Annotated in this window: 110 protein-coding genes and 3 tRNA genes (2 of these 113 only partly in view); 55 read left to right on the top strand and 58 right to left on the bottom strand. The window is 70.2% G+C overall.

All coding sequences use genetic code 11. The annotated features are described in order from the left end of the window. The 5 genes in view from QRX60_RS11130 to QRX60_RS11150 are tightly spaced (each overlapping or abutting the next) and all read right to left on the bottom strand, a layout consistent with a single transcriptional unit that may run on beyond the window. Window positions 1-435, bottom strand: the 5' portion of a protein-coding gene (locus tag QRX60_RS11130) for an ABC transporter ATP-binding protein (protein ID WP_286000693.1). It extends 336 nt beyond the left edge of the window; 435 of the gene's 771 nt are visible here — the first part of the coding sequence; it begins with the start codon at window positions 433-435; its stop codon lies off the left edge, out of view. Beyond that, window positions 432-1,163: an ABC transporter ATP-binding protein gene (locus QRX60_RS11135; RefSeq protein WP_286000694.1), complete on the bottom strand. Its 732-nt coding sequence runs from the start codon at window positions 1,161-1,163 to the stop codon at window positions 432-434. The genes QRX60_RS11130 and QRX60_RS11135 overlap by 4 nt, the downstream gene beginning before the upstream one ends. Next, window positions 1,160-1,966: an ABC transporter permease gene (locus tag QRX60_RS11140; protein WP_286000695.1), complete on the bottom strand. Its 807-nt coding sequence runs from the start codon at window positions 1,964-1,966 to the stop codon at window positions 1,160-1,162. The genes QRX60_RS11135 and QRX60_RS11140 overlap by 4 nt, the downstream gene beginning before the upstream one ends. Then, window positions 1,966-2,910: an ABC transporter permease gene (locus QRX60_RS11145; protein ID WP_286000696.1), complete on the bottom strand. Its 945-nt coding sequence runs from the start codon at window positions 2,908-2,910 to the stop codon at window positions 1,966-1,968. The genes QRX60_RS11140 and QRX60_RS11145 overlap by 1 nt, the downstream gene beginning before the upstream one ends. Continuing rightward, complete coding sequence (locus QRX60_RS11150) at window positions 2,907-4,397, bottom strand: ABC transporter substrate-binding protein (protein ID WP_286000697.1); 1,491 nt, start codon at window positions 4,395-4,397, stop codon at window positions 2,907-2,909. Before QRX60_RS11150 ends, QRX60_RS11145 begins: the two co-directional genes overlap by 4 nt. 66 nt (window positions 4,398-4,463) lie before the next feature. Between QRX60_RS11150 and QRX60_RS11155 the strand changes: the two genes are divergently transcribed. Both QRX60_RS11155 and QRX60_RS11160 read left to right on the top strand, forming a co-directional pair. Beyond that, window positions 4,464-5,210, top strand: coding sequence for a FadR/GntR family transcriptional regulator (locus tag QRX60_RS11155; RefSeq protein WP_286000698.1), 747 nt, complete (start codon window positions 4,464-4,466; stop codon window positions 5,208-5,210). 10 nt (window positions 5,211-5,220) lie between these two features. Next, on the top strand, window positions 5,221-6,255 hold the full coding sequence (locus QRX60_RS11160; RefSeq protein WP_286000699.1) for a patatin-like phospholipase family protein: 1,035 nt from the start codon (window positions 5,221-5,223) through the stop codon (window positions 6,253-6,255). On the opposite strand, the gene QRX60_RS11165 is transcribed toward QRX60_RS11160, so the two are convergent. Both QRX60_RS11165 and QRX60_RS11170 read right to left on the bottom strand, forming a co-directional pair. Further along, on the bottom strand, window positions 6,252-6,839 hold the full coding sequence (locus tag QRX60_RS11165) for a class F sortase (RefSeq protein WP_286000700.1): 588 nt from the start codon (window positions 6,837-6,839) through the stop codon (window positions 6,252-6,254). The two genes, QRX60_RS11160 and QRX60_RS11165, sit on opposite strands and share 4 nt — an antisense overlap. Next, window positions 6,836-7,378 (bottom strand): hypothetical protein, encoded by a 543-nt coding sequence (locus tag QRX60_RS11170; RefSeq protein ID WP_286000701.1) that lies wholly within the window; start codon window positions 7,376-7,378, stop codon window positions 6,836-6,838. Before QRX60_RS11170 ends, QRX60_RS11165 begins: the two co-directional genes overlap by 4 nt. 28 nt (window positions 7,379-7,406) lie before the next feature. On the opposite strand from QRX60_RS11170, the gene QRX60_RS11175 reads away from it, so the two are divergent. Beyond that, complete coding sequence (locus QRX60_RS11175) at window positions 7,407-7,634, top strand: hypothetical protein (protein WP_286000702.1); 228 nt, start codon at window positions 7,407-7,409, stop codon at window positions 7,632-7,634. Window positions 7,635-7,673: 39 nt separating this feature from the next. Here the strand turns inward: QRX60_RS11175 and QRX60_RS11180 are convergent, their stop codons facing one another. Together QRX60_RS11180 and QRX60_RS11185 are read right to left on the bottom strand one after the other, a co-directional pair. After that, entirely contained in the window at window positions 7,674-8,714 is a 1,041-nt protein-coding gene (locus QRX60_RS11180; RefSeq protein WP_286000703.1) for a trans-sulfuration enzyme family protein, read from the bottom strand. Between the two features lie 93 nt (window positions 8,715-8,807). Beyond that, window positions 8,808-12,026, bottom strand: coding sequence for a penicillin acylase family protein (locus tag QRX60_RS11185; protein WP_286000704.1), 3,219 nt, complete (start codon window positions 12,024-12,026; stop codon window positions 8,808-8,810). Between the two features lie 139 nt (window positions 12,027-12,165). Between QRX60_RS11185 and QRX60_RS11190 the strand changes: the two genes are divergently transcribed. The 4 genes from QRX60_RS11190 (at window position 12,166) to QRX60_RS11205 (ending at window position 15,094) form a co-directional block, all read left to right on the top strand. Next, entirely contained in the window at window positions 12,166-12,540 is a 375-nt protein-coding gene (locus QRX60_RS11190; RefSeq protein ID WP_155548343.1) for an FKBP-type peptidyl-prolyl cis-trans isomerase, read from the top strand. Window positions 12,541-12,643: 103 nt separating this feature from the next. Next, window positions 12,644-13,396 (top strand): S1 family peptidase, encoded by a 753-nt coding sequence (locus QRX60_RS11195; protein WP_286000705.1) that lies wholly within the window; start codon window positions 12,644-12,646, stop codon window positions 13,394-13,396. Between the two features lie 89 nt (window positions 13,397-13,485). Continuing rightward, window positions 13,486-14,238: a S1 family peptidase gene (locus QRX60_RS11200; RefSeq protein ID WP_286000706.1), complete on the top strand. Its 753-nt coding sequence runs from the start codon at window positions 13,486-13,488 to the stop codon at window positions 14,236-14,238. 115 nt (window positions 14,239-14,353) lie between these two features. Next, on the top strand, window positions 14,354-15,094 hold the full coding sequence (locus QRX60_RS11205; RefSeq protein ID WP_286000707.1) for a S1 family peptidase: 741 nt from the start codon (window positions 14,354-14,356) through the stop codon (window positions 15,092-15,094). Window positions 15,095-15,277: 183 nt separating this feature from the next. On the opposite strand, the gene QRX60_RS11210 is transcribed toward QRX60_RS11205, so the two are convergent. After that, a tRNA-Leu gene (locus QRX60_RS11210) sits at window positions 15,278-15,360 on the bottom strand. A 131-nt stretch (window positions 15,361-15,491) separates the two neighbouring features. Here QRX60_RS11210 and QRX60_RS11215 point away from each other — a divergent pair. From QRX60_RS11215 to pknB, 7 genes are all read left to right on the top strand, one after another. Further along, a complete protein-coding gene (locus tag QRX60_RS11215; protein WP_286000708.1) occupies window positions 15,492-16,724 on the top strand; it encodes a DUF3662 and FHA domain-containing protein in 1,233 nt (410 codons plus the stop codon). Between the two features lie 100 nt (window positions 16,725-16,824). Continuing rightward, complete coding sequence (locus QRX60_RS11220) at window positions 16,825-17,286, top strand: FHA domain-containing protein FhaB/FipA (RefSeq protein WP_003079002.1); 462 nt, start codon at window positions 16,825-16,827, stop codon at window positions 17,284-17,286. Then, entirely contained in the window at window positions 17,283-18,680 is a 1,398-nt protein-coding gene (locus tag QRX60_RS11225; RefSeq protein ID WP_286000709.1) for a PP2C family protein-serine/threonine phosphatase, read from the top strand. Before QRX60_RS11220 ends, QRX60_RS11225 begins: the two co-directional genes overlap by 4 nt. Beyond that, window positions 18,680-20,167 (top strand): FtsW/RodA/SpoVE family cell cycle protein, encoded by a 1,488-nt coding sequence (locus QRX60_RS11230; protein WP_286000710.1) that lies wholly within the window; start codon window positions 18,680-18,682, stop codon window positions 20,165-20,167. Before QRX60_RS11225 ends, QRX60_RS11230 begins: the two co-directional genes overlap by 1 nt. Next, the gene (locus tag QRX60_RS11235; RefSeq protein ID WP_286000711.1) at window positions 20,164-21,633 is read left to right on the top strand and encodes a peptidoglycan D,D-transpeptidase FtsI family protein; all 1,470 of its coding nucleotides are present in this window, start codon (window positions 20,164-20,166) and stop codon (window positions 21,631-21,633) included. Before QRX60_RS11230 ends, QRX60_RS11235 begins: the two co-directional genes overlap by 4 nt. A gap of 3 nt (window positions 21,634-21,636) precedes the next feature. After that, complete coding sequence (locus QRX60_RS11240) at window positions 21,637-22,965, top strand: serine/threonine-protein kinase (protein ID WP_286000712.1); 1,329 nt, start codon at window positions 21,637-21,639, stop codon at window positions 22,963-22,965. Next, window positions 22,962-24,923 carry a Stk1 family PASTA domain-containing Ser/Thr kinase gene (gene pknB, locus QRX60_RS11245; protein ID WP_286000713.1) on the top strand — a complete coding sequence of 654 codons (1,962 nt, stop codon included), beginning with the start codon at window positions 22,962-22,964 and terminating at the stop codon, window positions 24,921-24,923. The genes QRX60_RS11240 and pknB overlap by 4 nt, the downstream gene beginning before the upstream one ends. A gap of 53 nt (window positions 24,924-24,976) precedes the next feature. On the opposite strand, the gene QRX60_RS11250 is transcribed toward pknB, so the two are convergent. The 4 genes from QRX60_RS11250 to QRX60_RS11265 all read right to left on the bottom strand — a co-directional run bounded on the left by QRX60_RS11250 (window position 24,977) and on the right by QRX60_RS11265 (window position 27,456). Then, a complete protein-coding gene (locus QRX60_RS11250) occupies window positions 24,977-25,294 on the bottom strand; it encodes an effector-associated constant component EACC1 (protein WP_286000714.1) in 318 nt (105 codons plus the stop codon). A gap of 100 nt (window positions 25,295-25,394) precedes the next feature. Then, window positions 25,395-26,036, bottom strand: a complete 642-nt coding sequence (locus QRX60_RS11255) for a hypothetical protein (RefSeq protein ID WP_286000715.1) — start codon at window positions 26,034-26,036, stop codon at window positions 25,395-25,397. Next, the gene (locus QRX60_RS11260) at window positions 26,024-26,815 is read right to left on the bottom strand and encodes an ATP-binding cassette domain-containing protein (RefSeq protein ID WP_286000716.1); all 792 of its coding nucleotides are present in this window, start codon (window positions 26,813-26,815) and stop codon (window positions 26,024-26,026) included. Before QRX60_RS11260 ends, QRX60_RS11255 begins: the two co-directional genes overlap by 13 nt. Beyond that, window positions 26,812-27,456 (bottom strand): aminodeoxychorismate/anthranilate synthase component II, encoded by a 645-nt coding sequence (locus QRX60_RS11265; RefSeq protein ID WP_286000717.1) that lies wholly within the window; start codon window positions 27,454-27,456, stop codon window positions 26,812-26,814. Before QRX60_RS11265 ends, QRX60_RS11260 begins: the two co-directional genes overlap by 4 nt. Window positions 27,457-27,568: 112 nt before the next feature. Between QRX60_RS11265 and QRX60_RS11270 the strand changes: the two genes are divergently transcribed. Then, entirely contained in the window at window positions 27,569-28,888 is a 1,320-nt protein-coding gene (locus QRX60_RS11270) for an FAD-dependent oxidoreductase (RefSeq protein ID WP_286000718.1), read from the top strand. Here QRX60_RS11270 and QRX60_RS11275 read toward each other — a convergent pair. Both QRX60_RS11275 and QRX60_RS11280 read right to left on the bottom strand, forming a co-directional pair. Next, entirely contained in the window at window positions 28,885-29,541 is a 657-nt protein-coding gene (locus QRX60_RS11275) for a response regulator (RefSeq protein ID WP_286000719.1), read from the bottom strand. The genes QRX60_RS11270 and QRX60_RS11275 overlap by 4 nt on opposite strands. After that, window positions 29,481-31,304, bottom strand: a complete 1,824-nt coding sequence (locus QRX60_RS11280) for a sensor histidine kinase (protein WP_286000720.1) — start codon at window positions 31,302-31,304, stop codon at window positions 29,481-29,483. Before QRX60_RS11280 ends, QRX60_RS11275 begins: the two co-directional genes overlap by 61 nt. Window positions 31,305-31,473: 169 nt before the next feature. On the opposite strand from QRX60_RS11280, the gene QRX60_RS11285 reads away from it, so the two are divergent. From QRX60_RS11285 to QRX60_RS11295, 3 genes are all read left to right on the top strand, one after another. Beyond that, window positions 31,474-32,187: an ABC transporter ATP-binding protein gene (locus QRX60_RS11285; protein ID WP_286000721.1), complete on the top strand. Its 714-nt coding sequence runs from the start codon at window positions 31,474-31,476 to the stop codon at window positions 32,185-32,187. Beyond that, a complete protein-coding gene (locus QRX60_RS11290; RefSeq protein ID WP_286000722.1) occupies window positions 32,184-32,918 on the top strand; it encodes an ABC transporter permease in 735 nt (244 codons plus the stop codon). Before QRX60_RS11285 ends, QRX60_RS11290 begins: the two co-directional genes overlap by 4 nt. A gap of 101 nt (window positions 32,919-33,019) precedes the next feature. Then, complete coding sequence (locus QRX60_RS11295) at window positions 33,020-33,412, top strand: SCO5389 family protein (protein WP_286000723.1); 393 nt, start codon at window positions 33,020-33,022, stop codon at window positions 33,410-33,412. 37 nt (window positions 33,413-33,449) lie between these two features. On the opposite strand, the gene QRX60_RS11300 is transcribed toward QRX60_RS11295, so the two are convergent. Genes QRX60_RS11300 through QRX60_RS11310 form a run of 3 tightly spaced genes read right to left on the bottom strand, consistent with a single transcriptional unit; the run spans window position 33,450 to window position 35,229 of the window. After that, complete coding sequence (locus QRX60_RS11300) at window positions 33,450-33,953, bottom strand: protein-tyrosine phosphatase family protein (RefSeq protein ID WP_286000724.1); 504 nt, start codon at window positions 33,951-33,953, stop codon at window positions 33,450-33,452. A 53-nt stretch (window positions 33,954-34,006) separates the two neighbouring features. After that, window positions 34,007-34,162, bottom strand: coding sequence for a hypothetical protein (locus tag QRX60_RS11305; RefSeq protein WP_286000725.1), 156 nt, complete (start codon window positions 34,160-34,162; stop codon window positions 34,007-34,009). After that, window positions 34,162-35,229 (bottom strand): class E sortase, encoded by a 1,068-nt coding sequence (locus QRX60_RS11310; protein ID WP_408630224.1) that lies wholly within the window; start codon window positions 35,227-35,229, stop codon window positions 34,162-34,164. Before QRX60_RS11310 ends, QRX60_RS11305 begins: the two co-directional genes overlap by 1 nt. Before the next feature lie 183 nt (window positions 35,230-35,412). Between QRX60_RS11310 and crgA the strand changes: the two genes are divergently transcribed. Together crgA and QRX60_RS11320 are read left to right on the top strand one after the other, a co-directional pair. After that, a complete protein-coding gene (gene crgA, locus QRX60_RS11315) occupies window positions 35,413-35,679 on the top strand; it encodes a cell division protein CrgA (RefSeq protein WP_284743405.1) in 267 nt (88 codons plus the stop codon). Window positions 35,680-35,749: 70 nt separating this feature from the next. After that, window positions 35,750-36,169: a PH domain-containing protein gene (locus QRX60_RS11320; protein ID WP_286000726.1), complete on the top strand. Its 420-nt coding sequence runs from the start codon at window positions 35,750-35,752 to the stop codon at window positions 36,167-36,169. Here the strand turns inward: QRX60_RS11320 and QRX60_RS11325 are convergent. Further along, the gene (locus QRX60_RS11325; RefSeq protein WP_286000727.1) at window positions 36,166-36,966 is read right to left on the bottom strand and encodes a rhomboid family intramembrane serine protease; all 801 of its coding nucleotides are present in this window, start codon (window positions 36,964-36,966) and stop codon (window positions 36,166-36,168) included. The genes QRX60_RS11320 and QRX60_RS11325 overlap by 4 nt on opposite strands. A gap of 193 nt (window positions 36,967-37,159) precedes the next feature. Continuing rightward, on the bottom strand, window positions 37,160-37,684 hold the full coding sequence (locus QRX60_RS11330; RefSeq protein ID WP_286000728.1) for a peptidylprolyl isomerase: 525 nt from the start codon (window positions 37,682-37,684) through the stop codon (window positions 37,160-37,162). An 89-nt stretch (window positions 37,685-37,773) separates the two neighbouring features. Between QRX60_RS11330 and QRX60_RS11335 the strand changes: the two genes are divergently transcribed. Beyond that, a complete protein-coding gene (locus QRX60_RS11335; RefSeq protein ID WP_286000729.1) occupies window positions 37,774-38,310 on the top strand; it encodes a hypothetical protein in 537 nt (178 codons plus the stop codon). Window positions 38,311-38,376: 66 nt separating this feature from the next. Here QRX60_RS11335 and QRX60_RS11340 read toward each other — a convergent pair whose 3' ends face one another. Both QRX60_RS11340 and QRX60_RS11345 read right to left on the bottom strand, forming a co-directional pair. Next, a complete protein-coding gene (locus QRX60_RS11340) occupies window positions 38,377-38,829 on the bottom strand; it encodes a DUF6918 family protein (protein ID WP_286000730.1) in 453 nt (150 codons plus the stop codon). Window positions 38,830-38,977: 148 nt separating this feature from the next. Beyond that, complete coding sequence (locus tag QRX60_RS11345) at window positions 38,978-39,511, bottom strand: DUF2020 domain-containing protein (protein WP_286000731.1); 534 nt, start codon at window positions 39,509-39,511, stop codon at window positions 38,978-38,980. Between the two features lie 82 nt (window positions 39,512-39,593). Here QRX60_RS11345 and QRX60_RS11350 point away from each other — a divergent pair, with 82 nt between their 5' ends. The 4 genes from QRX60_RS11350 to QRX60_RS11365 are packed head-to-tail and all read left to right on the top strand — an operon-like array spanning window position 39,594 to window position 43,465. Beyond that, window positions 39,594-40,202, top strand: coding sequence for a hypothetical protein (locus QRX60_RS11350; RefSeq protein ID WP_286000732.1), 609 nt, complete (start codon window positions 39,594-39,596; stop codon window positions 40,200-40,202). A gap of 1 nt (window position 40,203) precedes the next feature. Then, a complete protein-coding gene (locus QRX60_RS11355; RefSeq protein ID WP_286000733.1) occupies window positions 40,204-40,842 on the top strand; it encodes a pyridoxine/pyridoxamine 5'-phosphate oxidase in 639 nt (212 codons plus the stop codon). Between the two features lie 51 nt (window positions 40,843-40,893). Next, a complete protein-coding gene (locus QRX60_RS11360; RefSeq protein WP_286000734.1) occupies window positions 40,894-42,033 on the top strand; it encodes an SMP-30/gluconolactonase/LRE family protein in 1,140 nt (379 codons plus the stop codon). 43 nt (window positions 42,034-42,076) lie between these two features. Beyond that, on the top strand, window positions 42,077-43,465 hold the full coding sequence (locus tag QRX60_RS11365) for an alpha/beta fold hydrolase (protein WP_286000735.1): 1,389 nt from the start codon (window positions 42,077-42,079) through the stop codon (window positions 43,463-43,465). On the opposite strand, the gene lipB is transcribed toward QRX60_RS11365, so the two are convergent. The 4 genes from lipB to QRX60_RS11385 form a co-directional block, all read right to left on the bottom strand. Then, complete coding sequence (gene lipB / locus QRX60_RS11370; protein WP_286000736.1) at window positions 43,449-44,084, bottom strand: lipoyl(octanoyl) transferase LipB; 636 nt, start codon at window positions 44,082-44,084, stop codon at window positions 43,449-43,451. The two genes, QRX60_RS11365 and lipB, sit on opposite strands and share 17 nt — an antisense overlap. Before the next feature lie 48 nt (window positions 44,085-44,132). Then, window positions 44,133-44,205 (bottom strand) — tRNA-Ala (locus QRX60_RS11375). Window positions 44,206-44,231: 26 nt separating this feature from the next. Next, window positions 44,232-44,399, bottom strand: a complete 168-nt coding sequence (locus tag QRX60_RS11380; RefSeq protein ID WP_086679331.1) for a DLW-39 family protein — start codon at window positions 44,397-44,399, stop codon at window positions 44,232-44,234. A gap of 374 nt (window positions 44,400-44,773) precedes the next feature. Next, a complete protein-coding gene (locus tag QRX60_RS11385; RefSeq protein WP_286003560.1) occupies window positions 44,774-45,190 on the bottom strand; it encodes a YciI family protein in 417 nt (138 codons plus the stop codon). Between the two features lie 152 nt (window positions 45,191-45,342). Between QRX60_RS11385 and QRX60_RS11390 the strand changes: the two genes are divergently transcribed. The 4 genes from QRX60_RS11390 (at window position 45,343) to QRX60_RS11405 (ending at window position 48,086) form a co-directional block, all read left to right on the top strand. After that, complete coding sequence (locus tag QRX60_RS11390) at window positions 45,343-45,780, top strand: VOC family protein (RefSeq protein WP_286000737.1); 438 nt, start codon at window positions 45,343-45,345, stop codon at window positions 45,778-45,780. Between the two features lie 24 nt (window positions 45,781-45,804). Next, window positions 45,805-46,245, top strand: coding sequence for a nitroreductase/quinone reductase family protein (locus tag QRX60_RS11395; protein WP_286000738.1), 441 nt, complete (start codon window positions 45,805-45,807; stop codon window positions 46,243-46,245). Window positions 46,246-46,351: 106 nt separating this feature from the next. Further along, complete coding sequence (locus tag QRX60_RS11400) at window positions 46,352-47,155, top strand: SDR family oxidoreductase (protein WP_286000739.1); 804 nt, start codon at window positions 46,352-46,354, stop codon at window positions 47,153-47,155. A 58-nt stretch (window positions 47,156-47,213) separates the two neighbouring features. Then, window positions 47,214-48,086, top strand: a complete 873-nt coding sequence (locus QRX60_RS11405; protein ID WP_286000740.1) for a helix-turn-helix transcriptional regulator — start codon at window positions 47,214-47,216, stop codon at window positions 48,084-48,086. Between the two features lie 1,056 nt (window positions 48,087-49,142). Here the strand turns inward: QRX60_RS11405 and QRX60_RS11410 are convergent. From QRX60_RS11410 to QRX60_RS11420, 3 genes are all read right to left on the bottom strand, one after another. Beyond that, window positions 49,143-50,264 (bottom strand): hypothetical protein, encoded by a 1,122-nt coding sequence (locus QRX60_RS11410; RefSeq protein ID WP_286000741.1) that lies wholly within the window; start codon window positions 50,262-50,264, stop codon window positions 49,143-49,145. 82 nt (window positions 50,265-50,346) lie between these two features. After that, complete coding sequence (locus tag QRX60_RS11415) at window positions 50,347-51,561, bottom strand: helix-turn-helix domain-containing protein (RefSeq protein WP_286000742.1); 1,215 nt, start codon at window positions 51,559-51,561, stop codon at window positions 50,347-50,349. 33 nt (window positions 51,562-51,594) lie between these two features. After that, a complete protein-coding gene (locus tag QRX60_RS11420; protein ID WP_286000743.1) occupies window positions 51,595-52,083 on the bottom strand; it encodes an NUDIX domain-containing protein in 489 nt (162 codons plus the stop codon). Window positions 52,084-52,216: 133 nt separating this feature from the next. Here QRX60_RS11420 and QRX60_RS11425 point away from each other — a divergent pair, with 133 nt between their 5' ends. The 5 genes from QRX60_RS11425 to QRX60_RS11445 all read left to right on the top strand — a co-directional run bounded on the left by QRX60_RS11425 (window position 52,217) and on the right by QRX60_RS11445 (window position 55,032). Continuing rightward, a complete protein-coding gene (locus QRX60_RS11425) occupies window positions 52,217-52,429 on the top strand; it encodes a hypothetical protein (RefSeq protein ID WP_286000744.1) in 213 nt (70 codons plus the stop codon). Continuing rightward, complete coding sequence (locus QRX60_RS11430; RefSeq protein ID WP_286000745.1) at window positions 52,426-52,725, top strand: hypothetical protein; 300 nt, start codon at window positions 52,426-52,428, stop codon at window positions 52,723-52,725. The genes QRX60_RS11425 and QRX60_RS11430 overlap by 4 nt, the downstream gene beginning before the upstream one ends. Next, complete coding sequence (locus QRX60_RS11435) at window positions 52,712-52,972, top strand: hypothetical protein (RefSeq protein ID WP_286000746.1); 261 nt, start codon at window positions 52,712-52,714, stop codon at window positions 52,970-52,972. The genes QRX60_RS11430 and QRX60_RS11435 overlap by 14 nt, the downstream gene beginning before the upstream one ends. 3 nt (window positions 52,973-52,975) lie before the next feature. Further along, window positions 52,976-53,773, top strand: a complete 798-nt coding sequence (locus QRX60_RS11440; protein WP_286000747.1) for a helix-turn-helix domain-containing protein — start codon at window positions 52,976-52,978, stop codon at window positions 53,771-53,773. Between the two features lie 1,034 nt (window positions 53,774-54,807). Further along, window positions 54,808-55,032, top strand: coding sequence for a hypothetical protein (locus QRX60_RS11445; protein WP_286000748.1), 225 nt, complete (start codon window positions 54,808-54,810; stop codon window positions 55,030-55,032). A gap of 170 nt (window positions 55,033-55,202) precedes the next feature. Here QRX60_RS11445 and QRX60_RS11450 read toward each other — a convergent pair whose 3' ends face one another. Both QRX60_RS11450 and QRX60_RS11455 read right to left on the bottom strand, forming a co-directional pair. Further along, window positions 55,203-56,405, bottom strand: coding sequence for a helix-turn-helix domain-containing protein (locus QRX60_RS11450; RefSeq protein ID WP_286000749.1), 1,203 nt, complete (start codon window positions 56,403-56,405; stop codon window positions 55,203-55,205). Then, entirely contained in the window at window positions 56,398-56,712 is a 315-nt protein-coding gene (locus QRX60_RS11455) for a putative quinol monooxygenase (protein WP_286000750.1), read from the bottom strand. Before QRX60_RS11455 ends, QRX60_RS11450 begins: the two co-directional genes overlap by 8 nt. Before the next feature lie 200 nt (window positions 56,713-56,912). Here QRX60_RS11455 and QRX60_RS11460 point away from each other — a divergent pair, with 200 nt between their 5' ends. From QRX60_RS11460 to QRX60_RS11485, 6 genes are read left to right on the top strand one after another with little or no spacing between them, the layout of a single operon-like run. After that, window positions 56,913-57,461: a hypothetical protein gene (locus tag QRX60_RS11460; RefSeq protein WP_286000751.1), complete on the top strand. Its 549-nt coding sequence runs from the start codon at window positions 56,913-56,915 to the stop codon at window positions 57,459-57,461. Further along, window positions 57,458-57,724 (top strand): hypothetical protein, encoded by a 267-nt coding sequence (locus QRX60_RS11465; protein WP_286000752.1) that lies wholly within the window; start codon window positions 57,458-57,460, stop codon window positions 57,722-57,724. The genes QRX60_RS11460 and QRX60_RS11465 overlap by 4 nt, the downstream gene beginning before the upstream one ends. Next, a complete protein-coding gene (locus QRX60_RS11470; RefSeq protein WP_286000753.1) occupies window positions 57,724-58,047 on the top strand; it encodes a hypothetical protein in 324 nt (107 codons plus the stop codon). The genes QRX60_RS11465 and QRX60_RS11470 overlap by 1 nt, the downstream gene beginning before the upstream one ends. Next, entirely contained in the window at window positions 58,047-59,435 is a 1,389-nt protein-coding gene (locus QRX60_RS11475) for a replication initiator (protein WP_286000754.1), read from the top strand. The genes QRX60_RS11470 and QRX60_RS11475 overlap by 1 nt, the downstream gene beginning before the upstream one ends. Before the next feature lie 44 nt (window positions 59,436-59,479). Then, the gene (locus QRX60_RS11480; RefSeq protein WP_286000755.1) at window positions 59,480-59,776 is read left to right on the top strand and encodes a helix-turn-helix domain-containing protein; all 297 of its coding nucleotides are present in this window, start codon (window positions 59,480-59,482) and stop codon (window positions 59,774-59,776) included. After that, window positions 59,776-61,008: a tyrosine-type recombinase/integrase gene (locus tag QRX60_RS11485; RefSeq protein WP_286000756.1), complete on the top strand. Its 1,233-nt coding sequence runs from the start codon at window positions 59,776-59,778 to the stop codon at window positions 61,006-61,008. Before QRX60_RS11480 ends, QRX60_RS11485 begins: the two co-directional genes overlap by 1 nt. A gap of 115 nt (window positions 61,009-61,123) precedes the next feature. On the opposite strand, the gene QRX60_RS11490 is transcribed toward QRX60_RS11485, so the two are convergent. The 9 genes from QRX60_RS11490 to dnaA all read right to left on the bottom strand — a co-directional run bounded on the left by QRX60_RS11490 (window position 61,124) and on the right by dnaA (window position 73,188). Then, a tRNA-Ile gene (locus tag QRX60_RS11490) sits at window positions 61,124-61,197 on the bottom strand. 49 nt (window positions 61,198-61,246) lie between these two features. Continuing rightward, the gene (locus QRX60_RS11495; protein WP_286000757.1) at window positions 61,247-61,933 is read right to left on the bottom strand and encodes a DUF3566 domain-containing protein; all 687 of its coding nucleotides are present in this window, start codon (window positions 61,931-61,933) and stop codon (window positions 61,247-61,249) included. A gap of 49 nt (window positions 61,934-61,982) precedes the next feature. Continuing rightward, window positions 61,983-64,538 (bottom strand): DNA gyrase subunit A, encoded by a 2,556-nt coding sequence (gene gyrA, locus QRX60_RS11500; RefSeq protein WP_286000758.1) that lies wholly within the window; start codon window positions 64,536-64,538, stop codon window positions 61,983-61,985. A 50-nt stretch (window positions 64,539-64,588) separates the two neighbouring features. Next, complete coding sequence (gene gyrB / locus QRX60_RS11505) at window positions 64,589-66,556, bottom strand: DNA topoisomerase (ATP-hydrolyzing) subunit B (protein WP_286000759.1); 1,968 nt, start codon at window positions 66,554-66,556, stop codon at window positions 64,589-64,591. 197 nt (window positions 66,557-66,753) lie between these two features. Beyond that, window positions 66,754-67,368: a DciA family protein gene (locus QRX60_RS11510; protein ID WP_286000760.1), complete on the bottom strand. Its 615-nt coding sequence runs from the start codon at window positions 67,366-67,368 to the stop codon at window positions 66,754-66,756. Between the two features lie 130 nt (window positions 67,369-67,498). Further along, complete coding sequence (gene recF, locus QRX60_RS11515) at window positions 67,499-68,653, bottom strand: DNA replication/repair protein RecF (RefSeq protein WP_286000761.1); 1,155 nt, start codon at window positions 68,651-68,653, stop codon at window positions 67,499-67,501. Between the two features lie 24 nt (window positions 68,654-68,677). After that, complete coding sequence (gene gnd / locus QRX60_RS11520; RefSeq protein WP_286000762.1) at window positions 68,678-69,568, bottom strand: phosphogluconate dehydrogenase (NAD(+)-dependent, decarboxylating); 891 nt, start codon at window positions 69,566-69,568, stop codon at window positions 68,678-68,680. Between the two features lie 34 nt (window positions 69,569-69,602). Then, entirely contained in the window at window positions 69,603-70,736 is a 1,134-nt protein-coding gene (dnaN, locus tag QRX60_RS11525; protein ID WP_286000763.1) for a DNA polymerase III subunit beta, read from the bottom strand. Window positions 70,737-71,577: 841 nt separating this feature from the next. Next, window positions 71,578-73,188 (bottom strand): chromosomal replication initiator protein DnaA, encoded by a 1,611-nt coding sequence (gene dnaA / locus QRX60_RS11530; RefSeq protein WP_286000764.1) that lies wholly within the window; start codon window positions 73,186-73,188, stop codon window positions 71,578-71,580. 574 nt (window positions 73,189-73,762) lie between these two features. On the opposite strand from dnaA, the gene rpmH reads away from it, so the two are divergent. The 10 genes from rpmH (at window position 73,763) to QRX60_RS11580 (ending at window position 80,629) form a co-directional block, all read left to right on the top strand. After that, on the top strand, window positions 73,763-73,906 hold the full coding sequence (gene rpmH, locus QRX60_RS11535) for a 50S ribosomal protein L34 (RefSeq protein WP_003082934.1): 144 nt from the start codon (window positions 73,763-73,765) through the stop codon (window positions 73,904-73,906). Window positions 73,907-73,927: 21 nt separating this feature from the next. Continuing rightward, window positions 73,928-74,362 (top strand): ribonuclease P protein component, encoded by a 435-nt coding sequence (gene rnpA, locus QRX60_RS11540; RefSeq protein ID WP_286000765.1) that lies wholly within the window; start codon window positions 73,928-73,930, stop codon window positions 74,360-74,362. A gap of 5 nt (window positions 74,363-74,367) precedes the next feature. Next, window positions 74,368-74,709, top strand: a complete 342-nt coding sequence (gene yidD / locus QRX60_RS11545) for a membrane protein insertion efficiency factor YidD (RefSeq protein WP_286000766.1) — start codon at window positions 74,368-74,370, stop codon at window positions 74,707-74,709. A gap of 5 nt (window positions 74,710-74,714) precedes the next feature. Further along, window positions 74,715-75,845 carry a membrane protein insertase YidC gene (gene yidC / locus QRX60_RS11550; RefSeq protein WP_286000767.1) on the top strand — a complete coding sequence of 377 codons (1,131 nt, stop codon included), beginning with the start codon at window positions 74,715-74,717 and terminating at the stop codon, window positions 75,843-75,845. Between the two features lie 30 nt (window positions 75,846-75,875). Then, entirely contained in the window at window positions 75,876-76,436 is a 561-nt protein-coding gene (locus QRX60_RS11555) for a Jag family protein (protein WP_286003561.1), read from the top strand. Between the two features lie 59 nt (window positions 76,437-76,495). Further along, window positions 76,496-77,032, top strand: coding sequence for a DUF6886 family protein (locus QRX60_RS11560; protein WP_286000768.1), 537 nt, complete (start codon window positions 76,496-76,498; stop codon window positions 77,030-77,032). Between the two features lie 202 nt (window positions 77,033-77,234). Then, window positions 77,235-77,918 (top strand): 16S rRNA (guanine(527)-N(7))-methyltransferase RsmG, encoded by a 684-nt coding sequence (gene rsmG, locus QRX60_RS11565; protein ID WP_286000769.1) that lies wholly within the window; start codon window positions 77,235-77,237, stop codon window positions 77,916-77,918. 77 nt (window positions 77,919-77,995) lie between these two features. After that, a complete protein-coding gene (locus QRX60_RS11570; protein ID WP_408630225.1) occupies window positions 77,996-78,922 on the top strand; it encodes a ParA family protein in 927 nt (308 codons plus the stop codon). Beyond that, the gene (locus QRX60_RS11575) at window positions 78,919-79,923 is read left to right on the top strand and encodes a ParB/RepB/Spo0J family partition protein (RefSeq protein WP_286000771.1); all 1,005 of its coding nucleotides are present in this window, start codon (window positions 78,919-78,921) and stop codon (window positions 79,921-79,923) included. The genes QRX60_RS11570 and QRX60_RS11575 overlap by 4 nt, the downstream gene beginning before the upstream one ends. Before the next feature lie 79 nt (window positions 79,924-80,002). Then, window positions 80,003-80,629 (top strand): hypothetical protein, encoded by a 627-nt coding sequence (locus QRX60_RS11580; RefSeq protein ID WP_286000772.1) that lies wholly within the window; start codon window positions 80,003-80,005, stop codon window positions 80,627-80,629. Window position 80,630: 1 nt separating this feature from the next. Here QRX60_RS11580 and QRX60_RS11585 read toward each other — a convergent pair whose 3' ends face one another. Together QRX60_RS11585 and QRX60_RS11590 are read right to left on the bottom strand one after the other, a co-directional pair. After that, entirely contained in the window at window positions 80,631-81,575 is a 945-nt protein-coding gene (locus tag QRX60_RS11585; protein ID WP_286000773.1) for a D-alanine--D-alanine ligase family protein, read from the bottom strand. 31 nt (window positions 81,576-81,606) lie between these two features. Then, window positions 81,607-82,926, bottom strand: a complete 1,320-nt coding sequence (locus QRX60_RS11590) for an aminotransferase-like domain-containing protein (RefSeq protein WP_286000774.1) — start codon at window positions 82,924-82,926, stop codon at window positions 81,607-81,609. Window positions 82,927-83,115: 189 nt separating this feature from the next. Here QRX60_RS11590 and QRX60_RS11595 point away from each other — a divergent pair, with 189 nt between their 5' ends. Further along, complete coding sequence (locus QRX60_RS11595) at window positions 83,116-83,760, top strand: GNAT family N-acetyltransferase (protein WP_284743442.1); 645 nt, start codon at window positions 83,116-83,118, stop codon at window positions 83,758-83,760. Window positions 83,761-83,979: 219 nt separating this feature from the next. Here QRX60_RS11595 and QRX60_RS11600 read toward each other — a convergent pair whose 3' ends face one another. The 7 genes from QRX60_RS11600 to murJ form a co-directional block, all read right to left on the bottom strand. After that, window positions 83,980-85,128, bottom strand: coding sequence for an N-acetylmuramoyl-L-alanine amidase (locus QRX60_RS11600; protein WP_286000775.1), 1,149 nt, complete (start codon window positions 85,126-85,128; stop codon window positions 83,980-83,982). 272 nt (window positions 85,129-85,400) lie between these two features. Then, window positions 85,401-85,724 (bottom strand): thioredoxin, encoded by a 324-nt coding sequence (gene trxA / locus QRX60_RS11605; protein ID WP_257922725.1) that lies wholly within the window; start codon window positions 85,722-85,724, stop codon window positions 85,401-85,403. Between the two features lie 34 nt (window positions 85,725-85,758). Further along, window positions 85,759-86,751 (bottom strand): thioredoxin-disulfide reductase, encoded by a 993-nt coding sequence (trxB, locus tag QRX60_RS11610; RefSeq protein ID WP_286000776.1) that lies wholly within the window; start codon window positions 86,749-86,751, stop codon window positions 85,759-85,761. A gap of 140 nt (window positions 86,752-86,891) precedes the next feature. Then, the gene (locus QRX60_RS11615) at window positions 86,892-87,683 is read right to left on the bottom strand and encodes a hypothetical protein (protein ID WP_286000777.1); all 792 of its coding nucleotides are present in this window, start codon (window positions 87,681-87,683) and stop codon (window positions 86,892-86,894) included. Then, complete coding sequence (gene sigM, locus QRX60_RS11620) at window positions 87,680-88,303, bottom strand: RNA polymerase sigma factor SigM (protein WP_086679039.1); 624 nt, start codon at window positions 88,301-88,303, stop codon at window positions 87,680-87,682. Before sigM ends, QRX60_RS11615 begins: the two co-directional genes overlap by 4 nt. A 31-nt stretch (window positions 88,304-88,334) precedes the next feature. After that, the gene (locus QRX60_RS11625) at window positions 88,335-89,924 is read right to left on the bottom strand and encodes a hypothetical protein (RefSeq protein WP_408630226.1); all 1,590 of its coding nucleotides are present in this window, start codon (window positions 89,922-89,924) and stop codon (window positions 88,335-88,337) included. Between the two features lie 79 nt (window positions 89,925-90,003). After that, window positions 90,004-91,965: a murein biosynthesis integral membrane protein MurJ gene (gene murJ / locus QRX60_RS11630; protein ID WP_332845832.1), complete on the bottom strand. Its 1,962-nt coding sequence runs from the start codon at window positions 91,963-91,965 to the stop codon at window positions 90,004-90,006. 150 nt (window positions 91,966-92,115) lie between these two features. Here murJ and QRX60_RS11635 point away from each other — a divergent pair, with 150 nt between their 5' ends. Then, the gene (locus tag QRX60_RS11635; RefSeq protein WP_286000779.1) at window positions 92,116-92,625 is read left to right on the top strand and encodes a hypothetical protein; all 510 of its coding nucleotides are present in this window, start codon (window positions 92,116-92,118) and stop codon (window positions 92,623-92,625) included. 123 nt (window positions 92,626-92,748) lie between these two features. Here QRX60_RS11635 and QRX60_RS11640 read toward each other — a convergent pair whose 3' ends face one another. Both QRX60_RS11640 and QRX60_RS11645 read right to left on the bottom strand, forming a co-directional pair. Further along, entirely contained in the window at window positions 92,749-94,905 is a 2,157-nt protein-coding gene (locus QRX60_RS11640; protein WP_286000780.1) for a DUF6049 family protein, read from the bottom strand. Further along, window positions 94,902-95,456, bottom strand: a complete 555-nt coding sequence (locus QRX60_RS11645; RefSeq protein ID WP_286000781.1) for an NUDIX hydrolase — start codon at window positions 95,454-95,456, stop codon at window positions 94,902-94,904. Before QRX60_RS11645 ends, QRX60_RS11640 begins: the two co-directional genes overlap by 4 nt. Before the next feature lie 99 nt (window positions 95,457-95,555). Here QRX60_RS11645 and QRX60_RS11650 point away from each other — a divergent pair, with 99 nt between their 5' ends. The 3 genes from QRX60_RS11650 (at window position 95,556) to QRX60_RS11660 (ending at window position 99,301) form a co-directional block, all read left to right on the top strand. Beyond that, the gene (locus QRX60_RS11650; RefSeq protein ID WP_286000782.1) at window positions 95,556-96,998 is read left to right on the top strand and encodes a CCA tRNA nucleotidyltransferase; all 1,443 of its coding nucleotides are present in this window, start codon (window positions 95,556-95,558) and stop codon (window positions 96,996-96,998) included. Window positions 96,999-97,099: 101 nt separating this feature from the next. After that, window positions 97,100-98,437 (top strand): sensor histidine kinase, encoded by a 1,338-nt coding sequence (locus QRX60_RS11655; RefSeq protein WP_286000783.1) that lies wholly within the window; start codon window positions 97,100-97,102, stop codon window positions 98,435-98,437. Between the two features lie 12 nt (window positions 98,438-98,449). Further along, a complete protein-coding gene (locus tag QRX60_RS11660) occupies window positions 98,450-99,301 on the top strand; it encodes a class I SAM-dependent methyltransferase (protein WP_286000784.1) in 852 nt (283 codons plus the stop codon). Here QRX60_RS11660 and QRX60_RS11665 read toward each other — a convergent pair whose 3' ends face one another. The 6 genes in view from QRX60_RS11665 to QRX60_RS11690 are tightly spaced (at most 36 nt apart) and all read right to left on the bottom strand, a layout consistent with a single transcriptional unit that may run on beyond the window. Then, the gene (locus tag QRX60_RS11665; protein ID WP_286000785.1) at window positions 99,302-101,209 is read right to left on the bottom strand and encodes a TNT domain-containing protein; all 1,908 of its coding nucleotides are present in this window, start codon (window positions 101,207-101,209) and stop codon (window positions 99,302-99,304) included. Between the two features lie 36 nt (window positions 101,210-101,245). After that, window positions 101,246-104,119, bottom strand: a complete 2,874-nt coding sequence (locus QRX60_RS11670) for an ADP-ribosylglycohydrolase family protein (RefSeq protein ID WP_286000786.1) — start codon at window positions 104,117-104,119, stop codon at window positions 101,246-101,248. A gap of 16 nt (window positions 104,120-104,135) precedes the next feature. Beyond that, window positions 104,136-106,379, bottom strand: a complete 2,244-nt coding sequence (locus QRX60_RS11675; protein WP_286000787.1) for an ADP-ribosylglycohydrolase family protein — start codon at window positions 106,377-106,379, stop codon at window positions 104,136-104,138. Continuing rightward, window positions 106,380-107,795 carry a TNT domain-containing protein gene (locus QRX60_RS11680; RefSeq protein WP_286000788.1) on the bottom strand — a complete coding sequence of 472 codons (1,416 nt, stop codon included), beginning with the start codon at window positions 107,793-107,795 and terminating at the stop codon, window positions 106,380-106,382. Continuing rightward, window positions 107,792-108,226: a hypothetical protein gene (locus QRX60_RS11685; protein WP_286000789.1), complete on the bottom strand. Its 435-nt coding sequence runs from the start codon at window positions 108,224-108,226 to the stop codon at window positions 107,792-107,794. Before QRX60_RS11685 ends, QRX60_RS11680 begins: the two co-directional genes overlap by 4 nt. Continuing rightward, on the bottom strand, window positions 108,227-113,567 hold the 3' portion of the coding sequence (locus QRX60_RS11690; protein ID WP_286000790.1) for a WXG100-like domain-containing protein. 1,970 nt of this gene lie beyond the right edge of the window; only the last 5,341 of its 7,311 coding nucleotides appear in the window; its start codon lies beyond the right edge, outside the window — the gene reads right to left on this strand; its stop codon occupies window positions 108,227-108,229. It lies immediately after the preceding gene.

Here is a 113,567-nt window from a genome sequence, read left to right on the forward strand (position 1 = left end):
GATCCGCTGCCGCTGGCCGCCGGAGAACTGGTGCGGGTACCGGCCCGCCGCGTCCGCGGGGAGCCCGACCGCCGCCAGCAGCTCGTCGACGAGCTTCGGGTTCCGGCGCCCCAGCGGTTCGGAGATGATGTCGGCGACGCGCATCCGCGGGTCGAGCGAACCCATCGGGTCCTGGAAGACGATCTGCAGTTCGGAGCGAAGGAAACCCAGCTTCCGCTCCGGGACGTCGTCGATGCGCCGGCCTTGGAACGAGACCGTGCCGGCGGTCGGCTTGTCCAGCGCGGCCAGCAGCCGCACCAGCGTGGACTTGCCCGAGCCGGACTCGCCGACGATGCCGAACCGCTGTCCCGCTTCGACGTCGAAGCTGACTCCGCGCAACGCGTGGACGTCCCGGCGGGCGTACCGCCGTTCGAGGTCGCGGACTTCGATGATCATCGGCGGGCCTCCAGATCCGAGGCGTCGAGGAGCTTCCGCGTGTACTCGTGCTTCGGCGACGTCAGCACTTCGCGCGTCGAGCCCGCTTCGACGATCTCGCCGTCCAGCATCACCAGCACGCGCTCGCACACCGACGCGACCACCGCGAGGTCGTGCGTGATGAACAGCAACGCACTCTCGGCGGGCAACGACGTCTTGACGAGCGAAAGGATCTGCGCCTGCACCGTGACGTCGAGGGCGGTGGTCGGCTCGTCGCAGATCAGCAGCGACGGCTCGTTGGCCAGCGCCATCGCCAGCACCACCCGCTGCCGCTGCCCGCCGGACAGCTGGTGCGGGTACGCGCGGGCGGTGCCCGGCAGCCCGACGGCTGCCAGCAGGTCTTCGGCTCGATGGCGGCGACCGTGGATCCGGCCGGGCTCGGTGACCTGGCGGCCGACGCGCATGGCCGGGTTCAGCGCCGTCATCGGCTCCTGGAAGACCATGGCCAGCTCGTCACCGCGCAGCCGGGACAGGTCCTTTTCGGACATTCCCAGCAGCTCGCGACCGCCGAGCCGGATCGAGCCGGACGCCCGCAGTTCCTCGGGCAGCAGGCCCATGATCGCCAGCGCCGTCAGCGACTTCCCGGACCCGGACTCCCCGATCAGGCCGACGCGCTCCCCCGCCCCGATCTCGAACGAGACGTCGCGGACGAGCGAAGAGACACTGAGTCCCGTGACCGAGAGCGTCATACCTTCGCCGCCAATCGGGGATCCAGGCGGTCGCGCAGGCCGTCGCCGAGGAGGTTGAAGCCCAGCACGGCGACGGCGATCGCGATGCCCGGCACCAGCGCCAGCCGCGGGTGCACGGTCAGCAGTTCCTGGGACTCCTGCAGCATCCGGCCCCACGACGGCGTCGGCGGCCGGGTGCCGAAGCCGAGGAACGACAACGCCGCTTCGGCGAGCACGGCGATCGCGAACGACACCGACGCCTGCACGATCAGCAGTCCCGAGATGTTCGGCAGCACGTGCCGCACCGCGATGGTCAGCCGCGACCGGCCGCCGGCGCGGGCGGCGAGCACGAACTCGGTGCTCATCACCTGCAGCGTCCCGGACCGGGCGATCCGCGCGAACGACGGGATCGTCGCGATGCCGATCGCGACCATCGCGGTCAGCGTGTCCGCCCCGAACACCGCGCCGAACATGATCGCCAGCAGCAGCGCGGGGAACGCCAGCCCGAGGTCGTTGACCCGCATGACGAACTCGCCGAGCCACCGCGGCGACATCCCGGCGAGGATCCCCAGCGGCGTGCCGACGACGGCGGCGATGCCGACCGCGACCACGCCGACGTACAGCGTGGTCCGCGCGCCGACCATGATCTGGCTGAGCACGTCCCGGCCGAACTTGTCCGTGCCGAAGAGGTTCGCGCCCCCGAACCCCAGGAGCCGGTGCGCCGCGTCGACCTTCACCGGGTCGAACGGCGTCCACACGAACGACAGCAACGCGGCCAGCACGACCAGGCCGACGAGCACCCCGCCGATGACGAGACTGCGCATCACGAACCTCGCAATCGCGGGTCGAGCACGGTGTAGAGGACATCGACGACGAAATTGATCAGCAGCACGCCGACCACCAGCACGAGCACGATGCCCTGCACGGTCAGCAGGTCGCGGGCGGCGACGGCGTCCAGCAGCATCGAGCCCAGGCCCGGCAGCACGAACACGCGCTCGACGACGACCGCGCCGATCAGCAGCGTCGCCAGCTGCAACCCCAGCACGGTGACCACCGGGACCGACGCGTTGCGCAAGCCGTGGCGCACCAAAGCCTGTCCCGGCCGCAAGCCCTTCGACCGCGCGGTCCGGAGGTAGTCCTGGCCCAGCGTGTCGAGCACGGCCGAGCGCACGTAGCGCGTGAGCACCGCGCCCTGCACCAGGCCCAGCGACAACGCCGGGAGGATCAGCCCGCGGACGAACTCGCCGGCGTCCTGGTCCGGCGGTGTCCACCCGCCCGACGGCAGCCAGCGCAGCTGCACGGCGAAGATCTGCACGAGGATGATCCCGGCGAGGAACGCGGGGATCGCGACACCGACCTGCGACAACCCGGAAACGCTCGCACCGGAGGCCTTCCGGTGCTTCACCGCGGCGAACGACCCGGCCGGCACGGCGATCACCAGCGCCACCACCATGCCGGCGCCGACCAGCCAGAGCGTGACGCCGAGCCGGTCGAGCAGCTGCGGGCCGATCGCGTCGCGGGTGACGTACGAGCGGCCGAAGTCGCCGTGCAGCACGCCACCGATCCAGTCGAAGTACTGCGTGACCAGCGGCCGGTCGATGCCGAACTCCGCGCGCGTCTTGGCCAGCAGCTCCGGCGTCGCGTTGACGCCGAGCGCGACCTGCGCCGGATCGCCCGGCAGCACGGCCATGAACAGGAACACCACGATCGACGCGACCAGCACGCTGACCACGAAGATCGCCACCCGGCGCAGCACCCTGGCCGTCATCGCGGTGCCAGCCCGGTGAGGTCGAACGACTCGCTGACCTGGTTCTGCACGAACCCGCCGACCTTCGCCTTCGCCACGATGACGTTGGGGAACAGGAACAGCCAGTCCGCGGCCGCGTCGGTGTTCAGCTGCCGCGCCACCTGCTTCATGTCCGCGACCTGCTGCTCCGGCGTGCCGCTGTCGGCTTCGGCGAGCAGCTGCTGGACACGCTTGCTGTCGTAGCCCCAGTAGTACTTCGGCTTCCCGAACGTCGTGATGTCGCGGGCCTCGACGTGCTGGATGATCGACAGGTCGTAGTCGTGGTCGGTGAACACCTGCTTGAGCCACACCGCCGGGAAGTCGAGGGGTTCGATCGTGGTCCGGACACCGACGTCGGCGAGCTGCGACTGCACGACCTGCGCGGCCGACACCGCGTAGGGCAGGTTCGGGATCCGCAGCCGCAGGTTCAGGTTCGTCGCGTGTGCCTCGGTCAGCAGCGCTTCCGCCTTGGCCGGGTCGAACGGGTGGACGTTCGCCAGGTCCTCGTACCAGGGATCGGTCGGCGGGACCATGCTGCCGATCAGCGTGCCGCGGCCCGCCCACGCCGTGTCCAGCAACGCCTTCCGGTCGATCGCGTACGTCAGCGCCTGGCGCACGCGGACGTCGTTCAGCGGCGCCCGTGCGTTGTTCATCGCGAGCGTGACCTCGCTGTTCGACGTGCCCTGGACGACCTGGAACCGGTCGTCGGCCTGGAACTGCGGGATCGAGTCGGGCGCGGTGATCGCGGAGATGACGTCGATCCCGTTGCTGTAGAGCGCGTTGTTCAGCGCGGTCGGGTCCTTGATGTACTTGAGGACCACCGTGGCGTACGCCGGTTTCCGGCCCCAGTAGGCGGGATTCGCCGTCAGCACCACGGAGTCGCCGCGCTTGCGAGCGGCCACGACGTACGGACCGGTGCCGACGGGTTTGTTCGCGAGATCCGCGACCCCGGTCGGGCTGAACATCGCGCCGAGCCGGCTGGTGAGGCTGAACAGCCAGCCGTTGGACGGCTTCGACAGCACGACCCGCGCGTGGTCCGGCGCGACGACGTCGACGTGGTCGACGACGTCCATCGTGGACTTGATCGAGATCGTCCAGTCGGTCTTCACGCGCAGCAGGGAGAACTTGACGTCCTCGGCGGTGAACGGCGCACCGTTGCTGAACTTGACGCCCGGCCGCAGCTGGAAGTCGTAGGTCTTGCGGTCCGGGCTGATCGTCCACGACTTCGCGAGCAGCGGCACGACCTTGCCCTGCGAGTCGAGCTTCACCAGGCCTTCGTAGACGTTGTAGAGCAACGCCTGCGGGATCGCCGCACCGTCGGTACGGGTGAAGTCGAAGTTCGCCGGCTCCGCCGAGAACCCGACGGAAAGCGTGTCCGGGCCGGCGGAAACGCTCGCCGACGAGCCGGCCGAGCAGCCGGACGCCACGAGCAGCAGCGCCGCTGCCAGCACGGGAATCCGGGCTTTCATCTGGCCTCCAGGTCGGTACACTGGTCTGACCAGTAGCCTGCACGCGACGGACGTCGAGGTCAAGGGATGCGGTTCGAACCGGTGGCTCCGGTCCGCGCGTACGAGCGGGTCGTCGAGCAGATCGAGCAGGCCGTCGTCAGCGGTGCGCTCAAGCCGGGGGAACGCCTGCCCAGCGAACGCGAGCTGATGACGCAGTTCGGCGTCGGCCGCTCGACCGTCCGGGAAGCCCTGCGGGTGCTCCAAGCCGCCGAAATGATCCGCTCACGGCCCGGTGACCCGCGGGGGCCGGAGGTGCTGGCCGCGTCGCCGGCGGCGTTGCACCGCTCGATGCACCGGCTCGCGCGCGCCGACCACGTCGGACTTGCCGAACTGCTGCAGTTCCGGATGATCCTCGACGGCTCGGCCCACCTGCTCGCCGCCGAACTGCGCACCGACGACGACCTGACCGGCCTCGACACGGCGCTGGAGGCGATGCGCGAAGGAGTCTCGCACGGCTATGCGGAGTTCAGCCGCGCCGACGTCGCCTTCCACGAAGTCATCGCGCGCATCTCGCGCAATCCCCTGCTGGTGGTCAGCGAAGAAGTCGTGCGCGGAGTCGTGCTGGAGCTGATCGAGGACAAGCTGGAACACGCCAGCAACCGGACTTCGCTGATGCGCGCGTGGCTCTCCCACCACGCCGAAGTGCTCGACGCGATCCGCTCGGCCGACGGCGCCGGCGCGGCCCACCTGGCCAAGCAGGCGTTGTACGACAACTACGCCGAATACGTGCCCGCCGCGCAGCGACCGCTGCTGACGCCGTTGCTGCGGTCCTAGACTCGGCGGGATGGACACGGCGAAACGGGACGGCGCCGGGCTCGCGCTCTCCGGGGGCGGCTATCGCGCGATGCTCTTCCACGCCGGCGCACTCTGGCGCCTCAACGAACTCGGCTGGCTGCCCAAGCTGACCACCGTCTCGAGCGTCTCCGGTGGTTCGATCGCCGCCGGCGTCCTGGCGCACGCGTGGCACAAGCTGTGGTTCGGCGACGACGGCGTTGCGGAGAACTTCGGCAAGGAAGTCGTGCAGCCGCTGCGGAAACTGGCCCGCACCAACCTCGACATCCCGGTGACGCTGAAGGCCATGGTGATGCCGTGGCGCAGTGCCGGCGAGGAGCTGGCGCGCCGCTACGCGAAGCACCTCTTCGGCGACTGCCGCCTGGCGGACCTCGACCCGGCCGGGCCGAACTTCGTGTTCACCGCGACCAGCCTGCAGGACGGCTCGCTGTGGTGGTTCTTCCGGCAGCCCGGCCCGCACGGGCAGGTGCCGCTGGCGACGGCGGTGGCCGCGTCCTCGGCCTTCCCGCCGATGCTCTCGCCGGTCGTGATCCCGGATCCGCACAAGCCGGACCGCAGGATCGTGCTCAGCGACGCCGGCGTGTACGACAACCTCGGCCTCGACCCGATCGAGAACCAGCGGGCGACCGTCCTGGTAAGCGACGCCGGCAAGAAGATGAAGCACGAGGAGAAGCCGCAGCAGAACTGGCCGATGCAGTTGTTCCGCGTGCTGACGGTGATGGACAACCAGGTCCGCGAGCTGCGCACCGGCTCCCTGCTGAAGTCCTACCAGGACAAGCAGTTCGCCGGCACCTACTGGGCGACCTACAGCGACATCACGCACTTCGAACTGCCGGACGCCCTGCCCGCGCCGATCGAGCGGACCCGCGCACTGGCCGAGACGAAGACGCGGCTGGCCAGGATGTCCGAGCAGGTGCAGGACCGGCTGGTCAACTGGGGCTACGCCGCCTGCGACGCCGGGATGCGCAGGTGGGTCGACCCGGCCGCGGTCGCGCCGGAGCGGTTCCCCTACCCGGGCGGCGTTTAGGCCGCGAGGTTCGCGTAGACGACGATGTTGTCCTTGTAGCTGTGCTCGGCGTGGTCGAACGCGCCACCGCAGGTGATCAGGCGCAGCTCGGGCTTGTCGCTGTTGCCGTAGACGGCGTCGCGCGGGAACGTGTCCTTCGGGACCTGTGTGACGCGGTCGACGACGAACTTCAGCTTCTTGCCGTCGCTGCGGTCGATGTCCACCTCGTCGCCGGGCACGAGGTCCTTGAGCTTGAAGAAGATGCCGGGCTTCTTGTCGCCGTCGACGTGCCCGAGCACGATCGCCGGGCCGACGTCACCGGGCACCGGGGAGAGCTTGTACCAGGCGGCCTGCATCGGCTGGTGCACCGACGGGACGGAGATCGAGCCGTCGATCTTGACCGCGACGGCGAGCAGGGTGGACTCCGCGCCGATCTTGGGGATCTTCACCGACGTCGGCTGGAGCCCCTTGAACGGCTTGGTGACCGGGATCGACGACGTGACAGGTGCGCCCGCCGCGGCGGGCTTCGGCGCCTCCGCGGCACTGCAGCCGGCCAGGACCAGGGCGAGCGCGGCAACGGCCGCGCCCGCCCAGCGAACCGTCACCGGGCCGTGCCGCCGAAGCCCGTCTCGACCCCGCCCTTGGGCGCGACCTTGACCTGGGCCTTCGGAGCAGCGTTGCCGGATGCGGTGGTGGTCGTCGTGACGGTCGTGGCCGAGGTCGCCGTGGTGATCGGCGCGGTGCTCGACGGCGAGGCACTGGTGCTGGTGCTCGGGCTCGTCGAGGTCGGCGGCTGCTCCTGCTCGAACTCCACGATGCCCTCGCCGTCCTGCTTCCCGCAGGTCCAGCTGAACTTTCCGGTCGTGGTGCCCGCGGGCAGGCTGGTGACGCGCACGGTGTAGTTCCAGAGCAGGCCGTTCGCGCCGTCCTGGTCCGGTCCGCTGGTGACGTCGAGGTACTGCGTCGCCACGTTCCCGGGCGCCCCGGCCGCGCAGGCGATGACCAGGACCCCTTCGCCGCCGACGCCGACGAAGCCGTGGCCGACGTTGTCCTGCTGAGGGTCGTCGTCCTTCGGAGGCTCCTGGGTGTCGCCTTCGACCTCGGGCTCGGCCTTGGGCGCGATCCGCTTGTCGGTGGTCTTCACCTCGGACCGGGTCGGGTCGGAAGTCGCGATGCCCGAAGTCGACGAGGGGACCGTGGCCGGCGCGTCCGAAGTGGTCGTGCTCGTCGGGCTGCTCGAAGTCTCCGATGTCGACGTGCTGGTTTCCGTGGTCGACGTGGGGGTTTCGTCCTGTGCCAGCGCGACCGGCGCGGCGGCGAAAGTGGCCAGCGCAGCTGCCGAAACGACACCTGCGACCCGGTTCAGCGTTCTACCCACGACGACTCCCAACGGCGGTTGATCAGCGATGTCGCGACTATCGACGATTTGTCGACCGGCGTTACTCCGCTAACGCGGTGTTCAGGTCCCGCCACAGGTCGTCAGGGTCTTCCAGGCCGACGCTGAACCTGATCAGTCCCGGGGGGACCCGCTCCTCGCCCGCGAGCCACGCCCGCCGTTCGACCAGGCTTTCCACGCCGCCGAGGCTCGTCGCGGGGCGGATCAGCCGGACGGCCGCGCAGAACCGGTCGGCCGTCTCGGCGTCGGCCAGGTCGAACGAGACCATCATCCCGAAGCCGGGGTAGCGCACGCGCGTCACCGCGGGGTGCTCGCCAAGACGCGAAGCCAGCAGCGCGGCGGTGCGGGACTGCTCGGCCAGCCGGACCGGCATGGTCCGCAGGCCGCGCAGCGCGAGCCAAGCCTCCAGCGCACCCGGCGTCGAGCCGACGCGGGTCCGCGCCCCCTTCAGCTCCGCCGCCACCTCGGGATCCTTGGCCACCGTGATGCCGAGCAGCAGGTCGCTGTGCCCGCCGATGAGCTTGGTCGCGCTGTGCACGACGACGTCGGCACCCAGGTCCAGGGGCCGCTGCTGCAGCGGCGTCGCGAAGGTGTTGTCGACGACGACCCGGCCGCGCGCGGCGGCGGCGATCGGCTCGATGTCCATCACGTCGAGGGTCGGGTTGGTCGGCGATTCGAGCCAGACCAGGTCGGACGTCGCGGCCTCGGCGACCCAGGCCGCGGTGTCGGTCGGCTCGAGCTCGGTGACGGCGAGCTTGCCGAGCTTCTGCGCGTGGGCGAGCACCCCGCGCGTCACGGCGTAGCTGAACGTCGGCACGACCACCCGCGACCCGACCGGCAGCAGGTCCAGCACCGCGGACAGCGTCGCGACGCCGGACGCGAACGCCGTCGCGTGACCGCCTTCGAGCGCCCCGACGGCTTCTTCCAGGGCGTGCCAGGTCGGCGTCCCGTCGCTGCGCGCGTACCCGAAATCGCCACCGGCCTCATACGTGCTGGTGGCGACGAGCGGGGTGTTCAGCGGCTCGCCGGGGCCGTGCGGCCGGCCGGCGGCGATGGCCTTGGTGCGGGGCGTCCAGTCGTCCATGCGCCTCACGGTAACCGCAGGTCAGCCACCGGTCACTGTGACGAAGACGGCCGGTCCGCCCACGCGTCCGCGGGCGAACCGGCCTGGCTCCTTCTAGTGGGCGTAGACCTCGAACTCGTAGAGCGAGTACCCGTACTTCGTGCCGCGCTGGACGCCCTGCATCTTTACGAACCTCGCCGACGTCGGCGCGAACGAAACGTTGTCCTGCCCGCCGTTTCCGTCCGTGACGACCGCCGCGTCCGTCCAGTTCACCGCGTCCGGCGAGGTCTGGATCTTGTAGCCCTTGCCGTAGGCGGACTCCCAGCTCAACGCCACCCGCGAGACCTGCTGCACCGAACCGAGGTCGACGGTGATCGCCTGGTCGTCGCTCCAGTCGCTGGCCCAGCGGGTCGAGGCGTTCCCGTCGATCGCGTTCGACGCCGGCGAGTTGTAGAAGCCGGTCTCGGCGCTCGTGGCGCTGACCGTCTTCCCCGGCGCGAGGTTCGCGATGGTGTCCCCGCGGTGGGCGGTGTACTCGACGACCTGCTGGAACGTCGGGCGGTTCTGCCAGCTGATCTTGTCCTGCGTGATGCCGCCGAGCGCGGTGTGCACGATCGTGTCGGCGCACCACTGGTCGCCGGCCGAGCAGGACGCGTCACCGGGGTAGACGGTGTTCGCGGCCTGGCCGGCGGCCGTGGTCAGCGAGTCGACGAGCGCCTGTCGGCACGTCGTGACGTTCCCGCCACCGCAGAACGTCTGGCCGAGCGGGCCGGCCACCGGCTGGCCGAGCACCTGCCGGATGTCCTTGCTGACGTAACCCCACCAGCCGAACTGGAACGACGAGCCCTTGTGCGGCTGGCCGGTGTGCTGGCCGTTGCCGTTCTGGAAACCGGACGGGCTTTCGTTGATGCCCAGCACGCCGGTCATCGCGTTGTAGACGTCGTCGCCCATGCCCGGCTTGAACTCCGCCTGGACCAGCAGCGGCCACCAGGCGTCGAAGATGCGGATCGCGTCGGCGTCCGCGTACGCCTTGCTCCCCGGCGAAGTCTCCTTGCGCAGCTGGCCGTTCGAGAGCCACGTCTTGAGCTTCGCCTCGGCGTCCGCGGCCGCGCCGGTGGTCGGCGTCTTGTCGAGCACCTGCAGCAGCAGCGGCAGGACGCGCTCGGCCCGCAGGTCGGCGAGCGCGGCGTCCTCCATCGCCTGGGTCAGGTTGACCCGGGTGACCTTGGTGCCGCTGGAGATCAGCTTCTTCACCCGCGAGTCGAGCAGGTCGACGCGGTGCACGGCGGACTTGTCCGCGCCCGCGGCCGCGTAGCCGTTGGCCTGCGCGTTGTTCCAGCTGACGTAGTAGTCCTGGTTGACCGACTGCGGGTGCTGCGACGCCGGCGTGTAGGTCGCCACGTTGCCGGCCGGGTTCCAGCCGTTCCAGTCGTGGCCCTGGTCGCCCCACACCGGCATGTTCGGATCCACATTGGACTGCCGGGAGGGGTTGCTGCCCGAGTTGAAGTACGCGATGTCCTTCGAGTCGGCGTAGAACCAGTTGAACGTGTAGTTGATGTCGGCCGCGGCCTTCTGGAAGTCGGCCGCGGACTTGACGAAGCCCGGGTCGTTCAGCTCCTGGAAGCCGATCAGCGAGTCGACCTCGTGGAAGTAGGACGAGCGCAGCGCCGCGTACGCCACCGGCTTGCCGCCGACTGTCGCCCGGCTCTGCACCGGCCCGTACTTCGTCCGGTAGCTGCGCAGGGTGTACGACCCCGCCGCGGTCCCGTCGGCCACCGTCGGCTTCCAGGCGTTCTTGACCTCGACGGTGTCCATCGGGATGCACTGGCCTTGCCAGGTGTAGTAGTTCGAGTCCTTCGTCGGCGCCTTGCCGCTCGGGTCGCACAGCGTCAGCGCGTAGGTGTCGATGATGTCCTGCGCCGACGTCGTCGCGCTCCACGAGTAGTCCTGGCCGCGGCCGAGGAGCGTGTACATGCTCAGCCCGGCGAAGGCCGCGCCGCGCGAGCTGATGCCCGGACCCTGCAGCTCCTGCAACAGCAGCAGCTGCGGCGCGAAGTAGCCGGTCTGCGGGCCGAACACCGCGACCGGGTGGCCGCTGGCGGTCTTCGCGCCGGAGACGAGCAGCGCGTTGGACATGCCGTGCTTCTCGCTCAGCATGTTGCCCGGCAGCACGCCGTTGTCGAACATGCCGCGGGCGGGCTCCTGGTCGGCGGGCGCCGGGACGTCCACAGTGGACGGCGTCGCGGCGGCGGCCGAGCCGGTCTTGTCGAACACCAGCTGCTGCCCGGTCACCGAGCCCTTGTCCGGCATGGCCTGCCCGACCGCGTTGGCCGGCGTCTTGCCGTACGGGAAGGTCTGGCCGTCGTGCAGCGTCTTGACGGCTTCGGGGTCGTCCTCCGAGCGCAGGCTCTGCCACACCTTCTCGCCCTGCACGACGCCGTACTTCTCCTGCATCGCGAGCTTCGCGACGGCGTTCTGCACTTCACCGCCACCGCCCGCGCCGAACTCGGCGCCGACCAGCGAAGCCAGCGCGACGAGGTCGGTCAGCTTGAACGGGTCGATCGTGCCGGCGTTGGTGATCGCGTCGACGTGCCCGGTCAGCACGTACTCGCCCGGGAAGTACCGGCCACTGTGGGAGTCGTTGATGTACTTGTTGATGCCGTCGACGTAGGCCTGCGCGTCGGCGAGGCCCTGCGCGCCCCGCGGGCCGCTGCTCGCTACGCGGTCGATCTGCTGCTGCAGCTCGGCCTCGGTGTACGGCGCGTTCGCGAAGAACTGCTGCTCGAGCTCGCGGTTGGCCTCGGCGCCACCGGCGAACGGCGTGACCTGGCCGCGGGCGGCGTGGCGCAGGACGTCCATCAGCCACAGCCGGTCCTGCGCGGCGGCGTACCCGGCACCGAACTCGGTGCCGGCGCGGGTGGTCCCGGTGATGTGCGGGACGCCGAGCGCCTTGTCCCGGACGATCGTGACGTCCGAACGCGGCTGCGTCGTGCTCGCGACCTGGTCGGCCGCGACGCCGAACGACGAGTCGTTGAAGTACTGGCTGATGGTGCCGGTGGTCAGCGTCTTGTAGCCGCCCGCCAGGGACGCGTACTTGCCGATCTGGTCCGCGGCGTGGTCGGGCCGGGTGCCGAGCACCTTGTGCGCCAGGATCTCGGCGAGGGTGGCGCTGCCCTGTTCGCCGGGCGGCAGGATGTCGTTGCACTGCCCGCCGCAGTAGTCGTCGGGCGACGCGGCCGCCTGTGCGGCCGGAGCGGTGACGGCGACCTGGGTGAGACCGGCCACGAGGGCCCCCAGTGCCGTCAAGGTCAGGGCGCGGATGCCACGTCGCATGCCGGGCTCCCCTCAGTCAGAAGAGTGACGAAGCGCACGCTACCGAGCAGTAGCCGAAGTGTGAAGACTTTTCGCGTTTTTCAGCCCTTGGACGTAGTCCGTTCGGCGCAGCCTCGCGCGCGTGGGTACGGTGAGTGCCATGACCTTGGAAAAGCCCCAGATCGACCGCCCCGAGGGCAACCCTCCGGCCGACCTCGAGATCACCGACATCACGGTCGGTGACGGCGCGGAGGCCACGCCCGGCAAGGCCGTCACCGTGCACTACGTCGGTGTCTCCCACTCGACCGGCGAAGAGTTCGACGCGTCCTGGAACCGCGGCGAGCCGCTGCGCTTCGGCCTCGGCGCCGGCCAGGTCATCTCCGGCTGGGACCAGGGTGTCGCCGGCATGAAGATCGGCGGCCGGCGCAAGCTCGTCATCCCGCCGCACCTGGGCTACGGCGACCGCGGCGCGGGCGGCGTCATCAAGCCGGGCGAGACCCTGATCTTCGTCGTCGACCTGGTCGGCGTTAACTGACTTCCCGGCGGTGGCGGGGATTCCCGCCACCGCCGCACGGGTTTTCGCTACCCTCGCCCCCATCGCCGGCCCCGAAGCCGGCCCTGATCCGGGGGTTTTTCCCATGCGCACTCGCGCTTTGCTCTCCGCAACACTCTTCGCGCTCGCCGCGGCGGTGGTCACCGCGGCACCGGCTTCGGCCGTGGCCAACGGCGCCGACGTCCCCCAGGGGACGTTCAAGTTCGCCGCGAAGCTGACCATGACGGACATCCCGAAGCCCGACGGCACCAAGTACAACAGCGCCTGCTCGGGTTCCCTGATCGCCAAGAAGTGGATCATCACGGCCGGCCACTGCTTCCACGACGCGGCCCGCAACCCGGTGTCCGGCCCGGTGCCGTACCCGACTTCGGTCCTGCTGGGCACGACCACCGTGGACAAGCCGGGCGTCACCCGCAACGTCGTCACGGTGTACCAGTCACCGAGCAACGACATCGCGATCGCCGAGCTCGACAAGCCGGTCTTCGGCATCGAGCCGCTGACGCTCAACCGCCGGACGCCGTCGATCGACCAGAAGGTCGTGCTGGCGGGCTGGGGCAGCCTCACCTCGGTCGACCCGACCCCGGGCACGAAGCTGCAGCAGGGCGTCATGAAGGTCGCCACGGTCGACCCGCAGTACGTGGGCGTGAAGGGCTTCGCCCCGACGTCGACGACGAGCGCGTGCACCTACGACTCGGGCGCCCCGTACTTCGTCCCGTCGGGCAAGGGCGGCCGCATCGTTTCGGTCGAAAGCGACGGTCCGGACTGCCCGCACGATCAGGCCGAAACCACCGCGCGCGTCGACGTCGTGGCGGACTGGATCGCTTCGCACTTGGGCTGAACGGCGTATTTTCCCGCGGCGCGGCGTCACTACCCTCGAAAGTGATCACCGGCCTTCGACCGCCGGTGCGTGACAAGGGGGATCCACCGATGCGCGTTCGCGCCGTGTTCTCTGCTGCCCTTTTGACGCTGGCCGCCGGTCTCGCCACCGCGGGACCGGCGGCCGCCGTGGCCAACGGCTCCGACGTCCCGGCGGGGACGTTCCAGTTCGCCGCCAAGCTGACCATGACGAACATCCCGAAGCCCGACGGCTCGAAGTACAACAGCGCCTGCTCCGGCGCGCTGATCGCGGCGAAGTGGATCATCACCGCGGGCCACTGCTTCCACGACGCCAACCGCAACCGCGTCTCCGGCCCGGTGCCGTACCCGACTTCGGTGCTGCTCGGCACGGTCGACCAGAGCACGCCGGGCGTGACCCGCACCGTCGTCACGGTGTACCAGGCGAGCGCCAACGACATCGCGATCGCGACGCTCGACGCGGACGTCCCCGACATCACGCCGCTGACGGTCAACCGGGTCACGCCGTCGGCCGGACAGCTGCTGACCCTCGCCGGCTGGGGCAGTCTCACCGCCACGAACCCCACGCCTTCGACCAAGCTGCAGCAGGGGACCGTGAAGGTCGGCCAGGTCGCCGCCTCGACGATCGGTGTCCAGGGCGTCGCACCGACGTCGACCACGAGCGCCTGCGTGTACGACTCGGGCGCGCCCTACTTCGTCGCGGGTGGCAGCGGCGGCCAGCTGGTGTCCGTCGAGTCCACCGGACCCGACTGCCCGCACAACCAGCTCGAGACCACTTCGCGGGTGGACGTGGTCGCGGACTGGATCGCTTCGCACACCGGCTGACCTCCTTCCGGGCGTCACCCGGTGGTCCACCGGGTGACGCCCGGCCAGGGAATTCCGCGGGGACCGCGGCGGCCCTAACGTCGAACGTCGACCATCGACTCGACGAAGGGGAAGAATGCGCCTGCGCGCCCTGCTCGCCGCTGCTGTCCTGACCACCGCCACCGCCCCTGCCGCCTTGGCCGCGCCAGGGATCGCCCACGGCACCGACGTCCCGGCGGGCCAGTTCGGCTTCGTCACGAAGCTCTCGATGACGAAGATCCCGCGCCCGGACGGCTCCACGTACAGCAGCTACTGCACCGGCTCCCTGATCGCCCCGGGCTGGGTCCTGACCACGGGCCACTGCTTCCACGACGCGAACCGCAACCGCGTCTCGGGCAAGGTCCCGTACCCGACCACCGCCACCCTGGGCCTGGTCGACGAAGCCACCGAATCCGGGGTGGCGCGCAAGGTCACCGAGGTGGTCCAGGCCAACGAGAACGACGTGGCCCTGATCAAGCTCGACACCCCGGTTACGACGGTCCAGCCCCTGAAGGTGACCCACGCGGCACCGAAGGTCGGCCGGCAGCTGACGCTGGCCGGCTGGGGCAGCTTGACGGGCACCGACCCCAAGCCGGCGTCCCGCATGCAGCAGGGCACGGTGGCGGTGGCCAAGGTGGAGCCGACCACCCTGGGCGTCCGCGGGGCGGCGCCGGAGATCACCACGAGCGCGTGCACGTACGACTCAGGAGCTCCGTACTTCACCGAGACCGAACTGGTGGCGGTGGAGGCAACGGGCCCCGGCTGCCCCCATGCGGGCATCGAGACGACCAGCCGGGTCGACATCCTGGCCGCGTGGATCACCAAGACGACGGCTTGATACACCCGAATCTCCGCCGTGAGCGAACACCACGCAGAGCCAAACGGGTGATATTCCCCACCAACCTCAGCCACGCTGGAAGGTGAGGAGAGGCGCCGTGGGGGTCCGGAGGCTCGGCCCCCGGGAGAAATAGGAAAACGGGAAGAGGCCCGGTCGCTAGCGCGACCGGGCCTCTGAACAGCGTGGGCGAGGAGGGAGTTGAACCCTCACGTCCTTTCGGACACACGGACCTGAACCGTGCGCGTCTGCCATTCCGCCACTCGCCCGAGTGCTTCTCTCTGACAGCGAGGAGAAGACTAGCAGGTCGTTTGAGCGGGTTTCACCGGGGGCCGTGTCGAGGCGGGCTCACCCGGATAGGATCGATAGCGGAAGCACACGTGTGAGGAGGTTTTCCCCGGTGAGCCGCGTCGAGCGTTTTGACAGACGCCTCGAGAACCTGGTGGGGAACACTTTCGCGCGCATGTTCGGTGGCAACGTCGTCACGCAGGAAGTGGCGATCGCCCTGGAGCGGGAGAGTGAGGAGAACGTTCGTGAGCTGGCAGGCGGTCGGCAGCTCGCCCCCAATCACTACATCGTGTCCCTGGGGGCGGCTGACCACGAGCGCATGGCCGGTGACGAGCAACGCGTCACTCAGGTGCTGGCCAAGGCGGTGGCGGAACACCTCGCCGCCGAGGGCCTCGACACCTATGGTGACGTCGTCGTATCACTCGAGCGCAACGAGGCGCTGCATACTGGACAGTTCAAGACCCGTTCGTCCGTCGATCCCGACGCCCGCCCCTCAGGCGCCGGTTCACCGCGGCCGGCACGACCCAGCAACGCAGGAGACCCAGCAATGAGCCAGCCCCCCGGCTACGGCCAATACGACCAGGGTGACCCGTACGGCCAGCAGGGCCAGTACGGCTACGGACAGCAGGGTGGCCAGCAGCCCGGGTACGACCAGGGTTACGGCCAGGCTCAGCAGCCCGGGTACGACCAAGGTGGCTACGGCCAGCCCCAGGGCGGTGGCTACGACCAGGGCGGCTACCAGCAGGGTGGTTACGACCAGGGCGGCTACGCCCAGCCCCAGCAGGGCGGCTACGACCAGGGTTACGGCCAGGCCCAGCAGCCCGGGTACGACCAGGGCGGCTACGCCCAGCCCCAGCAGGGCGGCTACGACCAGGGCGGCTACCAGCAGGGCGGCTACGACCAGTACGCCGGCCAGCAGCAGCCCGGGTACGACCAGTACGGCGGCCAGCAGCAGGGCGGCTACGACCAGTACGGGCAGCAGGCGTACGCCCAGCCGGGCGCCGACCCGTACGCCCAGCAGCAGGGCGGCTACGCCCCGCCCGCGCCGGGCCGCCAGCTCGCGGCGAGCCTGCAGCTGGACGACGGTTCCAACCGGACGTACTCGCTGAAGCAGGGCGGGAACGTCGTGGGCCGCGGCCAGGACGCGGACTTCCGGCTGCCGGACACCGGCGTCTCGCGCCGGCACCTGGAGATCACCTGGGACGGCCAGAGCGCGACGCTCGCCGACATCGGCTCGACCAACGGAACGACCGTGAACGGCACTCCGGTCCAGACCTGGCAGCTCGCGGACGGCGACGTCATCCGGGTGGGGCATTCCTCCCTCGTGTTCCGTACGCAGGGCTGACTGGGGGCACGGAATACTGTTCCCGCAGAATTGACGTGCGGGGGGACCGCGGCGTACCCGCGCCGCGGCTGCACGGACGAGTCGGGAGCGGACACACCAAGTGCCAGAGCTGGTCGTACAACTCACCAGGGTGGGCTTCCTCGTGCTGCTCTGGCTCTTCGTGTTCGCCGCGCTCAGAGTCGTGCGCTCGGACCTCTACGCGGCTTCCGGCATGCGGGTCCAGGTGCCGACCTTCGGCCGCAAGAAAGAAAAGAAGCCGCGCAACAGCAAGTCGCCGCAGCAGCTGCTGGTGACCCACGGTGCGCTGGCCGGAACCCGCATCGCGCTCGACGGACGGCCGATCCTGATCGGCCGTGCCGACGACTCCACGCTGGTGCTCGACGACGACTACGCGTCGACCCGGCACGCCCGGATCGCCCAGCGCGGTGAGGACTGGTACGTGGAAGACCTGGGCTCGACGAACGGGACCTACCTGGACCGGGCTAAGGTCACTGCACCCCTCCGGGTCCCGCTCGGAGTCCCCATCCGGATCGGCAAGACGGTGATCGAGCTTCGCCCATGACTCTCGTCCTCCGCTACGCAGCCCGCAGCGACCGGGGCCTGGTGCGTTCGAGCAACCAGGACTCCGTGTACGCCGGCCCTCGCCTGCTCGCGCTCGCCGACGGTATGGGTGGCCACGCGGCGGGTGAGGTGGCCAGCAAGGTCGTCATCGCCTCGCTCGCCCCCCTCGACGACGACGAACCCCGCGACGACCTGCTCGCCCAGCTGCGCGAGGCGGTGGCGAACGGCAACGCCGCGATCGCCGAGCTCGTCTCGCAGGACCCGGACCTGGACGGCATGGGCACGACGCTCACCGCCGTGCTGTTCGCCGGCACCCGGCTGGGGCTGGTGCACGTCGGCGACTCGCGCGCCTACCTGCTGCGAGGCGGTCAGTTCGCGCAGATCACGCGCGACGACAGCTTCGTCAACGAACTGCTCGAACAAGGCCGGATCACGCCCGAAGAGGCGGCGGTGCACCCGCAGCGGTCGCTGCTGCTGAAGGCGCTCACCGGGCACGAGGTCGAGCCGAGCCTGACCGTGCGCGAAGCCCGCCCCGGCGACCGGTACCTGATCTGCTCGGACGGCCTCTCCGGCATGGTCAGCGACGAGACGCTGACCGAAGCCGTGCAGATCCCGGACCCGCAGCAGTGCGCGGACCGGATGATCGAGCTGGCGCTCAAGGGCGGCGGCACCGACAACGTCACGGTGATCATCGCCGACGTCGTCGACGTCGACTTCGGCGAGGACGCGCCCATCGTGGGCGGCGCCGCCGGGGACGGCAGCGACGAGCTGCACCAGGGCGACTCGCCCGCGGCGCGGGCGAGGGCGCTGACCCAGCCGCCGCAGCAGCCGCGTCCGGAGCTGCCGCAGCCACGCGAAGACCCGAAGGCCAAGCGCCGGAAGCGGTTCCGCTGGCTCGCCGGCGCGCTGGTGGTGCTCGTGGTGCTCGCCGCGGCCGCCATCGCGACCCGGTACTTCGTCCTGAGTCAGTACTATGTCGGCGAAGGTGCGGACCAGGAGGTCGTGATCTACCGCGGCGTCCCCGGCAGCATCCTCGGCATCGACCTGCACACCTACGAGCAGGGCTCGTGCCCGCCCAACCAGGTGTGCACGGACAAGCTGCGCGTCAACCAGCTCCAGGAGGACGCGCGGCTGGCGGTGCAGAACGGCGTCAAGAAGGACAGCCTCGACGACGCGCGGAAGTACATCGACGACTTCCTGCAGCTGCACAAGCGCCTGAACAACTGCGCGCCGGCGGGCGGCCAGCCGTCCCCGACGCCGACACCCACGGCCACGCCGACGACCACTCCGTCGGCCCCGGCCGGCTCCACTGCTCCGTCGTCGGCGAACCAGCCAGCGGGGAGGGACTGCTCGACGCCGAGTTCGACGGCACCGACGACGGGAGGCGGTAACTGATGAGCCAGCCCGCCGCGCGCGCCGCCGAGCCGCTCGCCGCGCAGTTCCAGACGAACCCGCCGCGCGACGTCCCGACCCGCCGCAACACCGAGCTGGTGCTACTGGGGTTCGCCGCGTTCATCGTCACCATCGCCCTGGTGCTGGTGGAGGCGAACCAGGAGCAGCAGCTGACCTGGTCGATCGTCTGGCTCGGCCTCGCCTACCTCGCCATCTTCGCCGCGGCGCACCTGGCGGTGCGCAAGTGGGCGCCGTACGCGGACCCGGTGCTGCTCCCCTGCGTCGCCCTGCTGAACGGCATCGGCCTGGTGATGATCCACCGGATCGACCTGGCGCTGGCGGAGCGGGCCGCGCAGAACGGCAAGGACTACACCCCCGCCGTCACCGCGCAGGTGCTGTTCACGGTCATCTCGCTGGTGTTCTTCGTCGTCGTGCTGGTCGTCGTCAACGACCACCGCACGCTGACGCGCTACGGCTACACCGCGGGCCTGGTCGGGATCATCGCGCTGGCCCTGCCCGCGCTGCTGCCGTCGAGCCTGTCCGAGGTCAACGGCGCCAAGGTGTGGCTGAAGCTGCCGGGGTTTTCGATCCAGCCGGGCGAGTTCGCGAAGATCCTGCTGATGATCTTCTTCGCCTCGTTCCTGGTGTCGAAGCGCGATCTGTTCATGGTGGCGGGCAAGAAGTTCCTCGGCGTCGAGCTGCCGCGGGCCCGTGACCTGGGCCCGATCCTCATCGCCGCGATCGCCTGCATCGGCATCCTGGTGTTCGAGAAGGACCTCGGCACGTCGCTGCTGTTCTTCAGCGTCATCCTGATGATGCTGTACGTGGCGACCGAGCGGATCATCTGGGTCGTCCTCGGCCTCAGCTTCTTCGTCGGCGGCTGCGTGATCGCGTACAACCTCTTCACGCACGTCCAGCAGCGCGTCGCCAACTGGCTGGACCCGCTGGCCACCTACGACAAGCTCGGCGGCGGCTACCAGATCGCGCAGGGCCTGTTCGGGCTCGGCACCGGCGGCATCGGCGGCACCGGGCTCGGCGCCGGGCGTCCGGACATGGTCCCGGAGGCCAACACCGACTTCATCACCGCGGCGATCGGCGAAGAGCTCGGCTTCATCGGCCTGGCCGCCGTCCTCATGCTGTACCTGCTGGTCGCGATGCGCGGCATGCGGAGCGCGCTCGCGGTGCGGGACACGTTCGGCAAGCTGCTCGGCGGCGGGCTGGCGTTCACCATGGTCATGCAGATCTTCGTCGTCGTCGGCGGGGTCACGAAACTCATCCCGGAGACCGGTATCACCGCTCCCTTCCTGTCGAAGGGTGGTTCGTCGCTGCTGGCGAACTACATCCTCGTCGCGCTGCTGCTCCGGGTCTCCGACGCGGCCCGGCGGCCCGCGGCCCGGCCGAAGCCGCAGCCCCAGCAGCAGGCGCCGATCGCCGAGGCGCACACCGTGCTCGTACAGCGCCCGCCGGCGGACGGGAGCGCCCAAGGATGAACACCCCGCTGCGCAAGGTCGGCATGGCGATGCTCGTCATGGTCGTCCTGCTGCTGGCGAACGCCACCTACATCCAGGTGGTGAAGGCCGACGACTACCGCACCGACTCGCGCAACGCGCGGGTCCTCTACGACGAGTTCGCCCGCCGCCGCGGCCAGATCGTTTCGCAGGCGAACGGCGAAGTGCTGGCGAAGGTCGACCCGTCGAACGACAAGTACAAGTACACGCGGTCCTACGTCGACGGCCCGATGTACGCCCCGGTCACCGGCTACTACTCGATCAACTACGGCTCCGGTGGCCTCGAGCGCTCCGAGGACGACGTCCTCAACGGCTCGGACCCGCGCCTGTTCGTGCGCCGGCTGTCGGACATGGTCACCGGCCGCGACCCCAGCGGCGGCAACGTCCGGCTGACCATCGACCCGGCCGTCCAGAAGGCCGCGTACGACCTGATGACGCAGCGGAACTACACCGGCGCCGTCGTGGCGCTGGAGCCCAAGACCGGCCGGATCCTGGCGATGGTGTCGACGCCGTCGTACGACCCGAACAAGCTGGCGTCGCACACGTCGAAGGCGCAGACCGACGCCTGGAACTCCTACGTCAAGGACCCGAAGAACCCGATGCTGAACCGGGCGATCTCGGAGACCTACCCGCCGGGGTCGACGTTCAAGCTGGTCACCGCGTCGGCCGTGCTCGAGGACGGCAAGGGCCCGGACACCCCGGTCAACCCGGCGCCGAACACGAAGCTGCCCGGCACGAGCGTCACGCTGGAGAACTACGCCGGCGAGGGCTGCCCGGGGACCACGTTCAAGGACGCGCTGGCACACTCCTGCAACGTGCCGTTCGCGGAGTTCGCCGGCCAGCTCGGTGCGGACAAGATGAAGAAGACCGCCGCGAACTTCGGCATCGGGCAGACCGACCTGACCGTGCCGATGAAGGTGGCGCCGTCCACGGTCGGCCCGCTCGACTCCCAGGGCGCGCTCTACCAAAGCGGTATCGGCCAGCGCGACGTCCGGCTGACCCCGCTGCAGGACTGCCTGCTCGCGGCCACCGTGGCGAACGGCGGGATGGCGATGAAGCCGCAGCTGGTGCAGTCGGTACTGGCGCCGGACCTGTCGACCATCGAGGACTACAGTCCCACCGAGCTCACCGGCACGGCGGCACTTTCGTCGTCGAACGCCGCGATCCTCAAGGACATGATGATCGCTTCCGAGGGCTTCACCAAGGGTGGCGGCAAGCGCGCGGACATCCAGATCGCGTCGAAGACCGGCACCGCCGAGCACGGCACGGACTCCAAAAACACCGCCCCGCACGCGTGGTACACCGCCTTCGCCCCGGCGAACGACCCGCAGATCGCGGTCGCCGTCATCGTCGAAGACGGCGGCAACCGCGGACTCGCGGCCACCGGCGGCTCGGTCGCCGCGGAGATCGGCCGCGCGGCGATCAACGCCAAGCTCGGGGGTGGATAGCGCATGCTGTCCTCCGGTCAGCTGCTGGCCGAGCGGTACAAGCTGACGAACCGGATCGCCGTCGGCGGGATGGGCGAGGTCTGGCAGGCCAGCGACACCCGGCTGGACCGGACCGTGGCCGTCAAGATCCTCAAGGCCGAACTCTCCGGCGACGCCGAATTCCTCCACCGCTTCCGCACCGAAGCGCGGATGACGGCGTCCCTGAACCACCCCGGCATCGCCGCGGTGCACGACTACGGCGAGACCATCTTCGACGGCGACCTCTCGATCGCCTACCTGGTGATGGAGCTCGTCGACGGTGATCCGCTGGCCGGGTTGCTGGCCAAGCACGGGCGGCTGTCGGCGGAGTTCACGCTCGACATGCTCGAGCAGGCGGGCAACGCGCTGCAGGCCGCGCACGAGCGGGGCCTGGTCCACCGGGACGTCAAGCCGGGCAACATCCTGGTGACGCCCGCGGGCCAGGTGAAGATCACCGACTTCGGGGTCGCGAAGGCTGCCGACGCGGCCCCGGTCACCCGGTCCGGCATGGTCATGGGCACCGCGCACTACATCGCGCCGGAGCAGGCGCTCGGGCACCCGGCCGAGCCGGCGTCCGACGTCTACTCGCTGGCGGTGTGCGGCTACGAATGCCTCGCCGGGCACCGGCCGTTCCTGTCCGAAAACGCCGTGACGGTCGCGATGATGCACATCCGGGACATCGCACCGCCGCTGCCGCCGGACGTCCCGCCCGCCGCGCGCGCGGTGATCGAGGCGACGCTGGTGAAGGATCCGCGGCAGCGCTACAACAACGGCGGCGAGTTCGCGGCCGCCGTCGCCGCGGTCCGCGCCGGGTTGCCGCTGCCGACGCCGTCCGGGCTGGTCAACGCCACGTACTCGACCGGTCAGCAGCCGGTGCAGCAACAGCCGGTGCAGCAGCCGGTCCCGCCGCAGCAACAGGTCCCGCCGCAGCAGCAGCACATGCCGGTCGGCCCGCCGTCGCCGGCGGTGAACCCGATGCCCGCCATCGGCCCGCCGTCCCGGCCCGTGATGCGTCCGGTCATGGTGCCGGTGACCCGGAAGAAGTCCCAGTGGGGCTGGTGGGCGCTCCTCGCGGCCATCCTGCTCGTTGTCCTGGTGGCCGGCATCGTCCTGGTCGCGAAGATGATCGGCAGCTCGAGTTCGCCACCGCACACCGGCCAGACGACGGGTCAGGTGGTCCCGGGCAGACAGCCGCCCGCGGAGGAGCCGCCCGCTACGAGCGTCTACCCGGCGGACACTCCCGGCACGACCGACGATGGCCAGCAAGGCATCATGACCACACCTTGGACGGAATGGAACGGCACCCAGAGATGAGCACACCCAGACTGCTCTCCAACCGGTACGAGCTGGGCGAAACGCTCGGCTACGGAGGCATGTCCGAGGTCCATCACGGCCACGACGTGCGTCTCGGCCGGGAAGTCGCGATCAAGATCCTCCGTGCCGACCTCGCCAGGGACCCGCAGTTCCAGGAGCGCTTCCGCCGTGAGGCGCAGAACGCCGCCGCCCTGAACCACCCGGCGATCGTCGCGGTCTACGACACCGGTGAGGCCAACACCGAGTTCGGCCCGCTGCCGTACATCGTCATGGAGTACGTCGAAGGCCGGACGCTGCGCGACATCGTCAAGACCGAAGGGCCGATGTCGCAGAAGCGGGCCATGGAGGTCATGGCCGACGTCTGCGCGGCGCTCGACTTCTCCCACCGCCACGGCATCGTGCACCGCGACGTCAAGCCGGCCAACGTGATGATCACGAAGAACGGCGCGGTCAAGGTGATGGACTTCGGCATCGCGCGCGCGATGCACGACGGCCAGTCCGCGATGACCCAGACCGCCGCGGTGATCGGCACGGCGCAGTACCTTTCGCCGGAGCAGGCCCGCGGCGAGTCGGTCGACGCCCGGTCCGACGTCTACGCCGCCGGCTGCGTGCTGTACGAGCTGATCACCGGTGAGCCGCCGTTCACCGGGGACTCCCCCGTCGCGGTGGCCTACCAGCACGTCCGGGAAGACCCGAACCCGCCGTCGTCGGTGAACCCGGCGGTGGCGCCGGAACTGGACGCCGTCGTGCTGAAGGCGCTGGCCAAGGGCCCGGCGAACCGCTACCAGTCGGCGGCGGAGATGCGCTCGGACCTGGTGCGCACGCTCTCGGGCCAGCGTCCGGCGGCACCGATGGTGATGTCCGAGGACGAGCGCACGCAGGTGATGAACGCCGACCGGCGGCAGCCGCAGCGCTACGAGGAGTACGACGCCCCGGACGACGAGGACCCGAAGGCCAAGCGCCGCCGCCGGGCGATCCTGGCCGCGCTGGCCGCCGTGTTCGTGCTGGGCGCGGTGCTGCTGATCATGTGGCTGTCGGGCTCGTTCAAGGGCAACGACGAAGCGACCACCGTGCAGATCCCCGACGTCAAGGGGCAGTCGGAGCTGGCGGCCAAGAACACCCTGCGCGAGAAGGGCCTGAACAACTTCGCGCCCAACAAGATGGTGCCCTGCGGGATCCCCGACGCGAGCGGCAACGTGGCCTGCACGAACGACCAGGTCAACAAGGTCATCGCCATCACCCCCGACGTGGGCACCCCGGTCGCGACGTCGGCGCAGATCACGCTCACGATCGGCCAGCCGCCGGGCACGGCGACCGTGCCCGATCTGAAGGGCAGCACCCGCGACGACGCGGAAACGAAGCTGAAGGCAGCCGGCCTGACCCTGAACCCGTCGGTGCAGGAAGTCGACGTCGAAGACCAGAACGACGTGGGGAAGGTCGTCAACCAGACCCCCCAGGCGGGCAACCAGGTCCAGCAGGGCACGAGCGTGTCCATCACCATCGGCAAGGGCAAGCAGCAGAAGCAGGTCCCGAACCTCATCGGCAAGACCTACGCCGAGGCCAACTCCACCCTCACCGGCATGGGCTTCTCCGTGAAGCGGGTGGAGCAGCAGTCCGACCAGCCGAAGGAACAGGTCATCCAGCAGACGCCGAACGGCGGTTCGGTGCCGGTCGGCAGCACGATCACCCTGACCGTCTCGACGGGGCCGGGCGACAACAAGATCACCATGCCGCTCCTGATCGGCATGACGGTCGACGAGGCCCAGTCGAAGCTGCAAAGCATGGGCTGGACCGGACAGCTCCGGCCGCAGTCCGACCGGACCAGCAACAAGCCGGAGGGAACGATCACCAAGCAGAGCGTTTCGCCGGGTGCGCAGATCGACAAGGACCAGAACGTGACGGTCTCGGTGTCGGAACCCTTGTTCCCGACGGGAACATCGACCACACCAGGGCAGTAACGGACTCGACGAAGAAGGCCCGCACGGTTCGCCGTGCGGGCCTTCTTCGTTGTTCAGGCTTTGTCGAGAAATCCTTGGACGGCACCGAGAACCTGGTCGGCGTCACTCGCGGGACCGCAGTCGAGCTCCAGTTCCTCGGCCGCACCCGAGCGTTTGATCTTCAGCGAGACGCGGCCTTCCCGGTAGCGGCGCAGCCAGGCGAACAGGGAACGGCAGAAGACGCCGGCGGAGTTGCTGGTCACGCCGACCACGACGGCGTCGAACAGCTGGACGCGGCCGCGGAGCTCGTCCTCTCCGCGCAGCCAGGCGGCGAGCTCCCGGAGCTCGCCGTCGGAGTCTGGCCCGGTGATCGCGACGATCCCAGCCGTCACCCGGTCTCCTTTCACCCAGAATCGGAGAGGACCCGAACCTTAGTCGGCCGCGAGCACCCGCCGGTACCCTGCTGCAGAAATTGAAGATTGCAAATTGCACTCAGGAACGGCGCTGCACGAGCCGCGAAACGACGAGGAAGCTCGCGGCCAGCACCACCACCGACGTCACCACCGCCAGGACGAGCGGGCCGCCGACCGGTTCGTCGTCGGTCAGGGCGTGCAGCAGCGGGTGGACCAGCGGGATCTTCGCCAGCAGCACGACGATCAGCGTGACCACGGCGGCGAGCACCGTCCAGCCGATCCGCTGCACGAGCAGCCGCGAGCACGGCAGCGCGATCGCGACGCCCAGCAGCGCGCACGCGAAGTGGGCGAGCAGCCCGATGCCCAGCGCCGACGGCTGGACCTTGAACGACTTGATCGCCGACCACACCTCGGTGATCACGGTGAGGACCGCGGAGCAGGTCAGCACGGTGAAGATCGCACCGGTGATCATCCGCCGCCACTGCCGGGCGTGGCTCAGGGTGACCAGCCGCTGCACCGGGTCCTCGATGTCGAGCAGCGCGATCGTCAGCCAGCACGAGACGACGAGCAGTCCGCCGGCGCTCACGCCGAACAGCGGCAGCGGCGGCGAGTTCGGGTCGGCGTAGAGGATCACGCACAGCGCGAGGTAGGCCAGCAGCGCCGGCAGGTACCGCTGCGAATGCCCGAGCAGCGCCAAGTAGTAGCGGGTCAGGGCGAACACGGCGCCACCTCCCGCACCGACCAGCCGTCCTTCAACGCCCGCAGCAGCACCGCGTCGACCGACGCTACCTCGACCGTGAGCACGATCTGGGCCCCTGCGACGACCGCGTGGTGCACGCCGGGCTCGTCCGCCCACTCGGTGCCGTGGCCGCGCAGCACGATCCGCGTCGTCGGTTCGGCGCTCTCCGCCGTGAGCCGGCCGTCGTTCATGAGGTGGACGACGTCGGCGTGGTCGTGCACCACCTGCGGCCGGTGGTCGGTGAACACCACGCTCGCGCCGCGTGCCCGCGTCTCGGCGACGAGCTCGCCGAGGATGGCGTGCGTCCCGACGTCGAGGCCGGACCACGGCTCGTCGAGGATCAGCAGATCGGGCCGCACCATGACGGCTTGCGCGAGCCCGACCTTCTGCGCGTTGCCCTTCGACAACGTGCGCAGCGGCGCCGTCGGACCGCCGACCAGCGCGAGCCGCTCGAGCAGCGGGTCGATCACCGAGAGGTCGGTGAGCCCGCGGATGCGCGCCATGTGCCGCAGGTACGCCCGCGCGCCCATGCGCTGGCCGGCCGGGAAGCGGTCCGGCAGGTAGCCGATCCGCGGGGTGCCGGTGAGGGTGCCGGTGGTCGGGTGCGAGACGCCGGCCATGATCCGCAGCAGCGTCGACTTGCCGGAGCCGTTGCTGCCGAGAACACCGACGACGTGCCCGGGCTCGACGTTCAGGTCGACGTCGTGGAGGACGAAGTCACCGCGTCCGTACCGCTTGCCGACCCCCTCGAGCCGGATCACGCAACAGCGGCCTTCTGGAGCGCCTTGGTCGCCCGCTCGAGCTCGTCCACCCGGGCCGGGTCGACGGGGTGACCGGCCGCGGCCAGCCAGTTGGCCAGCATCCGGTGACCGCCTTCGGTGAGCACGGATTCGGGGTGGAACTGGACGCCTTCCAGCGGCAGCTCGCGGTGGCGCATGCCCATCACGATGCCGGACTCCGTGCGGCCGGTGACCTCGAAGACGTCGGCCGGGATGGTGTCGGGTACCACGGTCAGGGAGTGGTAGCGGGTGGCCGTGAACTCCTCCGGGAGGTCCTTGAGGATGCCGACGCCGGCGTGGCGGACCTGGCTCGTCTTGCCGTGGAGCAGCTCGGGCGCGCGGTCGACGGTCGCGCCGTAGACGACGCCGAGCGCCTGGTGGCCGAGGCAGACGCCGAGCATCGGCGTGCGCGTCTCGGCGCACTTGCGGATGACGTCCATGCTCTGACCAGCGCGTTCGGGCGTTCCCGGGCCGGGCGAGACGAGCACGGCGTCGAACTCGGGCACGCGGTCGAGGTCCACGACGTCGTTGCGCCAGACCGTGCAGTCGGCGCCGAGCTGGGCCAGGTACTGGACCAGGTTGTAGACGAAGCTGTCGTAGTTGTCGACGACGAGAACGCGCATGGCGCCGAGCCTACCGGCTCCCAACCAGTGGACCGTACCGCAAATCACATTTTAGGTTAGGTGAACCTAACTTACCGTGGGAGGAGTGAGTCGATCCCTTCGCGTAGCGGTCGTGGGCGCTGGCCCCGCCGGCGTCTACGCCGCCGACATCCTGGACAAGTCCGACGCCGACGTGACGATCGACCTCTTCGAACGCATGCCCGCTCCCTTCGGGCTCATCCGCTACGGCGTCACCCCCGACCACCCGCGCATCAAGGGCATCGTGACGGCGCTGCACAAGGTGCTCGACAAGCCGAACATCCGCCTGCTGGGCAACATCGACTACGGCACCGACATCAAGCTCGACGAGCTGCGCGAGTTCTACGACGCGGTGATCTTCTCGACCGGCGCGTCCGCCGACCGCGAGCTCGACATCCCGGGCATCGACCTGGACGGCAGCCACGGGGCCGCGGACTTCGTGTCCTGGTACGACGGCCACCCGGACGTGCCGCGCACGTGGCCGCTGACCGCGTCTTCGGTCGCGGTCCTCGGCGTCGGCAACGTGGCGCTGGACGTCGCGCGGATCCTGGCGAAGACCGCCGACGAGCTGCTGACCACGGACATCCCGGACAACGTCTACCAGGGCCTGAAGGCCAGCCCGGTGACCGACGTGCACGTGTTCGGCCGCCGCGGCCCGGCGCAGGCGAAGTTCACGCCGCTGGAGCTGCGCGAGCTGGACCACTCGCCGAACGTCGAGGTCATCGTGTCCCCGGAGGACATCGAGTTCGACGACGGCAGCATCGCGGCGCTGCGGGCGTCGAAGCAGATCGACATGGTCGTGAAGACGCTGCAGGAGTGGGCGATCCGCGACCCCGGCACCCGGCAGCGGCGGCTGCACCTGCACTTCTTCCACTCGCCGGCGGAGATCGTCGGCGAAGACGGCCGCGTGACCGGCCTGCGGACCGAACGCACCGAGCTGACCGGCGACGGGAACGTGCGCGGCACGGGCGAGTTCCACGACTGGGACGTCCAGGCGGTGTACCGGGCGGTGGGGTACCTGTCGTCGCACCTGCCGGAGCTCCCGTTCGACCACGTGGCCGGCGTGGTGCCGAACCAGGCGGGCCGGGTGCTGGACCTGGACGAGAACCAGCTCCCGGGCGTGTACGTGACCGGCTGGATCAAGCGCGGACCGGTCGGCCTCATCGGCCACACGAAGGGCGACGCGGCGGAGACGATCGCGAGCCTGCTGTCGGACGCGGACACGCTGACGGCCCCGAAGGACGCCTCCCCGGACGCGATCCTCGACTTCCTGGCGGCGCGCGGAATCCCGTTCACGACGTGGGAAGGCTGGGGCAAGCTCGACGCGCACGAAAAGTCGCTGGGCCTGGCGGCCGGGCGCGAGCGGATCAAGGTCGTGGAGCGCGAAGAGATGACGCGGGTTTCGCGCGGCTAAGCGGCACCGAGGTACGCCAGTACGGCGAGCACGCGGCGGTTCGTGTCGTCCGAAGCCGAGATGCCGAGCTTCTGGAAGATGTTCGCCGTGTGCTTGCCGACCGCGCCTTCGCTGAAGTGCAGCCGGCCGGCGATCGCCGCGTTGGAACAGCCCTCCGCCATCAGCGAAAGCACCTCCCGCTCCCGGGGCGTCAACGCGCCCAGCGGGTCGGAGGCGTTGCCCGCCACCAGTTTCGCGATCACCTCGGGGTCCATCACCGTGCCGCCGGCCGCCACGCGGCGGACCGCGTCGATGAACTGGTCCGCGTTGAACACGCGGTCCTTCAGCAGGTAGCCGATCGCGCCGGTGCCGTCGGCCAGGAGTTCGCGGGCGTACAGCTGCTCGACGTGCTGGGACAGCACCAGGATCGGCAGTCCCGGGATCTCCCGGCGGGCCGCGAGCGAGACCTGCAGCCCTTCGTCCGTGTTCGTCGGCGGCATCCGGACGTCCACAATGGACACGTCGGGCCGTTCCGCACGCAAGGCCGCCGCCAGTTCGGGACCGCTGCCGACCGCCGCGACGACGTCGAAGCCGTGCGCGGCCAGCAGGTGCGTCAGGCCGTCTCGGAGGAGGTACTGGTCTTCGGCGACGACGGTTCTGGGTCGATCTGACACGGAATCTCCACCGTCGCCGTCGTCGGCCCGCCGATCGGGCTGGTCAGGGTCAACCTACCGTCGAAGCCGCCCAGCCGGCGCTCGATTCCGCGCAGTCCCGAGCCCAGCGCCGGGTTCGCGCCGCCCTTGCCGTCGTCGGTCACCACCACCGTCAGCTGGTCGTCGGCGAACCCGACGTCGATCGACACCCGCACCGCGCCGTGCTTCGCCGCGTTGCCCAGCAGCTCCGACACCGCGAAGTAGGTGCACGCCTCCACCGGCTCCTCGACGCGCCCCGGCAGCGAGCCCGTGACCTGTGCTTTCAGCGGGCTGTCCAAAGCCAGCGCGCGCACGGCGTCCAGCAGCCCGCGCTCGGACAGCACCGGCGGGTGGATGCCGCGGATCAGCACGCGCAGCTCGGTGAGCGCCTCCGACGACGCCGCGCGCAGCTCGGCCGCGAGCCGTTTCGCCGCCGCCGGGTCGGTGTCCACCAGCGCCTCGACCGCGCCGAGCTTCATCCCCATCGCGACCAGCCGCGACTGGATGCCGTCGTGCAGGTCGCGTTCGATCCGCCGCAGCTCCGCCGCCTGCGTGACCGTGACGTCCGTGCGGGTCTGCTTCAGCCGTTCGACGCGCTGGGCGAGCCGGGTCGCGTCCGTCGGCCCCAGCCAAACCCGCACGAAGCGGGCCTGCTGCCGAGCCAGCCACGTCGCCGGCGCGACCCCGGCGACGATCATCGCGAGCGCCACCGGCGTCTGCACGGCGGCGCCGAAGTGCGTCGAGACCTCGGGAAACGGCCACCACGTCGCCGGGGAGGAGACGAACGGCCGCCAGACCCACAGGGTGAAGAGGCCGACCGCACCGCGGCCGACCAGCGCGACCGAGGGCAGCACGAGGAGCAGCGACACGAGCGGGATCAGCGCGCCGCCCGCCATGTCGCGCCAGGTGGCCCGGTCGTGCAGGACCCACCGCGTGCGCGCGTGCTGGACCGGCCAGAACGGCTCCTCGTACAGCTGCTTGCCGGCCTGGTAGAGCCCGTCCGGTCGGGGCACCGGCAGGCTGGGCGGCGGCAGGTACGGCCGGGCGATGCGCACGCCGGTCCAGTTGCCGGCCTCGCGGCGCAGCGTGTCGGTGATCGAGCGGGTCCAGAGGATCACCGGCGCCGCCACCGGCAACGCGAAGGCGATCACGACCAGCTGCCACAGCGAGAACACGAACAGCACCGCGCCCAGCGCGAGGATGCCCATCTGGTGTCCCAGCGACTCGAGCCGCCGGTGCAGCCAGCGCCCCTGGCCGGGGACCGCGGCCGGACGCGGGCCGAGCCACCAGCGCGTCCACCGGCCGTAGCCGCGCAGCACCACCGGCCCGCCGAGCAGCGCCGCGACCGGCAGCAGGAGCGTGACCAGCGGGTTCAGGCACTGCCAGCCGAACTCGCGGCCGGCGGCCGGGTCTTCCATCGCCCACGTGAAGCGGCGGTTCCAGCGGATCCAGAACGCCCGCTTGTAGAGCGTGTTGCCGTCGCGGTACCAGCCGTCGCGTTCCCGCACGGGCTCCGGCGGCTCGGGCCGGTACGGCGCTTCGATCTCGACGCCGCACCAGCGCGCGGCCAGCGTCCGGGCCGTCGCCGAGCGGTGCCGGGCCCACTCGATGGCGGGACCGAGGAAGAAGACCAGCCCGACGCACAACAGCGCGAAGGCGACCAGCTCGACCAGCACGTCGAACCAGCTGACCACGGCGAGCGCGGCCAGCGCGCAGGCCCGCCCGAGAGCACGCAGGTACGTCATCCGGCACCTCCTTCCCCCGGGATCTTCGCCGACTCGCCGCTGGCCGCGCACTGCCCGAAGCCCCACGAACGGGGTGGGCCCAGCCCCACTCCCGCGTCAGCAAAACCCTACTTGAGCTGGGGATTCAGCGTCATTCTGCGCGCCGACGAAGCTTCGTAGCTTGGTCGCCATGCCCCTCATCGAAGTCACCGAACTCCGCAAGCGCTACGGCTCCCGGGTCGCGGTCGACGGCGTTTCCTTCACCGTCGAGCGCGGCGAAATCTTCGGCATCCTCGGCACGAACGGCGCCGGGAAGACCACCACCGTCGAATGCCTGCAGGGCCTCCGCCAGGCCGACAGCGGGACGATCTCCGTGCTCGGCCTCGACCCCACGGCCGACCGCGCGGCGCTGACCCGCCGCGTCGGCGTCCAGCTCCAGGAAAGCCGGCTGCCCGCGAAGCTGCGGGTGCGTGAGGCGCTGGAGCTGTTCGCGTCCTTCTACCCGGACCCGGCCGACGTCGGCGTCCTGCTCGACCGGCTCGACCTCCGCGACCACCAGCGCGCTTACTTCGGGAAGCTCTCCGGCGGCCAGAAGCAGCGCGTGTCGATCGCGCTCGCGCTGGTGGGCAACCCCGAACTGGCCATCCTCGACGAGCTGACCACCGGGCTCGACCCGCACGCCCGCCGCGAGACGTGGCGGCTGGTCGAAGGCGTGCGCGCCACCGGCGTCACCGTCCTGCTGGTCACCCACTTCATGGACGAAGCCGAACGGCTCTGCGACCGCGTCGCGATCTTCGACGCCGGCCGCGTCGTCGCCACCGGCACCCCGGCCGAGCTCCGCGCCACCGCCGGAGCATCCACTTTGGACGACGCGTTCATCTCGCTGACCAGGAGCACGCTGTGAACACCTTCGCCAAGATCACCGCCACCGAAACGAAGCTCTTCCTCCGCACGCCGTTCATGGCCGTCGCAGGCATCCTGCTGCCGGCCGCGGTGCTGCTGGCGGTCGGCGCCATCCCGGGGATGACGCAGCCCAGCCCGGCCGCCGGCGGGTACCGGTTCATCGACGCGTGGGTGCCGTCGGTGATCGTCATCAGCCTCGCGATGCTGGCGCTGCAGTCGATCCCGGGCGCCGTCGCGACCTACCGCGAGCAGGGCGTCCTGCGCCGGCTGGCCACGACGCCGGTGCACCCGGCGAACCTGCTGGGCGCGCAGCTGCTGATCCACGTCGTGGTCGCGCTGGCCGGGATCGGCTTGACGCTGGGCGTGGCCCACGCGGCCTACGACGTCCCGCTGCCGAAGCACCCGCTGTTGTTCCTGGTGACGCTGCTGCTCGGCACGGTCTCGATGTTCTCGTTCGGCCTGCTGGCAGCGGCGGTCGCCCGGACGGCCAAGGCCGCCGGCGGGTTCGCGCTGATCGCGTTCCTGCCGACGATGTTCTTCGGCGGCGTGTACCTGCCGCGGCCGCTGCTGCCGGAGGTCCTGCGGCGGATCGGCGACTACGTCCCGCCGGGCACGCAGCCCTTGCAAGACGCCTGGGTCGGCGTCGGCGTGCAGCCGCTGCAGCTGGTCGTGCTCGCCGCGTTCGCGGCGATCGGAACGGCGTTGGCGGCGAAGCTCTTCCGCTGGGAGTGACCCCTCGCTTCCGCCAAAGTGGTGATGATCATCGTTTTCTCTTGTGGCGGAGCGACCCGGCCGGTAGCCAGGAAGACGGCCCTGCTCAAACTGGAGGTTCGATGTCCCTGGACGTGTCACCCGCGCTGCTGGAGAAGGCCGAGCGCGGGGAGGTCACCGACGCCGAGTTCGTCACCTGCGTCAAGGAATCCCTGCCGTACGCCTGGGAGGTCATCACCGGCGTCATCGCCGACGCCGAAGGCGCGGCGGACGGCTTCGCCGACAACGAGACGCCGCCACCGAGCGAAGCCGCCCGCGGTCAGCTGCTGCGGGCCCTGGCCTCGGACGCGATCCGCGGCGGGCTCGAACGCCACTTCGGCGTCAAGCTGGCCTTCCAGAACTGCCACCGGGTCGCCGTGTTCAGCAAGTCCGAAGTGGACGGTGACCGCTACCGCGCGTTCGTCTCGCCGCGCGGCCAGCTGCTCAACCAGAGCCCGGAGCTGCGGGACTGCTAGAACGGTCCTCCGGCGCACCCCGGTGCGCCGGAGGACCTCAAGGCCCGAGCCCGACCAGCAGGCGCGCGGTCGGCAGCCCGCTCTCGAGGTACCGCACGAACAGCTCGTTGTGCAGCGCCCACGGCGAGCGCCGCCGCCGGACCAGCGCGATCGCCTCCGGCACGCCGAGCCCGAGCTCGACGAGTGCCTGCGCGACGACCAGGCCCGACCGGTTGAGCCCGGCGTGGCAGCGCACGAGCGTCGGACGGCCCGCGCGCACCCCCTCGGCCGCGAGCTCCGCGAACCGCTCGACCTCGCCGAGCTGCGCCTCGCTCAACGGCCCGTCCGGCAGCTCGGCGAAGTGGTGTTCGACGCCGGGCGGCGGGCCGTGGCCGTCGCGCTGGTAGAGGCTGAGCACGAGAGCGAACTCGCGCCCGACGACGACCGGCTCCTCGCCGTCGGGGCCGCCCACCACGTGCCCGCCCATCCACAGGCCCGGCCGGATCTCGCTCCACGGCGATTCCGGCGGCGGGTTGTTCCGGTCCTTCTGACGTGTTTTCACTCCCGCCCCCTCTCCCGAGAGGGGAACGGACCGCCGGCCCGGCGGGTTCCGGCTCAGTTGACCGCGACCTCGTTGAACCACAACCGCGGCTCCAGCCACGGGAACACCACGAACATCAGCAGCGCGACCACGCCCAGGACGAGCACCACGGCCAGCGTCAGCTTCGCCGCGAACGGGCCCGGCAGCTTGCGCCAGATCCACCCGTACATCAGGCCTCCCCGATCTTCGTGAGCAGGTCGCCGTAGTCCTTGACCTGGTTCTTCGGCACCTGCTGGGTCAGCACCGAGGTGATGATGAGCCGCTGCTGGGCGGAGAACTGCGGGTGGCACGTGGTGAGCGTGAGCAGCGCGGCCTGCTGGGCCTTCGGCAACGTCTCCGCGCCCTTGTACGGGACCGGGTTCACCGCGGTGCCCTGGCTGGGCAGCACGACCTTGCGACCGAAGGTCTCGTCGTACGCGCCGCCGTCCTCGGCGTTCGGGTCGCGCAGGGTCGAGACGCCCTTGCACTTCGGGTCGGCGCCCTTGCCGCCGGCCCAGTTCTCGATCTCGTCGTCGTAGGGCAGCACCTTGTAGATGTAGAAGTCGGTCGAGGTTTCGATCACGATCTGGTCACAGGAGGAGAGGTTGTCCAGGTCGTTGAACGGGGCACCCTTGCCGACGCGGTGGCCGGCGACGGCGAAGTTGCCGGGCTCGCCGGGCAGCGCCGTGCCCTTGTAGTGGCCGGGGCCGACCTCCAGGGAGGCGTCGTCGGTCCCTTCCTGGATCGTGAAGTTGTAGTCGACGCCGAACGTCGGGATGTGGATGCGGGCGAACGCCTTGCCGTCGATCAGCTCGGGGTGCAGCGTGCGGTCGTGCGCCCACTCGCCGTCGAGCTGGTCGCTCGCCTCCGACTGCTTGCCCGCCGAGAACAGGTCGGTCACGTACAGCTCGTAGACCATGAACAGCAGGACGACCAGGCCCAGCGTGATGAGGATTTCGCCGGCCGTCCGGATCGCGACGCCGCCCTTGCCCAGCGGCGGCGGGGGCGGCTTCTCCTCGGTCGCGGTGCCGCCCTTGCCGACCGGGGCGAACACGACCGTCTCCTCGGCCGAGCCCGGCGGCGGGGCGGGGCTGGTGTAGCGGCGGGGCGGCGGGTCCTGCGGACGCCGGGGCGGCTGCCCCTGGGGCTGGCGGGGCGGCACCTGGCCGCGCGGGGGCGTGGCGGGGCGGCGCTGGGGAATCGGCCGCTGCCCGGGGTTTCTGCGCCGGTCGTCATCCGGTCCTTCGCGCGTAGCCACGCAAGCTCCTCTCAAGCCGCGTCGAACACTTGGTGACCCCGACGTCACGGTACGGGAAATCCGACCACTCCCGGCCGCTGCTTTCCTGCGGTCGTTTACGTTAACGTGTGCACGTGGCGCTGGTTGCGCACCCCGAGCGGGTCATCGCCACCGACCAGCCCGAAGAGCACCGCGAGGAACACGATGCCCAAGTCCAAGGTCCGCAAGAAGACGGCTTACACCCCGCCTGCCGACCGGCGCACGCCGGTGAAGGTGCGGGCGGCCGGTCCCACCGGTCTCGCCTGGAAGATCCCGATGTTCGGGATGATGCTCCTGGGCCTGATCTGGCTGCTGGTGAACTACATCGCCGGGGACAAGATCTCGTGGATGGCCGACCTCGGCAACTGGAACTTCGCCGGCGGGTTCGCGCTGATGATCGCGGGTCTCCTGATGACTATGCGCTGGCGCTGATTATTACTCCGAATGGCGGCTTGACGCCGAATTACACCGGTGTGACTCATCCCCAGTGTGGATAACCCCTGTGGATAACTACCCCACCTCGTGGGCACCGCGGCAGGCCCTTGTGGTATCGGCGTGGGCCGTCACCGCGCTGCTGCTGGTCGGCGTCGTGGCCGACGCGCTGACCGGCGACCGCGGCGGCCTGGTGCTCTTTGCACTGGCGACGCTGGCCGCCGGCGCGTTCGCCGCCCACTCGACGCTCGTCCGGCCGAGGCTGGCCGCCGGCACCGAGGGCCTGGTGGCCCGGACGCTGGGCGGCACGCACCGGCTGCCGTGGGCGCAGACCCGCACCCGGCTGCGCACCACCCGCCGGCTGGGCCGCGACGGCGTCACGCTCGAGATCGAGCACGACGACCAGCTCTACGTCTTCGGGTGGCTCGACCTCGGCGAGGACCCCCGCGACGTCCTGGACGTGCTCAGCACGCTGCGCGCGCGCAGCTAGCCGCAGGTGTAGTACAGGCCCTGGCGGTACTGGACGAACTGGCAGGTCTCGGCCGGGAACTGCGAGCCGCGGTAGAACATCAGGCCGATGATCGCGACGGCGATGATCGCGATGCCGATCGCCTGCCAGCGCGCTTGGTCGGCTTGCGGGGCGTAGAGCAGCGCGACGGTGACCAGCGCCCCGGTCACCAGGCCGCCGGCGTGCGCCCAGATCGAGATGCCCGGGATGCCGAAGGTGATGAAGGCGTTCAGCGCGAGCGTGATGATCAGGCCGGTGGGGTTCAGGCGCAGCTTCAGCACCGTGACCGCGTAGGCGCCCATCAGGCCGAACAGCGCTCCGGACGCGCCGACCGTGCCGGGGAACCCGCCGGGGTCGCCGAACAGCAGCACCGCCGCCGAGGCGCCGAGCATGGAGACGAAGTACAGCGCGAGGTAGCGGCCGCGGCCGCAGACCTGTTCCAGCGACCGGCCCATCATCCACAGCGAGAACATGTTGACCGCGATGTGGATCGGCCCGTAGTGCAGGAACCCGCTGGTCAGGACGCGCCACCACTCGCTGTGGCCGAGGGTCGCGTCGCCGTAGAGGGCGCCGTGCTGGAAGAGCGTCGACAGGTCGTTGTCGTTGAGGCTGCCCGCCTGGACGGCCGTGACGAGGAAGACCAGGACGTTGACCGCGAGGATGGCCTGGGTGACGAGCACCGACTGGGACAGCCGCGCGCCGAAGACGGTGCGCTGGCCGAACCCGGCCTCCTGGTAGCCGCGGTGCTGCCGGCGCTGCTGCTGGGTTCCGCTGTGCACGCAGTCGGTGCACTGGAAGCCGACGGGGGCCTCGCGGAGGCAATCAGGGCACGCCGGACGCCCGCACCGGGAACAGCTCAGCCCGGTCGGGCGGTTCGGGTGCCACCAGCACCCGGGGAGCGCGGCTTGCGGTTCGGCGGTGGGATTCGGCGGTTGGTTCACGATGGAACCAACCTACCGAAACCTGACCGGCTCAGCCCTCGTGGTCGATCGTGACCTTCTCGATGACGACGTCGGTCAGCGGGCGGTCCGCCGGCCCCGTCGAGGTGCGAGCGATCGCGTCGACGACGTTGCGCGACTCCTGGTCGGCCACCTCACCGAAGATCGTGTGCCGGAAGTTCAGGTGGGTGGTCGGCGCGACGGTGATGAAGAACTGCGAGCCGTTCGTGCCGGGCCCGGCGTTGGCCATGGCCAGCAGGTACGGCTTGCTGAACTGCAGCTCGGGGTGGAACTCGTCGCCGAACTTGTAGCCGGGGCCGCCGCGGCCGGTGCCGGTCGGGTCGCCGCCCTGCAGCATGAAGCCGTCGATGACCCGGTGGAAGATCGAACCGTCGTAGAAGGGGCCGGAGTTCGTGCCCGCCGCGTTCGGCTGGGTGTACTCCTTGGTGCCCTCCGCCAGCCCGACGAAGTTCGCGACCGTCTTCGGCGCGTGGTCGGGGAGCAGGTTCAGGTTGATGTCACCCTGGTTGGTGTGCAGCGTAGCTTTCACGAGTCTCATCGTGCCATCAGCAGCGGGGCGCGGCGAAAAGGGGCACGATAGGTTACGGGTAACAGAGCAGTGTCAAAACGAATGATGAGGTGAAGTCCATGTCCCGGGCGACAGCCCAGGCCGCCGAGACCGCCGACAAACTCGTCTCCGAGGGCGTCAAGCACGGCCGGCGCGCGCAGAAGCAGCTCGCGAAGAAGACCGAGCTCACCCGCAAGGAGCTCAAGAAGAGCTCGAAGGCCGCTCGCCAGGAGGCCCTCTCCCGGCTTTCCGAGCTGCGCAAGCCGGGCCGCAAGGCGAAGAAGGCCGCCATCAAGGCCGCGAAGGCGGCCGGCGAGTCCAAGCGCCGCGGCAAGAAGGACTTCAAGGCGGCGAAGAAGGACTTCTACGCCGCTGTGGTCGAGGCGAAGGCCGCCGCCAAGGGCACGCGCAGCCGTCGCAAGTGGCCGTGGCTGCTCGGCCTGGTCGTGGTCGGCGCCGGTGCCGCCTACGTGCTCCGTTCGAAGCAGGAGCCGCCGGTCGCGCCCGCGCCGCCGAAGGCCACCCCGCCTGCGCCGAAGCCCGCCGAAGCGGCGAAGCCGAGCCCGCAGGCGAACGGCAAGGCGCCGTCCCCGGCGCCCGCCGAGAAGAAGAACTGAGCCGCACACGAAGAGGCCCCTCGGGCGTGCACCCGGGGGGCCTCTTCAGTGGTGCCTGGAGTCCGATCAGACGGCAGCGGCGTGCTTGTCGATCAGCTGGCCGAGGCGGGGCAGCGCCTCCTCGACGTTCTTCTTGCCGTTCGGGCGCAGCTTCGAGTAGACCTTCTTGATGCTGTCGCGGCTGCTGCGCTCCGCGCGGGAGTCGGTGACGCTCAGCAGCGCGTCGGAAGCCTCGTCCGAGCGACTGGTCAGGTAGGCACCGAAGTCGTTGCCACCCTTGGCGCGGTAGTCGCCGTAGAACGGCTCGAGCGCGCTGGCGAAGTCCGGCAGCAGCGTGTCGACGGCCGAGGGGATGATGCCCGGCTTGATCTTCTTGACCGCGGCGAAGCCGGTCTTGACGACGGCACCCGAGACGCCGCCCTTGTCGGAGACCTCGGCGTCGACGAGGGTCTCGAAGTCGGTCACGACAGCCGGGCGACGGCTGGAGTCGAGCAGGATTTCCTTGAGGGTGTCAGCCACGATCTAGTCCTTTGTCGTTGCAGATTTTGTGCCCGGCCCCCGGGGGTGGGGATCCCCCGATGGCTGCGGTGCGCGAGTCCACGAAGCCTGCGCGTGACGCACAGGGTAATACAAGATCAACATCACTCACCCGTGTGGAGGCCGCTACCTAGAGCTTCAGGGCAGCGATAGCCTTCTTCACCACTGTGCGTGCCTTCACGCTCTGCTTCTGGTTGGTGGTCGCGATGACCGCCGCGGGCCCTTTCGCGACAGCGTAAACGGCGCCGTCGTCGGTCGACTCGTAGCCGCCCTTCCAGCCCGCCGGGTCGCTCGCCGGGTTGGACGAGTCGACCGGCGCCACCTTGTTGACCAGGGCGGTCGCCGTCTTCGCGTCCCCGACGTACACCCGGACGGTGAGCTGGATCTTCCCGTCCGGGCGGTAGAAGAAGCACGCCGGGTGCGGCTTGTCCGCCGACACGCGCACCTTCGACACGTGCTGGCCGTTCGAGTCGGCCACGAATTCACTGTCGAGGTACGGGCAGTCCTCGGTCGCGGCCGGCTGGGGATCCGGCGGCAGCTCCGAGCCCGCGGCCGCGCCGGTGGACGCCGACGGCGGACTGGGGGTCGCGGTGCCGGACACGATGGAGGGGCCGCAGCCGGCCAGCAGCACCACAGCGGGCGCGAGAAGTACGAGTCGTCGCATAGCGCGCACAGTCAACCATGAAGCGTGTGTGAAAACTGCTGGCTGAACTCGCCGTGACGGCCGGGCGTGCAACGATGGCGTCGTGCTTACCCCCGAGCAGTACCTCGGCGCGGTGGCCGAGCGCATCCAGCGTTCCGGTGGCCAGTTGAACACCGTGCAGATCGGGCCCGCGGTCTGCCCCGTCGGGCTGTTCGCCGAGTCGGTGCTGATGTCGACGATGAACTACTGCGTCATAGCCGCGGCGGTCCCCGAGGTCACGGCCGCCGCGCTGTACGACTTCACCGGCCGCGCCACGCAGCACGCCCGCGCGAACCTGGTCGGCACCATGGGCTGGACAGCGTCGTCGGTCGTCATCGCCGGGCTCGTGGGCCAGCGCGTGTACCCGGACGCCGCGCAGGCCGCGTCGGCGAAGTCGGGCAACCAGGTCGGCGGCGAGACGCGGATGGTCGCCGTGGACCTCACGGCCGGGCAGACGTACGCGTTCACCGGCGGGAAGATGTGGGGCGCCGCGATGCACGGCGCGATCCGGGCCAAGCTGACGTTCTGCTTCCCGCAGCCCGCCGAGGTGTACCAGCAGGTGCAGTGGCAGCAGGCGCAGCAACCGCAGGTCCCGCCCCCGCCGTACGCCGGGCCGGCCGGTCCGCAGCCGCCCGTCTACCCGCCGCCGGGGCACCCGCCGTACGGTTACTGACATGGTGGAGTTGCGTGGCTGGCCGTCGTTCCCCGAAGAACTTCCCGTGTTCACACCGGAAACGGCGGCCGAGGACCCGCGGACGCTCTTCGTCGAGTGGCTGACCGAAGCCGGTGAGCACGTGCTGGCACCGCACGCCGTCACACTGTCCACAGTGGACGCCGACGGCGCACCGGATGCGCGGGTGGTGATCCTCAAGGACGTCGGCCCGGCCGGCTGGGCGGTCGCGACCAGCTCGGAAAGCCCGAAGGGGCTGCAGCTGCGCAAGGATCCCCGTGCGGCGCTGACCTTCTTCTGGCCCGGGCGCGGCCGCCAGGTCCGGCTGCGCGGGCCGGTCTCCCCCGCGGCGGCAGAAGTGTCCGCGGCGGACTTCCTGGCCCGGCCGCCGGCGTCGCGCGTCGAGGCGTTCATCGGGCACCAGTCACAGGTGCTGCACGACCCCGCGGACCTCGACGCGGCCGCCGCGGAAGCGGAGCGCTGGGTCTCGGAAAACCCGGAGACAGCACCGGAGACGTGGACGCGCTACCTCGTCGACCCGGACGAAGTCGAGTTCTGGCAGGCGAGCCACGATCGCAGGCACGTCCGGCTGCGGTACCGGAAGACCGGCGGCAGCTGGGTCAGCGAGCGCCTCTGGCCTTGACGGTCCGGGCGCGGCGGCGTAGGCAGGAAATCCGACAAATCGGAGGCCCGCATGCGCCGAACCGTCGTCCTCACCGCCACCGCCGCACTGATGGCCGGCTTGCTGTCCGGTGCCTCGGCCGGGGAAGTCCCGCCGTCGCGGCACCCCGCCGTGTTCGAGACGGTGTTCGCGTCGCCGCTCGGTCTCGAAGGCCTGACCACCGACAGCCGCGGCAACCTCTTCACACCGGCCCGCGGCGCCGATCCCTGCCCGGTCTACCGCGTCGCGGCCACCGGCGGCCCGGCCGCGGTCGTCGGGACGATCCCGGCGCCGTGCACCCCCGCCGGCCTGGCGTTCGACCGCGGTGGCCGGCTGTACGTCGCGAACGCCGACACCGTGGTGTCCTTCGTGCCGGACGCGGCGAACCCACCGGCGGCGACGGTGTTCGCGAGCGGCGTCCCGGGCGCGAACGGCCTGGCGTTCGACCGGTCCGGCGCGCTCTGGATCTCCGACGGTGTTACCGGCCAGGGTCGCGTGTGGCGCGCGGGCGCGGACGGCGTCGCGGCGGAGATGTTCCGCGTGCAGCCGCTGGTCAGTGACGTGAACGTGGTCAACGGCGTCGGCGGGGTCGGCCGGGACGTGCGTGGCCTGCCGCCCGGCGCGGTCACGATCACGCCGAACGGCCGCGCCGCGGCGGACACCGCGGGCTCGCAGCACATCGTCGCGAACGGCCTGGCGTTCACCGCGGACGGCACGCTGCTGGTGGCCGACACGGCGCGAGGCGCGCTCTGGCGGGCGCCGATGGACCGCGCAGGCCGCCCACGCGCCGCGACCGGCTGCGACGTCACGTTCCCGGCGAACACGCTCTGCCTGGACGACCTCGAGGTGCAGCACCCGTACCTCGAAGGCGCCGACGGGATCGTCCTCGACCGCGCGGGCACCGTCTGGACGGCGGCGAACGAGCGCAACGCCATCGTGCTGGCCCGGCGCGACGGCCGCGTCGTCGAGTACTTCCGCAACCCGGCCGACGCGACGTCGAAGCTGCGCAACGGCGGGCCGCTGGAGTTCCCGACCAGCCCGGTGCTGCTCCCGGACGGCCGCCTGTGCGTCACGAACTCCGACGGCAGCCGCCGCGACAACGCGCCGAACACGGCCGGAGAAGCGAACCCCGCGGGTCCGGTGCGGGCGAAGATCTCCTGCGTCAAGCCCTGATCGGGGGTAGACCGCGCGCGGGCGGCTGTGCGCATGATGGATCATGCGTTCGAAACTGCTGGCCGCCGGGCTGGTCCTGGCGCTGACTGCCGCACTCGGGGGTGTGGCCGCGGCCGACGCGCGTCCTGGGGGACGACCGAAGCTGACGGACCCGCATCCGTGCCCGGGACAACCGGGCTTCACCTGCTCGACGTTGACCGTGCCGTTCGACCACACCGGCCGGCGGCCGGGCACGCTCGACCTGCCCGTCGCGACCGCGGACAACGCGACCGCGCCGAAGGGCGTGCTGCTGTTCCTCACCGGCGGGCCCGGTCAGGGCGGCGTCGGCACCATCACGCGGATCGCCACCCAACGGCTGCCGGAGGTGGCCGAGGACTACCGGATCGTCATGCTCGACCAGCGCGGCACCGGCGCCGGTGCGTTGCGCTGCCCGGGCCTGCAGGCGCAGATGGGCAGTTCGGACATCGCGACGCCGACGCGTGACGCGGTCACCGAATGCGCACGGATCCTCGGCGACACGGCCCCGCTGTACTCGACCGACCAGAGCGTCGCGGACTTCGACCAGCTCAGGCAGGCGCTGGGCGTGTCGAAGATGGTGGTCGACGGCGTCTCGTACGGCTCGTTCACCGCGGCGCGGTACGCGATCGCGCACCCGGGCAACGTCAGCAAGGTCGTGCTGGATTCAGTGCTGCCGCACCACGCTTCCGCGTCGGCATCCCTGTATCTGACCGGTTTGACGGCCGAAGCCCGCGTGCTGCGGCTGGCTTGTTCGGTGGCCCCGGCCTGCGGCTTCGACCCGGCGGAAGACCTCGCGTGGGTGGTCCGCCAGCGCAGCCCGGCCGACGGCGTGAAGATCTTCGACGCGATCGTCGCCTACGAGTTCTCGGACCCGACGTACCGCTCCGCGGACGCGGGAGACGTCATCGGCGCCCTGCACGCGGCTCGCGGCGGCTCGCCGGAGTGGCTGGATCAGCTGGTCGAGGGCTACACGACCGAGGACGTCGACCCGGCGGCCTACAGCACGGGCCTGCACGCGGCGACGCTGTGCGCGGACCAGCGCTTCCCGTGGGGGACGTCGGCGACGCCGGTGTCCCTGCGGCAGCCGTTGCTGTCGTTGACCGCACCGGCGCTGCCGGCGTCGGCGACGTGGCCGTACACGACCGAAGTCGCGACGCGGCAGGGCTTCATCCAGGGCTGCCTGCCCTGGCCGGTGGAGCGCGTCGGCTCGAACCCGGCGACGCAGCTGCCGGACGTCCCGGTGTTGCTGCTGAACGGCGACCGGGACCTGTCGACGCCGTTGGAGTGGGCGAAGGAGGAAGCGGCGCAGGCACCGCTGGGGAAGCTGGTGATCGTGCCGGGCGAGTCCCATTCGATCCAGAACCGCGAGCGCGGCCACGCGGGCCGGGACGCGCTGATCAGCTTCCTGAGGTGAGGCTTTCGACGACGGCGTCGCGCACCTCGGCGTCGGTCGGTGTCCCTCGTCCTTGCTCGGCGGCGAGCTGGGCGAGGGACACCATGGTGACGTCGGCGAGGCCGCACACGGTGAAGTGGCGGAAGGCCGCCATGTCCGGGTCGACGTTGAGCGCGAAGCCGTGGCTCGTGACGCCGCCGCGGATCCGCATCCCGATGGAGGCGACCTTGCGGTGGTCGGGCGTCCAGACGCCGGCGAGGCTGGCGTGTCCCTTCGGCGTTTCCCTTCTGACGGCGGGAAAGCCGAGCCTCTTCAGCGCGTCGACGAGCCCGTTTTCGAGCCACCGCACGATGTCGACGGGCCCACGCGCCTTGACGTCGACGACGAGGTAGCCGACGAGCTGCCCGGGCCCGTGGTAGGTGGCGAACCCGCCGCGATCGACCTGGACGGCGGGAAGATCGGCCGGCAGGTCCTCAGGTCTGGTGCGCGCCCCGTAGGTGACGATCGGCGGGTGGCTGAGGAGGAACAGCCGATCCTCGGCGAGGTTCCGCTGCCGTTCCTCGACCCACGTCCGCATGTCGGCCAGGGCTTGGTGGTAGTCGACCTCACCGAGGTCGACGCGTTTGAGCGGCCATTCCACGAACCCAGCGTACGCCGGAATTTTCGTTGCATGCCAACGGAATCGTTGTGGAGCTGAGGGGAATCGAACCCCTGACCCCCGCCTTGCAAAGGCGGTGCTCTACCAATTGAGCTACAGCCCCGGTGCGGGCCGGAGCCCGCGGGAAACTCAGTTGTGGGACGCACCCGCCGGCTTGGCCGGAGTAGTGCCGTTGTTCGAGGGGACCGGCGCGGTCGCCTCACGCCAGAGGTCGGCTTCGGCCTTGGCCGCCTTGTTGCGCTTCACGACGAACAGGACGCCGCCCGCGATGACCGCGAGTGCCAGCAGCTTCTTCACCGAAGCCCCCTTCTCAGCTTGCTTCCCTTACCCCGCGATGTTACTGCACCGGCCCCGGCCACCGTCGGGGGCGGTGGTTCCACGTGGAACCATGATTGCGCAGGTAACGCAGGTCACACTCGGCCGGAAATACCGGGGCGGGGTGTCCTGTTGTACCGGATGGTCGATGTGCCCACCGTGTCCCCCGGGCCTCAACCACTGCCTTCGCGGAATTCCGTCCGGCTGGAGCCGCGTCGAGCCACTCGCCGAGAGGCGACCGTGGCGCGCGTCGACCGTGACCGCTCAGCCCTGCCGGTACATTCTCTTCCCGGCAGGGCTGACTCGCGTCATGGCAGGACCAGGCCCTTCAGGAGTGCTGCGCTCTCGATCGAGAGTCAGGCGTCCTCGTTCATCGTGGCCGGCACGCCGTAGAACGGTCGGACCTCGAGCCACTCGCGGATCGGCTCCCCGCCGGGCCCGGGAGCGGCGGACAGGTCCGCGGCGACCTCGACCGCGCGCTCCCAGGACTCGACGTCGATGACGTACCAGCCGGCGATGAGGTCCTTGGTCTCGGCGAACGGACCGTCGGTCACCGGCGGGCGCCCCTCGCCGTCGGACCGCACGAACGTGCCCTGCGGCGACAACGCCTGGGTCTCGACGAACTCGCCGCTCTCTTCCAGCCGGGCCGCGAAGTCCCGCATGTACTGCACGTGCGCGTCGACCTCCTCCGGCGACCACTGGTCCATCGGCGGGAAGCCGACGGTGAGGGCGGGGCCCCCTCGGTAGTGCTTGAGCAGCAGGAACTTCATGATTTCTCCCTCTTTCGGGGTCGCTGATGCCCCGGGGACGGAGCGAGTCGCGGATTCTCGACACGAGTTCCGGGTTTTCGTGTCGAGAACGCGGCACCGGCGCCGTCCCCGGGTCACGAGCGGCCCACGGGGGCCGCGCGACACGGGAGGAACCCATGACGATCCAGCGGCTGGACAACATCGGCGTCGTCGTCCACGACATGGACGCGGCCGTCGCGTTCTTCCTCGAACTCGGGCTGGAGCTCGAGGGCAAGGCCACGGTCGAGGGCCCGGACGTGGACCGCTTGGTCGCCCTCGACGGCGTCCGCTGCGACCTGGTGGTGGTGAAGACCCCGGACGGCCACAGCAGGCTCGAGCTGATGAAGTTCCACGCGCCGACGTCCCCCGCCGCGGAGCGGAACGCCCCGGTCAACACCCCCGGCTTCCGCCGCATCATGTTCGCGGTCGACTCGATCGAGGAAGTCCTGCCCCGCCTCCGCATCCACGGCGCTGAACTCATGGGCGAACTGGTGAAGTACGAGAACGGCCACAAGCTGGCGTACGTCCGCGGCCCCGAAGGTCTCATCGTCGCCCTGGCCGAAGAAATCGCCTGACCCACGCCGGAAAGGACCCCGACCATGGCCATCGCCGACGACCTCGACCGCGCAACCGACTCCCAGTGGGACTGGGTGGCCGAGCAAACCCGCACCTATCTGGCCTCAGGCGGCACCGAGGTCCACGAATCGAACGGCGTGTACACCCTGATCTTGGCGACAACCGGCCGCAAGACGGGCGTACCCCGCCGAACCTGCCTGATCTACGGAACCTCCGGCGACGACCTGGTCGTAGTCGCCAGGCCGAGCGAGCCCACCTTTGGCCCAAAATGGCGAAGATCTTCCCGCTGTACGACGAGTACGCGCAGAAACGAACCGAGAAATCCCGATCGTCCTGCTCACCCCGCAGAACTGACACCCCACGTTGGGACCGTGCAGGAGGGAATTGTGGCAGCGCACCAGGAAAGGGGGCTCTCACCAGTACCTGTATCACCAGGGTCTCCCAGACGTCCAGGACGCCTGTAAACCTGTTTGAGTCGGCTCCCAGCTACACAGGGGAGAAATGGTGGACCGACAACCGGACGCGCGGCCGTGTCAACACAGGCTTCCACGACAGAGGGAACGAAGACCAATGGCGGACAACCAGTTCACCGCTCACGCAGATCTTTTCGATCTGAGTGGGAAGTACGCACTTGTCACTGGCGGCACCAGGGGCATTGGGATGATGATAGCGCGCGGCCTTCTGCAGGCGGGCGCCCGCGTCGTCATCAGCTCTCGCAAAGCAGACGCGTGCACGGAGGCACAGCATCTGCTGTCCGAATTCGGCGACGTTCGGGCAATTCCCGCCGACCTGTCCAGGCACGACGAGTGTCAGCGCCTCGCTGATCTTGTCCAGGCCGACTCGGAACGCCTGGACATCCTCGTCAACAACGCGGGCGCGATGTGGCGCGAGCCGCTGGAGACGTTCCCGGACGAGGCCTGGGACGCAGTGCTCGACCTCAACCTCAAGTCGCCGTTCTGGCTGGTGCAGGCGCTGCTCCCCGCACTTCGCAGGGCGGGCACCGCCGATGATCCGGCGCGGATCATCAACATCGGCAGTATCGCCGCCATCCACGTCGCCGAGTCGCCCAACTACTCGTACGCCAGCAGCAAAGCGGGACTCCACCAGCTCACCAGGGTGCTTGCCAGGGAACTGGGCCCACAGCACGTCACGGTGAACGCGGTAGCCCCAGGACCGTTCCCCTCGCAGATGATGGCGTCCACGCTCGATGCCCTCGGCGACACCATCGCGGCGAAGGCCCCTCTGCGCCGGCTCGGCCGCGACGACGACATGGCAGGTATCGCCGTGTTCCTCGCCGGCCGGGCGGGGTCTTACCTCACGGGCACCACCATCCCGATCGACGGCGGCATCGCCACGACCGCATCGGGTACCTAGGCGTCGGAGGTACCGGCAGAACCTCCCTTCGCTTGCGGACAGGGCCTACGGTGACGAGGTGGCCAAGATCGACCTGCGCACTGAGATCAAGGAATTCCTGAGCTCCCGTCGCGCGCGGATCACGCCCGAGCGGGCCGGACTGCCCGCCTACGGCCGCAACCGCCGGGTCAAAGGTCTGCGTCGCGAAGAGGTAGCTCTACTGGCAGGGGTGTCGGTCGACTACTACGTGCGCATGGAGCGCGGCAGCCTCGCCGGCGCCTCCGACGGGGTGCTCGACGCGTTGGCCTCTGCCTTGCACCTCGACGAGGCCGAGCGCGATCACCTGTTCCACCTTGCGCGGCAGTCCAGGGCGCCCGGCGGTCCACGCCGCCGGCGACCCGCCGCGACCATGCGTCCGGCGCTTCAGCGGGTGCTCGACGCCATCACCGATGCGCCGGCGTGGATCTGCAACGGCCGTTATGACGTGCTGGCCGTGAACCACCTTGCCCGCGCGCTGTATTCACCGGTGCTGGCCGACACACGACGGCCGGCGAACACCGCGCGGTTCGTGTATCTGAATCCCGAGGCGGCAGAAACGTTCTTCGTCGACTATGACCGAATCGCTTGCGATGTGGCCGCGAAGCTACGCATGGAAGCCGGCCGCAATCCGCACGACGAGGAGCTGATCGCCCTGGTCGGGGAGTTGTCAACACGCAGTGAACTGTTTCGGCGGCGATGGGCATCTCAGGACGTTCGGCTCCACCGGTCCGGCCGCAAGCGTGTGCACCATCCGGTGGTGGGCCGGCTCGACCTGGACGTCGAGTCGATGGAGCTGCCCGCCGAACCCGGCCTGCTCCTGAACGTCTACACCGCGCCCGCCGGCACGGCGACCGCGGACGGTCTGGCCCTGTTGGCGTCGTGGGCGGCCAGCCAGGAGAAGCTGGTGCGGTGACTCCCGCTCACTCAGTTTGTCACCCAGGTCATGCAAAAGCCCGGCTCGCACATCGCGAACCGGGCTTTGACTTGCGTGGGCCTACCAGGACTTGAACCTGGGACCTCTTCGTTATCAGGGCAAAACGGAACGCCTGCGATCATGAAGGCCGAGTCGTCGCCAGCAGACTCCTTGTCCAGCAGCGTCCGTCAACGTCCGCTCATTGTCGCCTCGGTTGTCACTCAGTTTGTCACTCAGCGCCAGAGCACACCTCTGGTGTGGACCGACCTGTGCACAAGGGCCGATGAACGCAGCGTCGACCCTGTCCGGGTCGAGCGCGAGGGATCGCGACACGCCGAAGAACCAGTTTCCCGCGACACGCCAGGCGAACTACAGGCGTGTAATCCACAAACTTCCACACCCTCTGACCTGCGCATATGGAAACTTTGACTCCTCGTGTCCACAAAATAGACACAGATCGAGGGGGCAATGTGCGGAGGCGGTGCCCAGTTGTCCACAGGATGTCCCCAGTGTGGTCCCCACCCAGACTTGCCTAATGCGTTCCGGGGGACCCAACATGGCGCCCGAGCGCCGGAGAGCCACAAGCACTGAGACGCTCGCTGTCCGTTTCGACGTAGCCGGCTACGTCGAAACACCCCCGCCTCAACCCGAGGCACTCCATAGGAGACCGCTTTTGACCAACCGACCCGCAAGACGACGGAAGCGCCGAACCAGGGGTAACGGCCCTGGCCGGCGCAACTCCGTCGAGCTCCACGCGCAGTACCTCAAGCTGTTGATCGTGTTGATCTCGATGATCAGCCCGATCGTGCAGCACTACATGCGCTAGCCGTGTCGCCGCCGGGTGAGGCCACCGAGCTTCACCCGGCGGCTTCACCCGGCCAGACTGCTGGATTGAGCCGCCTCCGGCAACAGCTTCGAGCTAACGATCACGCCGTGAAGGCGCCGGTAGATGAGGCCGCGGAGTCATCGAGCCGTCAACCGCCGGCCGTCCTGCCTCACATGATCGTGATCTACGGGTGCAGTGCCGTCCGCGAACGGTGGACGTTGAACTCAACGTTATGCAACCTTTTGCATATTAACCTCTTCGTTGATACGACACAAAAGTGAGCAAGCGACCATCGAAGCCTGCACCGTATTTCGGCGGTTGTACTGGCGAGTACTCACGGTGTGAGCCGTGGCATTCCGATTGAAGACGATTGGCACGACATCTCCATCCTCGACCCAGAACTGCTGATACATCTGCCACATCGGAGCGAATGCAATGAACTGGCGGATTGTGAAGTCGTTGTAAGCGTCCTTCGTGCGCTTGCCCTTCTTATCAGGCGTAAACTTCACCCGGTCTTTCTTGAAGTAGGCTCTTATAATGCTATCGACAAGCGACCCCGCGAGCGCCTGCGCAGCTTCTGTGTGTCCAGCGTCGAGAGCATCAAGCGCGGCGATAGCGAAGGGGACGTACGTGGCGACGGTCGATTCCGTGCACGCCGTGGCCACTTCGCGGCAATCCGCGGAGATAGTCTTCCATCGCCGTCCGAGAATTTCCCTACGCTTGCTCACACTTTCAGCACGGATCAACGCCAAGGCTGTGGAGGTACGCGGCACTCCGTAGAGCGGGATGCCGTCAACCATGACGACCTCTTCGACTTGCTCAAACTCCAGACCTTCAATTCCTTGCAGGTTTTTTGGATAGAAAGACGCCCTGATATTGGCGAGGGCTGGTGCTATGTCCTTCAGCCATGAGACCTGCTGTATGGCGAACTGCGAAGCGGCCTTGTTTACTGTATCACTGAGACCAAAGTTGACATTCTTGGCCAGCTGCGAGGCCACATTGTTGAGGGTGGACTGTTGCAGCGCGACATTCTTAAAGATGTCGCTGTTGATGACGGAGAACTGCTTTTGCCAGGCGGCCTGCGAGTCAAGGAGCGGCTTGATGGCGTTACTGACGATCGCCTGTTGAGCCTCAGCGAAAGCCGAAAGAGCTGTGAAGTTCTTCAGCACCGAGTCTGGGATCAAGTTCGGGATACGCGGTAGTTTGAGGTCAAACTTCGGGGCCAGCGAGCGCCAGATGTCGTCTGTGGACTTCTTGAGTTCTTCTTGTTGCTCCGGAGTCAGCTCAGGCCCTCTGTCCTCTCCGGAAGGGTCTTCTGGCTGCTCGTCGTCGCAGTGCTGGTCATCCGCCACATGGAGAAGATTAACCGTGACGATCTCCGCCAGCGACTTTTGAATTACTCAAGGCCGCGCCATGGCCGGCACCGCAGAGGTCTTAGTCGACCACGCCGTAGTGAGTGGCCAGCGCGGCGAACTCCGCACCTCGGCGTCGAGTTGCTCGATCGACCAGCCGACGCATGGTCGACTTGCCAAGCGGCTGATAGCGCACCCAGTCCGGCGCAAGGTCGCGTGCCTCGGCGAGCCAAGCCAGCGCATCCCGATCGTGGCGGAGGTCGGCCGCCGCCGCAGCGAGCAGCAACCGGTGGCCCGCCTCCCAGAACGCCGGGACGTCTCCTGTCGTGTCCGGCACGGCGGCCGCCAGGCGGAGCGCCTGCTCGGGGTCGCCTGCCCGCGCGGCAAGCTCGACGTTCTGCAGAGCGGCCACGCGCGGGCCGAAGATCGCAGCCTCCGAAGCTGTGTCGCCGCGTGACCGGATCGCAGCAGCGTGAGCCGCGGCAAGGAGGTCCTCGGCGCGGCTAGCGCTCCCAGTACGGAGTGCCGCGGTTGCGGCGTTGAACAGCAGGTTGCCGAACACGCCGGCGCGGACCGGGTCACGGTCCAGCATGCGCGGTTCGATCGCGGCCGCGGCCTGGGTAGCGACGCGCTCAGCGTCCTCGGCACGCCCCTGGCGGACCAGCGTCCACGCCAAGTAGCGCAGTGAAATTGCGGCCTCGACCTCTGGAGCGTCCGACTCGGCTGCGGCCTCGATCGCCCGGGCGGCGGAGATGTACGCCAAGTCGTCGAAGCCGAGTCGGCCCGCGATGCCTGCGCCGAGCCGGTATGCGGTCGATAGGACGCGGTGCGCGCCGGCGCGCTCCTCGTCGCGGGTGTCTCGGACGCCTCGACGAGCGTCGGCCAGGACGACGGGCAGCGCGTGCAGCAGCTCGGTATGACGCCCGTCGACGTACGCACGCCAGGCGGCGTGCGCGCTAGCCGTGAGTTCCGGGAGCGGCAACAGCTCGCGGGTGTCGGCCAGGTCTTCAAGACCCGGGATGGACGCGTCCGCGGTGATCGCCCGGCGTAGCGGAGCCACATCGACATCGCGGGAGTGCGGCGCCGGCAGCGTGCCAAGCAGCGCATCGACCGGGACGCCGAGCGCGGCCGCGAGCTTACGAAGGGTGGCGGGGCGGCTGGTCGTCCGGGTGCCCTGCTCGATGCGCGCCACGGTGTCGACGCCGACCGAGGCAGCCTCCGCGAGGCCCTCTTGGGAGAAGTCGCGGGCTTTGCGGATGCGCGTCAGGTTCTCGGCGAGCGGGTTGTGAGCGGTCATCCGTCCTCCGGCTGTGTGCACGCAGTAACCAGACTACTGCGCTACGCGCCTGCCGTCCTCACATATCAGCAGCTCACCGGCGCGCGCAGCGTCGAGAGCGACCGCAATCCGACGCGCGAGAATCGGCTTCAAGCGCAACGCCGCAGTGTCGAGCGGCAGCAACTCCACCGACAGGATCTCGGGGTCCGTGATCGTCAGGGCCTTGATCTCGGCCTCGGTGACCTGGCCGCCGTCGAAGACGTACGCCATCCCCTCCGGCATGCGCGAGTCGTCCGGGATGTAATCGATCACCAGCAGGTTGCCGAGCGGCCGATCGATGCCGACCTCTTCAGTGACCTCCCGAGCTGCCGTACGCCAGGGCGGCTCGCCTTCCTCGCACGCACCGCCCGGGATGTCCCAGTGCGGCTTGTACGACGGCTCGACGAATAGCACACGGTCGGCCTCGTCGCGGAAGAGGACGCCGGCGGACATGCGCTTGCGGTTGAGCGAGCGCACGTACTCGTCGAAGGGGAGCAAGTCCACGAGGCGAGGCTACCGGCGGCGAGCGACATCCCGCTGATCTATGCCTTTCACGCCTAGTTCGTAGGCGTTGACCTGCCGAAATCATGGTTACCGGCTGTGTTTTAGGTGTCCGGATTCGACGACAGTTGATCAGGTGACGGCACAAGACGGGGGCTCGACCGGGCGCAAGGACCGGTCGACGTTCTGGTGCGGCGGCTCGCTGTTCAACACCGGCGGCCAGCGGCTCAACGAGATCGACTGGAGCACGACTCAGCACCCGAAGACGCACGCGGACATGACCGATGCCGACTGGGAGCAGGCTGCCACCGCGCTTCGGTCGTTCGAGATCGAGCGAGGGCTTCGGTGACCGCATTGGACGACCGCCCGGTCAGTCACCCGGCCGGCCCTCGACGTGACTTCTGGGAGTGGCACGAGTTCACCGACGGCGACGGCTGGGCTCACCTGTACCTGCACTCGGAGATGGCGAACCCACGCCTTGTCCTGCTGCTGCCCTGGTGCTTGATCAACGTTCCGTTTCCGCTGGAGCACGACCGCCCGAGCGTCAGCCGCGGTCGGGTGATCCCGAAGCCCGGCCGGATATGCCCTGTCTGTGCGAGCCAGAACGAGCACCGGCGAATCGAGGCGTCGCATGCACGCGCGTGATCGCGAACTGCTGGCCGGCCTCTCGAAGATGAACTCCCGGATCGGGAGCGTGACGGTCGAGCTGTTGACCCTCCAGCCGAACGACGTGCGCTATGCGGCGGCGTTGCGCACGCTCGCCCGTCAGCTGGCGCAAGTCGGCGCCGCACTGGCCCGGCGCGCCGGCGAGTTGGACGGCGTCGACGTCGATCTGGTGAGTCTGCTGGACGTACCTAGCGAAGACACTCAACGACTGAACGGAGCGGATTGAACCGTGACCGACACTGCACCCCGACCGGCCCTCATCGCGCTCGCAGACGGCCTCCGCGACGCCCGTACCCGCCGCGGCGTTGGCCTCCGCCGGCTCGCCGACATGATCAATCTTCATCCGGGAGTGCTGTCGAGTTTCGAACTTGGCAAACGCATACCGCCGGACACGACCGTGGCGCACATTCTCGGCGTCCTACGCTCGCCGACCGCCGTGTGCGATCAGCTCGTCGACCTCGCCCGTCGCGCCCACGAACGAGACTTCATCGACCACGCCGGGCGCGCCGAAGACCTCCTGCGGACGACGTATGAGCAGCAGTCGACGCACGTCTTCGAGTGGTCGCCGACGCTGATTCCGGAGGCTCTGCAGACCGTCGAGTACGCCCGCGCGCTACGGGATACTGGCCTGGTCGAGCCCAGCTCTGACGCCGGCCGCCGATCTCTTACCCGGACGGTCCAGGAACTCACGTCACCGGCAGGCGCAGAGCCGCGACGCACGTACCTGATCGGCGAGGCCGCTACTCGTTCCGATTTCGGCTCGGCGGGCGAGTTCCGCGCCCAGCTCGACGCGGTGATCGCTCTGACACGCCACCCGCGTATGTCCGTCTGTCTCGTTCCGGCAGTCGAGTGCCCGCCCGGCCTGATCGAGCGATTCACCCTGTACGAGAACCGCGCTGGTGCCTTCACGGTCGCCGTGCCGCACCACCGCGGAGCCGTCTTCATTACGCACGAAGACACCGTGACGGCCTACAGGAAGACCGCTAAGGCGCTACAGCGCCACGCCACCGACACCGGGTGGCGCTGACCAGCTCCCGGCCGGCGCGTCCTGACCTCCCTCCAGGCGGCGCGCTGGCCGGGTTCCACCCACGCGTCATTCGCCGCGCACACGTTCCCGCCGAAGCTCTAGCCTGGCTGAGGCACCCCGATAGAGGAGTCTGATGACCACGACGAAGGCCTTCACGTCAGAGCGGACACAAGCCGTCTTCGAGGCAGCCTGTGCCTTCGCCGGACTAGACGCGGCCGGCGCGAAGCGGGTCCGATTCGGGGAGAACGCCATCTTCCGCCTGGCCGACAGCTCGGCCGTCGTCCGCGTCGGACGCTCGATTCCCGCGGCGACGAAAGAAGTGCTCGTCGCCGGCTGGCTTGCAAAGAACGCCTTCCCCGCTGCCACGTCGCTACCTGGCGCCGAACAGCCGTTCATTGAGGACGTCAGCAACTCGTCGACTGGCTCCGTGACAGTGGTGGTCCGCGGTGGGAGCGATTCGTGGCCGAGCAGACGACGGCTGGCGATGCCGAGGCTCCGCCAGACTGACGGGCACTCCGTATGTCACTCAGTTTGTCACTCAGGTCACGCAAAAGCCCGGTCCGCTACTCGCGAACCGGGCTTTGACTTGCGTGGGCCTACCAGGACTTGAACCTGGGACCTCTTCGTTATCAGTGATGATCCAGACTGCTGGGCTGTACCGTTCAGTGCCGCTGAGCTGCGGTGATGTGCTTTTGCGGATCATGGAAGATCGGCGAGTGACGTTGCGTTCGCTGCCTCTCGGCTGCCTGATCTCCCCCCTTCAAGTGGGGGGCCTCTTCGCCATCTCGTCGACCTGGCAACGCCCGATCGTGCCGGGTCAAGGGGGCACCGTCCGCCCGGCTGAGCGTACCCCTGGGAGTCGCCCCCTTGACGCGGTGCGATAGCCCTCTGGGAGGTCGACGAGATGGCGACAGGCCGCTCACGGACGTAACCGGTGCTCCCCCGCCGGCCATCTCGGAGACCTGCCCGTCCGGCGAGGACATTAAGTCGTGTCAGTGCACCACTTGACGGTCGACGCCGCTCACACTCGTGCCATGGCTGATTTCAGAATGATCGATCCCCACTACTGGATCGTGGCGTCCTTCATCATCGTTGGCGTGGTCGGATGCGAGGCAGCGGCGGCTTGGCACGAGGACTCGCTGCATCTGCACACGCCGGAATACTCCGTGGATTTCCGCGACAACGGGACGTACGGCGCAACGGGTGCCGCTGGCCAACTTGGAGATCTATCCGCCTGGGACGTGCGTTGGCTCTCCTGATCTGGCCACTGTGGTCACCGGCCTCCCCGCCCCGGCCGACTTGCCGGGGACCGGGCGCCAGCCCGCACGCCCCGGCAAGGGCTTGGCCGGGGCAAGGGACCGGGCCGAGCGGCCCCGCAGGGGCCGCCTTGATCCTGTAGAGAAAGTTCTCACCACTATGGACCTCACCGTCACCGACCGGCCAGGGCCACTCCGGCTCGACGCGCGAAGTCCTCAAGCGCGGGCGGCACATCGGTCTCCATCCGGACAAGATCGCGGACCATCGTGTGCACAAGCCGGTGACGGTAGACCTGCTCAGGGGCGATCTGCTCCGCATCCTCAAGCGCTGCAAGGGCTCGCTCGACGTTGCGACGCTGCGTCCATGCTCGCGCTACGTCGATCAACAACCTGCCTCGCCGCTCGGGAGAGAGCCTCGATGCGTCGATCGTGGCGGCTCGCCGTACGGCCTCGCCCGCGTCCCCGAGATCAACCGCCACGGCCACCTCGTGAAGAGCGACGTTCGTGGGACCGAATTCGGTGTGATAGTCGTTCCGGTCCTCACCGAGTCTTGAGGCGATCTCGCGCGCACGACTCAGGTGCTGCCAAGCCTCCTCCGCTCTCTCGGTCCTCGCTGCGATGACGGCTCGCTGCAGTGTGAGGGCACCGTAGACGCTCAACGCCTCCGGGATCCCCTGCTCCACCAGCCCTTCCAGCGCCACGCTCGCAGTGGTGGCCGTGTGCTCCGCCTGATCGAGCTGCCGGGCTCCCTGGAACACCAGGGTCAGCCGGAAGGCTCCCTCAGCCATGAGCAGCGGATCACCGGCCCGGCCGGCATCGGATATCGCCCGGTCAGCCGCAACCCACGCCGCGTCGAACTGCTGCAACTTCGCGAGGGCGGCCGCACAGGCGTGGTAGCTCCGTGCGAGAAGCGCGAACACCTCGGACGCGTCGTCACTGCCTGCTGCCGCTTCGAGTCTCGGCAGAAGGGTCTCCAGGAGCCCCACAAGCTCCTCGTAGCGTGATTCGTGCGCGAGTACCCACACCTGGTCTGTGTCGTTGCGGAGCGCATCGAGGTCCGGCTGTGGCTGCTTACCGAGAACAGCACGAAGAGCGAAGTTCGCACTCAGGAGCAGCCGGAGCGGCACCGCGCTCGCCGGTCGCTCGGTCGCCGCCACCGCTGGGGCTGTTGGCGCAAGCTCAGCCATGGGGACGTCAAGGACACGCGCGATGCGTTCCAGCACGTCCAGGCTCTTCGCGGCGCGCACGCCCCTCTCGACCTGCGACAACCAAGCTTCCGAGCGGTCGATCAACGGCGCGAACTCCCGCTGTGACAGGCCTCGCCGTCCTCTGTAGAACGCGATCTTCCTTCCGAGTTCGACGTCCTCCTCAGCCATCGGCGGGGAGACCCTTCGAGGTGGCCGGCGTGATGAACTCGACTCGCGTCGCGGCGATGAACTGGTCACGCTCGGCGAGGAATCGAAGCGTGTGCGGCTGGCGCTCGTGCTCCTCGAACGCGGCCTTGTCCCGGTACACCTCGTAGAAGACGCGCGCGAGCGGCGCACCGTCTACCCGGTGAGTGACGTAGACAAGCGTGCCGGGCTCGTTCTTAGCGATCCCCTTGCCGGTCTCCTCGACCAACTGGTCGAAGCCAACGGCGCTCGCGTCGTCCTTCAGGTCGAACCGCACAACCAGTGCGTACATGGCGGGCTCCTCGCTGTCGTAGTCCCGCAACCATAGTACTCCATCCGGATTTAAGTACGGATGGGTGTGCCCGTATTTGCGCAGGTCAGAGCGTCCCAATCGAACTTGGCCATACTGATCCGTACTTTAGTACTAGACACGTACTTCAGTATCACGTAGCGTCGTTGGCGTCAGGACAGGACTGGTCAGGGAGGGTTCCGATGACTGCGTTGATCGACAAAGCGGTGCCGACACAGGTCGCACCCGCCGGGCACGTACTGATCGTCAACTCGACGTCGTTCGGGGCCGTGAGCCTGTCCCTGGCGTGGGTCAACGACGGCGCATTCGCCTTCACCACCGACCAGCCGCCGACGCGCACGGTGCACATCGGCGGCGACTGGTTCCAGGAGTCCCGCTGGGGTGCGGCTATCGCGGTGTCCCTCCCGGACGGTGTGCACGTCCTCAACGCCACCGAGGTCCAGGTGGCTCTCCACGCTGCCGGGGTCGCCTTCCAGCACCACACGGCGGTGGACGTCCTCGCGGAACTGTTCCTGATCGGCCTGGAGCGGCTCGGGGTGGAAGAGGTCCGTCGGATCGCTGCTGACTGGCGCGTGACCGAGGTGGCGTCGAGCCGCGAGAAGATCCCAGTTGCGTTGTGGCGCAAAGAGATGCGGCGAGTGTGGGGCTCCCGCAAGCAGATGGACCGCGCGTGCCTGGCCAAGTGCGCCGTGCTGGACGCCGTGATGGCCAACGCGAAGGTGGCCGCGTGATGGCCGCCGTAGAGCTGATCCCCTGCGGTCACTGCGACCTGACGCACATCGTGATCGAGGTCCGCATGGTGCGCTGCCCGTGCCGGGGAACCGGCCGCGCGTTGATCGACGGCGTGCCGGTCTACCCGTTCCGCCCGTGCGGCTTCTGCCCCGGCGACGGCCAGATCGCGACGTTCGACGAGGTCAGCGTCACCGCTCAGGAGCGCGTCTGCCGCCACGAGGCGTCGGCACGCCCGCCTCTCGCCGTGGGGGTGGCTGCCTGATGTCCGCCGACTCGCTGGTGACGTTCACCTTCGCCGACGTCAACCCGATCACCGAGCGGACCTACGCCCGGTCGACCTTCGCTGAGCTGCCCGGCTACGCCGCCGACGTCGTCACCGGCACCCTGGCCCTGGAGCCCGGCGAGTGGGACATCCTCGTGGCCGACGACGAGGCGTTCGACTTCACCGGGGCGACCGACTCCTACCCGATCCCGGGAGCCACCCGCCGGCCGTTCGCCCACGCCCCCGGCTTCTACGTCGTCGTCCCGCCTGAGCTGATGGCCCCGCGCGAGGTCCCCGAGGACACCATCGGGGTGATCGGCTGATGGTGGCTGCTCCGCACGGCTTGCGCGAGATCGCGGCCGCCTTCACCGAGTCCGGCACCCTGGACCCGGGCATGGCGCACGTCCTCGCCCGCGCCAACTTCGACACCTGGGCCGACAAGGTCAAGGCCGCTCGGGGCTGCGCGAAGCCGGTCCGGATGGCCGGGGGATCCACTGTGGTCGACTCCTCCGGCAAGGTCGTCGCCGAGCTGTCCGGCAGTGTGTTCGTCCCCTGCAAGAACCGGCGCGCGTCGGTGTGCGAGTCCTGCTCTGCCCACTACGCGCACGACACGTTCCACCTCATCCGCGCTGGCATGGCCGGAGGCAAGGGCGTCCCCGAGACCGTCACCGGGCACCTGCGGGTGCTGGCGACGCTGACCGCGCCGTCGTTCGGGAAGGTCCACTCGCGACCCGTCCGCAATGGACGCGTGCGCCGCTGCTCTTGCGGTGAGCTGCACTCCCAGTACGACGACGCCCTCGGCACCGCCGTCGACCCGGAGACCTACGACTACGTCGGGTCGGTGCTGTGGCAGGCCCACGCCGGTGAGCTGTGGCGCCGCTTCACCATCGCCGTGGGCCGCAAGCTCGCCCGCGCCCTGGGCATCCGCGCTGGTGAGCTGCGCGAGGTCATGCGCCTGTCCTACGCCAAGGTCGCGGAGTACCAGCGCCGCGGGCTCATCCACTTCCACGCCGTCGTCCGCATCGACGGCCCGGACGGCCCCGAGGGACCACGCCCGCCGGCCGCCGTGACCGAGGACGTCCTCACGGCCGTGATCCAGGCTGCCGCCGCGTCCGTCGTCGTCCGGACCCCGGAGTCCCCGGCCGTGGGTGTAGTCCCGCTGACCTGGGGTGAACAGGTCGACGTCGAACCGATCGCCACGTCCGAAGGCCCCTCGGAGGGTTCGGAGGGTGGCTGGCATGACCGGCGCGTCGCGGGCTACGTCGCCAAGTACGCCACCAAGGGCACCCGCCTCACCGAAGGCAGCGACTACCGGATCCGGTCGGCGGAGCACATTGAACAGCTTCCCGTGACCGAGCACCACAAGCAGCTCATGCGCACCGCGTGGCGGCTCGGCGGGCTGGTCGAGTTCGAGGAACTGAACCTGCGGAAGTGGGCGCACATGCTCGGGTTCCGGGGCCACTTCCTGACCAAGTCCCGCCGCTACTCGACCACCTTCGGGGAGATCCGGCGGACCCGGGCGGAGTACCGCCTGGACGAGCAGCGGGTAGCCCTCGGGATCGCCGACGACGAGGTGCTGACCGTCGTCAACGACTGGTCGATGACGGGGCTCGGCTACCTCAACGACGCTGAGCGCCGCCTCGCTGCGGTGTTCGCCGAACTGCACCTCGCCAGACGTCGCCTGGACGGCCAGGACGACTCTCCCGGCTGACACAACCCGTGTCATCGGAACCGGTTGGTACGAAAGGGAAAACCATGAACGGGCACTTGATCCACCTGCCGCGCTACGCCACCACCGACGCGCCCGCCGAGCAGCTCCACACCGAGCGCCACGGCGACGCGCCGTATACCGGGGACGCCCCGGTGATCGATCCGCACAAGGCCACGTACACCGTGCTGGAGGTCGCCTACCTGCTCAACCTGTCCCGGGGCGTCACCTACCAGTACGTCAAGGACGGCACGATCCCCGCGTTCCGGGTCGGTCGCCGCTGGGTGATCTCCCGCAAGCGCTTCGCCGCCTGGCTCGACGAGATGGTCGAGGTGGGCGCCTGATGGGCTTCGTCAACCGCAGCGACTCGGGGAAGTGGAAGGCGTTCTGGCGCGAGCCTTCCGGCAAGCAGCGCTCGAAGACCTTCGCGACCAAGCGGGAGGCGCTGACCTTCCTTGCTCAGGCGGAGACGTCCAAGTCCGGGGGCGTCTACGTCTCGCCCCATGCCGGCCGGACCCTCTTCGGGGACCACGCGCGAGCCTGGATGGAGTCGTGGAACAACGAGGCGACCACGGTTGCCCGGGACACCTCGATCATGCGCACGCACGTCCTGCCGAAGTGGGGCGGCTGGCAGCTCGGCAAGATCGACCACCTGTCGGTCCAGGCGTGGGTCACCGAGCTGACCAGGACGACGCTCGCCCGGTCGACCGTTGCCGAGTGCAAGCGGCTGACCTCGGGCGTCCTGCGCTCCGCCGTCCGGAACCGCCTGATCGGGCACAACCCGGCCGACGACGTGAAGGTCCCGCGCCGCCGCGTCCACGACACCGACGACAAGATCGCCACCCGGCGTGAGGTGCGGGACATGATCCTGCCCGCCACGCCGGACCGGTACCGGGCACTGGTGGCCACGGCCGCCTTCTCCGGCCTGCGCTGGGGTGAGGTCATCGCCCTGTGCATGGACGCCGTCGACCTCGACGCCGGGAACCTCCAGGTCATCCGGACCGTGATCGAGGTGGCCGGGTCGACCTCGTTCAAGCCCTACCCGAAGTCCCGGGCCGGGCGTCGGACCGTGCCCCTGCCGGCGTGGGTGGTGAGCGAGATCCGAGCCCACCTCGAGCGCTACCCGGTGGAGGGACCGGCCCGGATGCTGTTCACCAACGAGGCCGGTGGCGCGCTGCGGCGCACCCTCTTCCGCGCCCGGATCTGGCGGCCGACACTCGTCCGCGCTGGCCTGCTCGGGCACCTGGAGCACAACGGCGACCGGTTCGAGGCCACCTGGACCGGCCGGGCCGGGGACGCCCACACGACCGTCTGGGAGCGCGAGCGGGACGCCGTGACCGAGATCGCCCGCAACCAGTTCGGCGGGCTCACCTTCCACGACCTGCGCCACAGCTACGGCACCTGGCTGGCCGACGACGGCGTCCCGGTGAACAAGCTCCAGCGCGTCATGGGGCACGAGAACGTCACCACGACGCTCAAGTTCTACGTGCGCAAGACCGAGGACCACGACGCCATCCTCAGCGCCCTGGACGACGACCCGGACGACGACGGCGGCGGAGTGCTCGCGGCCGTGTAGCGCCGGGCCATGCTGCCTTTTCGCTGCCTACGGCTCAGATCCGGCCCAAAATTCCATAGTCCACAAACGACACAACCCCCGTGAACTTGCTGGTCACGGGGGTTGTTCTTGTGCGTGGGCCTACCAGGACTTGAACCTGGGACCTCTTCGTTATCAGCGAAGCGCTCTAACCACCTGAGCTATAGGCCCTTGAACGAGGAGAACCTTACAGGACCCCCGAGGGGGCCCTGCAACCGGGTTACTCCCGTTCCGACAGCGTGACCTCGAGGCCGCCCGCGAGGTCGGCGGACACGTTGTAGATGAACGCGCTGACCGTGGCCAGGGCCGAGACCAGGACGATGTTGATCGCTCCGAGGATGGCGGCGATGCCGAACACGCGGCCCGCGCTGATCAGCGGTTCCGACGACGCGTTGGCGCCTTCGCCGCCCACCAGGGACGAGTACGTTCCGTTCAGCTTGTCCCAGACGCCCATGCCGTCGAGCACCGTGTACAGGACGCCGACCGCGACCAGCCACACGAAGAACATCGCGACGCCCAGGACCAGGGACAGCTTGAGCACCGACCACGGGTCGAACCGCTTCACCTGCAGCGACGCCCGGCGCGGGCCGCGGCCCGGGCGCCGCAGCGCGCTGGGCCGGGCTCGCTGGGAGGATGCCGGCGGGACGGCCGCCGCGGAGGGCTCGCCGCCTGGTGGGGTGTCGGGGCCGCCGAAAAGCTTCGGGGCCGCGCTACCGGTCACCACCGGCCGCTGGTCGGCGGAGACGGGTTGCGTCTCGCCGGCCGGCGGCTCGGGCTTGTAGAGCGCTTCGTCCGTGGCAATCCCGACCGTCGCTTCGGAGTCGCCGTCCTTGCCGACCCGCTGCCAGGGTGGGCTCGCCGGAGTCCCGTTCGAACCCGCTGCCTCGGGATTCTCGGATGGTGTCACGAAGAGTCAGTCCTTACCCGTGCCGTGGGGCCGCCGTCGGAGAGCAAACTTACTGCTCCGGCGTGGCCGTCGTGTCCTCACCCGCGTCAGGTGCTTCCGGAGCCGGCGCGTCCTCGGGGGTGTCACCATTGGCGACGTCCGAGGGCTCGTCCGCGTTGCGTGCGACGGCGAGAAGAGTGGTGCCTTCGCCGAGATTCATCAGCCGGACCCCCTTCGTCTGCCGTCCTGCCTTGCGCACGTCGCCCGCCGGCGTGCGGATCACGCCGCCGCTCGAGGTGATGGCGTAGAGCTCGTCCTCGGCGTCGACGATGAGCGCACCCACCAGCCTGCCACGTTTCCGGTCGTGCTGAATGGTGAGCACGCCCTTGCCGCCGCGGCCCTGCACCGGGTAGTCCTCGATCGGCGTGCGCTTGGAGTACCCGCCGTCCGTCGCGACCAGCAGGAACTTGTCCGGCTTGACCACGCTGATGCCGAGCAGCTCGTCGCCCTCGTTGAACCGCATGCCGAGCACGCCGGACGTCGGGCGGCCCATCGGCCGCAGCGCCTCGTCCGTCGCGTGGAAGCGGATCGACTGGCCTTCGGCGGACACCAGGAGCAGGTCGTCCTCGGCCGCTGCCAGCACCGCGCCGACCAGCTCGTCGCCCTCGCGCAGGTTGATGGCGATGAGGCCACCGGAGCGGTTCGAGTCGAAGTCGGTGAGCTTGGTCTTCTTCACCAGGCCGCGCTTGGTGGCGAGCACCAGGTACGGCGCGACCTCGTAGTTCTTGATCTGGATGACCTGGGCGATCTGCTCGTCCGGCTGGAACGCCATGAGGTTCGCCACGTGCTGGCCGCGCGCGTTGCGGTTGGCCTCTGGCAGGTCGTACGCCTTGGTGCGGTAGACGCGGCCCTTGTTCGTGAAGAACAGGATCCAGTCGTGCGTCGAGCAGACGAAGAAGTGCTGGACGATGTCGTCCTGCTTCAGCGTCGCGCCCTGCACGCCCTTGCCGCCGCGCTTCTGCGAGCGGTAGAGGTCTGTCTTCGTTCGCTTGGCGTACCCCGTGCGGGTGATGGTGACGACGACGTCCTCGACCGCGATGAGCTCTTCGTCGGTGACGTCGCCGTTGAAGCCGATGATCTTCGTGCGCCGGTCGTCGCCGTACTTCTCGACGATCGCCATCAGCTCGTCGCGGATCAGCGCGCGCTGCCGCTCCGGCTTCTCGAGGATGTCCTTCAGGTCGGCGATCTCGAGCTCGATCTCGGCCAGCTGGTCGATGATCCGCTGGCGCTCCAGGGCGGCCAGGCGCCGCAGCTGCATGTCGAGGATCGCGGTGGCCTGGATCTCGTCGACGTCCAGCAGCTCCATCAGGGCCGGCCGGGCCTCGTCCGCCGAGGGCGACCGCCGGATGAGGGCGATGACCTCGTCGAGCGCGTCGAGCGCCTTGACGTACCCACGCAGGATGTGGGCCCGCTCCTCGGCCTTCCTCAGGCGGAACTTGGTCCGCCGGACGATGACCTCGACCTGGTGCTTCACGTAGTGGCGGATGATCTGGTCGAGCCGCAGCGTGCGCGGCACGCCGTCGACCAGCGCCAGCATGTTGACGCCGAAGTTCTGCTGCAGCTGGGTGTGCTTGAACAGGTTGTTCAGCACGACCTTCGCGACGGCGTCCCGCTTGATCGTGACGACGATCCGCATGCCGGAGCGGCTGTTGGACTCGTCGGCGATGTCGGAGATGCCGGTGAGCTTGCCGTCGCGGACCAGGTTCGCGATGTTCTCGACCAGGTTGTCCGGGTTGACCTGGTACGGCAGCTCGGAGACGACCAGGATCGTGCGGCCCTTGACGTCCTCCTCGACCTCGACGACCGCGCGCATCCGGACCGAGCCGCGGCCGGTGCGGTAGGCGTCCTCGATCCCGGAGGTACCGAGGATCATCGCCCTGGTCGGGAAGTCCGGGCCCTTGATCCGCACCAGCAGCGCGGCGAGCAGCTCGTCGTCGTCGGCCTCCGGGTTCTCCAGTGCCCAGACGACGCCCTCGGAGACCTCGCGCAGGTTGTGCGGCGGGATGTTGGTCGCCATCCCGACCGCGATCCCGGAACCGCCGTTGACCAGCAGGTTCGGGAACCGCGACGGCAGGACGTCCGGTTCCTGCGTGCGGCCGTCGTAGTTGTCGGAGAAGTCGACGGTGTCTTCTTCGATGTCGGCCAGCATCTGCATGGCCAGTGGCGCGAGCCGGGACTCCGTGTACCGCATGGCGGCCGCGGGGTCGTTGCCCGACGAGCCGAAGTTGCCCTGGCCGTCGATCAGCGGGTACCGCAGCGACCACGGCTGGGCCAGCCGGACCAGCGCGTCGTAGATCGCCGAGTCACCGTGCGGGTGGTAGTTGCCCATGACGTCGCCGACGACGCGGGAGCACTTGTTGTACCCGCGGTCCGGCCGGAAGCCGGAGTCGAACATCGAGTACAGGATCCGGCGCGCGACCGGCTTGAGGCCGTCGCGCACGTCCGGCAGCGCGCGCGACACGATCACGCTCATCGCGTAGTCGATGTAGGAGCGCTGCATCTCCTGCTGGATGTCGACCGGTTCGATCCGGTCGTGGTCCGGAGCCGGCGGCAAGGTTTCCGTCATGGGTCCTTCTCGAGTGCGGGGGTCCTGGTGGGACAACGGAACGGGGACGCCTAGACGTCCAGGAAGCGCACGTCCTTCGCGTTGCGCGTGATGAACGAGCGGCGGGCCTCGACGTCCTCGCCCATCAGGACCGAGAACAGCTCGTCGGCCTGGGCGGCGTCATCCATCGTGACCTGGCCGAGCAGCCGGTTGGCCGGGTCCATCGTGGTCTCCCACAGCTCTTCGGCGTTCATCTCGCCGAGACCCTTGTAGCGCTGGATCGCGTCGTCCTTCGGCAGCCGCTTGCCGGCCTCGACACCCGCCTGGATGACGGCGTCGCGCTCGCGGTCGGAGTACGCGTACTCCGGTTCCGCCCGCGGCCACTTGATCTTGTACAGCGGCGGCCGCGACAGGAAGACGTGGCCGTGCTCGATCAGCGGCGTCATGAACCGGAACAGCAGGGTGAGCAGCAGCGTGGTGATGTGCTGGCCGTCGACGTCGGCGTCGGCCATCAGCACGATCTTGTGGTAGCGCAGCTTCTGGAGGTCGAACTCGTCGTGGATGCCGGTGCCGAGCGCGGTGATCAGCGACTGGACCTCGGTGTTCTTGAGGACGCGGTCGATGCGGGCCTTCTCGACGTTGATGATCTTGCCGCGGATCGGCAGGATCGCCTGGTACATCGAGTCCCGGCCCTCCTTGGCCGAGCCGCCGGCCGAGTCACCCTCGACGATGTAGAGCTCGCACTCCTCCGGCTTGGTGGAGCGGCAGTCCTTCAGCTTGCCGGGCAGGCCGCCGATGTCGAGCGCGCCCTTGCGGCGGACGAGGTCACGCGCCTTGCGCGCGGCCATCCGGGCCTGGGCCGAGGAGATCGACTTGTTGATGATCGTCTTGGCTTCGTTGGGGTTGCGCTCGAACCAGTCGGCCAGCCATTCGTTCGACTGCTGCTGCACGAACGTCTTCGCCTCGCTGTTGCCCAGCTTGGTCTTGGTCTGGCCTTCGAACTGCGGCTCGCCCAGCTTGATCGAGACGATCGCGGCGAGGCCCTCGCGCACGTCGTCACCGGTCAGGTTGCTGTCCTTCTCCTTGAGCAGCTTCTTGTCGCGCGCGTACGTGTTGACGACGCGGGTGAGCGCGGCGCGGAAGCCCTCTTCGTGGGTGCCGCCCTCGTGGGTGTTGATCGTGTTGGCGAACGTGTAGACCGACGGCGTGAAGCCGTTGTTCCACTGCATCGCGACCTCGACCTCGAGGCCGGTGCCCTTCGCGTCGAAGGAGATCACGCTGGGGTGGATCGGGTCCTTGCTGCCGTTGATGTGCTTGACGAAGTCCTCGAGCCCGCCCGGGTAGCAGTAGACCTTCTCCTTGACCCGGGCGACCTTGCCCTCGGCGTCGGCTTCGGTCTCCTCGTCGGCGACGCGCTCGTCGCGCAGCGACAGCGTCAGCCCCTTGTTGAGGAACGCCATCTCCTGGAGCCGGCGCGAGATCGTCTCGAAGTTGTAGGTGGTGGTCTCGAAGATGCCGCCGTCCGCCCAGAACGTCATCGTCGTGCCGGTTTCGGTCGCCGGGCCGAGGTCCTCGAGCGGGCCCGGGATCTGGTCGGTGTACAGCTGGCGCCAGCTGCGGCCGCCGTACTTGACCTCCGCCAGCAGTTTCGTCGAGAGCGCGTTCACCACGGAGATGCCGACGCCGTGCAGACCGCCGGACACCGCGTAGGAGTCGCTGTCGAACTTGCCGCCCGCGTGCAGCTGGGTGAGCACGACCTCGATGGTCGGCTTGTTCTCCTTGGGGTGCATGTCGACCGGGATGCCGCGGCCGTCGTCGACGACGCGCACCCCGCCGTCGGCGAGGAGGGTAACCTCGACCTTGGTGGCGTACCCGGCCATCGCTTCGTCGACCGAGTTGTCCACGACCTCCTGGACGAGGTGGTGCAGCCCGCGCTCACCGGTGGAGCCGATGTACATGCCGGGACGCTTGCGGACCGCTTCGAGGCCTTCGAGCACCGTGATCGACGACGCGTTGTACTCGCTCTTGTTCTCGGTCACAGGCCTTGTTTCTCCTCGTCTCGCGCGAGCGGACGTTCGCTCCCTCCCAGTGTACTTGGCCGCGTCCGCTGACATGCGGCAAGGACACCCCTGAACGCGTCACAGACGGACGAAATCGGTCCGAGCCGAGTCTTGACGTATTTCAGCGCGTCTGAATGCGTTCTCGGGGCATTCAACCGAGCATCCCGCAACCCGGGTCAGCCGTACGTGTCACGCGGGCCGCGGCCCGGCACGTGCCGGGGCCCTTTCCGCCAGCTCGGGGCCATCGGACCCTGGATCCGCATGCGCTTGACGACACCGTTGCCGACCCCCGCAGCGATCTTGGCCAGCAGCTTTCCCTGCAGCAACCGGAGCTGGGTGGCCCACGCCGTGGAGCTGGCGCGGACGGTGAGCTCGCCGTCCTTCAGCGCGACCGGCTGGGCGTGTTCGGCGACGTCTTCGCCGACCAGCCGGGCCCACTGGGCGAAGACGCGGGCGGTCGTGACGCTCTCGTTCCAGCCGCGGTCGCTGACCAGCCGCGAGACGAGCCTGCCGAGCGGCTGCGGGTCACGCGGGTCCGCGCCCGGCCCTGACCAGCGGCGACGCCGGGGGTTCTGGCCCCCGCCGCCGACGGCGCGCCGCCGGTACCCCGGCGAGGTGCCTCGTTCCTTGGCCTTGGCCTTCGCCGCTTCGAGCGCGGCGTGGGCGAGGTCCCGGCCCGTGGTCCCGTTCGGAGCAGCGCCGTCTTCACTCCGCGTACCAGGAGTGGCATTCCCAGGTGGGTTAACCCCCTTGCGGGGGGCGTCAAGCGGCCGTTTCGGCGTTTCGGTCACGCGCGGCGATAACCCGGGCACGGGTTTATCCACACTGTCCACAGGTTTGTCCCCAGATCGGTGGGTAACTGCTGTGTCGGCGGTCACACGGGGTGCTCGATTCGCTCTTGCCGACCCTGCTCCGCCCTGTTCAGCCACGCGTGATCTCACCATCCGCCACCACGAACCGGGACCCGGCGAGCTCCCCGGGCACGTCTTCGTCGACCGCGGCGGTCACCAGCACCTGTTCGGCGCTCGCGGCCACCTCGGCCAGCCGGGCCCGGCGCTTGCGGTCCAGCTCGGCGAACACGTCGTCGAGCAGGAGCACCGGCTCACCCGCCTCCGCGCGCAGCAGCTCGTAGCTGCCGAGCCGGAGGGCGAGCGCGAACGACCACGACTCCCCGTGACTCGCGTAGCCCTTGGCCGGTGCCTGGCCCAGGATCAGCTCCAGCTCGTCCCGGTGCGGGCCGACCAGGCTGACCCCGCGCTCGAGCTCGGCCTTCCGGGCCTCACCGAGCGCCTTGAGTAAGACGTCCTTCAGGACTTCGGGTTGCGCCCGCTCGCCGTCCGGTACGCCGTACGTCTCCGGCAGGGCCGCACCCAGCGACGACCGGTAGGAGATCTTCGCCGGACGGGAGTCCGGCGCGACCCCCATGTACGCCGAAGCCGCGTACGGCCCGAGGTCCGCGACGAGGTTCAAGCGCGCGGCCAGCAGCTCCGCACCCGCCACCGCGAGGTGGTCGTCCCAGACTTCCAGCGTCGACAGCGCGTACGGGTCTTCGCGTCCCGTACGCCGCTTCCCGGCCGTCTTGAGGAGGGCGTTGCGCTGCTTCAGCACCTTCTCGTAGTCGGCCCGGACCCCCGCGTACCGCGGCGCGCGCAGCACCAGGAGCTCGTCGAGGAACCGGCGTCGCTCGCCCGGGTCACCCCGGACGAGCGCGAGGTCCTCCGGCGAGAACAGCACCGTGCGCAGGATCCCGAGCACGTCGCGCGGCCGGCCGACCGCACCGCGGTTGACCCGGGCGCGGTTCGCGCGGCCGGCGGTGATCTCGAGCTCGACCGTCAGCTCACGGTCCTCGTTGACCACCGCGACCCGCACCAGCGCGCGCTCGCAGCCGTGCCGGATCAGCGGCGCGTCCGTCGCGACGCGGTGCGAGCCCAGCGTCGCGACGTACCCGATCGCTTCCAGCAGGTTGGTCTTGCCGCGACCGTTCTGGCCGACCAGCACGGTCGGCCCCGGTTCGAGCGCGAGATCGGCCTGGGGCCAGGAGCGGAAGTCGGTGACCTGCAGGTGACGCAGATACACAGTGCCTGCTTTCGGGGGCCGCCCTTACCCGCCGACCTTCTTCACGGCGTGCCCGCCGAACTGGTTGCGCAACGCGGCCACCGCGCGCATCGCGGACGAGTGCTCCTGGCGCGAGGCGAAACGCGCGAAGAGCGCGGCCGAGATGACCGGCGCCGGCACCGCGTTGTTGATCGCCTCTTCCAGCGTCCAGCGGCCTTCGCCGGAATCCTCGACGTACCCCTCGAGGTCGTCGAGCTCCGGGTCCTCGTCGAGCGCGCGCACGAGCAGGTCGAGCAGCCAGGACCGGACGACCGTGCCGCGCTGCCAGCCCTTGATCACCGCGGGCACGTCGTTGACGACCTTCGCGGCCTCGAGCAGCTCGAAGCCTTCCGCGAAGGCCTGCATCATGCCGTACTCGATGCCGTTGTGGATCATCTTCGCGTAGTGACCCGCGCCGACGTCGCCCGCGTGCGAGAAGCCTTCTTCGCGCGGGCCTTCCGGGCGCAGCGCGTCGAAGATCGGCATCGCCCGCTCGACGTCGGCGGCCGTGCCGCCGACCATCAGGCCGTAGCCGTTGTCCTTGCCCCACACGCCACCGGACACGCCGCAGTCGACGTAGCCGATGTTCTTCGCGGCGAGCAGGTCGGCGTTCAGCTTGTCGTCGGTGTACTTCGAGTTGCCGCCGTCGATCACCATGTCACCCTCGGCGAGCAGGTTGCCCAGCTCGGTGACGGTCTGCCGGGTCGGCTCGCCGGCCGGCACCATGATCCAGACGATCCGCGGAGCGTCCAGTTTGGACACCAGGTCCTCGAGCGAAGACGTGTCGGTGACGTCCGGGTTGCGGTCGTAGCCGACCACCTCGTGACCGGCCGCACGCAGCCGCTCACGCATGTTGAAGCCCATCTTGCCCAGGCCGATCAGACCGAGCTGAACCATCGGATCCCCTTACGTGCTCAGAAAAAGGTGCGGGTCAGCCCGGGAGGCGGACCGGCATCAGGAGGTAGAGGTAGCCGGGGACGACGTTGCCCTCGGGGTCGGCGGGCTTGATCAGCGCGGGCCGGTTCGGCGTCGTGAACGTCAGCTCCGCCCGGTCGCTGTGGAGCGCGCCGAGGCCGTCGACGAGGTAACCCGGGTTGAACGCGATGGTCACCGGCTCGCCTTCGTACTCGACCTGAAGCTCTTCTTCGGCGCTTCCCTCGTCGTCGCCGCCCGCGGACAACCGCAGCGTGTTGTCCCCGAACTCCAGTCGTACCTGAGTCCCCCGCTCCGCCACCAGTGAAACGCGCTTGATGCTCTCGGTGAGAGCGGACACGTCGATGACCGCGCGTGAGGTGTGCGACGCGGGCAGCAACTGGCGGTACGGCGGGAACTCCGCGTCGAGCAGGCGGGTCGTCGTGTAGCGCCCGGAACCGGACAGGCCGAGCAGGCCTTCGCCACTGGCGAGCGCGAGGCGGATCGTGGCGCCGCTCGCGCCGAGCGTCTTGGCGGCTTCGGCGAGGGTGCGCGCCGGGACGAGCACCGCGGCGTCGGCCAGGCCCTCGGCCGGCTGCCAGGTGAACTCGCGCATGGCGAGCCGGAACCGGTCGGTCGCGACGAGGGTCAGCGAGCTGCCGGAGATCTCGAGCCGCATGCCGGTGAGCATCGGCAGGGTGTCGTCCTTGCCCGCGGCGACGACGACCTGGGTGACGGCCTGGCCGAACGCGTCGCCGGCGAGCTCGCCCGCGAAGGCGGGCTGGGACGGCAGCTGCGGGTAGTCCTCGACCGGCATGGTCGGCAGGGAGAACCGCGCGCTGCCGCACGTGATGGTGGCGCGCGCGCCGTCGACGGAGATCTCGACCGGCTGCGCGGGCAGCGCCTTGGTGATGTCGGCGAGCAGGCGCCCGGAGACCAGCAAGCGGCCGCCGTCGGCGATCGTCGCCGGGACGCCGACCGTGGCGGAAACCTCGTAGTCGAAGCCCGAGACGGTCAGGGCGTCGGTGTCGCCGTCGGAACCGGCGTCGAGGAGCACACCGCCCAGCACCGGCACGGGAGGCCGGGAGGGGAGGCTTCTCGCCACCCACGCGACGGCGTCGGCGAGCCCGTCACGCTCGACGCGGATCTTCATGCGCGCATCCTTTCGACGACCGAGCCCCTGCGGCTCGGGCCAGGCCTCGCTCTGGCAGGGCAGTGACCGGCTGCCCCCTCCGGCCGGTCCGCCCTCCGCTCGAGCGGCCGGAGCACGGACCAGGTGCAGGCGTCCACGTTAGGCCGTCGCGGCGGCCCGCGTCACCTCGGGCTGCCCTTCGGTTTGTCGACATGACGACACGTTCTCGCGGCTGTCCCCAACTTCGTCCTCCGCCTGTTTTTATCTTTTTCTCTCTTAGAAGAGATCTAAAGGCAGTAGCAGTAGTAAGCGTTGTGGATTGTGTGGATTGAGCTCGTTCGTGCAGGTCGGAGCGGTCGCGGGCGTGTGGAGAACCGTGGTGGCAGTCCTGTGGGCAGATCGGGCCGTCCGTGGATGGATTCGGGCGACCCCCGATTCGTCCACAGCTGTCCCCAGTTGTCCCCACGGTTGTCCCCAGGTGTGGGGCGATCTGTACCCAGGGTCTGGGGGTGCGCGGAGGGGTCCGAACCCCTCTTCCGAGTGACTGCCCCGTCCTGTGCACACAATGTGGGCAACCTGTGGAATCAGCGTGGACAAGGGTGTGGATTCACTGTGGATCACCTGTGGGCGGGGTGTGGACGGATTCCGGGTCGTCGCTGATGGGAGATCCGTTGGCGCTGTGGGCAATCCGCCCACACCATGGGGAAACTTCCTTGTGTACAAACAATTTTCGCGAGTTTGCGAAGCGCGTGTACGCGGCTTCGCTGCTTCGCGTGCTTCGTGCGCTTCGGACAGTCCAAAGACGACAAAGGGCGTCCACAGCGCGTGGACGCCCCGAAGTCGTTGCGGGATAAGGGATGTGCTACTGGCGGGCGCGCTGCTTGATGCGCGACGTCAGCTCCTGCACCTGGTCGTAGATCCGCCGGCGCTCGGCCATCTCCTTGCGGATCTTCTTGTCCGCGTGCATGACCGTCGTGTGGTCGCGGCCGCCGAACGTCTGCCCGATCTTCGGGAGCGACATGTCGGTGAGCTCGCGGCAGAGGTACATCGCGATCTGGCGGGCGGTGGCGAGCGCCTTCGTCTTGCCGGGGCCGCACAGGTCGTCGAGCGTCACGTCGAAGAACTCGGAGATGACGCCCATGATGGTCGGCGCGGTGATCTCCGGGGCGTGCGAGTCGGGGATGAGGTCCCGCAGCACGATCTCCGCCAGGCCGGCGTCCACCGGCTGCTGGTTCAGCGACGCGAACGCGGTGACGCGGATGAGCGCGCCCTCGAGCTCCCGGATGTTCGCCTCGACGCGCGAGGCGATGAACTCCAGGACGTCGCCCGGCACCGCCAGCCTGTCCTGCGCCGCCTTCTTGCGGAGGATCGCGATGCGCGTCTCGAGCTCGGGCGGCTGGATGTCGGTGATCAGGCCCCACTCGAACCGCGTCCGCAGCCGGTCCTCCAGCGTCTCGAGGCGCTTGGGCGGCCGGTCGGAGCTGACGACGATCTGCTTGTTCGCGTTGTGGAGGGTGTTGAAGGTGTGGAAGAACTCTTCCTGCGTACCTTCCTTGCCCTCCAGGAACTGGATGTCGTCGACGAGGAGGATGTCTATGTCGCGGTAGCGCCGCTGGAACGCGACCTTGCGGTCGTCTCGCAGCGAGTTGATGAAGTCGTTCGTGAACTCTTCGGTCGAGACGTACCGGACGCGCATGCCCGGGAAGAGCCGTTGCGCGTAGTGGCCGACCGCGTGCAGCAGGTGCGTCTTGCCGAGCCCGGACTCACCCCAGATGAAGAGCGGGTTGTACGCGCGGGCCGGCGCTTCGGCGACGGCGACCGCGGCCGCGTGCGCGAAGCGGTTGGACGCACCGATGACGAAAGTGTCGAAGGTGTACTTCTCGTTCAGCTTCGTCTTCGACGTCTGCGGCTGCGCCGGCGCGGTGTAGGGCTGGCCGGCGATCGGCTGGCCGGAGAACGTCGGCCAGATCTCGTGGACGGCGGCGAGCGCTTCGCCCTCTTCGTCGACCTCTTCGTCCGTGTCGTCACCGTCGTCGGGCTTCGGCGCGACGGACTGGTGCGGGGGCAGCGGCGGCGTGGGCTCGGGACGCGGCGGCGGCAGCATCGGACCAGGCCCCGGCCGCGGGACGGGCGCCGGCTCCGGGCCGGCACCGTTTTCCACTCGGCCGGGTGACGGCACGTAGTGGGGGGCGGCGACGGGGGCGACCGTTTCGGTGCTGTCGACCTTCACCGCGAGCGAGATGGCGCGGCCGAGCCGCCGGGAGAGCGCGTCGGTGATCGCGCCGCGGAGCCCGCGTTCGATCGCTTCCTTCGCGAAGTCGCTGGGGGCCGCCAAGAGCGCGGTGCCGTCGAGCAGGCCGATCGGGCGGGTCACGCGCATCCAGGCGCGCTGCTGGGGGGACAGGGTCCCGTCGGACAGTTCGCGTACCACCTGTTCCCAGATGACGCCCAGATTGTGCTGGTGCTCCGACACCTGTTCGGCTCCCCTCCCCTCGTCGGCGTGGACGGCCGACGCCCCTGGTCACACGGTCCGGCGCACCTGCGCGGACCCGCGTGTGCATCGGCACAGCGAATATCCACATAGTTGTCCACAGCTGTGCACTAATGTACGGCGACCCGCGGCGACGCCACCTGCGGGCTCGTCGTACGCCGGTGGGCACTCCACCACCCGGATACTCGTGCACCTCGACCGGTGACCCGAGAGAGGCACGCTAACAAGCCCCGCCCGCTGCCACAAGGCATCCTGGGTCGCAAGCATTTCACGGTGTACGGCGTGTTGCCATTCGGTGCCCCGGCGTCGACGATCTCGGTGTCGCGGCTCGTCGCGGACCGTGGCCGAGGGGGTGCTTACCGGCCGCCCGACGGGGGTGCGTACCCTCGTAAGGTCTCCCGTATGCGACGGGTGCTATTCGCGTGCCCACGTTGTCGTCGCTCGTCGTGACGAGGCCACACGTTGGTAGGAGACACCAGAGACTGCCGTGCGCCCGCACGACACGCCAGGCGGAGGGAACCTTTCCTCCCGTCCGACGCGACACACAGGAGAAGCAGTGAGCAAGGGTAAGCGCACCTTCCAGCCGAACAACCGCCGCCGCGCGAAGACCCACGGGTTCCGCCTGCGCATGCGGACCCGCGCCGGCCGGGCCATCCTGGCGGGCCGCCGTCGCAAGGGCCGCGCCGCGCTGTCCGCCTGATCCGGCTCGTCGGGGCGCGCCGTGCTGCCGGCTGCCGCACGTCTGCGGCGGAGTGAGGACTTCCGCGTGGTTCTCCGTCGGGGGTCCAGGGCAGGCAGGCGTCGCCTCGTCGTCCACGCGCTGACCACGGACCCGTCCGGGGCCGTCGACGTTTCGTCGGCGGCCAGGGCGGGTTTTGTGGTGAGCAAGGCCGTCGGGAACTCGGTGGTCCGCCACCGGGTCACCCGCCGGTTGCGTCATCTCGTTTCGGCTCGGCTCGGAACCCTTCCCCCTGGCAGTGCGTTGGTCGTACGGGCATTGCCGCCGTCCGCGACCGCGTCCAGCGCGGAGCTCGGAGCCGATCTCGACGCCGCACTGCGTCGGCTGGGACTGTCGTCGTCGCGCCGTCCGGCCGGGGATGCCCCGCGCCCGACGCGTCCCGCGGACGCGGCCCCCGACCATGGATCAGCGGTGTGACCGGCATGCGAGCCACCCCCGAGCACGACTCAGCGCACGACCACTTCGATGACGGCGCTGCGGAGACCGCGTCCCCGCGGCCCGGCCCCGTCGCCTGGGTCCTGCTGCTCCCCATCAAGCTCTACCGCAAGGCGATCTCGCCCTTCCTCCCGCCGGCTTGCCGGTTCTACCCGAGCTGCAGCGCGTACGCAGTCGAAGCCCTGACGCGGCATGGCGCCGCCGGTGGCTCCTACCTCGCGCTGCGCCGGCTGCTGCGCTGCGGCCCGTGGACCCCGCCCGGCCGCGACCCGGTACCCGAGAAGTTCTCGTGGCGCTACCGCAGACCTGAAACACCGATCGAGGAGTAGCAGCAGTGCTCGATTTCATCTACTACCCCGTGTCCTTCATCCTCTGGTGTTGGCACAAGGTCTTCGGGTTCGTCTTCGGTGAAGCGACGGCGATCTCCTGGATCCTCGGCATCATCTTCCTGACGTTCACCGTCCGCGGCATCATGTTCAAGCCGTTCGTGAACCAGGTCCGGTCGATGAAGAAGATGCAGGACTTCGCGCCGGAGATGAAGAAGGTCCAGAAGAAGTACGCGAACGACCGGCAGCGCCAAGCGCAGGAGATGCAGAAGCTCCAGCGCGAGCACGGGGTCAACCCGCTCGGCAGCTGCCTGCCGATGCTGCTGCAGATCCCGGTGTTCATCGGTCTGAACTGGGTCCTGCGCGCCTTCACGATCCAGCCGAAGGACGGCAGCCCCAAGACCGAGAACTACTTCTTCAACCAGCACGACGTCCAGTCGTACGTCAACGCGAAGCTGTTCGGCGTCAACATCGGCGAGGCGATCCACAACGGCGTCACCGCGATCGGTGGCTCGGGTGCGTCGGGCTGGCACTGGAACGTGCTGCCGGTGGCGCTGCCGCTGATGATCGTCGCGTCCATCGCCACGCACCTCACCGCGCGGCACTCGGTGGCCCGGCAGAACGCCGCGTCGGCCACCCCGCAGACCGCGATCATGAACAAGCTGACGATGTACGTGTTCCCGCTCGGTGTGCTCGTCTTCGGTGCGCTGTTCCCGCTCGGCCTCCTCTTCTACTGGCTGGCGAACAACGGCTGGACCCTGATGCAGCAGCGCCTCGTCTACACGAAGATCGACAAGGAAGAGGCGGCCCGCAAGGCGGAGGCCGCCGAGAAGCGCGCGTCGCTCGGCCCGAAGCCGGGGCAGAAGCCGGCCGCGCCGAAGGTCGGCCAGAAGCCGGTCCAGCAGAAGAAGAACCAGTCCGCGCAGGGCGGCTCGCAGAAGAAGGTCACGAAGGCCGGCTCGGCGCACGGCTTCGCCCAGACCTCCGCTGCGCAGGCCTCGGCCGCGAGCGAGTCCGCGAAGGCGGCTGACCAGACCCCGGCCGACACCAACGGCCAGAACGGCTCGAAGGACAACGGCACGGGCGTGCCGGGCCTTCTCAAAGACTCGACCAGGAAGTCGGGCCGGAAGCGCCGCTGAGGCGCGACCGGTTCGGAGAGGAGACGAATGATGTCGGAGACGATCGACACGATCGACACCGATCAGGACGACGTGACCCCGGAGCCGGCCGCCGACGAGGCGGGTGAGCAGAAGGCGGGAAGTGGCGACGACGTCCTCGTGCAGGAGGGTGACATCGCCGGTGACTACCTCGAGCGGCTGCTCGATCTGCTCGACTACGACGGCGACATCGACTTGGACGTCGAAGCGGGCCGCGCGATCGTGAGCATCGACGGCGGGGAAGACCTCGAGAAGCTCGTCGGTCCCCGCGGCACGGTGCTCGAGGCGCTGCAGGAGCTGACCCGCCTGGCGGTCCAGCAGGAGACCGGATCCCGCAGCCGGCTGATGCTGGACATCGCGGGCTGGCGCGCGGACCGCCGGGAGGAGCTGCGGGAGCTCGGCCGCTCGACGGCGGAGTCGGTCCTGCAGAGCGGCGAGCGGGTGCGGCTGCAGCCGATGAGCCCGTTCGAGCGCAAGGTGGTCCACGACGCGGTGGCGACCGTCGAAGGTGTCACGAGCGAGAGCGAGGGCGAGGACCCGAAGCGCCGCGTGGTGATCTTCCCGGAGTCCTGAGCTCGGTTCCGGAAGCGGCCCCACTTGACTCGGTCAGGTGGGGCCGCTTTTTTGTTCCCATGCGCCCGGCGCCCGGCGAGGTAGTCCACTTCTCGGAAGACCCGACGATCACCCGCTTCGAACCCCACGTGGCCGCGACGGCTCAGCAGCCGGAGGCGTACGTCTGGGCGGTCGACACGGGGCGGGCACCCGACTACTGGTTCCCGCGGCAGTGCCCGCGCGCGATGGCTTGGGTGGTCCCGGCGACGACCGAGGCGGACCGCTCGTCGCTCGGTGCGGCCCGGGTGCACGCGATCGAGTACGGCTGGCTCGCGGCGATGCGATCGGTGCGGTTGTACGCGTACCGGTTCGCCGCGTCGCCCTTCCGCCCGTTCGGTGCGCACGCCCACGCGATGGTGGCGACCAAGCCGGCCTCGCCGCCCGGCCCGCCGGAACCGGTGGGTGATCTGCTCGCGCTCCACGCCGACGCGGGGATCGAGCTGAGGGTGCTGGGGAACCTGTGGGGGTTCGTCGACGCGGTGTCGAGGAGCTCGCTCGGCTTCAGCGGCATCCGGCTGCAGAACGCCCGGCCGCGTCCCGGGGAATTACACCCGTGATGTTTCACGTGGAACTGGGCTCGCTGGGGACGGCCGAGACCGGACCGCAGCGACGGTGTTTCACGTGGAACCGTCCGCTCGGCACGTCTGGCCGAGTGGAGTTGTCCACATCTGCGGTCTGTCGGCTCGTTTTAGCTCCGACATCGGGGACAATCGACGGAGCGCGGTTTCACGTGAAACCCGCGGACGAGGAGTAGACGGAGTGAGCTTGGATCAGGCCGCGGTGGCGGTGCGCGCCGCGGCGGAGCGAGTGTTCGGTGAGCGCGTGGACCAAGCCGCTGGGTACGTCGAACTCCTGGAGTGCCACGGAGTCGAGCGCGGGCTGATCGGGCCGCGGGAGGTCGAGCGGCTGTGGGAGCGGCACGTCCTCAACTCGGCCGTCATCGGAGAGCAGATGCCCGAAGGGGCCCGCGTCGTCGATGTCGGGTCGGGTGCCGGGCTTCCGGGAGTACCGCTCGCGATCGCGCGACCGGACCTCGATATCGTCTTGCTCGAACCGATGGCCCGCCGGGTGGACTGGCTGGCCGAGGTGGCCGAGAAGCTGGAACTCCCGATCACCATCGTCCGTGGACGCGCGGAGGAGCGGCCTGTGCGTGAGCAGCTCGGTGACGCGGACATCGTCACCGCTCGCGCGGTCGCCCCGCTCGCCCGGCTTGCGGACTGGTGCCTGCCGCTCGTCCGTCCCGACGGCTTCCTGGTCGCCCTCAAGGGCGCCAGCGCGGCGGACGAAATCCAGCGGGACGGTGCCGCCATTCGCAAGGCCGGCGGGGCCGACCCACTGATTGTCGAATGCGGTGCCGCAGTACTAGAGGTCCCCAGCACGGTCGTGAAGATCCGTCGCCTCCCGACGGCAGTCAAGCCGAAGGCGCGGAGCAGGAAGCGTTAACGGGCCGCGGTGTTCCACGTGAAACGACGCGACTCGACCACCGACCAGACGTCTATATGGAGGAGGTGTCGAGACCGGTGAATCCCCCGCCGTCCGACTCCACGGAGACCACGCCCGACGTGGGCTGGACCCCGATCGCCGAAGAAGCCGCCCGCGCCGCGCGTCTGCTGCACCCGGAGGAAGGGACGCTCCCGCGTCCCGGCCGCCGTCGTGTGCTGACCGTCGCCAACCAGAAGGGCGGCGTCGGCAAGACCACGAGCACGGTCAACCTCGCCGCCGCGCTCGCCGTCCACGGGCTCAAGACGCTCGTCGTCGACCTCGACCCGCAGGGCAACGCGAGCACCGCGCTCGACGTCGACCACCGGTCCGGGACCCCGTCCATCTACGAGGTGCTGATCGGCGAGGTGACGCTCGCGGACGCCGCCCAGCCGACCGAGCAGTCCCCCAACCTCTTCTGCGTCCCCGCGACGATCGACCTCGCCGGCGCCGAGATCGAGCTCGTCTCGATGGCGTCCCGCGAGTCCCGGCTCAAGGAGGCCATCTCCTCGGAGATCCTCGACGAGATCGGTGTCGACTACGTCTTCATCGACTGCCCGCCCTCGCTCGGGCTGCTGACGGTCAACGCGATGGTCGCCGCGCAGGAGGTGCTCATCCCGATCCAGTGCGAGTACTACGCGCTGGAAGGGCTCGGGCAGCTGCTGAGCAACATCGAACTCGTGCAGCAGCACCTCAACCGCGAGCTCCGCGTCTCGACGATCCTCCTCACCATGTACGACGGCCGGACCAAGCTGGCCGACCAGGTGACGAACGAGGTGCGGAACCACTTCGGCGACACGGTCCTCAAGACGGTCATCCCCCGCAGCGTGAAGGTCTCCGAGGCGCCCGGGTACGGCCAGACCGTCCTCGCATACGATCCCGGTTCGCGCGGTGCGATGAGCTACGTCGACGCGGCGAAGGAGATCGCCGAGCGTGGCGCACAGTTGGAGAAGGGTAGTTCTACATGACCGAGCGCAGAGGAGGGCTGGGGCGCGGCCTCGCCGCTCTCATCCCGACCGGACCCACCGGTGGTGGCGGTCCCCTGCCCGCCCCCGCCGACGCCACGGCGGCGGAGAAGAAGGCGGCCGAGGACAAGGGCTGGTTCGCGGCGAACGGTCAGGCGAAGACGCACGGGGGCGAGGTCGCCGGCGCGGTCTACCGCGAGATCCCGATCAGCTCGATCAAGCCGAACCCGAAGCAGCCGCGCCAGGTCTTCGACGAAGACGCGCTCTCCGAACTCGAGCATTCGATTCGCGAGTTCGGGCTCATGCAGCCCATCGTCGTCCGCGAGCTCGGGGGCGACGAGTACGAGCTCGTCATGGGCGAGCGGCGGCTGCGCGCGTCGCAGCAGGCGGACCTCGAAGCGATCCCGGCGATCGTCCGGCAGACCGCCGACGAGTCGATGCTGCGCGACGCGCTCCTGGAGAACATCCACCGCGTCCAGCTGAACCCGCTCGAAGAAGCAGCGGCGTACCAGCAGCTGCTCGACGAGTTCGCCGTCACGCACGAGGAGCTGGCGAGCCGGATCGGCCGCAGCCGGCCGGTCATCACCAACACGATCCGGCTCCTCAAGCTCCCCCTGCCGGTGCAGCGCCGGGTGGCCGCGGGCGTCCTGTCCGCCGGCCACGCCCGCGCGCTGCTCTCGCTGGAGGACGCCGAGAGCCAGGAAGAGCTCGCCGCCCGCATCATCGCGGAAGGCATGTCGGTCCGGGCGACCGAGGAAGCCGTCACGCTCAAGAAGAGCGAGAAGCCGGCCAAGCCGAAGCCCGCCGCGCGCAAGCCGATCCAGGCGCCGGGGTTGCAGGAGCTCGCGAACCGCCTCTCGGACCGGTTCGACACCCGGGTGAAGGTCGACCTCGGCCGCCGCAAGGGCCGGATCACACTCGAGTTCGGCTCGGTCGACGACCTCGAACGCATCGTCGCGATCATCGACGCGAATGGGGCGAATCAGACACCGAATTCCGATTAGGGATCACCCCGGGGTGTTTCGTCACGGTGATGATTGCTGAGTGATCATGCGATCGCGACGCTGAGCAACGGGGGGAAGCGTGTGGGATCCGACCGGAACACTCGGCCGCGCGCTCTGGATCGGAGGTGGGCAGTGGGCCGGCAAGTCGACGGTCGCCCGGCTGCTCGCCGTCCGGCACGGGCTGACGGCGTACCACTACGACTACCACGACGCGCGCGGCCACTTCGATCGCCGGCTCGCCCGGGGTGCCCCCGTCGAGCGCGATCCGGAGAAGAACTGGGTTCGCCGCACGCCGGAGAAGATGGCGGCTGACGCGCGCGAGATCTTTGCACTGCGGTTCGAGTGGACGCTCGACGATCTGCGTGCCCTCGACTCGCCGCGACCGCTGATCGCCGAGGGGTGGGGTCTGCGTCCGGAGTTCGTCGTGCCGCTGCTCGACTCGCCGCGCCGGATGATCGTCATGGTGCCGAGCGAAGAGTTCCGGCTGCACCAGGCGGCCACGCTGCCGCGGGCCGGCTCGGTCTCCCGCGAAGTCAGCGATCCGGATCGCGCGCAGCGGAACCGGATCGCGCGGGATCGGCTGCTCGCGCAGGACGCCGTCGCCCAGGCGCGAGAACTCGGGGTCCGGGTGCTGGAGGTCGACGGGTCCCGGAAAACAGAAGAAGTGGCCGACCAGGTGGCCGACCACTTCCGTCCGTACCTCTGATTCAGCGGGAGATCGCGCGGCCGATCAGTTCGGCGAACACCGTGCCGAGCGACTTGCCCGCCGCCTCGATGGCCATCGGCACCGTCGATGTCTCCGTGAGCCCCGGTGACGGGTTCACTTCGAGGAAGTGCACCGTGCCGCCCGCGGTGACGATCGCGTCCGTCCGCGAGATGTCCCGCAGCCCGAGGACGCGGTGGGCGGCGACGGCGAGTTCGGCCGCCGCCTTCTCCGCCGCGTCGTCGAGGCGGGCCGGGGTGAAGAAGTCCGTCAGGCCGGCGGTGTAGCGGGCCGTGTAGTCGTACACGCCGCTCTCCGGGACGATCTCGACCGCGGGGAGGGCCTCGGGGCCGTTCTCCCCCTCGATGACCGTCACGGCCACCTCGACGCCGTCCACGAACCGCTCGGCGAGCACCGTGTCGCCGTACGCGAAGCAGCCGACCATCGCCGCCGGCAGTTCCGCGGCCTCGCGGACCACCTGGGTGCCGAGCGCCGAGCCGCCCTGGTCGGGCTTGAGGATCAGCGGCAGGCCGAGCCGCTCCACCATCGCGTCGAGCACCGCCTGGGCGCCGAGCTCGCGGAACGTGCTGTGCGGCAGCACCACCCAGCCCGGCGTCGTGAACCCGGCGTTCTCGATCAGCGCCTTCGCGGTCGGCTTGTCCCACGCGCGGCGGCAGCCCTGGGAGCCGGTGCCGACGAACGGCACGTCCAGCATCTCCAGCACCGTCTGCACCGAGCCGTTCTCACCCTCGCCGCCGTGCAGCGCGACGACCACCGCGTCCGGGCGCTGGGTGCGCAGGCGTTCCAGCAGCCCCGCGTCGGTGTCCCACTCCTCGATGCCGAGGCCTTCGGACTTGAGCGCCGCGGAGAGCCGCCGCCCGGACCTCAGCGAGACGTCGCGTTCGTGCGAGAGCCCGCCGGCGAGCACGGCAACGGTACGGTCGACCACCGTGGAAACTCCTTAGCTGGATAAAGAAAATTCAGACCGTGTCGGGGGACGGGTTCTGCGGCCCCTGGATCTGGCGCGCGCTCACGTTACCGAAGGTGCGCGCCAGGTCCATTTCGGACTCCAGCACGGCGGCCAGCCGCCGGACGCCCTCGCGGATCCGCTCCGGCGTCGGATAGCAGTAGGACAGCCGCATCTGGCGGCTGCCGAAACCGTCGGCGTAGAAGCCGGTTCCGGACGCGTACGCCACCCGTGCGGTCACCGCCCGCGGCAGCATCGCCTTCGTGTCGACGCCCTCCGGCACCGTCACCCAGACGTAGAACCCGCCGTCCGGCTTGGTCCAGGAGCACCCCGGGGGCAGGTGCTGGTCGAGCGCGGACAGGATCGCGTCGCGCCGCTCGCGGTAGTTCTCGCGGAACTTCTTGATCTGGCCCTTCCAGTCGTGCGTGGCCAGGTAGCGCGACACGATCATCTGGTTGAACGTCGGCGGGCACAGCGTCGCCGACTCCGCGGCCAGGACGAGCTTTTCGCGCACGGCGTGCGGCGCGAGCACCCAGCCGACCCGCAGGCCGGAGGCGAACGTCTTCGAGAACGAGCCGAGGTACACGACGTTGTCGGGGTCGGTCGAGCGCAGCGCCGGGTAGGTCTGGCCGTCGAACCCGAGCAACCCGTAGGGGTTGTCTTCGACGACGAGGACGCCGTGGGTGCGGCAGATCTCGAGGATCTCCGCGCGGCGCTCGACGGCCAGCGTGACGCCGGCGGGGTTGTGGAAGTTCGGGATCGTGTACAGGAACTTGACCCGGCGGCCGGCCTTCTCCGTCCGGTCGAGCGCCTCGCGCAGGAGCTCCGGCACCAGGCCGTGGTCGTCCATCTCCACGTGCACGACCTGCGCCTGGTAGGCGGCGAACGAGCCCAGCGCGCCGACGTACGACGGGCCTTCGGCGATCACGACGTCGCCCGGGTCGCAGAACAGGCGCGTGACCATGTCCAGGCCCATCTGGGAGCCGACGGTCACGACGACGTCGTCCGGGTGTGCCTTGATGCCCTCGAGGGCCATGATTTCGCAGATCTGCTCGCGCAGCACCGGAACGCCGTGCGCCGAGCCGTACTGCAGGGCGACGAGCCCGTCCTCGGAGATGATCTCCGCCACCTGCGCCGACAGCGTGTCGAGCGGGAGCGCCGCCAGGTTCGGCATGCCGCCGGCCAGCGAGACCACCTCGGGCCGGCTGGCCACCGCGAACAGCGCCCGGATCTCGGAAGCGGTCATCCCGGCGGTGCGCGCGGCGTACCGCTCGAGGTGCGGGTCGAGGTTCTGGCGGCCGCTGTGCGGCTTGCTGGGGCGGTTCTCGGTCATCGACGATTCACCCGGGGCTCGATGGATAGATCCCATCGAGTGTAACCGGGCACCCATCGGGGACCCCTGGCCTTTCGGTGCTTGTCACATCGGCCTATCCTCGACCATGGCTCCCGTGTTCGTGCTGTTCCACCGCGCGGCTTGACGACCCGGGCAGCCGGTCGGGAGCGCAGGTCAGGGAGGTCGCGGGTGTCGCGTCGCGTCGTGGGCGTCACACTGGACAACCTGGAGCACCTGCCGAAGAGCTGCCGCAGGTGCGTTTACTGGGAGCTGGCCCCGCACCTGAAGAACCAGGCCGAGGAGTTCGGCGCCACCGAGGTCGAGAAAGAAGCCTGGGTTTCGAGCGTCCTGCTCGAGTGGGGGTCCTGCGGCCGCATCGTCTACAGCGACACGCTGCCGGTCGGGTTCGTGCTGTACGCCCCGCCGAACGCCGTCCCGCGCTCGCTGGCCTTCCCGACGTCCCCGCCGAGCGCGGACGCAGTCCTGCTGACGGCGTTCCAGGTGCTCCCGGAGTTCCGCGGCGGCGGCCTCGGCCGGATGCTGGTCCAGGCGGTCGCCAAGGACCTGACGAAGCGCGGCGTGCGTGCGATCGAGGCGTTCGGCGACGCGCGTCCCGAGGAGTCGGACCCGGACGGCGGCCACAGCTGCGTGCTGCCGGCGGCGTTCCTGCAGAGCGTGGGCTTCAAGACGGTCCGTCCGCACCAGAAGTGGCCGCGCCTGCGCCTGGAGCTGCGCTCGGCGATCACCTGGAAGGAAGACGTCGAAGCGGCGCTGGAACGGCTGCTCGGCCAGGTGACGATCACCACGGCCGAGCCGAGCCTCGGGCGCGCCTGACCTCTCCGCAAACGTTTGCGCCGGTGTTTCGACCTGTCCGAAACGCCGGTTTCCGCCGCGTGTTCACAACTGTGGAAGAAGTGCCGAGTTATCCACAGAGCGCTGATAGGAGCGGTGGAAAAGCTGTGGAGAACTGCCCGAAAACCTGGGGACGCACGCGCAGCGTCCCCAGGTGTGGTGGGACAGGTGAAGGTGGACCGCTAGCGGTTGTGGTCGGGCCTATTCGGCCTTCGCCAGCTCGTGCGCCAGGACGTCGGCGAACGTGAACGTTCCCGTCGGCTGGTCGCCTTCGCCGAGCAGGTACAGGCGCTTGACGGCGATCAGGATGCCCTCCGCGACGATGTCGCGGAACGCCGGGTCGCCCAGCTTGCGGGCGTCGTCCGGGTTCGTCAGGTAGCCGATCTCGACCCGGACCGCCGGGCAGCGGGTGCGGGTGAAGATGTCCCACGACTTGTAGTGCGTGCGGCAGTCCAGCATGCCCGTGCGGGCCGCGACCTCGCGCTGGATGAAGCCGGCCAGCAGCTCGCCCACTGTCGACGTCGTGCCGTTGCCGGTGCCGAAGTGGAAGCTCGCGACACCCTGCGCGCGCGGCGAGGGGTTCTTGTCGCTGTGCAGCGAGAGGAACAGGTCGGCGCCCGCGTCGTTCGCGAACCTGGCGCGCTCGAGCTCCGTCGGGCTGTGGTTCGGGCCGCGGGAGATCAGCGCTTCCATGCCCGTGGCCTTCATCCGGCCTTCGAGACGGCGGGCGAGGTCCCACGCGATGTCGGCCTCACGGAGACCGCCGGCGACCACGCCGAGGTCGTCGCCGCCGTGGCCGGGGTCGATCACGATGCGCTTGCCGCGCAGGCGCGGGCCGGCCTGGCGCACCTGCTCCTGCTCGCGCAGGAACACGGGGCGGCCGCCCCGGGCCCGCGGCGAGGACAGGCGGTGCAGCTCGCGGATGGTCGCCGGGCCGCACATGCCGTCCGGCGTCAGGCGCATGTCGCGCTGGAACGTCTTGAGCGCGCGCTCGGTCGCCGGGCCGAAGTACCCGTCCGGGCGGCCGGCGTCGAAGCCCAGCTCCGTGAGCCGCTCCTGCAGCGTGAAGACGTCGTCGCCGTGCACCGGGGACGCGATCATGTAGGACAGCGGGCGGCTGCCCAGGTGGTAGCTGGCGCCCTTGAGCGCCTGGAAGGTCGCCGGACCCACGATGCCGTCGGTCATCAGCCCACGGCGCTGCTGGAAGGCACGGACGGCGTGCTCGACGGCCACGTCGAACGTGTCGTAGTCGTCGGTACCGGTGACCGGCGGGAGCAGGTCCATCCCGGCCAGGATGGACCTGATCTCGGCGACGTCCGGACCGGCGTCACCGCGGCGGAGTACCCGCATGCACTCCTCGCTCTTCCTAGGGCACCGATTCGGGGGCTCGGTGCGTGGCAAGAAAACCTTCGCTGGGACGGGCCCAGGTCCTCTATTGTGCCCTGCCAACTCTCGGTGACAGCGCAGGCCCGGTAGGTGCGTCAAGAGCCCGATCGTGGCGCGCCCTGGGTGGCCCTCGTCACGCTTGATTCACCCACACCGGTCGCATTCCCCCGAACGGCAACGGACCCGGGTCCGCGAGAGGGTTCTCGCAGGCCCGGGTCCGGCAGGCGTGGTTCGATTCAGAGGACGTCGGCGAGATCCGACAGCAGCGCGGCCTTCGGCTTGGCGCCGACGATCTGCTTCACCGGCTTGCCACCCTGGAACAGGATCAGGGTCGGGATGGACATCACCTGGTAGTCACGCGGAGTGTTCGGGTTCTCGTCGATGTCGATCTTGGCGATCGTCAGCTTGTCGCCCTTTTCGGCGGCAATCTCCTCGAGCACCGGGGCGACCATCTTGCACGGGCCGCACCAGGTGGCCCAGAAGTCGACGAGGACCGGCTTCTCGCTGGTCAGGACTTCGTCGACGAACGTCGCGTCGGTCACCTTGACGGTGTTGGTCATGGTTTCTCCTTCAGGTTGGTCGAAAGCCGGAAAGTCAGTTGGTGCCCGCGCCGTAGCCGCCGCCGACCAGCTCGGCCGCTTCGTGGGCGTCCGACTCGCCGTGCTCCGCGAGCCATCGTTCCGCGTCGATCGCGGCGGTGCACCCGGAACCCGCGGCGGTGATCGCCTGCCGGTAGGTGCGGTCCACCAGGTCGCCGGCCGCGAAGACGCCGTCGAGGTTCGTGTACGAGGTCCGGCCCTGGGTGACGACGTAGCCGTCCTCGTCCAGGTCGACCTGCCCGCGCACCAGCTGGCTCCGGGGGTCGTGCCCGATCGCGACGAAGAAGCCCGACACGTCCAGCGTCGACTCCGAGCCGTCCTTCGTGTCCTTCAGCTGCAGGCCTTCGACCTTGCCGTCGCCGAGCACACCGGTGATCTGCGAGTTCAGCTTCCACTTGATCTTCTCGTTCGCGCGGGCGCGCTCGAGCATGATCTTGGACGCGCGGAACTCGTCGCGCCGGTGGACGACCGTGACGGACTTCGCGAACTTCGTCAGGAAGGTCGCCTCCTCCATCGCCGAGTCGCCACCGCCGGCCACCACGATGTCGTGGTCCCGGAAGAAGAAGCCGTCACAAGTCGCACAGGCCGAGACACCGCGGCCGAGCAGCTCCTGCTCGCCCGGCACGTTCAGGTACCGCGCCGCGGCACCCATCGCGAGGATGACCGCGCGGGCGGCGTAGCGCTTGCCGTTCGCGTGGACGTACTTGACGTCCCCGGTCAGCTCCAGCGACTCGACGTCCTCCGCGCGCAGCTCGGCGCCGAAGCGCTCGGCCTGCTTGCGCATCTCCTCCATCAGGTCCGGACCCATGATCCCGTCGCGGAACCCGGGGAAGTTCTCGACCTCGGTCGTCGTCATCAGCGCGCCGCCGAACTGCGTGCCTTCGAACACCAGCGGTTCCAGCTGGGCCCGTGCCGCGTAGACGGCAGCGGTGTATCCGGCAGGACCCGACCCGACGATGATCAGGTTCCTGATTTCCTCGGCAGCCACCCGTGACCTCCGCTCGTAGTGACCCGTGTACCAGGCTCAACACGATCGTAGGTGGCCATGTTCCCGGCCGTGACAGCGCTCATGGGGGTTCCGGGTGGCGGAGCCCCCGGCCCGGGGCGAAGCCCCGGATGTCACAGCCGCTACTTCTCCCCGACGACCTTGTCGAACAGGACGGCCGGATTACCGGGCCCGCAGTCCGCGCCGAAGGCCACGAGCCGGAACTGGGCGAGCTTGCCGGTGGTCAGGATGATCATCACGCCGGCCTTGCCACCGACGTTCACCGGGCGGATGCCCTCCGGGCGCACCTTCGGGTCGAGCCCGGCCGCCGCGATGCACGCGTCGAGCCGGTCCTCGTTCTGCAGCGGGCCGAAGTCGCGGACGCCGACCGCCTTGCCGATCAGGGCCTGGGCGCCGCTGCCGTCGCTGCCGACCGACGGGCCGGACGGCGGCGGGGCCGCGACGTTCGGGGTGCCGGTCTGCTGCGACGTGCCCGGGAGCGCGACCGTCACGGCGACGACCGCCGCCGCGGCCGCGGTCAGGATGCCGGCGGCCCAGCCGAGCCGCTTGTTCCGGCGCCGCCGGGCCGCCGCGAGGTCCACCACCTGGGCGTTCCCGGACCCGGCCTGCTGTGGTGCCGTCGCGGTCCGCTGCTTCGGAAAGGTGGCGGCTGCCTCGGCGGCCAGTGCCGCGTCGAGCCGCGCGGCGAACTCCGCGGGCATCGGCGGAGCGGGTGCGTCGGCGAGCGCGGCCAAGTCGGACCGCGTCGCGTCGAGGGCGTCCAGGATCGCGCGGGCCTCCGGGTCGGCGTTGACCAGCGGCCACAGCTCGGCGGCCTGGCTGTCCTCCAGGACGCCGGCGTGGAGGTCGGCGAGCACGTCGACAGACCAGGGCGGACCGACGGTCCCCCCGATCCCCCGGCTTTCGTCCGTCATCGTCCCTCCCCGCTACCCGGCTGGCGCCCGGCCCGTTTGCTTTCGTGAGTTGGGACGTTCGCAATCGCATCGGGGTTCCGCAGGTGTCCGAGAACCTTCGCGAGTTTTCCGCGGCCCCGGGCGCACCGGCTCTTCACGGTGCCTTCGGCGATGCCCAGCATCTTCGCCGTCTCGGCGACGGAGTAGCCCTCGACGTCGACGAGCACGATCGGGGCGCGCTGGTCCTCGGGCAGCTGGTCAAGCGCCTCGCGGACGAGCAGGCTCGTCTCGCGTTCGGCCATCGAGTCGCGCGGGGTGGCCGGCTCGTTGAAGCCGGTTTCCGGCAGCGGCACGGTCGGGCGGGCCTGGCGGCGGCGGATCCGGTCGAGGCAGGCGTTCACCACGATCCGGTGCAGCCACGTCGTGACCTGCGACTCCGCGCGGAACTTGTCGGCCGCGCGGAAGGCCGAAATGAACGCGTCCTGCAACGCGTCGGCGGCCTCTTCCGGGTCGCGGACCGTGCGCAGGGCAACCGCCCACATGCGGTCGCGATGTCGCTGGACGAGTTCGCTGAACGCATGAGGGTCCCCCGCGGCGTGAGCCGCTATCAGATCCGCATCCGTGGGAGCTGCAGCTGTCACCCGCAAGAGCCTACTGACCCTGTCGGGTGCGTCACCCCGCAGGCAGGAAGCTCAGGTCGCCGATCTGGGTGAGGTACTCGCCGTCGGTGCCGCCCAGCTGGGTGATCCAGACGATGAAGTACTCGCCCTGCGTCGGCTGGGCGAGCGGGATCGTCGTGTCGCCGTCCTGCAGGTCGCCGTTGCCGACCACCTTCGTGTCCGCCAGGTCCGGGTCCTTCTGGGTCGCCGACCGGATCTCCACCTTCGTGCCCGCGGTACCGCCGCTGACCTTCACCTGGCTGAGGTTGATCGGGTCCCGGAAGGTGACGACCAGCCCGACGCCCGGCTTGATGGTGGGGAACTGCTGCTTGTACTGCTCGGTCTTCCACACCGTGCCGGGGTCGCCGTCGGTCGCGTTCTTCGCGCGGCCGGGGTTGTCGCCCTTGCCCTCGGGGTTGTAGACCGAGACGGACTTCGGGTCCACCGCGTCGCCCAGCGCGGGCGACGACGGCGGCGGGGCCGGCGACGACGCGGGCGGCTGGCTTGCGGGCTGGCTGGACGCCGGGGGTGCGGCGACGTTGATCGTCGGCCCGCTCACCTTCGAATCACCCTGGAAGACGTTGATCAGCATCAGCCCGCCCCAGGCGAGGATGACGACGGTCGCGACCACCAGCACGGTGACGCCGAGCGCGAGCTTGCGCCGCCGCGCGACGTCCTTGACCGGCTTCTTCGTGGTCCAGACCGTGCCTTCGGCCTCGCTCGGGTCACCGCCGACGGCCTTGATCAGCTGGGTGCGCTCCTCTTCCTCGGCCACCTGGTCGAGCACGCGGAGGATGGCCGCGCTGGTGCGGATGCCGCCGTTGCCGCCGTCCTCGATCGTGCGCACGGCCAGCGCCGACAGGTCGGCGGGCACGGTGGGGATGAGCTGCCGCGGCGGGACGATGCGCCCCTGCGGCGTGGTCGGGGCCGGCTGGATCGCGGGCGGGCCGCCGGGCAGCGCCCAGCGCCCGGTCAGCAGCAGGTACAGGACCGCGCCGAGCGCCTTGACGTCGTCGCGCAGCGTCGCCTCCGGCAGCGGGCCGGGGAACGCGAGCTTCAGCGCGCCGTTCGGCGTCAGCCGCAGCCGCTGCGGGTGGTCGAGCCCGAGGACGAGCCCGTTCTGGTGGGCCTGTTCGACTGCTTCGGCCAGCGCCTGCACCATCCGCGCGGCCGCGGCGGGGGCCACCGGCCGCTGCGCGACGAGGTCGACCAGGTCGCTGCCCTTGGTCCACTCCGCGACGACGACGCCGAGCAGGCCTTCGCTGGAGGTGATCCCGCTGCCGAGAGCGAGCACGTCGAGCACGCGGGCGACGCCGCCGTGGCCGAACTTGGACGCGTGCGTCGCGCGTTCGAGGGTGCGCCGCGCCAGCCGCGCGGCTTCCGGGTCGGCGGGGTCGCCGACCAGCAGGGTCAGCGCGACGTCCCGCTTGAGCTGCCCGTCACGGGCACGCCAAAGGTGCGCGTCACCCCGCTCGTCCACGCCGAACTGCGCGAGGAGGCGGTAGCGGCCGTCGCCGACCACACGCCCGGGGGCCAGCGATCCGACCTGGGCCTTGCCCACGTGGTTCGCACCCCCCGCCTGTTCGCTCCGCCTCGTGTCCACCCGCACTCTCCCGTTAGCTCCCCGCACCAAGGTTACCCAGAATACGACGCGGGAGTCGTCGCCATCCGTACCGGAATCGTTACCCCCGCTTGATCAACCGGGTGAACCTCGAAGTCGCCGGTTTCAGCTCCTCGACCTTCAGGGCCATGAGCACGCCGAACGAGACGACGATCCCCACGATGCCCTGCAGGAAAAGCTTGATCCACGCCTGCAGGGTCGGCCCGAACGAGTCCGGCACGACCTGCCCGGCCACCCAGGCCGCACCGACGCCGAGCCCGCTGGCGACCACCGTGAAGAGGATCACGCCGATCACCCGCTTGCTGCGCAGGTTGCCCAGTGTCACCCACAGCCACACCTGGCCGAGGATCGCGCCGACGACGAACGTCAGCGCGTTGACCATCATGACGCCGAGCACCACGTTGTCCGGCGACAGCAGCACCGGGCACAGGTACAGCAGCGGCACCTTGACCAGCGTCATCACGATCATGATCAGCGTCGGGGTGCGGGCGTCCTTCATCGCGTAGAAGACGCGCATCTGGAGCATGACCAGCGCGTACGGCAGCAGCGCGAACGCCGAGATCGCGAGCGCCTCGCCGAGCCGCTCGGCGGTGTCGATCGTGCCCTTGCCGAAGGTGAACAGCGCGATGCCGATCGAGCCGCCGACCACCGTCATCACCGCGGAGATCGGGACGAGCATCACCGTCGACATCCGGGACGCGTACGACAGGTCGCCGATCAGCTTCTTGTGGTCGCCGTCGGCGGCCGCGCGGCTCATCCGCGGCATGATCGCCGTCAGCAGCGAGACGCCGATGACGCCGTACGGCAGCTGGAAGAGCAGCCAGGCGTTGCTGTACGCCGTCACACCACCGGGTGAACCGCTGGTCAGCACCCGGGTGTTGATCGTGTACCCGACCTGGCTCACCGCGACGTAGCCGAGGATCCACAGCGCGAGGCCGCCGAACTCCTTCATCTGCTTGTCGATGCCCCAGCGCCACTTGAACCGGAAGCCCGACCGCAGCAGCGGCGGGACCAGCAGGATCGCCTGCGCGACGATGCCGCCGGTGACGCCGATGCCCAGCGTCAGCACCTTCGGGTCGGTGATCGACACGTTCACGGTGTCGATGTCGCCCGGCATGATCCAGACGACCAGGATCGTGAAGATGACGACCAGGTTGTTGATCACCGGGGCCCACGCGGTGGGACCGAAGATCTGCTTGGCGTTGAGCACCGCCGACAGCAGCGCGAACACGCCGTAGAAGAAGATCTCCGGCAGCAGCAGGTAGGCGAACGCCGTGGTCAGCGCCGAGCTGGCCTTGCCGGAGCCGTCGACGTAGAGGCTGGTGAACGCCGGGGCCGCGAGCACCGCGACCGCCGTGCCGACCAGCAGCAGCGAGAACGCCACGGTGATCAGCCGCTGGGTGTAGGCCGCGCCGCCGTCGGGCTCGTCCTGGGAGCGGACCAGCAGCGGCACCACCACGCTGGCGAGGACGCCACCCATCAGCAGCTCGAAGATGATGTTCGGCATCGTGTTGGCGACGTTGAACGAGTCGTTCGCGACGCCCTGGCCGATCGCGGCGACCAGCAGCAGCTTCCACAGGAAGCCGGTGATCCGGCTGATCAGCGACGCGATCGCCATCCGGCTGGACGCCTTCGCCAGGGACGGCGCCTTGGCCGGCGCTTCCGCACCCGGCTCGGTCGGCTTGACCAGCGGCGTCTTGAGCGCCGGCATGACCTGGGTGGCCAGCGCGTCGTACGGGCGCATGACGTCCGGGTCGGCGACCGGCCAGCGCGAGTTCATCGGGACGCCGGGGGTGCGCGGGATGAACCGCGTGGCCTCCGGGTCGGGCGGGCGCTGGGCCTCCTCCTGCCACGGCCGGACCGGCGCGGGACGCCGGGAGCCGCGGCCGCGCGGGGGCACCGGGATGCCGGGCGGCGGGGTGCCGGGGGCCGGGGTGACCGGGGGTGGGGTCACCGGCGGGGCGGGCTGCGGCAGCCGCCCCTGGAGCGACGGCTGGCCCGGCGGCCCGGGGGGCGGTGGCACGGGCTGGACGCGGGTGGGCGCCGGACCGCCGGCGGCCCGGGGCGGCTGCGCGCCACGCGGCGGGGGGCCTTGCGGAGGCACGCCCGGCGGCACCGGCGGCGGACCCTGCGGGGGCGGGACGCGCCGGGCCGGGCGGGGCGGGGCCTCGTCGTGGACGGGCCAGGCGTCGTGCGGGGGTGCGTCGTCGCGGAGGGGGCGCCCGTCCCGCACGGGGACGTCGTCGCGCGGCGGCCGCTGGTCGCGGATCGGGCCGTCGTCGCGGACGGGCCGGCCGTCGCGTGGGGGTGCGTCCTCGCGGGCCGGCCGGCGGGGCGGGCCGTCTTCGCGGGCCGGTCGCCGGGGCGGCGCATCATCGCGTGCGGGCCGCCGGGGCGGAGCATCGTCCCGCGGGGGCCGGGGTGCGTCGTCGCGGGCCGGCCGGCGGGGTGGGCCGTCTTCGCGGGCCGGTCGCTGGTCACGGATCGTAGCGTCGTCGGGGGCCGGCATCTGGCGCGTGTGGCCGTTGCGGGGCGGCTGGCGGCGGCCGCGCTCCGGGGGAGGCGGCGGCTGCTGGGGTGGCGGCTGGCGGCGGACCGGCTGCGCCGCGCGCGGGGGCCCGTCACCCCGTTGCGGGGGCGGAGCGCCTTCGCGCCGAGGACGACTCGCACGCTCGGGTGGTAAGCCCGGCTCTCTCTCCAACGCGTGCCCAATCCTCGGTGCTCGGTCCGGTGCCGCGGCCCGGTGCCGCGTACGTGCGGACCAAGGGTAATCGGGAACCGCCCGGAACACTCAGAGGCCGAGAGATCAGTCCACCAAATCGCGACCCGCGCGGGCGTCCTTGACCCGCCGGTAGATGCGCCGGGAGGCGAGCAGAAGTAGGGCCACACCTGCGGCGACGGTCGCGATGATGGTGATCGCGCCGTACTCCGTGGACGTCAGCTCGAACCGCGCGGATGACCCGAGCGGGGTACCGGTGGGCGTGCTCAACGACACATCGACGCTGAACCGGCCGGCCCGCAGCGCCTCCACCGGGAGGAAGTAGTTCCGCCCGCCGCCGGCCGGGAACGACCAGTCCCTCGCGTCGTCCGCGCGCAGGCCGGTGTTGTTGTTCAGGGTGAACCGCGCGTTGATCCCGACCGGCAGGTCGTTCACCACGTACACCGGCAGCGGGGAGTTGCCGGACGCCAGCGCGATGGTCTGCTGCGGCTGCCGGACGCTCACCCGGTCGCTGATGGCCCCGATCTCGGCCTGCGCGTTCGCGCTCGCCGCGTCGGCGGGCAGGCCCCGCCAGCCGGTGGAGGCACCCCGCAGCTCGGCCAGCCGGACCGGCGCGACGACGTCCTCCGGCTTCACCCGCTTGGTGGGGTCCAGCTGCATCGCCGACGCCATCCCGGTGGTCTGGTCGTCGAGCTTCGACAGCGTCGAGACGAGGTCGGGGTCGACGGCCGCGCCGGGGTCCTGGCCGCCGTCGCCGACCGCGCCGGAGCCCGCCGGTCCGGCGGACAGCAGCGACGTGAGCGACGCCGACGTGACCACCCCGGCGTTGAGGAAGTCGCCGACCTGCTGCAGGTACGCCGTGAGCTCGGCGGCCGGGGCGTCCCACCGCCGCGGCGGGGCGACGAGCAGGTGGTCCGGGCGCTCCTGCCCGGCCGGCACGCCGAGGCCGGCCCGGAAGGCGAGCGCGCCGAGCCCGTTCTGGCTGGAGATCGCCCGCTCGGTGTTCGCGGCCACGGTGACCGAGTCGGGCACGCTCGGCACGCCGGTCATCGCCGCGGAGATCAGCGAGTCGGTCGGCTGGGCCCGGACGGTGCTGCCCTGCACGGTGACCCCGCCGCCGGTGCCGGCGGGCGCCAGCTTCGCCGCGTCCGTGAGCACGGTCCGGACGCCGGCCTGGGTCAGGGCGGTCAGCACCGGCTCGTTGAGCGTGCCGTCCGGCCAGAGCACCCCGGTCTGCGGCGCGACGCCGGCCAGCTGCTGGATGGTCGACGACGCCGCGGCCGCCTGGGCCACCAGGGCGGGGTCGCCGGGGCGGATCCGGGAGACGGTGTTGAGGTCGGCGTCGGCGAACGGCAGCGCCACCACGCACCGGCCGGTCACCAGGGTGCGCAGCGCGGCCAGCCACGTCTTCGCGGTCTGGGCGCCCTTGCCGTCGACGTTCCCGCTCTCGGTGTGCACCTGGTAGCCGCCGCTCATCGCGTCGACCGTGGCCAGCAGGTCCGGGTCGAGTGCGAAACACATCGACTTCGCGAGGCTCGAATCACCCTGCACGGCCGTGGACGCGGCGGTGACCAGCGCGTTCAGCCGGCCGTCCGGCCCGATCTCGTCGGCCAGCTTGTCGTCGCGCAGCACCAGCGGCTGGCCGTACGGCGCCGCGTAGACCTGGGGGACGCTGCTGGTCAGCGGCCAGAGCAGGGTCATGCTCGGTGCGCCCGCCGACGAGTGCCCGCCCGGCTTGCCCGGCTGGGCCAGCACCGGCATCAGCATGCTGACCGCGCCCAGCCGGGCCGGCCCGCCGAACTCCGGCGTGCCGTTGACGTTCACCAGCAGCGGGTAGACGCCGGCGCGGCCGAACTGCGCCGCCTTCGAGCCGGTCAGGTTCACCGTGATGTTCAGCGGTGCGCTCTGCCCGGGCTCCAGCACGTCGGCGACCGGGGTGAACTCGGTCAGCGGGGCGTCCTTGATGACGGCGCCCGAGAGCACGTCGTTGATCCCGCGCGAGGTCGTCTGCCGGTCGCCGACCTGCAGCCGCACCTGCGGCCGGGTGACCTTCCGGTCGCCGGTGTTGGTCACCGTGCCGGCGACGGTCAGCGTCGTCGTCGAGGTCGTGATCACGCGCGGGGTGAGCTGGGTCAGGTCGACCCGCAGGCGGGCGCCCTCCTCGGCCTGGGCCACCGTGGCCCCGGCGAGGGCGGGGACGGCCAGGAAGAGGACGGAAAGGAAGGCTGCGGCGAACCGCTTCACTCGGGGGCTCCCTCAGGGGCGTGCTCGTCTCGTCCGAGGACGTCCGGGCGCGCGAAAAGTTCCTTGAGCATCTGGCTGGCCTTCCGGACGAGCTTGCGCTCGTCGGAGTAGGCGAGTTTGGTCTCCAGCTCGGCCAGCGGGACCCAGGCCACCTCGGTGACCTCGACGTCTTCGTCGGAGAGTTCGCCGCCGAGCGCTTCGAGCAGGAAGTGGTGGACGGTCTTGTGGATGCGCCGCCGGTCGGCCACGAACCAGTAGTCGATGGTGCCCAGTGGCCGCAGCACGCGCGCGGAGATGCCGGTTTCCTCCTTGACCTCGCGCACGGCCGTCTGTTCCACCGTTTCACCGTCCTCGATGTGGCCCTTCGGCAGCGACCACAGCAGTCTGCCGTGCCGGTCGAGCCGGCCGATCAGCACCGCCTGTTCGCGCTCGGCGTCCACCACGAGGCCACCGGCCGATGTCTCGTCGACCGTGGTCAGGCGCCTGCCGCGCTGACGCCTGCGCCGCCTCCGCGGCTTCGAGGCGCCGGGGCGGCCGGCTGATCCAGACATGCTGCGATGCTAGAGCAAACGGTTGCCCCGGTAGGCTGGCTCTCCGTGTCCTGTCCGGTGGTGCCTGTAGTAATCGCACCCGAACCCAGTGGGATTTTCGTGAACGACGTGGTCGCCAAGGAGAACGCGGTGGTGGAGCTGATGCGGCTCTCCCCCCTGGCGGACGAGCTGGCCGAGAGGTTCGCCCGGGCCGGGCACCGCCTGTACCTCGTCGGCGGGAGCGTGCGCGACGCGCTGCTCGGCCGGCGCTCCGGTGATCTCGACTTCACCACCGACGCGCGGCCGGACCGGGTGCTGAAGATCGTCAGCGAGTGGGGCGACGCGGTCTGGGACGTCGGCATCGCGTTCGGCACGGTCGGCGTGACGAAGAAGGGCATGCAGCTCGAGATCACGACGTTCCGCGCGGACAGCTACGACCGCGTCGGCCGCAACCCCGAGGTCACCTTCGGCGACAGCATCGAGGGCGACCTGCTCCGGCGCGACTTCACGGTCAACGCGATGGCCGTCGAGCTGGCGTCGAAGACGTTCATCGACCCGCACGACGGCTTGAGCGCGCTGCGGGAGAAGGTCCTCGACACGCCGGCGACGCCGCAGGAGTCGTTCGCCGACGACCCGCTGCGGATGCTGCGGGCCGCCCGCTTCGCCGCGCAGCTGGGCTTCACGGCCGCGCCGCGGGTGGTCGACGCGATGACGTCGATGGCGGGCGAGATCGACCGGATCACCGCCGAGCGCGTCCAAGCCGAGCTGTCGAAGCTGCTGCTCGCGGACGACCCCCGGCCAGGCCTGGAGCTGCTGGTCGACACCGGTCTCGGTGACCGCGTGCTGCCCGAGGTGCCCGGGATGCGGCTGGCGATCGACGAGCACCACCAGCACAAGGACGTCTACCAGCACTCGCTGACCGTGCTGGCCCAGGCGATCGACCTGGAGAAGTCGCACGAGCCGACGTCGGAGCCGGACCTGATCCTGCGGCTGGCGGCCCTGCTGCACGACGTCGGGAAGCCGGCGACGCGGGAGTTCCAGCCGGGCGGCGGGGTGAGCTTCCACCACCACGAGGTCGTCGGGGCGCGGATGGCCCGCAAGCGTTTGCGGGCGCTGAAGTTCTCGAAGGAGATCATCGACGACGTCTCCCAGCTCGTGTTCCTCCACCTGCGGTTCCACGGCTACGGCAAGGGCGAGTGGACGGATTCGGCGGTCCGCCGGTACGTCACCGACGCCGGTCCCCTGCTGACCCGGCTGCACAAGCTCGTCCGCGCCGACTGCACCACGCGCAACCGCAAGAAGGCGGCGGCGCTGCAGTCGACCTACGACGACCTCGAGGCCCGGATCGCCGCGCTCAAGGCCAAGGAGGACCTCGACCGCGTGCGGCCGGACCTCAACGGCGAGCAGATCATGGAGCTGCTCGGCATCAGGCCGGGGCCGGACGTCGGCAAGGCGTGGAAGTTCCTCAAGGAGCTGCGCCTGGACCGCGGGCCGCTGGAGCACGACGATGCCGTGGCCGAGCTGAAGAAGTGGGCCGCCGAGCAGGGAATCGGAAATTCCTGACCGTATTGCTGTGAATTTCGTGGAAGCCTGGACCGCGCCCCCGCGGATCGGTGATACTCCCACCCTCGGTTCACCGATGTGACCAGGGAGTTGTCTGCGCGATGTCCACCGAAGCGCCCGACTCGCCGAAAGCGGTGGGCGGGGGCAGCTTCTTCGTGGCGTTGCTGCGGCAGGGTGCGCCGGCGATCGCGACGGCCACCAGCGAACTCTCGGACGAGATCGGCGACCCGACCCCGATCCACGCGCTGAAGCGGATCTCGAAGATGGCCGGGCCGATCGACCCAAGCCGGCGCGACGGCCTGCTGCTGCGCGCCACCCGGTACGTCGTGCTCATCCCGCTGGCGTTCCGGCTGCTCGCCGTGCCGGGCCAGTTCGGCGTCTACACCTTCCAGCACGGCACGACCGGGCTGCTGCCGGTCGGCTTGTTCACCCTGCTCTCGGTCGCGCTGAACCTGATCGGCTTCCGCTGGATGTTCCGCTCGGCGCCGTACCGCGGCCGGGACGCGGGGAAGCTGCTGGCCGTCGACCTGGTCTTCACCGTGCTCTCGCCGCTCGCCCTCGCGCTGACCGTGCCGTCCGAGGCGTACTTCGACGCGCTGGCGGTCAGCAGCATCCACCTCTTCGGCGAGGCCGGCCTGCTGACGCTCGCCCTCGGCGTCCCCAGCGGGCTGGTGTTCGGGCTGCTCAGCTTCCCGCTGCGGATGCTGGCGAACTGGCTCGACTCCGGCCAGTTCCACGTCGGCGCCGCGTTCTCGACGTACTCCGCGCTGCTCACCGAGCTGTTCCTGGCCACCGCCGCGCTGGTGCTGACCGGGCTCGGCACCCGGTTGGCGCTGGCCTACGGCACCCGCAACGGACGGCTCGCCGAGCGCGCCCAGCAGCACCGGATGCTGCACGACACCGTGCTGCAGACCCTCGAAGCCATGGCGCTGTCCGACACGTCGAACGCCGAAGAGCGGCTGGTCGAGATCCAGCGGCTCGCCCGCGCCCAGGCGATGGAAATCCGGCACATGATCGAGACGGCGAAGTCGGAGCAGGCCGAGGCCGGCGCCCGGCCGCTGGGCGAGAAGCTCGCCGCGCTCGCCGCCGAGATGGCACGCGACGGGTTGCGCGCCCAGCTCGTGGTGGCCGAACTGGACGACGACACGCTGTCGGAGGTCCGGCAGATCGCCATCCGGGACGCCGTGCGCGAGGCCATGCGGAACACGATGAAGCACTCCGGCACCGACCGGGTCGTGGTGCGCGTCGAGGAGCGTGACGGCGGGATCGCCGTGATCACCCGCGACCACGGCACCGGCTTCAGCGCCGCCGACCACCCGGCCGGGTTCGGCATCAGCGAGTCGATCACCGCCCGGCTGGCGGAGGTCGGCGGGACCTCCCTGGTCGAGTCGGGACTCGCCGGGGGCGGCACGCGGGTGACGTTGTGGGTCCCGTTCTGATATCCCCTGAGCATGACCTCGACCGAGCTGCTCGCCGACGCCCTCGCCGCCTACCGGGACGGTGACCGCGACCAGGCCGCCGACCTCGCCGCCCGGGCCGGCCGCGCCGGCTCCTCGCTGGCCGGCGAACTGCACACCTACCTCGCCGGCGACGGCTCGGCGTCGGTGTACGACCAGCCGAGCGCCTTCACGGCGTTCATCCGCGGTGGCGGCAACGTCGGGCTGTACCGGGCGCTGAGCGCCGCCCTCGCCGCCCGCTACGACGAAGCGAAGCCGGAATCCCTGCTCGACCTGGGCTGCGGTGACGGCCTGGCCGTCGTGCCCGCGCTGGAGCAGGCCACGCACCTGCCCGGCCGGATCGATCTGGTCGAACCGTCGGCCGCGCTGCTCGAGGGCGTCCACGAACGGGTGCCGTCGGCCCAGTGCTGGCAGTCGACCGCGCAGGACTTCCTCGCGCGCGACGACCTCGGCTGGGACTTCGTCCAGTCGACGTTCGCGCTGCAGTCGATCGAGCCGGAGCAGCGCGCGGAGGTGCTTCGCACGCTTCAGCTGCGTACCGGGACGCTGGTGATCGCCGAGTTCGACGTCCCGGAATACGCCGAAGGCTCGCCGGAGCACCTTCGCTCGCTCGTCGAGCGCTACGAGCAGGGAGTCGCCGAGTACGGCGAAGACGCTTCGCTCGTCGCGCAGGGCTTCCTGCTGCCGGTGCTGCTCGGGATCGTCGACGGGCAGGAGCGGACGAACTGGGAGCACCCGGCCGCGGACTGGGTCGCGCAGCTGAAGACGGCGGGCTTCACCGACGTCGGCGTCGAGCCGCTCGCCGACTACTGGTGGTCGCCCGCCGTCCTGATCACCGCGTCTTGATCACACCCGGCTGACCGAACCCGTCTCGAGGTGCTGAGCGAGCGGCCGCGGCAGCAGGTAGGCGACCGCGCCGCCCGGCATCCCGTTCCACGGCGCCGTCACGCCGGTCAACACCCGCAGCGCGCGCTGCACCCGGTAGAGCCGCTTCTCGCGTTCGCGTTCGAACGCCAGCGACGTCTCGACGAACCGCGAGCCCTCCGCGTGCACCAGGTTGCCCGTCTCGGGGCCGAACCGGACGACCGTCGTGCCCGGCGCGAGCACGATCAGGCGCTTGCCGCGGTAGAAGTTCAACGGCGGTTCGCCGCGCATCGGCAGGATCGGCCAGTCGGCGGGCTGATCGGACTCCTCCGCGGGCCGCGGCGGCAGCATCAGCAGCACGCCGAGGAGGAACCGGGCCGCGTCCGCGAGCGAGCCGAACGCCACCGGCTCGTCGGCCGGCGGCCGCGAGACCTCCCAGCCGTTCTCGGCCCGCCGCAGCGTCCAGACGCCGTCGGCCGGGATCTCCTTGGCGCCGATCCGGTAGGCCGCGGCCGGCACGCCGTGCTCGGCGAGCCGCTGCTGGAGCAGCTCCAGCGTCTCCGCGCCCCGCAGGTCGCGCACCTCTTCGCCGCGCGCGACCCGGACGAGCGCCCGCTCGTCCGGCAGGTCGGCGGTCGTCTGCGGCGGCCGCGGCTGGCCGAGGACCTCCGCCTCCGCCGTCGCGCGGACGAGGTCGCCGACGAACGGCGGGCGGAACCCGGCCGCCCGGATGTGCTCGACCAGCTCCGGCTCCGGCGGCACCCCGTACTTGCGCAGGTAGTGCGGCACGGCGGCGGGCCAGATCCAGGTGCCGTCGGTGTGGAAGGCGTTGGGCACGTCCGGCTTCGCGCCCGGCGCGCCGAAGATGTCCGGCAGCGGCGCGGGCCGGTGCAGCGCGACCGGCGCCCGGAACAGGTAGTCGAGCACGCCGCGGACCTGGTCCGGCGGCACCGGCGGCCGGGTGACCACCGGCCGCTCGCCCTCGGCGTGCGCGTCGGCGGCCCTGGCGAGCCGGAACGTGATGTCCAGCGGCAGGCCGGCCTTCGCGGTCAGCCACGCCGGCACGTGCTTCGGCGCCCGCGGGAAGTTCGCCAGCTCCAGCTCGTAGGCGGCGGTCGAGGGGCGCCCGCCCTCGTTGGGCGGCACCCGCCAGTCCGGCTCGCGGTCGGCGTCGAAGTCGAAGTCGAACTGCGACGCCGAGTCGAGCGTGAAGGTGCCCTGGAACCAGGTGCCTGCCTCGGGCTGGAACATCGCGGCCCGCAGCCGCGCGAAGAGCCCGCCCAGCCGGGGCACGGCGGGCAGCGAGACCGACACCGGGCCGTCCTCGTCGCCGACCGCGCGGACCTCGATCTCGGAGTAGTCGCCGACCTGCCGGAACTGCGCGCCGACGCGGGCCCAGCCGCCGGGCACCGTGTGCAGCAGCGTCCGGCCGATGGCGCGCAGGAGCGCGTTCTGGTCGCCGGTACCCGGCTGCGGCCGTGCCTCCGGCGTCTCGGTGAAGTCCAGCCGCGTCTGCCACAGCGCCGTGACCTGCTTCGCCGGCACCGTGACCGAGAAGTCGGTCAGGCCCAGCTGCGCCGCGCGCGCGGCGTCGTCCCGGACCCAGCGCAGGGTCAGCTCCGGTCGCGCGCCCGGCGCGACCTCGAAGACTTCGCCGTCGTACTCGCCGAAGGTGCGCAGCGTGAACGTCGCCGGCACCTCGCTCGCCGGCACGACCCGCGCCGGACGGCCTTCGAACTCCTTGTCGAAGCCCTCCGGCGGCTCTTCCTCCGGCAGCACGGACAGCAGCACGGTGCCGTCCGTCGTCGAACGTTGCGCGCGGAACGTCCCCTCGCCCCACGCCGCGTACAGGCCGTCCGGGCGTTCGGCCACCTCTACCCGGTAACGCACGTTTTGTCCTCCCCTGACCCCAGTGACCCCAGAAACTTAGTCGACCGGGTACCGAGCGAACCACCGGTCGTCACCCGGCGCATCCGGGCCGAACTCGGTGAGCGCGTCGTCCGCCAGGCCGACGATGACATCGCGGAGCTCCAGCTGCTCCAGCCAGCTCTGCCGCAGGGCTTCCTCGCCGTACATCGCGCCGACGAGGTTGCCGCAGACCGAGCCGGTCGAGTCGCTGTCCCCGCTGTGGTTGACCGCCGCGAGCAACGCCGTGTCGGCGTCGGTAGTGGTCAGCGCGACGTACACGGACATCGACAACGCGGTCTCGCCGACGTTGCCCTGGCCGAGCGACTCCAGCTTCTCCGGCGTCGGCGGTCCTTGCCCCGCCAGCGCCAGAGCCGCGTCGAGCGCCGCGCTCTGCTCTTCGTGACCCGGGTGCTGCACGAGCTCGTCCCGCGCGGCCGCGAGGGCGTCGAGCAGCGGTTTCCCGTGCAGCAGCCCGTGGACGAGCACCGCGAAGCAGCCCGAGGACAAATACCCGCTCGGGTGACCGTGGGTCAGCGCCGCGCTTTCGGCGCCGAGCCGGAACACCTCGGCGAGGTCGTCGGACCACAGCGCGATCGGCGCCGCGCGCATCACGCCGCCGCAGCCCTTCGAGTTGTTCACCGGGCGTTCGATCGTGCCGCGGACGCCCGAGCGGCCGTACGCCTCCAGCTCGCCGAAGCAGGTCAGCCCCGGTGCGCGCCTGCTGAACAGCTCCTGGTGGGTGACCAGCCAGCCGTCCGGCGCTTCGACGTCCGACTGCGGCCCGCGCGCCCGGTCCCACGCGACGCCCTGAGTGTGCAGCCAGCGCTGGTAGGCCAGCTGCAGGGAGTGCACGACGTCCGCGGAGCCGGTCCGCCGCTGCTGGGCGTGTGCCCGGATCAGCGCTTCGAGCGTGAACAGCGTCATCTGCGTGTCGTCGGTGATCCGGCCGACGCCGCCGTACGCGGGGATGAAGTCGGTGATGCCGGCCGGTCCGGCGATCTCGCGGATCCGGTCGATCGAGTCGAACTCGGTCTTCGCGCCCAGTGCGTCGCCGATCGCCCCGGCCAGCAGGCTCCCCCGCAGTCGTGAGCGCAAGTCGGGTCCCTTCGGTTTCGGGGTGAAGCGGCCACTGGGATATCGGCGTTCCCAGCGCGGGTGTTCCGCGGTCTCCGTCTGGAGGCCGTTGCGGTTGAAGTACCAGAAGACGTCGCTGGCGACGTCGTCGAGCAGGCCGAGGTCGGCCAGCGCCGCGACCCAGGCGGCGGGCAGGCCGGGCACGCCGAGCCGGGCGCCGACCAGCGCCCCGGCGATCGCGCCCGCGACCGGGCCGGCCCGCGCGGCGAGCGTGATCGCTGTTGCCGGGTCGTGGCCGCGCTTGGCCGCGGCGAACAGCGCGCGGCCGAGCACCGACCGGACGCTCCGGCCGTCGCCGATGCTCTCCAGTTGGCAGACGTCGTCGGCGTCGCGGTCTTCGCGCAACGCCAGCGTCGAGGTCGCCGGCTCGCCGCCGATCTCCCGCAGCCGCAGGTGGACCGGCAGCGCGAAGGCGTCGCGGGTGAGCAGGGCCTGGAAGAGCGCGATCAACAGGTCGACGCCTTCGGTGACCTCCGCGCCGGCCTCGTCGCCGGTCAGCGCGCGGGCGACGTCCTTCGCGTACTGCTCGCCGTCGACGCCGTCGATGGCGTCGATGGCGACCGCCCCGGCCGGCGTCGCGGCCAAGGCCGTGGCCAGCAGCGTCGAGAGGTCGGCGGGCGCGGGACCCGCGTGCCGCGTCGCGACGGCCAGCCAGCCGACCGGGTCCGGCTCGGGCAGCGTCGCCGGCACCTCGCCGGTCGGCACCGGCGGCAGGCCGCGCAGCACGATGTCGGTGTGGAACAGCAGGTGGCGCGTCAGCCCGCCCAGCGGCAGCGGACCGGCGGGGTCGGCGCCCCCGCCCAGCGCGTCGCCGATCGCGAAGCCGACGTACGCGCCGACGATGCGGTGCCACGCGAAGCGCGCGGCCAGCGTGCCGAAGGCGGAGAACTTCCCGAACGTCCACGGCACCGGCCGCGGGCGGGCGTCCTCGTCGACGTGCGCGATCAGGCCGTTCGCCCCCAGGTCGGCGGGCCACTGCGGGTCCTGGCCGGCCCGCCGCCGGACGCCGTTGCGGTACTGCCAGGCGAACCCGCGCAGGTACCGGACGCAGTCCTCGGGCGAGAGCTCGAAGTGGTGGTCGCGGGCGTGGTCGACGGCGTAGCGCAGGTGCCGTTCGAGCAGGTCGGGCGGCTCGACGCCGAACTCCGCGACCAGCGCGGGCAGCGCCTCGGCGACCTCCGGCCCGGCTTCCGGCGCGGGCTCGTCGATCCCGGGCCGCCGCTCGCCGGGGGCGACGTCACCCAGCTCGGCGGCGGTCAGGCTGCGGACCAGCCCGGTGCCGGGGTCCAGGGTCAAGCCCGTCCCGGGCCGGCCGGCCAGCAGATCGCGGACGACCACGCGCCACCGGTGCGGGTACCGCCCCGGCACCTTCGCCGACGAGCTGTAGGCGATGACTTCCTGCCCGTTGCCGGGGACTTGGCGCACCAGCGGCTCGCCGTCCGGCACGGGCACGAGCACTTCGCAGTCGAGCAGCGCCCGCACGAACTCGGCGCGGCTGATCCAGTTCGCGCCGAGGTAGTTCAGGAGTTTCCCGGCGTCGGTCGTCGCCACCGGGAAGCCGCGCCAGACCGGGCCGGGGGTGTACTGCTCGTTGCCGCGGCGCGGGCCCGTCGCCTCCCCGTACAGCGTGTACTGCGTCCAGCCGCGGATGGCGCGCACCGGGATGCCGAAGTCCGGGAACGCCTTTTCGTCGAACTCCGGGTCGACGTCCGGACGCCACTCGACGAAGCCGTCGTCGATGGCTTCCTCCTCTGTCATTCTCCCCATCCTCGCGCTAATGCCGCGGGTACCGCTCGATCCACTCGTCGCCGAGCGCGCTCAGCGCCGAGTGCCGGTCGAAGTGCCAGTAGGCGTCCGAAGCCACGTTCTCGACCAGGTAGCGCAGCTCCAGCTGGTCGACCCACTTCTGCGGCAGCCCGGGGATGCCGGTGCGCGCGCCGAGCAGGGCGCCGGTGATCGCACCGGTGAGCGCGCTGCGGCCGGAGTGGTTGACCGCGCGCAGCAGCGCCTGCTCCGGGTAGTTCTCGAAGCCGGACAACGCGGCGAAGGCGCGCCCGAGGACCGAGAGCGTCGTCTTGCCGTCGCCGATCAGCTCGGGCATCCGCAGGTCGGGCAGCCCGTGCTCGCCGAAGAACGGCACCGACTCGGCGACCATGTCCTTGATCGCCGTCCACTCCGGACCCTGCTGGAACTGGTTGTCCGGGTTGAGCACCTCGCGGCTGAGGTTCCAGATCGGGAAGCTGAACGCCTCCTTGGTCAGCGCGTGCTCGAACAGCCAGGTCAGGTAGGTCGCGGCGGCCAGGTCGGGCTCGGTCGGGTGGGTGACGCCGGCCAGGTCGCGCACCGCCTGGCGCGCACCGCCGCTCAGCCCGCTCCCGGGACCGGCCATGGTCAGCGCGGCGGGCAGCGCCGGGATCAGCGCGGCGGGGCCGGTCATCGGCGGCGCACCGCCCGCTTCGGTCGCGAGCTGGTGGTAGGAGTTCAGCTCGGCGTCGTCGGCGTCGCGGCGGGCGTGCAGGTCCGCGACCTGCACGAGCCAGCCGTCCGCGTTCTCCATCGGCGCGCCCTGCGTCCGCAGCCAGCGCTGCAGCGCCCCGCGGACGACACCGGGGAAGAGCTGCTCGGCCTCGCGGGACTCCGGCTGCTCGCGGTGCGGGCTGCGGATGGCGGCCTCGGTGTAGAACAGCAGCCGCTGCGTCAGCGAACCGATCCGGCCCGGCTGGTCGAACGCCGGCACGAGGTCGGTGACGCCCTCGATGCCGAACTTCGCGTGGATGTCGTGGAGCGGCATCCGGTCGACCGCGGCGCCGAGTGCTTCGCCGAGGGCGAAGCCGATGTACGCGCCCGTTACGCGCTGCCAGCCGTAGCGGAAGCCGTCGAGGTCCCGCTCGAAGTACTTGCCGAAGGTGTCGAGCCGCGGCGTCGCGCGGCCGGCGTTGTCGTACGTCGGCGCCAGGCCGTTCGCGCGCAGGTCGTTGGGCTTGCTGCGCGGCGGCTCCGGCATCTGCATCCGCTTGAGCCACGACTCGCCGAGCACGGTCTTCGCGCATTCCTCGGCGGTCAGCTCGTACCCGCGCCGGCGGGCCTTCTCGGCCGCGGCGAGCGGCGGCTTGACCGGATCCGGCAGGCCCATCCGCGACGCCGTGTCGGCCGCGACGCGGATCAGGTCCTCCTCGGCCTCCGGACAGCGGCCGTGCACGTCGATGCGCGGCTCGTGCCGCGGGAAGCGCTGGACGATCCCGGCGAGCTCGCCGCTGGAGACGTCCTCGATGGTCGTCGGACCGCCGTTGATCACCAGGTTCGGCGGGTGCTCGAACTCGGCCAGCGTGGCGACGTCGACCTTCCACCAGCCGTGCTCGCGCGAGGGCAGGTGCCGGGTCGAGCTGAACACCTTGAGCTCGTTGCGCTCCTCGGCGAAGTAGAACCGGTCGGTCTTGCCGGTCTCCAGGTCGAGCGGGACGAACACCTCGCACCGGATCAGCCCGATGAGCAGCAGCTCCCGGGTCAGCCAGCCGACGCTGGCGAACGACAGCAGCGTCTCGAGGGTGTTTTCCGGCTTCGGGTAGCCGCGGCGGATCGGCCCCGCCTTGTACTCGGGGTTCTCGCGCTCTTCGCCGGTCTGGTTGCCTTCGGCGTCGACCTTCACCCAGCCCGCGACGGCCTGCAGCGGCACGCCCAGCTCGCCGAGCCCGGCCTTGACGTACTCGGGGTCGACGACCTCGCGCCAGTTCTCCTGGCCGGGGAACGCCACCGGCACGGACAGCCCGCCGGGGTGCGGGTGCGCCTGCCGCAGCTCGCCGTCGGGCTCGCGGACGACGACCGACGGCGGCGGGAAGATCTCCTTCTCCGGCCGGCCCTCGTCGAGGAAGGCGATGGTGTTGTAGGGCACCGACCAGCCCTCGGGGATGCGCAGCACCTTCTCGGTGTCCACCCGGAGCCCGGCGGGACCGGAGACGTCCGGGCCGTGCACCGCACGCAGCCACTGGCCGACCTTGGCAATCGCTTCCGCCGCTTCCACCTACTCGATCCTCTCCAGGCTTCCGTCGGACTCGTGCTCGGCGATCGTCTTCGGCAGCACGAAGGCCACCGCGCCACCCGGCAGGTTCGCCCACGGAACCGTGATGCCGGTGATCACGTGCAGAGGGCGTCTGAGCCGGTAGCTCCGCCGTTCCCGCTCTCGTTCGAGTGGCAGCGACGTCGTGGCGAACCGTACCTCCCCGTGGTGGACGAGGTTGCCGGGTTCCTCGCCGAAGCGCAGAACGACCGTACCTGCCACCAGCCGGGTGATGCGCTTGTTGCGGAGCAGGGTGAGGGGAGGCTCACCCGGAGCCGGGTGGACCGGCCAGTCGTCGAGTTCCTTGGCGGTTTCCAGCGGGGTTTCGTGCCCGGCGGTCATCCGGGCCGGGTGCAGCAGCAACGCCCCGAGCAGCTGCTGGGCGGCGTCTTCGAGCCGCTCGAAGTACTTCGGCTCGCGGGGTTCGCCGCCGGCGTAGGCGGCGACTTCCCAGCCTTCGGGAGTGAAGTTGAGGCACCACGTCCCGTCGGCCCGCCCGCCGACGCGGTACGCCTCCGGCCAGACGCCGTGCTCGCCGAGCCGCTGGACCAGGACGATCAGCAGCTCCTCGTCGCCGAGCTTCGGGTCCGGCGTGGTCTCCAGCTCGGCGGCGACGTCCCCGTTCGTCTTCTTCACGTCGGCGCGGCTCGGCTTCGGCCGCGGCTCGCCCAGCAGGTCGGCCTCGGCGGTCCGGCGCACCAGCGGCTCGACGTACGGCGGCTGGTAGTGGTGGCGGCGGATGTGCGCGACCAGGTCCGGCTCGGGCGGGACGCCCTTCTCCGCCAGCTGGTCGGCCACCGACGACGGCCAGATCCAGGCGCCGTCGGTGTGGAAGCGCTCGTCGCCGTCTTCGTGGACGACGGCTTCCCGCTCGAGGTACTGCAGCACGAGCGGCACCTCGGTGTCGGTCAGCGGCGGCCGCTCGACGTCCGGGTCACCGACCTCGGCGTGCCGGAACACCACGCCGAGCGGCAGCTGAGCGCGCAGCCGCCACCAGTCGGGGATGTGCTCGTCGGCCCGCGGGAACGCGGCGAGCTCCTCCGGGTAGGCGGCCGACGGCGGGTCGTCCGTCCACACCGGATCGTCGTCGAGCGCGAAGTCGAAGTCGAAGGTGCCGTCCGGGGCGAGGGTGAACCGCGCCTGCAGCCAGGTGCCGCGGTCCTCGGCGTACATCCCCTTGCGCAGCTCGGTGAACAGCCCGGCGATGACGTCGGACGTCGTCACGTTGTGGCCTTGGAGCTCGGTGTGCGTCCCGACCTGCCGGAAGTCGACGGCGGCGGGCCCGGCGGCGTCGGTCCGGAGCTCGCGGACGAGCTTTCCCAGCTGCACCAGGACAGTGCGCTGCTCTTCGGGCGAAAGTCGATGTTCCACGTGAATCATCGCTCGAACACCGAGGTGAAGGTGAAGGTCGGGGCTTCGCCGGCGTCGCGGCGGGCGAACTCGTCCTCCCACATCTTGAAGGTGCGCCGGTACAGCGAATCGATCAGCGCACGCTCTTCCTTGGTGATCTTGCGGTTCTCCTCTTCCGTGGCGGCCCAGATCGCGTCGATCGTCTGGTAGAGCGCGAAGATCGGCCCGTCACCGCGGAGGTAGTTCTTGCGCTCCTCTTCGGTCCGGCGGATGAACCGGTCGCGGTCGAGCCTCCGGATCTCCGGGCTGTGGTCGAAGAGCACGTCGGTGACGTGCTCCGGTTTTTCCTCGAACGCTCCGGTCTTCCAGTTCAGGATGCGACCGGTCAGGCCGCCGTCCGGCGTGCTCTCGACGACGTAGGGGTGGGCGTAGTACTCGAAGTAGGACGGCGTCTGGACCATCTAGAGACTCCCCTGCAGCGCGTCCCAGAACAACTCTCGTTCGCGCTTGATCAGCCCGTCGATCAGGGCTCGTTCTTCGTCGGTGTAGGTCCGGCCCTCGGCCTTCGCGAGCGCCTTCAGGTCGCGGCGGACCTCGTAGAGCGAGTGCTCGTACGCCGAGACATCGTCCAGCGCCTTGAGGTGGAGGCGCAGCTCGGCAACGTGCCCGTCGATGCGCACGCTCATCTGCAGGTCGCGGTAGCCGGCCGGAGCAGGGTTCGCGAAACGATCGTCGAAGTCGACGATCTCCAGGTCCGGGTGCTCCGCGATCCGCGCCAACGCGGCGTAGGCGTCCTGCACGCGTTCGAACTGGATCATCGCGCCCGCGAGGTCGACGAGCCGCGACGCGTCGCCGTCGTAGTTGGTGTTGATCTTGTCCATGGCGCGGCCCTCGGACTTCGGTCCGGGCCGGAACCCGGCGTGGCCACCCGTTTCCCCCGCCAGCGGCGGCAGGATCTCCTTCAGCTTGGCGTCGGCCCGCGCCGCTTCCGCGTAGCGCTCGGCGAGGTACTCCCGCGTGTAGGGCTCGTCCCCGGCCTTGCTGAGGTCGAACGCGGCCTGCCGGCGGTGCTCCTGGGGGTGCCCTTCCGCCTGGTCGATCACCTCGTGGGACGTCTCGGCCTGGTCCGGGGTGAGCGGGGTCGGCTCGGCGTCCGGGCCCACCGGTTCGGCGTCCGGGTCCGGGTGGTGCACCTCGTGCACGGCGTCGGCCAGGATCGGGATGGCCTCGTCGTGCACCAGCAGGCTGGCGATCGTCTCCGGCTTGCGCAGCAGCGACCGCGTCAGGAACTCGTTGGCCGGGTCGTGCAGGAGGTCCACCAGCTCCGGGTGCTCGGCCAGCCGCGTCCGGACGAACTCGCCGACCGGGCCGAGGTTCTGCGGGTTCCCTTCGTGGTCCTTGACGACGAGGTCCGTGGTGGCGCCGGCGAGCGCTTCGGCGACCCGCGGCTGGGCGAGGAGATCGTCGAGCCGGGACTGCTGCGGGGTGCTGCCGTAGCCGCCGTGCTCGGCCGTCCCGGCGTGCTCGGGCTGGATGTGCGCCTCGTCCGGCGTGCCGACGTGCATCAGCTTGATGCCCTTCGGCGGCTGCGGCAGGTGCATGAGGTCGCCGGACTGCGGGTCGATGAACGCGACGCCGTCGCGGGTGTGCACGACCATCGCGACGTGCCCGTACTCGACGCCGTTCGGGCCCTCGTACTTCACCGCGACCACGGCGTGGTGGTCGAGCGGCTGGTCGCGCATTTCGCGGATGACGTCGTCGTAGCTGCCGCGCTCGGAGAACGTCTCGCCGAACCGGCCCTCGATGTGCTCGAGCGTGCCGCGGGTGCCCATCTCGTGGAAGAGGATCGGCTCGGCCGTCATGTCCCCGCCGCGCAGCCGGTCCATGTACGCCTCGGGCCCGCGCGTGCAGTTGGACATGTACCCGTTCTCCAGCGCGCCGGGCTGGTGGAAGCCCGGGTTGACCTCGCGCAGGTGCGGGTGCCGGTCCTGGACGTAGGCCGCGCGCTCGGCCGGCGTCGCGGCGCCGGCGTGGATGGCCGGCTCGGCCGGCGGGTTCGTCGCGCGTGCCAGATGCGAGTAGTCCGGCAACGCCTCGGGGACGTGCGGGGCTTCGGCCGTGCCGTCGAGGACGTCGCTGACCTTCGGGTGCTCCGGCTGGTGGAGCTGCTCCGGCTCGCCGAAGCCGCCGAGGCGTTCCATCAGCGCGGCCTGCCTGCGCCGTTCGAACTCGGCCGCGTTGTGGTCGTTCTCGGCGCGGCGCTCGGCCATCTTCTGCTGCGCGGCCTCGGGGTCGAGGTAGCGCGGGTGGCCGGGGCCGATCTCCTCGGCCTCGATGACCCACTTCCGGCGGCCTTCGGGCGTGATCTCCAGCCGTCGCTCGTGCACCAGCAGCTGGGTGCCGGGCGGCGACAGCGACTCGCGCTCGGACGGGTTCTCGGCGAGCTTCGAGATGTCGCGGAGGTTGTCCGACCGGACGTGCAGCTCGACGTCGTCGCCGAACTTGCTGGTGGAGAACTCGCTGGTCTTGATGGACGCGCTGGAGAAGGAGGGCTCGACGACCACGTCACCGGGGTTGTACGGCCCGGCGACGAGCTCGGCCAGCCGCGGGTCGCCGCTGACGTCGAAGGCGCGGATGGTTTCGCCGGACGTGCGCGGGACCTGGTTGAGGCCGTCGGTGATGGCGCGGGCGTTCGCCTGCGCGAGGTCGAAGCCGGGGTGGCCGGGGCCGCGGCGCAGGGCCTCGTTGACGTCGTAGGCGTACTCGCCACGGGTGTAGCCGTGGACCGCGACGGCGCCGTCGTCGGTCAGGGGCAGGCCGGCGGCGTCCCGGCGGGCGAGCGCGCGGTCGTGGATGTCCTGGTAGATGCGCTCGTCGCCGACCGCGCGGCGGATGCTCTCGTGGTCGGCCGGGGTCCCGCGGTGGTCGTCGTCGAAGAGGTAGCCCTCGTCGTGCGGCAGCCGTTCGGGCGCGGGGCTGAGCCGGTCGGTGATGGTCGGGGTTTCGTGCTGCCCGAGGGGCAGTTCGCGGATTCCGGTGGCGTCGTGCGGCAGCTCGGCGAGCCGCCCGGTGACGGGATCGGCGAACAGCACCCCGTGCTCGGTGTGCACGGCGGCGACCAGCCGCTCCCCGCCGGCGTGCTCGAAAGCGACGGCGGACCGCGCGCCGACGGGACGTTCGCCGAGATCACGCGCGACGTCGTCGAAGCTCCCCCGGCTGCTCCACGGCCCGTCGAGGCGCTCACCGCGGGCGGGCCCGGCAACGACGTCCTCGCCGTTCATGCGCCGGTCGAAGGCGGTCATCGACTCGGCGGCGTTGGTCCGGAAGCCGTTCTCGAGGGCATCCGGGCCGTAGTGGTTGCGGGTGTTGACCGCACCGAGCTCGGGAACGGCGTCGCGGACGAGCCGCGCGTGCTGCTGCGGGGACTCGACGGACCCGGCGTGGAGCACGGGCGGGCCACCCGGCGTCAGGGGTTCGGCGAGCCGGGACCAGCCACCGTCGGGCTCCCTGGTGGCCGGCACGTGCCGCTCGGGCGGTGGCGGCGCATCCGCGGGGTCGTCGCCACCGAGCAGCTTGAACAGGTCGCCGGTCGGCTTGAGGTGGGGGTACTCGGCGTAGAGCTGAGCGTCCTTTTCGGCCTGTTCGCGCTCGAAGCGCTCTTCGTCGGCACGTTCGGCGGCCCGGCGCTCCTCGATCGCGTCCAGGGTGTCCCTGCGATACCGCGGATCCCCCGGCGCGATCTCTTCGGCGTGCACGATCCACTGCGGCTGGTCCCGGGCACCCGGGCGGTTCTCGAAGTCGGGGTGCTCGGGGTGCCCGGGGCCCATTTCGACCCTGGTGACCTCGAACTGCGACCCGGCCTTGAAGAGCACCTCGCGCTCGCGCCCGATGCTGGCCATCGACTCGACGTCGCGGCCGGTCCTGGACTCGATCCGCATCTCGACCTCACCGGCGAAGGTGCTGCGCGGATGCTCCGCGTCGACCTTCGACGAGCTGAGGAAGGAGGGCTCGGTGATGTGCGCGCCTTCGTGGAAGCGCCCGAGGAAGGCCTGGAGCCGCGAGGGGTCCCGCTGGAAGTCGACCCGCCTCGAGACGGTGCCCACGTGCGGAGGCATCTCGTTGAGCCCGGAGACGAGCGCCCCGGCCTGCGGAGCGAGGTCGACGAGTTCAGGCCCCCCGAGCCGGAGGGCCCGGTTGAGCGGCCCGACCATCTCGTGCCGCGTGTAGGCGTGCACCGCGAAGGCACCGTCGTCGGACATGCCGGGGTGGAACTCGTCCCGCTTGGCGAGCGCCTCGCGGAGGACCTGTTCGTGGCGCCACTCGCCGGTCTCCGGGCTTTGCCGCCCGGAGTCCATGAAGGTGTCCTCGATCCGCGCGATACCGGCGGGGTCCTGGGTCCGGAACCCGGGATCGGCGAGGTAGGGCTCGTCGGGGAGCTGGCCGGGTTCTTGATCGTCTGGGTGATCCTGCTCGGTCGCGTGCTGCTCGGCGTCTTCGGCGTGCGGCGGGCCGTCGGCTTGCTCTGCATCGGGAGGCTGTTCCGCTGCCGGCGCCTGCTCGGCCGGTTCGTGCTGCTGCCCGTCGAGCGGGCGATCGTGCCCAGCGGGTTGCTCGGAGCCGTTCGGCTGTTCTGCCGGCCGTTCCTGCGGAAGTGCGTGTTCAGCAGGCCGTTCGGCGGCGGGCGCCTCCTGCGCGGCCGGCCGCTCTGCAGCGGTCGGCTCTTGCCCATTTCGCTGCTCGGCGGCGGTCGGCTCGTGCGCACCCGGCTGCTCAGCGGCGGCCGGCTGTTGCGTTGCGGCCGCGTTCTGGTCGCCCGGCTGCTCGGCGGCCGTCGGCTCCTGCGCACCCGGCCGCTCCACGGCGGGCACCTGGTGCTCGACCGGCCGCTCCTGAACCGGGGCGTGCTCGGCCACGGGCCCGTTCGGCTCCACCGGCCTCGTGGCGGGTCGGTGCTGGTCGAAGGGACCCTGCGGACCGCGGGGAAGGTGCTCCTGCGCCGGGCCGAACCACGGCGGCGGAACCTGCGGCGGCCCCATCGGACGCGGCGGCCCCAGCCGCGGATCGTGCGGCGGCATCGGTGACCGGCCAGTCGGCGGCAGCGGCGGCCGTCCGCCCGGATGCGGACCCGGCCCCTGCGGCCCACGCGGCTGGTTCGGATACCCCGCGGGACGCTGCCCACCGGGCATCCCCGGATGCTGCGGGCCACCCTGCGGTCCTGCCGATGGCCGCGACGGCATCCGCCGCGGATCGTTCGGAGGCAGCCCACCCTGCGGCGGCTGCCCACCGTGAGAGGAAGGCCCACCCAACGGAACCTGACCCCCCGGCGGCCGCTGCCCACCGTGAAGCGGCTGCCCGCCCTGCGCTTGCCCACCGTGCGGCTGCCCGCTCTGCGAGACCTGGCCACCCTGCGGCTGACCGTGCGCTTGCCCACCGTGCGGCGGCTGGCCGCCTTGCGGCTGCCCCCCGGGCGATGGCTGATTGCCCTGCGGCCACCCACCGGGTGGCAACTGCCCGCCTTGCGCCTGCCCACCGTGCATCGGCCAGCCACCTTGCGGCTGCCCGCTGTGGGGCGGCTGCCCACCCCATGGCGCCAGTCCACCTTGCGGCTGCCCACCGCGAGGCGGTTGCCCACCCTGGTGCGGTTGTCCGCCCTGCGGCGGCTGCATCCCGTTCGGCTGGCCACCCGGCAGCGATTGGGCACCGTGCTGCGGCTGGCCGTGCTGAGGTTTCCCGCCCTGCGGCGGCCGCGCACTCGGCGGCTGACCGCCGGGCGGCATCCGGCGTGGGTCCTGTGGCGGCATC

It is taken from the genome of Amycolatopsis mongoliensis (assembly GCF_030285665.1).
Classification (GTDB): domain Bacteria; phylum Actinomycetota; class Actinomycetes; order Mycobacteriales; family Pseudonocardiaceae; genus Amycolatopsis; species Amycolatopsis mongoliensis.

Excerpts from the sequence above, each read along its gene's own strand:
- QRX60_RS11295 (WP_286000723.1), top strand. The coding sequence starts at position 33,020 with ATGTCCCTGGACGTGTCACCCGCGCTGCTGGAGAAGGCCGAGCGCGGG.
- QRX60_RS11135 (WP_286000694.1), bottom strand. The coding sequence starts at position 1,163 with ATGACGCTCTCGGTCACGGGACTCAGTGTCTCTTCGCTCGTCCGCGAC.
- QRX60_RS11365 (WP_286000735.1), top strand. The coding sequence starts at position 42,077 with ATGCGTTCGAAACTGCTGGCCGCCGGGCTGGTCCTGGCGCTGACTGCC.
- QRX60_RS11470 (WP_286000753.1), top strand. The coding sequence starts at position 57,724 with ATGTCCGCCGACTCGCTGGTGACGTTCACCTTCGCCGACGTCAACCCG.
- QRX60_RS11395 (WP_286000738.1), top strand. The coding sequence starts at position 45,805 with ATGGCCATCGCCGACGACCTCGACCGCGCAACCGACTCCCAGTGGGAC.
- QRX60_RS11460 (WP_286000751.1), top strand. The coding sequence starts at position 56,913 with ATGACTGCGTTGATCGACAAAGCGGTGCCGACACAGGTCGCACCCGCC.
- QRX60_RS11145 (WP_286000696.1), bottom strand. The coding sequence starts at position 2,910 with ATGACGGCCAGGGTGCTGCGCCGGGTGGCGATCTTCGTGGTCAGCGTG.
- QRX60_RS11670 (WP_286000786.1), bottom strand. The coding sequence starts at position 104,119 with ATGACAGAGGAGGAAGCCATCGACGACGGCTTCGTCGAGTGGCGTCCG.
- QRX60_RS11225 (WP_286000709.1), top strand. The coding sequence starts at position 17,283 with ATGACTCTCGTCCTCCGCTACGCAGCCCGCAGCGACCGGGGCCTGGTG.
- QRX60_RS11345 (WP_286000731.1), bottom strand. The coding sequence starts at position 39,511 with ATGCGACGACTCGTACTTCTCGCGCCCGCTGTGGTGCTGCTGGCCGGC.
- gyrA (WP_286000758.1), bottom strand. The coding sequence starts at position 64,538 with ATGACGGAAACCTTGCCGCCGGCTCCGGACCACGACCGGATCGAACCG.
- crgA (WP_284743405.1), top strand. The coding sequence starts at position 35,413 with ATGCCCAAGTCCAAGGTCCGCAAGAAGACGGCTTACACCCCGCCTGCC.
- QRX60_RS11195 (WP_286000705.1), top strand. The coding sequence starts at position 12,644 with ATGCGCACTCGCGCTTTGCTCTCCGCAACACTCTTCGCGCTCGCCGCG.
- QRX60_RS11655 (WP_286000783.1), top strand. The coding sequence starts at position 97,100 with ATGTCCACCGAAGCGCCCGACTCGCCGAAAGCGGTGGGCGGGGGCAGC.
- QRX60_RS11685 (WP_286000789.1), bottom strand. The coding sequence starts at position 108,226 with ATGGTCCAGACGCCGTCCTACTTCGAGTACTACGCCCACCCCTACGTC.
- QRX60_RS11285 (WP_286000721.1), top strand. The coding sequence starts at position 31,474 with ATGCCCCTCATCGAAGTCACCGAACTCCGCAAGCGCTACGGCTCCCGG.
- QRX60_RS11415 (WP_286000742.1), bottom strand. The coding sequence starts at position 51,561 with ATGACCGCTCACAACCCGCTCGCCGAGAACCTGACGCGCATCCGCAAA.
- QRX60_RS11615 (WP_286000777.1), bottom strand. The coding sequence starts at position 87,683 with ATGACGGACGAAAGCCGGGGGATCGGGGGGACCGTCGGTCCGCCCTGG.
- QRX60_RS11185 (WP_286000704.1), bottom strand. The coding sequence starts at position 12,026 with ATGCGACGTGGCATCCGCGCCCTGACCTTGACGGCACTGGGGGCCCTC.
- gnd (WP_286000762.1), bottom strand. The coding sequence starts at position 69,568 with ATGGTTCAGCTCGGTCTGATCGGCCTGGGCAAGATGGGCTTCAACATG.
- yidD (WP_286000766.1), top strand. The coding sequence starts at position 74,368 with ATGCGAGCCACCCCCGAGCACGACTCAGCGCACGACCACTTCGATGAC.
- QRX60_RS11200 (WP_286000706.1), top strand. The coding sequence starts at position 13,486 with ATGCGCGTTCGCGCCGTGTTCTCTGCTGCCCTTTTGACGCTGGCCGCC.
- QRX60_RS11205 (WP_286000707.1), top strand. The coding sequence starts at position 14,354 with ATGCGCCTGCGCGCCCTGCTCGCCGCTGCTGTCCTGACCACCGCCACC.
- QRX60_RS11590 (WP_286000774.1), bottom strand. The coding sequence starts at position 82,926 with ATGACCGAGAACCGCCCCAGCAAGCCGCACAGCGGCCGCCAGAACCTC.
- QRX60_RS11660 (WP_286000784.1), top strand. The coding sequence starts at position 98,450 with ATGACCTCGACCGAGCTGCTCGCCGACGCCCTCGCCGCCTACCGGGAC.
- QRX60_RS11175 (WP_286000702.1), top strand. The coding sequence starts at position 7,407 with ATGCCCGAAGTCGACGAGGGGACCGTGGCCGGCGCGTCCGAAGTGGTC.
- QRX60_RS11600 (WP_286000775.1), bottom strand. The coding sequence starts at position 85,128 with ATGCGGGTACTCCGCCGCGGTGACGCCGGTCCGGACGTCGCCGAGATC.
- QRX60_RS11230 (WP_286000710.1), top strand. The coding sequence starts at position 18,680 with ATGAGCCAGCCCGCCGCGCGCGCCGCCGAGCCGCTCGCCGCGCAGTTC.
- QRX60_RS11360 (WP_286000734.1), top strand. The coding sequence starts at position 40,894 with ATGCGCCGAACCGTCGTCCTCACCGCCACCGCCGCACTGATGGCCGGC.
- pknB (WP_286000713.1), top strand. The coding sequence starts at position 22,962 with ATGAGCACACCCAGACTGCTCTCCAACCGGTACGAGCTGGGCGAAACG.
- QRX60_RS11475 (WP_286000754.1), top strand. The coding sequence starts at position 58,047 with ATGGTGGCTGCTCCGCACGGCTTGCGCGAGATCGCGGCCGCCTTCACC.
- QRX60_RS11555 (WP_286003561.1), top strand. The coding sequence starts at position 75,876 with ATGTCGGAGACGATCGACACGATCGACACCGATCAGGACGACGTGACC.
- QRX60_RS11150 (WP_286000697.1), bottom strand. The coding sequence starts at position 4,397 with ATGAAAGCCCGGATTCCCGTGCTGGCAGCGGCGCTGCTGCTCGTGGCG.
- QRX60_RS11390 (WP_286000737.1), top strand. The coding sequence starts at position 45,343 with ATGACGATCCAGCGGCTGGACAACATCGGCGTCGTCGTCCACGACATG.
- trxA (WP_257922725.1), bottom strand. The coding sequence starts at position 85,724 with ATGACCAACACCGTCAAGGTGACCGACGCGACGTTCGTCGACGAAGTC.
- QRX60_RS11305 (WP_286000725.1), bottom strand. The coding sequence starts at position 34,162 with ATGTACGGGTGGATCTGGCGCAAGCTGCCGGGCCCGTTCGCGGCGAAG.
- QRX60_RS11155 (WP_286000698.1), top strand. The coding sequence starts at position 4,464 with ATGCGGTTCGAACCGGTGGCTCCGGTCCGCGCGTACGAGCGGGTCGTC.
- QRX60_RS11445 (WP_286000748.1), top strand. The coding sequence starts at position 54,808 with ATGGCTGATTTCAGAATGATCGATCCCCACTACTGGATCGTGGCGTCC.
- QRX60_RS11140 (WP_286000695.1), bottom strand. The coding sequence starts at position 1,966 with ATGCGCAGTCTCGTCATCGGCGGGGTGCTCGTCGGCCTGGTCGTGCTG.
- QRX60_RS11265 (WP_286000717.1), bottom strand. The coding sequence starts at position 27,456 with ATGCGCGTTCTCGTCGTCGACAACTACGACAGCTTCGTCTACAACCTG.
- QRX60_RS11240 (WP_286000712.1), top strand. The coding sequence starts at position 21,637 with ATGCTGTCCTCCGGTCAGCTGCTGGCCGAGCGGTACAAGCTGACGAAC.
- QRX60_RS11575 (WP_286000771.1), top strand. The coding sequence starts at position 78,919 with ATGACCGAGCGCAGAGGAGGGCTGGGGCGCGGCCTCGCCGCTCTCATC.
- QRX60_RS11190 (WP_155548343.1), top strand. The coding sequence starts at position 12,166 with ATGACCTTGGAAAAGCCCCAGATCGACCGCCCCGAGGGCAACCCTCCG.
- QRX60_RS11450 (WP_286000749.1), bottom strand. The coding sequence starts at position 56,405 with ATGGCTGAGGAGGACGTCGAACTCGGAAGGAAGATCGCGTTCTACAGA.
- QRX60_RS11160 (WP_286000699.1), top strand. The coding sequence starts at position 5,221 with ATGGACACGGCGAAACGGGACGGCGCCGGGCTCGCGCTCTCCGGGGGC.
- QRX60_RS11680 (WP_286000788.1), bottom strand. The coding sequence starts at position 107,795 with ATGATTCACGTGGAACATCGACTTTCGCCCGAAGAGCAGCGCACTGTC.
- QRX60_RS11355 (WP_286000733.1), top strand. The coding sequence starts at position 40,204 with ATGGTGGAGTTGCGTGGCTGGCCGTCGTTCCCCGAAGAACTTCCCGTG.
- QRX60_RS11645 (WP_286000781.1), bottom strand. The coding sequence starts at position 95,456 with ATGTCTGGATCAGCCGGCCGCCCCGGCGCCTCGAAGCCGCGGAGGCGG.
- QRX60_RS11480 (WP_286000755.1), top strand. The coding sequence starts at position 59,480 with ATGAACGGGCACTTGATCCACCTGCCGCGCTACGCCACCACCGACGCG.
- QRX60_RS11180 (WP_286000703.1), bottom strand. The coding sequence starts at position 8,714 with ATGGACGACTGGACGCCCCGCACCAAGGCCATCGCCGCCGGCCGGCCG.
- QRX60_RS11560 (WP_286000768.1), top strand. The coding sequence starts at position 76,496 with ATGCGCCCGGCGCCCGGCGAGGTAGTCCACTTCTCGGAAGACCCGACG.
- dnaN (WP_286000763.1), bottom strand. The coding sequence starts at position 70,736 with ATGAAGATCCGCGTCGAGCGTGACGGGCTCGCCGACGCCGTCGCGTGG.
- QRX60_RS11330 (WP_286000728.1), bottom strand. The coding sequence starts at position 37,684 with ATGAGACTCGTGAAAGCTACGCTGCACACCAACCAGGGTGACATCAAC.
- QRX60_RS11455 (WP_286000750.1), bottom strand. The coding sequence starts at position 56,712 with ATGTACGCACTGGTTGTGCGGTTCGACCTGAAGGACGACGCGAGCGCC.
- QRX60_RS11335 (WP_286000729.1), top strand. The coding sequence starts at position 37,774 with ATGTCCCGGGCGACAGCCCAGGCCGCCGAGACCGCCGACAAACTCGTC.
- QRX60_RS11280 (WP_286000720.1), bottom strand. The coding sequence starts at position 31,304 with ATGACGTACCTGCGTGCTCTCGGGCGGGCCTGCGCGCTGGCCGCGCTC.
- QRX60_RS11400 (WP_286000739.1), top strand. The coding sequence starts at position 46,352 with ATGGCGGACAACCAGTTCACCGCTCACGCAGATCTTTTCGATCTGAGT.
- QRX60_RS11485 (WP_286000756.1), top strand. The coding sequence starts at position 59,776 with ATGGGCTTCGTCAACCGCAGCGACTCGGGGAAGTGGAAGGCGTTCTGG.
- QRX60_RS11235 (WP_286000711.1), top strand. The coding sequence starts at position 20,164 with ATGAACACCCCGCTGCGCAAGGTCGGCATGGCGATGCTCGTCATGGTC.
- QRX60_RS11435 (WP_286000746.1), top strand. The coding sequence starts at position 52,712 with ATGCACGCGCGTGATCGCGAACTGCTGGCCGGCCTCTCGAAGATGAAC.